The following is a 115,343-nucleotide window of genomic DNA, read 5'->3' as shown; positions in this document are numbered from 1 at the left end:
CGCCGGCCCGTGGTTGCTGAACAAGCATCTCGATGACGAGGAGGACCGCCAAGTCTGGGAGGCGGTCAACCGCCGGGACGCCGCGGCGAAGACCGGGAAGAAGGACCGGGCTATCGTACGGGTCGCCGACATCCCCCGTGGAGCTGACCGAGTAACTGCCAACCGGCTCTACAGCCTGGCCCGCCGGGAGTACGAGCTGCTCAAGGAGTTGTCGCACCCGGGTATCGAGGCCCCGTTTGCCCTGGAGATCGCCGAGACCCCGGGTACAGGCGAATCGCCGGCGTTGATCTACCGCCCCTCGGACGGTTTCGAACCGCTGGATCTTCTGTACCCCGGGCTGGTGCTGACAGCCGCGCAACAGGTTGAGGTCATCTCGCAGGTCGCCGACGCGGTGACCTACGCCCACGCCAACAACGCCGTACACCGTCGCCTGACCCCCTCGGCGGTGCTGCTGAACACCCGGCTCCTGGATAAGGACGACCCCAGCCAGTCCGAGATCCAGGTGAAGGTGTCCCGGTGGACCGCGGTGACCGAGAACGTCCAGTCCACCCGTATGCGCTCCGCGCAGACCGCGGGCGCCGCACGTTCCGGGACCTCGTCGGTGTCCTCGGTGTCCACAACGTTCGACGAGGCGGCAGGGTTCCTTCCCCCGGAAGGCTTCGACGGGAGCGGGGACCGTACGCTGGGCGACCTGTTCAGCGTCGGCGCATTGGCGTTCTTCATCTTCTCCGGTGGACGCCAGCCTGCCACGAGCCGTGCGGAGCTCACCCGGGTGCTGTCGCGCTCGGGAGGGCTGGACCTGGACTCCACGGACGCCGAGGTGGAGGGCCATCTACGTGACCTGGTACTGGGGGTCACCGCCCCCAGCCCGGTAGAGCGGTTGAAGACGGTGAAGGGGTCCTCGAACAGCGGGCAGAAGGAGAACCCCGTGAAGCTGTTCCTGGGCCGGTTGCAGGGCAGCACCAGCGCCCGGCTCGTCGAGGAGGGCGATGCCCTGCACCCGAAAGTCGGAGAGACTCTCGCGGACCGTTTCGAGATGCTCAAGCAGCTGGGAACCGGCTCCACGGCGCTGGGGCTGCTGGTCAACGACACCACGGTGGACGCCAGGCGGGTGCTCAAGGTCGCCCGCGACGAGTCGAAGGTCGCCGAGCTGGAGCGCGAGGCGGAGTCGCTGGGCGAGCTGGCGACCAAGCTGGAGGGGTCGCCACACCGGAAGCATTTCGTGGAGCTGCTGGAGCCCACATTGCGTCTGCCCTTCGACCGCAGCGCCCTGCTGTTGTCTTTCGGCGGCGAGTTTACGCTGGCCGACCAGCTTCAGATGGGCCCGTTGGGTGCAGAGCAGTTCTGGACCCACGGTGAGCAACTGCTGACACTGCTGGTCGCCCTGGAGAACACGGGCCTGACCCACCGGGACATCAAGCCGGCGAACCTGGGCCTGAAGGGCAAACCGAGCGCGAAGACGCTGGTCCTGTTCGATTTCTCGCTGGCCCACCGCAGCCTCACCGAGACCGACCTGGGTACCCGCCCGTACCTGGATCCGTTCCTGTCCTCCGACGCGGTCCCCTCGCGGCCGCATTTCGACGGTTACGCGGAGCGCTACTCGGCTCTGGTGGTGCTGTTGCAGATGGCGACGGCGGACTACCCGCGCTACGGCGACGACGACGGCACCGCCGTGGAGCTCACCGACGGTCATCTGGCGTTGACGCCGGATGACCTTCCCGAGGTGTGGCCGCTGGCGCAGCGGGAGGCGTTGACGGAGCTGTTCCGGGTGAATCTGGACCGCGACGTGCGCGGGCGTGCGGGATCGGCCCAGGAACTTCTCGAGTTGTTCCGGTCGATCCGCCGGCGTGGCTCCGGCGCCCAGGCCGCCGCCACTGCTCCCCCGGCCGATGCCGGCACGTCGCGCTCTGGCGTACCGGCAGCGGATCCCCAGACGACGTCCGACGTGCCGTTGAGGTCGCTGAAGGACCTGTGTGAGGAGCTCATCGCCTACTCCGGTGACAAGAACACCCATGAGCGGCGTCTGGTCAGCAACATCCTCGGGGTGGCCGACAAATCCCCGGCCGACCCGTTCGACCCACCGTCGGTGTACGCGACGATCCTCGATGCCTCGCCGGGGAAGATGCCGCGGCTCACCGCATCGGTGGAGCCGTTGTGGCGGGCGACCCCGGTGTTGCACCGGTCCCTGGAGCTCCTGCAGGGCAAACTCGCCGCCACACTGCGCTCGATGGGGGGTATAGCGACCCCGGAGGATCTGCGCCCGGTCGTCGACGAGCTCTTCCCCTCGGAGGCCGTGGCGGTGCCGACGCCCGGTCAGACGCCGGCGCAGAATGCGCGCCGACAGCTCGGTGTGCTGCGGCTGATGGAGATGGCACTGTCCCGCCGCGCGGACGGCGACGGCCGGATTCACCTGATCCGCCGGCAGTCGGGCGACGCCACATCATCGGCGGCGGTGGCGATCGCGCTGACCGATGACCCTGCGTTGACAGGCCTGCCGGCCGTGCTGGCCGAGAGCGCCTACGACGTACTGGCGGAGGCGCCGCATGAGCTCGTCGACGCCGGCACACTGAACTCCACGTTGAGCGCTGCGGCGGTCGACTACCTGGGGGTCACGCCTGCGGAACTGCAGGTGTCGCCGTCGATGCTGCCGCAGTTGGCGGTCGGCGCGGACGCAGGGCTGGCCGTGACGGCCACCGGCGACCTGTATCCGGTGGACATGTCCACCGAGGCTCTGGTGCGTGCGGTGTTCCCGACTGCGTCGATGAAGGTGCCACGCAGTGTGCTGTCGAACAAGGTGCTGCGTCGGTTCCCGGAGGCGGTGAACCGGCAGCTGCCCGCACACCCGGTGTTGACGGATATCGTCACCGCCCTGGTGCCGGACATGCACTACGACGCATCGCGGAAGGAGTTCTTCCGACCGCAGGTGCCCTCGGCCTCCGATGAGCTGGTCACTCGCCACACCAACACCTACGGCCGGACAGTCGGTTTGTCGGACCGTCCCCGTGCGGAGCTGCCGGAGGCCGATCGGAAACTCCTCGATTCGCTGGAGACCACGCTCCGCGACCACAACTTCCGGGTGGTCCAGGTGGAGACCGGTAAAGTGGCCGCCACAGTGGCGTTGCTCGACGCCCACATGCAGGCCCGGCACGTGGATGTCGGCGAGGTCGTGTTGGATGAGCTGTGGCACCTGTTCGAGGAGACGAACCAGACCGACAAGTTCGATCTCTTCCTGGAAGCCGATTCCCCCGGACACCCGCTGCACGCGCAGCTTGGCCAGCTGATTCGCCTCTCGGCGCAGAAGGCACTGACCAACGCGTTGAGCCAGGCGAACGGTGGCCAGCCGGTCGTGCTGACCCACCCGTCGATTCTGGCAAGTTTCGGGTGCCTGGATCTGCTGTCCACCTGGTCGCAGATCGGTGCGCAGAATGCTGCCTCGGTGTGGTTGGTGACCACAGATGATGCGCCGTCGCCGACGAACGCCCATGCGGTCGACGGTGTCCAGCTACCGTTGAGTAGCCCTGATCAAGTCCTTTCCTACTGATTTCCCCTGCTTGTTCTGATTGTTGAGGAGTCCTTTTCCATGGCTCGGACCACCACCGGATCGTCTGAAGCGTCGTTGACCAGTGCCCTGCAGCCGGTCGTTCGTTCCCTGGTGGCGGACATGCGTGCCCGCCTGGAGTCGGACGCTGACCGCCTGCAGTCGTGGAAGACCGAGCACGCGAAGGCCCAGAAGGCTGACCGCGTTGCGTCGTCTTTCGCTGAGTGGTCGGAGGAACAGCTGCAGCAGGCCGCGGCGGGCTGGGTACTGACCACCGTGTTCCTACGGTTCATCGAGGACAATGACCTGTTCGGTCCTCGCCAGGTGTTCCTCACCGGGTTCGACGCCGAGCGCCGTGCCCTGGGCAGGGACTTCCAGGATGCGCTGTACCAGCGGCATCCGGAATACTCGTACCGGGACTACCTGCTGCACTGCTTCGATCGGTTGAATGATGTTCCGGCCACGGCTCGACTGGTGGGACCGCACTCGTCGATCCATGTGATCGAGCCCAGCGACGACGGTGCCCGTGAACTCATTGAGTTCTGGCGCGCAATGGACGGCGACGGGAACACTCTCCGGACGTTCGATGACAAGACGCTGGACACCCGTTTCCTCGGGGACATGTACCAGGACCTGTCGGAGTTCGCCCGGAAAAAGTACGCGCTGCTGCAGACCCCGGAGTTCGTCGAGGAGTTCATACTGGACCGCACCATGGACCCTGCCCTGGACGAACGGCCGTTGGAGGGATTCAAGGTCATCGACCCTACCTGCGGCTCGGGTCACTTCTTGCTGGGTGCCTTCCACCGGCTGATGGACCGGTGGGAGAAGGACTCCCCCGCGATGCCCGCGCCGGAACGCGCGGAGAAGGCGATGTCCGCGATCCACGGCGTGGACATCAACCCATTCGCTGTGGCGATCAGCCAGTTCCGCCTGATGGTGGCGTTCATGCAGGCTGCCGGGGATACGCGTTTGACTGAGCGCACCGCAGCCCCAGGGTTCACAGTGCTATCCGGGGATTCGTTGCTGTTCGGACCGGATGCTGAAGGGCAGGAGGCGCTAAACCTTGAAGCCGAGGGCTTCGTATACTCCACCGAGAACGCCGATGCCTTGGACACGGTCCTCACCCCTGGAACCTATGACGTTGTAGTCGGTAACCCGCCCTACATCATCGTCAAGGACAAGGCACTGAACCGGCAGTACCGCAACCGCTACGGGACTTACCTGTCCGGCAAGTACGCGTTGACTGCACCATTTATGGTGAAGTTCTTCCAACTGGCCAAAGATAGCAACTCTGGCAACGCCGCTGGCTGGATCGGGCAGATCACTTCGAACTCGTTCATGCAACGTACCTTCGGAAAACCGTTGGTGGAACACTTCTTTGATCAGGTGGACCTGCGGGAAGTAATTGATACCTCAGGCGCGTACGTTCCCGGTCACGGCACACCAACCGTCATCCTTGTCGGTCGTAACTCCCACGCGTCCCGCCGCAAAGTTACTGGTGTTCTAGGCATTCAGGGCGAGCCTGGTGTCCCCGTTGACCCCTCCCGAGGCGTGGTATGGTCGTCGATCACCACGAATATCGACAACATCGGCCACGAGGACGCCCATATATCCGTGGACGAACTCGGCCGTGACTTCATCAGTACGCATCCGTGGAGCCTACAGGGCGGAAGCGGACCAAGTGTTATTGAATCGATCCAAGGACTAAAAAGGCAAGAACTCGAAGATATCTCTGACTCAGTTGGAATTGTCGCATTTACTCTTGCCGACGGCTTCTACTTTAGAAGAACACAGTCACTGAATGCTCACGGTAAAATGTCGCATCGCGCGCTTCGTACCGGAACTGACCTGCGCGACTGGGCAGGAAATGAAAGCCTTCACGTAGCCTTTCCGTACGAATATGACTTTTCCCCCATGAAGCTCGAGGAAAGTAGGGACAACCTCATCGAGTACTGGCCTTACAGGGCAGAACTCGCAAACGCGACGATGTTTAACGGGGGATCAAAAGTAGACAATGGACTGAAGTGGTACGAGTACGGAAGACTCACGAAAAATAAACTTCGCACCCCTCTCTCGCTAGCTTTTGCTTTTGTAGCTACCCATAATCATTTCGTACTCGACCGTGGTGGCAAAGTCTTCAACCGGCACGCCCCGGTTATCAAACTGCCCGACAACTCCACCGAGGAAGACCACCTCGCACTACTCGGCGTACTGAACTCCTCCACCGCCTGCTTCTGGCTCAAGCAGAATAGTCACAACAAAGGCGTAGGCGGAATCGGCGGAGGAATTGGCGACGAGGCTTGGGAGCCACGTTACGAGTTCACCGGTACCACGCTGCAACGATTCCCCCTCCCCGACGGCGACGTCACCGAGCGTGGCCGGCGTCTCGATGATCTCGCACAACAACTCGCAACCTTTGAACCCTCTGCTGTTTTCGAGCGCACCACCCCCACCCGTCGGGCAATCGATGAGGCGTACGAGAACTACATGCGTATCCGTCGGCTGATGATCGCCGAGCAGGAGGAACTCGACTGGGCTGTCTACCACCTCTACGGGCTCACAGACACCGACCTGTCGCTGCCCGTCGGTGACGTCGACGGCATCGACCTGGGCACTCGCCCCTTCGAGATCGCCCTCGCCCGCCGGGTCGCCGGCGGTGAGACCACCACGGCATGGTTCGAACGCCACCGCTCCACCCCCGTCACCGAGATCCCCGATTCCTGGCCCGACGCACAGCGCACCGCCGCCCAACAACGCCTCGACCTGATGGCCTCCGACAAGTCCATCAAGCTGCTTGAAGCACCCGAATACAAGCGGCGTTGGTCCGACGACCCGTGGGAGGACAAGGTCCACGAGGCCCTCGCCGACTGGCTGCTGACCCGGCTGGAAACCCCCGAGCTGTGGCGCCGTACCGACGGAATGGCACAGACCCGCACCATCCGTGAACTCGCCGGACAGGTCGAAACCGACCCCGAGCTCGCCGACGTCCTCTCCGTCCTCCCCCTGTGGTCCACCAAGCGTGGGGCCACCACCGAGAAGATGCTGGAGGACCTGTTCAAGGGTGAAGCCGTGCCCTACGCCGCCTCGCTGCGATACAAGGGCCGCGGCCTGGCCAAGCGAGCCGAATGGGAAGCAACCTGGGACGCCCAGCGTCGTGAAGACGCCGGGGAGATCACCGCCGACGAGGTCCCCGTCCCGCCGAACTACACCAGCGCCGACATGTACCCGGCGGTGTGGAAACACCGCGGCAAGCTCGACGTACCCAAGGAACGCTTCATCTCCTACCCCGGCGCCTCCCCCGAAGGCGACACCACCATGCTGCTGGGCTGGGCCGGGTGGAATGACCTGGACAAGGCACTGGCGCTGATGTCGCTGTTCTCCGACCGCGCCGACCAGGACGCCGACACCGACACCCTCGCCGGCATCCTCTACGGCCTGGCAGAGGTTCTGCCCTGGGTGAAGCAGTGGCACAACGAGATCGACCCGCAGTTCAACTTCCGCTTCGGGGACTACCTGGAGGCACAGCTCGAGGAAGCTGCCCGTGGGCTCGGCATTCTCATCGACGACCTCAACTCTTACGCGCCGAAGCCCGCCACGCGTGGGCGCGCCAAGAAGAAGTAACACGGACAACGAAGGACACACCATGGCATTCACCCTCCCCGGAGCCTCCTCCGGCGCCCCGCTGCTCGGCGAGATCTTCGACATCCCCGACTCCGCCGGGGACACCTTCGTCCTGAAGCTGTCCGACTCCGTCAGCGACCACGACAAGCTCGCCGCCACCATCGCCAGCTACGTCATCACCGACGAGATCGCCGCCAACCTCGACGCCGCCCTCGGCTACGTCGACCGAGCGCTGACCACCGGAAACAACCAGGGCGTGTACCTCTCCGGGTCGTTCGGCTCCGGTAAATCCCACTTCATGGCCGTGCTGTTCGCCATGCTCGCCAACGAGCCCGCCGCCCGCGACGACGCCGACCTGCAGCCCCTGATCACCCGGCACACCGGCGACGGCGGTGCCATCGGGCACAGCCTGCTGCAGCTCCCGTTCCACTTCCTGGACTCCCACAGCATCGAAGACACCATCTTCCGCGGCTACCTCTCCCACATGGAACGCCTGCACCCCGGAGAAACACTGCCGGTGCTGCACTCCGCCGAAGGTCTCTTCGCCGACGCCGACGCCACCCGCAAGGCCATGGGGGACGACGCCTTCTTCAGCGCCCTCAACTCCTCCACTTCAGGAACCTCGACGGCTGCCGACTCCAGCGGTATCGACTTCGGTGCCCTCCTCGGCGCCGCCGGTGCCGACCCGGCAGTGTCCGCGACCGGCGGATCCACCTGGGACGCGGCGTCCTACCAGGCCGCCCGCGCCACCACCGCCTCCGAGGAGCAGCGCCGCAGCCTCTCGACCGCGCTGACCGACACCCTGTTCAGCTCCTACCGCACCCACTCCGAGTGGGTCCCGCTGGCCGACGGCCTGGCGGAGATCGCCCGCCATGCCCGTACCGTCGGCTACGAGGGCATCGTCCTGTTCCTCGACGAGCTGATCCTCTGGCTGATGTTCATGCGCTCCGCCGAGGCCTTCAACAACGAGGCACAGAAGCTCACCCTGCTGGTGGAGTCCGGCAAGGGCCAGCTGGACATCCCCATCGTCTCCTTCATCGCCCGCCAGTACGACCTGGCCACCTGGAAGGACTCCTCCATGGAGGCCGGCCGGGAGCTCGAGGCGCGCCGCCAGTCCTTCAAGCACCAGGAGGGCCGGTTCAACACCATCGAGCTCGGCAGCCGCAACCTGCCGATGATCGCCAAGAAGCGACTGCTCCGCCCCGTCGACGACACCGCCCAGCTGAAGCTGACGAAGGCCTTCACCGACCTGCGGCTGAACCCGGAGGTGATGAACGTCCTGCTCGACGGGGTCAACACCGACGAGAACCACCGGGCCTCGGACGCCGACCGCTTCGAGATGACCTTCCCCTTCTCCCCCGTGCTCATCGACACGTTGATCAACCTGTCGGCGATCATGCAGCGTGAGCGCACCGCGCTGAAGGTCATGGAGACCATGCTCATCGACAAGAAGCACTCCATGCGCATCGACTCGGTCATTCCGGTGGGCGACGCCTTCGACTACCTCATGGCCGGCAACGACCGGATGGGCAACGACGCCGCCCGCCGCTTCGCCCTGGGCAAGTCCTTCTGGAACGACAAGCTGCGTCCGCTGATCCTCAAGACCAACGACCTTCCCGGCGACACCTCCGACGCCGACGTCGCCGACACCCCCGCTGGCGCTGAACTACGCATCGGCAAGACCCTGGTGCTGGCCTCCATCGCCCCGGAGGCGCCCGCCCTGAAACAGCTGACCGCCTCACGGTTGGCGCACCTGAACCACGGTTCCATCCGCACACCGTTCCCCGGACACGACGTGGGCATCGCCCTGAACCACGTACGCCGCTGGGCCGCCGAGTTCCCCGAGATCATCATCGGCTCCGGCAAGGACCCGGTCATCAGCCTCAAACTGGAGGAGGTCAACTGGGAGGCCGTCGTCGCCCAGGCACAGGCCCAGGACACCCCCGGACGCCGTGAGCGCAAGATCAAGAACCTGCTCACGGACTACTTCGGGCTCACCGGGGTCGACGTCGCCAGTGACGGCTCCTACACCCGGACGGTCACCTGGCGTGGCACCGAACGCCGTGTGGAGTTCGTCTTCGGCAACGTGCGCAACGAAGCCGACCTGCCCGAGCACTTCTTCACCCCCGGGGTCGACGGTGCCCTGCGGTTGGTCGTCGACTACCCATTCGACGAACCGAACCATTCCGTGGCCGAGGACCACAGCCGCGTCACCCAGCTGACCACCACACTGACGGACTCCCCCTTCACGGTGGTGTGGCTGCCCCACTTCCTGTCCGGCGAACGCATGGAGAAGCTCGGTGAGCTGGTCATCATCGACCACCTGCTCACCGAGGCCGGCTGGCGCGACCACACGGTCAACGTCGCCGCCGACGACCGTGAGGCGATCCGCCAGATGCTCAAGCAGCGGCAGGCGTCCCTGACCAACCAGCTCGCCCTCTGGCTGACCAGTGTGTACGGCGTGGACAAGGGCGAGGAGTTCGCCATCGGCCAGGAGCCGCTGAAGTCACTGGACCCGGCCCTGAAGGTGTCCAAGCAGGCCGGCATGTCCCTGGCCGACGCCACCGACAAACTCATCACCGGGCTCTTCGACCAGAAGTTCCCCGACCACCCGCGTTACGACTCCGAGCGCCCACTGAGCCGCTCGGAGTTCGACAAGGTCGTCGACGTCCTGCGTACCGCCGCAGCCCACAAGGACGGCCGCGCGGACATCCCCGCCGACGCACGCAAGGCATGCCGCACGATCCTGCCTGCACTCGACTTCGCCTCGGTCCATGAATCCCACCTGGTGTTCACCGCGGACAACGCCGGCTCCCGCATCAACGGTGACATCCCCCAGGCACTGCGCGCCTCCGGACACGATCTGTCACAGCCGGTGAGCGTGCAGGCCGTGGAGAACGCGGTGGCCTCGCTGAACCCGAACGCCGGACTGACCCAGCTGACCCGGCGGTTGTACGTGTGCGCCTGGGCCGCGATGACCAACCGTTCCTGGGTGGACCACTCCCGCGAGATCGAGGCACCCGGCCTGCGCGACCTCGACTACCGCATGGAACTGCGTCCCGTGGTGCTGCCTGACCTGGCGGCCTGGGAGACCGCCCTGGTTGTCGCCGCCCAGCTGTTCGGCTCGCTGGTGGGCAGCCACTGCACCGCGGCGAATCTGCGGACCCTGCAGTCCTCCCTCGCCGAGGCAGTCGAGGAATACCGGCTCGACGCCGCCCGCTACAGCGAGACCCTCGGGGTGGTCTCCCGGCAGCTCGGCGTGACCGCCCCCACCAAACGTTCACGCCTGGCCGACGACACCAGCGCCCTGCTGGACGCGCTCCACCGCGACCGGGCGGACGCCCTGGCCCTGGTCGACCAGCTCGCCGCCGCCCGAACCGCAGACGAGCGCATCCTCGGCGCCACCGTCTCCGAGGCCACCGCCGGTCTGGCCAATGCCCGCCAGGCGGCTGCGGCGCTGAAGAAGCTCACGGCCAACGGCTCCACCGCCCTGTCCGTCCCGGCCGCCTACGCCGCGTCCCACCAGGGCGGTGACGACAAGGGTGCCTCGGTGATCCTGTCCTCCCTGCGCGACGCACTGGCCAACCACGAGTTCACCTCCCCGGTGGACAAGGCCGTGGACCGCTTCTTCGCCGACCGGTCCACCTGGGAGACCGCGATCATCGAACAGTCGCCCGCGCCGCAGGCCGTACCACAGCCCGTGCCGGAGCCCGTGGCACCGGAACCGGCCCAGCACGCGACTGACGGCGCCGACAGCGTCACCCGCGAACCCCGTCCCGCTCGGGGGAACCTGCTGGACGAGGAGGTCACCTCCGACAACCTGGCCTCGTTCGGCGCCCGGTTGGACGGGTTGTTGAAGGACAACCCCAAGGTGCGGGTCACCGTGGAGGTCGTCGAATGAGTGCCGCCCGGCTACCGGTGCGCCGCCGCGACATCGACGAGCAGATCAGTTACCTGCTCAGCAAGAACCGTCACGACGCGGTCGTGCTGATGCAGAGCCCCACGCCCTGGGACGGCCCGGAACGCTACCGGCGCCCGGACGGCTCCACCGTGGACGTCCACCGTGCCGCCACCCCCCTGGCGCTGCGTTGGGTGCTGACCCGCCTGGACCGGGACGTGCCCTGGCACTTCGTGGTCACCCCCCTCGGCGACGACGACCTGGTCTCCGACATGCGCGACCGGTTGACCCCTTACACCGCCGTACAGCTGGTCAACCCCACCCGCAGTCTGCTGGGCGCGTTCTCCGCCACCAGTGTGGTGCCCGGGACCATCGCCCAGGGCGACATCCCCGACACCCTGGCCTTCCTGGACGAGTTCACCACCTCGGTCGCACCGGCGCCGGCCGGGGTCGTCACCCCGGACCACCTGGCCTCCCAGGTACTGGCGATCGGCCTGGGCTGGACCTTCGGCCCCCGGAACCTCAGTCTCACCGACCTGGTGGAATGGTCGGTCTCCCCCCACGCCACCGAACGCTGGGACCGACTGGTCACCGGACTCCCGGCCGGCGTCCGCGCCGCGGCGCTGGACTGGCTCGGCCGGTCACTGTCCTCCCAGGCAGGTGCCGCACTACGCTACCTGCAGGCCAACGGACCCGGGGGGTTGCTCACCTGGGGACTCGCCGCCGAGGTCCTGACCGTCGACCCCGCCGCCACCGCCGACGAGGCAGCGGCGCGCCAGGAGGCCACCACCGCCTTCCGGATCAGGACGACGACCGGCACGACGACCGCCGACGAACGTGGACACTGGGCGTCCGCCGCCGTCGCCGCGGTCCACCGTGTGACCCGGGACGGACGGTCACCGGACACGCTGATCCGCGAGGCTGAACAGCTGGTCACCGGGGACGACCAGCTCAACGCGGAATCGCTGCTGCACCTGTCCTCGGTGTGCCCCGGTGGGTTCGCCGTGCGCATCGAACGTGTCGCCACGGCCCTGGCCGCCATGGTGACCGGTGGACCGACCGCGGCCTCCGCCACCGTCCGGCCGGTCTACGCCGCACTGCGTTCCGCACGCGACCACCGTGACGGAGACGCAGGCCGTGGTGGCGACCGGGACATCACCAGTGCCGACGCCGCCGTACGTCTGTGGCAGTGGCTGCACACCCTCGACACATCCCCCGCCACCCCGGGCGGCCTGTCCGGGTGGCTACGGGAACAACGCGGATCGCTGAGCTGGGTGAACATGTGCATCAACGCCGCGTGGCGGGAGCAGAGCTCCACTGCACTGCACCGGGTCACTCGCGCCGTCGCCGAGCAGGCACGGACGGCGGTCCGGGACCGCGACCGTGCCTTCGCCGCGGTGGCCTCGCACAGCGGCGCCTCACGGGATCTCGCCGGCCCTGCCCTGCTCATCGAGGACGTCCTCGACACGGTGGTCAAGCCCCTGCTGGTCACCGGCGGTTCCGTCCAGCCGGTGCTGTTGCTGGTCCTGGACGGCATGTCGACCGCGGCGGCCAACCAGCTGCTGCACTCGGTCGACACGACCTTCCACGGCCGGTGGCACGAGCTCGCCGCCGAGAACGAGGACCTGGCCACCGCGCTCGCCGTCTACCCCACCGTGACCACGAAGTCGCGGACCAGCCTGCTCTCCGGGCAACTGGCCACCGGCGGTCAGGACGTGGAGAAGCGCGGCCTGTCCGACTGGTTCCGCTCCGCGGTGAAGGGCATGCGGGGAGCCGGCGAGGCCGTCCTGTTCCACAAAGCCGACCTGGAGATGCAGGCCACCTCCGTCACCGGACGCGACGGCATCGCACCGCTGGTGGAGGATACCGCCGCGCACCCGTTGGTCGCCGCCGTGCTCAACACCATCGACGACGCCCTGGACAAGTCCGACCCCATCGACCGGCAGTGGTCCGTGGACGACATCACCCACCTGCGGGTACTGCTGCAGGCCGCTGGACGGGCCGGTCGCACCGTGGTGATGGTCTCCGACCACGGGCACGTCGTCGACCGTGGCCAGAGCGCACCGTCGCCCCTCGGCGGCAACAGCGCCCGGTGGCGCTACGCCGACGCCGGCACGTCCGCCACAGAGGAAGCAGCCGACCGGGAGGTCGTCGTCCAGGGTGACCGGGTGCTCACCGACGACCACCGGGCCTTCCTCGCCGTCGACGAGGACCTGCGCTACACCGCCCGTAAGGCCGGCTACCACGGCGGACTGTCCCTGGCCGAGGCATCCGTCCCCGTGATCGTGCTGAGCCAGCAGCCCGAGCAGCTGCAGTACCGCATGCGTGACACCATGCCGCTGGTGGAGATGGACGAGACCATGCGGCACCCCGGGTGGTGGGAGCTCCGCGAGGACTTCTTCGAGATCAGCGGCGGGACCGACGCCGACGCGCCGGAGACGTCCCCCGCTCCCACCGACCAGGACGGCCTGTTCGCCCTGGACGTCGCACCGGTCACCAGCGGCCCGGTGCTGTTCACGGGTCTGGAGACCAACCCCGGGTTCGTCTCACAGGTCGCCGAGACCCCGATCACGGGGCAGGACGCCGCCAGCATCGCCGACATCCTGCGTACCATCGGCGCGAACAACGACACACTGCCCCACGTCCAGCTGCAGCAGATGCTGGGGCTGAGCAACATCCAGTTCCGCGGCACGGTGACCAGACTCAAGCGCATACTGAACATCGACGGTGTCGAGGTGATCGCCAACCGCGGCGGCGACATCACCCTGAACTCCGAACAGCTCATCCAGCAGTTCGGACTCCGGGTGCGCACCGGCACAACCACGGGACGGTAACGGAGTACAGACATGGGCAGGCATTCCAACGGCGGGCTGTCACCGGCCAGGCGACGCAACATCCTCAGCGCCCTGAGGCGCGGAACCGTGCCGGCAGACGGACTCGACCAGCTCGCCGTCGGGCTGGACCACCTCAGCGCGGTGGTCGGTGACGAGCTGTCGTCCGTGGCCGGGGGCGCCGGGATGTTCAAGGCTGTCCGTGGTGAGTACGGCTCGGGGAAGACCTTCGCCGCGCGGTGGATCGAGCAGCGCGCCTTGGCCGCCGACTTCGCCGTCGCAGAGGTGCAGATCTCCGAGACGGACACCCCACTGCACAAGCTCGAGACCGTGTACCGACGCACCACCGAGGAGCTGCGCACCACCGCCTCCCCCACGCGCGCCTTCCGTGACGTCCTGGACGCGTGGCTGGCGGCGGTGGACGCCGACGCCGAGAACTCCGGACGCGACCGCGGCGAGGTCATCGACGAGCGGTTGTCCTCCGTGGCCCAGGTGGCGCCGGTGTTCCCGCTGGCACTACGCGGCTACCTGCGCGCGGTGGAGGACGACGACGTAGAGATGGCGGACGGGCTGGCCGCCTGGCTGGGCGGGCAGAGCAACGTCAGTTCGTCGGTGAAACGCTACGCCGGGATCAAGGGGGAACTCGACAAGTTCACCGCCACCGGCTTCCTGCGCGGCCTGGTGGAGATCCTGCGCGGATCCGGCCACTCCGGGCTGCTGCTCGTGCTCGACGAGGTGGAGACGCTGCAGCGCATGCGCACCGACACCCGGGAGAAGTCGCTCAACGCCCTGCGCCAGTGGCTCGACGAGATCAGCAACGACCGCTATCCGGGGCTCTACCTGCTGATCACCGGCACCACCGCGTTCTTCGAGGGAGGTCAGGGCATCAAGCGACTGCAACCGTTGTACGACCGCCTGCGGGTCGACTTCTCCGGTGACCCACGGTGGGACAACCCCCGGGATGTACAGATCCGGCTACGGAGTTTCGACCACGACCGCCTGGTCGCCGTGGGGCGCCGGGTGCGGGACATCTTCGTCGACGGACTACCGGAGGATGTCGCCGAGCGGGTCGACTCGGCGGTGGACGACAGCTACATCACCGATCTCGCCGACTCCGTGGCCGGCGAGCTCGGCGGACGGGTCGGGGTGGCACCCCGGATCTTCCTGCGCACCGTGGTCGACGTGCTCGACCGGGTGGAGCTGCACCCGGACTTCTCCCCACGGGAGCACTACACGGTGACGGTGAACCCGTCAGACAGGCAGGACGCGGTCGGCGAACCGACGACAGACCCCGACGACATCGAGTTCTAGGAACGTTTCCGGGGCCGTCAGGGGCGCTCGAATGCCAGACGCAGCCCCACCGCTTCCCCGAGGCGTGCCAAAGTATCCAGGGTGGGATTGTGCACGCCTCGCTCGATTCTGCTGATCTCCGACTGCTGCACCCCGACGATCCCGGACACGTCAGACTGCGAGAGCTTCAGTTCCTTCCTCGCCTCGGCGAGAGTGCTCCCGAGCCGAGCCCGCTCCTCGACCTCCGCCCTCACCGCGGTCGCGACCACGGCATGGACCTCACGGGTGGATTTCGACCATGAGGCACGGTCCGCGGCCATGCGGTCCTCGAATGAAACCGAAGCCATCGCCCGGCCTTTCCTCGAAATTGCACCCCGCAATTATTTTACCTCTCTTCATCATGCGTATTATCTCCTTGAAGACGCAATACAGCCCGTTACGGGCTTTTAAGAATATCAATGAACCGGCACCTCTACGCCCGAAACACGCACTCTTTAACCGATCGCGTTCCGAACGTGGTTAATAAATAGAGCCGCCAATCTATATACCCTCAACATACTCCCGAAAGACCTGACAGTCGAGAAAATAGTTCGGATATACCGATCTCACCATCTCCATATCCTTTGCAGATACCGAAACTGCATTTACGTCAGGGTCAGCCTCTAATTCCAAGTATTTATTCTCAGCATCATCCGAAGAAATATACGGAAATATCCTGGCCTCGCTCCCCGAAAGCGCCACGACGAAGTAGTTTCCGACGATTTCAACATCGTGGTGACTTCTCACATAGTCAACAGAACTCCAACCGCGCAGAGTTCCAGAAACGTCGAGGTGGCTCGATAGCGCTCTAATCTGCCTATCCACCTCGCTTGGAGACCATTGAGGAAGGACCCGCTCCGTACCTTCAGCCCTAGCGATATTGTCCGAAACGAGAACAAAGAACTTTTTCCAATTATCGTTACCGTGACTACGCTTTAGCATCGACCCACTCATCAAGTCAACCGCCTCAACAGTCGTCGCCCAATAGTGCATCAATCTCGTCCGCACCTGCGTTTCAATCTGCATTCCACGATACTCTGGTTTTCTGTCGGAGTCATACTTGGATATGAGGTGAATTCCTCGATAACCAGAGTTCTTAGGCTTTTCCAGATAATCTTTCTTTCTTTTTACGGCATGTGTCCTTGTCGCTCCTTTCTCCAAAAATTCAGCCACCATACGCACCTCCGCAATGGACCCTACAACAACTCGGCAACCCCCGATGTCCTGCATCGAAGAGAGGTCACTAACAATTCCTTCCTCAAGCTTACTTACGATAGTCGGCATCTTCTTAGTCCTGGAAGCTATTAAGTACTCATCGATAAAAAATGGGAGTTTCGTATTCAGGTAGGAACGAATAACCCAAGTCGGGTAGGCATGGGACGAACGCCAGTTCGCCGCGACTGAGGATGCATGGGGTTTGGATATTCCCTGTACCTCCTTGCCTGCGAGAACTTTCCCTGCTCGCCGAACTTCGCCTTTTGAGTATTTTGGTGATGTGTAGGTCATGACGACAAGGTTAACATACAGCCCTCGCATTAGTTCAGACTTCACTTATCTCTCGAGCACTGATTCCTACCGGAGCCAGCTCTAACCCTGCGGCCCCCTATGGGGCCCCTATCCGCTCCTTCCAGTGGGTTTCCCACCCAGCTCGATCTCCTTCAGAAGACCAATCATCGCGTAAGGTCTCCCACGTGCCCGGCTTCAGCTCCCTCCATCCGATCCTCCAGCACCACATCGTCTCCACGTTGGGGTGGCCGGGGCTACGCCCACTCCAGGAGGAGTCCGTCGCACCACTGACCGCAGCTGACGACGCCCTCCTGCTCGCCCCCACCGCCGGCGGCAAGACCGAGGCCGCGTCCTTCCCCGTCCTCTCCAGGATGACCACGGAGGACTGGCACGGGGTATCGGTGCTCTACATCTGCCCGCTGAAGGCGCTTCTCAACAATCTCGAGGAACGGCTCCGCCTGTACGGCAGCTGGATCGGTCGCACCGTCGGAGTCTGGCACGGGGACGTCACCTCGTCGGCCCGCCGGAGGATGCAGACCACCGAACGCCCCGACATCCTGCTGACCACCCCGGAATCGTTGGAGTCGATGATGGTCTCCACCGGGGTGAACCACCGCGACTTCCTCGGCGACGTGCAGACCGTGATCATCGACGAGGTCCACGCCTTCGCCGGCGACGACCGTGGCTGGCACCTCTCCGCCGTCCTGGCCCGACTCGAACACGCGGTGGGTCACCGGGTGCAACGCATCGGCATGTCCGCCACCGTGGGGAACCCCGACTCTCTGTTGGAATGGCTGCAGGGCGGCCCCCGCGCCGCCGCCGCCCGCACCGGCCGGGTCATCGCCCCTGGCGTCGTCCTTCCCGGGGCCGGGGTCTCCCCCGCCAGCGGCCCCGACGCCCCCGAGATCCGGGTCGACCGACTGGGCGACATGTCCCAGGTCGCCACCCTGCTGTCGAAGCTGTACGTGGGGGAAAAACGCCTCGTCTTCGTCGACTCCCGCAAGAACGTGGAGGTGCTCGGCAACCTCCTCGACGAGCTCGGGGTCACGGTGTTCCTCTCGCACTCGTCCCTGTCCGCAGCCGAACGTGCCCGGTCCGAAGCGGCATTCGCCGAGGAGACCGACTGCGTGATCGTCGCGACCTCCACCCTGGAGCTCGGCATCGACATCGGCAATCTCGACCGGGTGATCCAGGTCGGCGCGCCCCGCACCGTGTCCTCCTTCCTGCAACGGCTCGGACGAACCGGACGACGGCCGGGGACGTCCCGGAACTGTCTGTTCATCGCACTACCGTCCGACAGCGTCCGGGGCGACGAAGACACGATGCTGCTGCAGATCCTCGGGCTGCTCTCGGCGTGGGCGGTCGGTTTCGTGGAACCGGTGACCGCGCCGCCGGTGCCGCTGCACATTGCCGCGCAGCAGTTCCTCGCCGCCGCGTTGTCCGACGGAGCCATCGACACCGACAACTGGCGGGAGATCTGGGCCGGCACCCACCTGATGGACAGTGACGTCCTCGAGTGCGACGCACAGGAGGTCCTCGACCACCTCGTCACCACCGGCATGCTCGGCACCGACGGCTCCCTGGCGTTCATCGGTGAAGCGGCAGAGAAGGAGTTCGGCCGTCGACACTTCATGTCCCTGTTGTCTGCCTTCACCTCACCTCCGCTGTTCACCGTCCTCGACGGCCGGTCGGACATCGGTGTCGTGGAGGACCGGCTCATCGCCTCGCTGAAAGAAGCCGACGACGAGTCCGGTGACGGGCGCGGCGGCATGGTCATCGCGCTGGCCGGGCGGAACTGGCGGATCCGCCACATCGACTACAATCGCCGGGTCGTGTACGTCGAGCCGTCGACGACCGCGGGGATGGCACGGTGGGGATCGTCCGGGCCGTCCTTCGGCTATGCGGTTGCGCAGGGGATGCGCAGGGTGATCCTGGGAGAGCACCCGGACGGCGTGCAGCTGACGCGGCGGGCGACCGAAGCACTGGACGGAATCCGGCACTGGTGGGGTCCCACCGTCAGCACCACATCCGAGGCGGTCTTCCTGCCGAGCGGTCAGGCCAACCGCGACCAGGCCGAATGGTGGGACTGGGCCGGCACCGGGCGCAACCACCAGCTCATCGCCGCACTCGGTGCGTCGGCGGCGCGCGGATTCGACGTACCGGCCGGGGGCCACGCGGACACGGCCGGTTCGGCCCTGGCACCTCTGGACCAGGCGGGACGCTACGACCGGGTACGTGTCTTCCCCGACGACACGTCCGCGGGCATCCGGGAGCGACTCGACTGGTACGACGCCCTGCCTGCGAATTCCCGTCCACTGCCCTACGTCAGCCCGAAGGCCGTGTACGGCCTGAAGTTCAGTGCCGCGCTCCCCGAGGAGACTGCGCGGATGATCCTTGCCCGGCGGATGGAGCGGTAAGCCCGGGCGCCGACGGGACACGGAGGCTCTGAAGGGGTGCCCGCGATCAGCGAAACTAACTTTCCTTCACCCCCGAAGCGTTAATCCTGAGTAACTCACAGCAGCACTTTTCAGGAGAGGTTCATGACCACATACCCCACCCCACGTAGGTATCGGAGCGCATTCTTGGCAGCAGCTGCCACGACCGCTCTCATCCTCACCGCGTGCAGCGGCGATGGTTCCGGCGACACACCTGCCAGCACCAGCTCACCAGCAACGACAGCTCCCTCAACGTCCCTTGTCGACGCCGAAGTCGGTAAGGAGATCAGCGATGACGGAGCGACGTGGACAATCCACAGCATCAGTAGGAATGCGGAGTGCGACTACGGCTCGGTCGATCAACCGCAGACCGGTTTCGAGCTCGTCCAGTTCCGCGCCGGCGTACACAACGAGCACGCCGGTAACGCATTCGTGTTCGAGCCGACCGATGTCGTCGCTGAGAACGGAGAACCGATCGAATGGCCCGAGGAGTTGCGTGGCAGTGGTGGATTCTGTGAACCAGCCCCGGGAGACGACGGGTACATCAACTGGGACGATGACGTGGAGGCTGGCACCCAGACCTTCGTGTACGGTGCTTTCGCCGTCCCGGAGAATACCGGGTTCATGAGCATCCGCGGCCACAAGTTCGCGATCCCGGAGGACTACATCGACGACGTCGAAGGGCCCGGTGAGGAGCCGGGACCGGAACCTTCCACAGAGCAGGTACCAGAGCAGGTACCAGCAGAACCGCACAGTGAGCCCTCGTCGATCTGGGCCCCGACCGGTGAAGGCTACCAATGCCCGCAGACCGACGCGTACGTCTGGGATCCGGCGAACTGCACACCGGAGAACCTCGGAGCCGGTCCCCTCCCGGACCCCGCCACTGTCCCGATTCCCGACGGTGGCACGTGCCCTGCCGCCATCTGCGGTTACGGTCATGATGAGAACGGAAACCCCAACCCTAGTTCCGGGGAGTTGCAGACCCAGGACGGGTGTGAGGAAGGGTATATCACCGACCCCGAGCTCTGCGCCGCGGTCGGACGACCTCTCGGATAGCGAGGCTGTCCACCCACCTCCAGGACCACCCCTCGAGGGTGCTCACGGAGCGGCGCTGCCGTGCGCTACCGCTCCAACTCCGCCCCGGTCGCCGCGACGACGTCCTCCACCGTCACACCCGGCGCGACGTCCCGCAGAACCAGACGTCCACCCTGCCCCGGCCCACCGGCACCGGCACTGGCACCCGCGTCACCGTCGCGGACCACGTCGATGACCGCCAGGTCGGTGATGATGCGGTCGACCACTCCCTGTCCGGTCAACGGCAGTGTGCATTCGGGCAGGATCTTCGGTGAGCCGTCCTTGGCGACGTGGTTCATCAGCACGATCACTTTCCGGGCGCCGTGGACGAGGTCCATGGCCCCGCCCATGCCCTTGACCATTGCGCCGGGCACCATCCAGTTGGCCAGGTCCCCGTGGCGGGAGACCTGCATGCCGCCGAGCACGGCGACGTCGACGTGTCCCCCGCGGATCATGCCGAAGGAGAGGGAGGAGTCGAAGAACGCCGCTCCGGGGTTCACGGTCACGGTCTCCTTGCCGGCGTTGATGAGGTCGGGGTCGAGTTCCGTCGGTGTCGGGTACGGCCCGGTGCCGAGAATGCCGTTCTCGCTGTGCAGGACGACGTGCACGCCGTCGGGCAGGTGGTTGGGGATCAGTGTGGGCATGCCGATGCCGAGGTTCACGTACTGCCCGGTCTCCAGTTCCCGGGCGGCGCGGGCCGCCATCTGTTCTTTCGTCCAGCCCATCAGTTCTGCTCGCTTTCGTGGTTGTTGTCGCGGACGGTGCGCTTCTCGATCCGCTTCTCCTGTGGGCCGGTCTCCACGATGCGTTCGACGAAGATGCCGGGCAGGTGGACCTGTACCGGGTCGATCTCGCCGGGTTCGACGAGGTGTTCCACCTCGGCGATGGTGACGGTGCCGGCCATGGCGCACAGGGGGTTGAAGTTCATCGCGGACTTGGCGAACACCAGGTTGCCCTCGGTGTCGCCGATCTCCGCGTGGACCAGGGCGACGTCGGCGGGCAGTGCCTCTTCCAGGACGTAGCGGCGCCCGCCGAACTCGCGGACCTCCTTGGGTGGGGACGCCACCGCCACCGAGCCGTCCTGCCGGTACTTCCACGGCAGTCCGCCGTCGGCGATGGGGGTGCCCACGCCGGCGGGTGTGTAGAAGGCGGGGACGCCGACGCCGGCGGCGCGCAGTTTCTCGGCGAGCGTGCCCTGCGGGGTGAGTTCGACCTCGAGTTCACCGGCGAGGTACTGGCGGGCGAACTCCCGGTTCTCCCCCACGTACGAGGCGACGACGCGGCGTACCTGGCGGTTGTTGAGCAGCAGGCCCAGTCCCCAGTCGTCGACGCCGCAGTTGTTGGAGTAGATCTCCAGGTCGCCGACGCCGGTGTCGACGAGTGCGGCGATGAGGCGGTCGGGGATGCCGTTGAGTCCGAAGCCGCCGACGGCGAGGCGGGCACCGTGGGTGATGTCGCGGACGGCGTTCTCCGGTGTCGCGACGACTTTCGCCGCGGGGCCACCGGAGTACGCGGGGCGGGTAGGGTCGGTCATCGTCGTTCTCCTTCTGAGGTGTGGTCTGCCACGTGGTCCGGGGTGCCGTGCCCACCGACGGGGAGGGTGAGCATGTGGTAGCTGAGTGTCTTGCCGTGTCCGTCCAGGACCGGCGAACCGGTGACTCCGCCGCCGAGTACCCCGCGCAGTTCGCAGACGAAGGATTCGACGGCGGTCACGTCGCGGACGGTGACGTCGCGCACCTCGCACCGGAAGTGTTCCGCCACCGCGTCCTCGGTGAGCCGTGTGCGCAGGTGGTCGTAGTCCTGCCGGGTGCGGGGCAGGACGGCGACGATGAGGGTGTCACCTTTGTCGCCGGTGCGCGCGTCGGCGTAGTGGTCGAGCGTGGCGTGGGTGTTCATCGGTGGTCTCCTTTCACGGTGTCGACCCGGGCGGTGACCCGGTCGCGTGGCAGCAGTGCCGAGCGGACTGCCAGAACCTCGCTGCTGGAGGTCCGCGCTCCGCCTCCGGCGGCGGGTCCGGCGCAGTAGAGGGCCTCGACCTCCCAGCCGATCGCGTGTGCCTGGGCGTGGGTGTCCACCCGCCCGGCGACCCGCATGCGGACCTCCGGTGGTTCGGGACGGTCCGTGGTCGGCATCATGCCGCGGAAGGCCGCACCGTCGCCGATGAACTCCACGCTGAGTGCCGCCGGGTCGAGGCCGTGGACGACGTCGAGGCGGTGGCGCACGATGTCCCAGGCCAGTTCCGCGCGCTGGCGTGCCCGTGGTCCGGCGTAGGAGATCTGCCCTTCGCCGAGCCAGCCGCCCCGGAAGCCGAGGGTGACCTTCAACGTCTCGGTGCGTGGCCGCCCGCCGGCACCGCTGACCCGGACAGCGTCCTCACCGACCTCCTCGATGCGCACGCCGGAGAAGTCGGCTGTCACGTCCGGGGTGAGGTAGGCCGAGGGGTCGCCGACCTCGTAGAGCATCTGTTCGCGCACCGTCTGCCGGGTGAGGGTCCCGCCGGTGTCCGCCAGCTTGCCGAGCACCGCGGTACCGTCGTCGCCGACGTCGGCGAACGGGAAGCCCAGATCCCCCATACCCGCAACGGGCTTGGTCACCGGGTCGGCGAAGTAGCCGCCGGTGACCTGCCCGGCGCATTCCAGCAGGTGCCCGACGAACGTCCCGGCCCCCAGACGCCCCCAGTCGTCGAGGGCCCACCCGAACTCGTGCACCATCGGGGCCAGGAACAGGGACGGGTCCGCCAGCCGTCCGGTGACGATGACGTCCGCCCCCGTCCCGAACGCCGGCAGGACGTGTTCGACGCCGAGGTAGGCGTGCGCCGACACCAGGCCCGCGTCGTCGGCGGACAGCGGCGCACCGGTCTCCCACACCTCCGGGTCGCCGGAACGGACCTCGGACAGCACGCTGTCGCCGGTCAGGTACGCCACCGTGACCGTCCGGTCCGGCACCACCTCGGCGGCGACACGCGCGACCAGCCGCGCGGCGGCCTCGGGATTGGCCGCACCCGAGTTCGTCACCACGGTGGTCCCCTGCGCGACCGTGTACGGCAGGACCGCACGCATCCGTGTCTCCAGCAGCGGGTCGTAGCCGGCCTCCGGGTCGGCGAGCCGGCGGAGCTGCCCGGCGGCCACCGTGCGCTCCCCCAGGCACTCGAACACGAGGTAGTCGAGGTTGCCGTCCTCGGCGAGTTTCACCGCCGGGTCGAGTCGGTCACCGGCGAACCCCGCACCGGATCCGATTCTGATGGTTGTCATCGAAAGAACTCTCCTATGTCGTCGGAACGTCGGAACGTCAGAACATCAGAACGTCAGGGCACCGGTGAGCACGGCGGTCACGGTAATCACCAGGGTGGTTCCCCAGGCCCAGAGGAACGTGAAACGCTGGTGTTTGCCCAGTTCGACCTTCGCCATGCCGATCAGGATGAACGTGGAGGCCGTCAGCGGGCTCAGCGGGAAACCGGTGGTCATCTGCCCGGAGATCGCACCGCGGGCGATCATCGCCGGGTCGACCCCCATGACCTCGGCGGTGTGGGCGAACACCGGCATCACACCGAAGTAGAACGCGTCCGGGGTGAACACCAGGCTCAACGGCATCGACACGACCGCCACCAGGACCGGCAGCACACCGCCGAAGCTCTCCGGGATCACGTCCGCCAGGGTCCGCGCCATGTTCTCGATCATGCCGGTGTTGCCCAGCACACCGGTGAATACCCCGGCGGCGAACACCATGGACGTCACCAGGACCACGTTCGCCCCGTGGTCCCGGAACAGCTGCTGCTGGTCCCTCCACTTCGGGATGTTCACGCACGCCGCGACGGTGAACGCCACGATGAAGCAGACCTCCATCGGTACCGTGTGGGTGAACAGGACCGCCACCAGTGCGAGGGTGAGGACCACGTTGACGGCCATCCGCCACCGCGGCACGCCGTGGTCGCGCCGGGCGTGGTCGTCGTCCGCGTGCGCCTCGTCGGCAGGGGACGCGTCGGCCGGGGTCCAGTCCGCATCGGTGCCGTCGCCTGCGGAGCCCACGGAGACTGGGGCGACCGGGGCGACCGGGGCGGGGGCCACTGCCGGGGCCGCTGCGTCCAGGGTGATCGTCCCCAACCGTTTCCGCTCCATACGCCCGATGATGTAGCTGGCGACGAGCACCCACAGCCCACCGGCAATCATCGGGACGACCATCGGGACGAAGACCTCCGAGGCCGTGAGGTCGAGGGCGGCCATGGCGCGCAACGTGGGGCCTCCCCAGGGCAGCATGTTCATCAGACCGGCGCCGAGGGCGACGATGGCGGTGAGCGCCAGCGGCCGCATCCCGATGCGTCGGTAGACCGGCAGGAACGCCGACAGGGTGATCAGGAAGGTCGCCGCACCGTCGCCGTCGAGGTGGACGCACATGGTGACCAGCGCGGTACCGATCGCGATCTTGACCGGGTCGCCCTTGGCCCACCCGACGATACGTCGGATCAGCGGGTCGAACAGGCCGGCCTCCATCATGACCGCGAAGAACAGGATGGCGAAGGTCATCATCACCGCGATGGGGGCGACCTGCAGGAGGCCGTCGCCGATGAACTCGCCCAGATCGCCCCCTCGCCCGGCGAGGACAGCGAAGATGATCGGCACGAGTACCAGACCCACCAGGACCGACGTCCGGGTGAACAGGGTGAGCGCCAGGAAGATCCCCACCGTGAGGAATCCGAACAGAGCAAGCACGTGGCTCTCCAATCGACGTAACCACCGGCCCACGTCCTGTGACGTGGGTCGCATGAACGACCTCATTATCGCCAGGCAGATTTAGTTGCGTCAAACAACAATCTTGCATATATTGTTGCATTGTGAGGATAAATGAGGTCACGGTGGAGCAGATGCGGGTCATCGTCTGCATCGCGGAACAGGGCGGCTTCACCCCCGCCGCCGACCGGTTGAGCCAGTCCCAGTCCTCGTTGAGCCGGATCGTCTCCCAGGTCGAGAAAGCCGCGTCGACCCGCCTGTTCGAGCGGACCACGAGGAGCTTCTCCCTCACCGACACCGGCGCGGAGTTCCTGCGCGGCGCGCGGGTCATCCTGGAGACCTACGACCGGGAGATGAACAACTTCTCCGGCTACCTCAGCGGCCCCGCCGGACAACTGAGGTTGGCGACCCTGCCGTCACTGGCGGCGACCCTGCTGCCGAACTTCATCGACCGGTTCCGCCGGTCCTTCCCCAATGTCGGCGTCGACCTCCGGGACCTCATGGCGGCGAACATCGTCGAGGAATGCCGCTACGGCACGGTGGACCTCGCCATCACCGCCGAGGACCCCGAACTCGTCGGCACCCTGCCGGAGCACTTCCGGTTCTCCCCCGTCGCCGAGGAACGGTTCGCCTGCATCCTGCCGGCCACCCATCCGCTGGCGCAGAAACCCGGTATCGACTGGGCCGACCTGGCCGGTCGCTCGTTCGTCTCCTTCACCGAGGCCAGCTCGGTGCGCCGCATCACCGACCGTGAGCTCGCGGCACGCGGCATCCTGCCCTCCCAGACCGTGACCGCCGGGACGATCTCCGCGGTCGCCGGACTGTGTGCGGCGAACCTCGGCATCTCCGCCGTGCCCGGCTTCGTGATCCCGATGACCCGTGTGTCCGGGGTCGTCCTCCGCCCGTTCCGCGGAGAACCCGTCACCCGCAGGATCGGCGTTCTGGTCGACACCACCCGCACCCTGTCGCCCGCCGCCGCGGAGTTCCTGGCCCTCATCACCACCACACCTCCACAGGACGTGCCACTCCCCGACTACACGACCTGGACACCGCCGGATTCAGCGCCGTAACCCGAGCTGCAACTCCGTCAACAACCGGTCCCCGGGATCCCCCAGGTCCAGCCCCGACAACTGCTGGGCACGGTCCACCCGGTACCGCAACGTATTCGGGTGCACCGTCAGCACGGCGGCGGCGTCCCGGACATTCATGCCTGCGGCGAGGTACGCCTCCAGGCTCTCCACGAGCGACGTCCCGTGGTCGTCGTCGTAGTCCCGGACCCGTGCGAACCGCGGGTCCGCGAGCTCCGGGTGCCCGCCCAGCAACGCGAACACCTCCCCACCGCCCTGCTGTACCGTGTGGGTACACGGGCAGTCGCCGACACCACTCCAGCCCCCAGGGGGTGACCGATGGGCAGCACCGACCCGACACGCGGGTGCGGCCGAGCGGCGGTCGCCGGCGCACTCCTGACGACGGCGTTGTCCGTGGCCGCCTGCACGTCCGCCCCACATCCGGGTCGCGACGGCGGTGTCACCTCCCACTCCACCACCGTCGACGGCATCGAGCGCACCTGGACCGTCTACACGCCCGCCCGGGAAGGTGCGGCGTCCCGCCCCATGCCGGTCGTCCTGGTGATCCACGGCACCGGGGACACCGGGGACGGCATCCGGTCCGGCATCGGCCCCGATCTCGAGGAGACCGCTGACCGGGAGAACGTCGTCGTCGCCTACGTCGACGGTCACCGCAACAACTGGAACGAGTGCCGCACCGCCGGCGACTGGCCTGCCAAGGCAAGCAACCTCGACGACGTCGGGCTGATGCGCACCGTCGTGGAGGACATTCACCGCGACCTCGGGCCGGACACCGTCGACGTCGACCGCACCTTCGCCATCGGGTTCTCCAGCGGCGGGAGCATGGCCCAGCGGCTGGCCTTCGAGGCCCCGGACCTGGTCTCCGGCATCGCCTCGGTGAACGCGAACATCCCGGTCGACGACAACCTGGCCTGCACGGACTCCGGTGAGCCGGTGCCGGTGATCTTCATCCAGGGCCGTGAGGACCCGATGAACCCCTTCGACGGCGGCGAGGTCGTGGTCGGCGCCGGCCCCTCCGCCGAGAGCCGGGGCGAGGTCCGCTCGGCCCGGGACAGCGCCGGGTGGTTCGCCTCCTGCAACGGCTGGCCCGTCGGCAGGACTCCGGCGACCGTGCGCGACGGTGACGCCGAGATCACGACGTGGGACGGCGACCACCCGGTCCGGCTCATCGCCGTGGAGCACAGCGGCCACTCCTTCCCCACCGCCACCGGGCGCTGGGGCAACGACGGCGGTGCGCGCTTCGACGGACCGGGGGCGATCTGGGAGTTCTTCGCTGGCCTGGACAGATGATGCCCGCGTAGAGCCGCTGTCCGGGCCGCAACGGTGGGGGTACGCCGGTGTCACACCCTTGTCGGCGACGTTTCGCCTGTAGTAGGTTTGGCTCGGCCTACCAGAAGTTACCGTAGGCTACAGTTACTAGTTCGTCGTTCAGACAACAGCCCAGCCCTCCACCGGGCAGACAGGAACACCCCGCCATGCTGCACACCGCCCGCCGACTCCCCTCACGCTCGCTCCGCCGGACGCTCGCCGCCACAGCCCTGGTCGGCGGCCTCGTCCTCACCGGGTGCACCTCCGAGGACTCCGGATCGGAGTCCGACTCCGGCAACGGCACCTCCGACAGCGCCGGCGCCGAGCAGTCCGAGGTCACCATCGAGAACATGTACGGCGAGGCCACCTACCACACCAACCCGGAGAAGGTCGTGGCCATCGGCACGGCGGTGGACAGCCTCCTGGCCCTGGGCATCACCCCGGACGTCATCGTCGAGCGCGGCGACGACGCCGACGCCGACTGGAAGAACCCCCAGCTCGACGGCGTCGAGCGCATCCCGATGTCCGAGGAGTTCCCCCTCGAGGAGGTCGTGGCACACGACCCGGACCTCGTCGTCGGCGACACCTACCGGATCAAGGAGGACGCCTACAACGAGTTGTCGAAGGTCACCGACGTGCTGCCGGGTATGGACCAGGACGCCAACTGGGAGCCGCAGCTGAAGGCACTGGCCGAGATCTACGGCATGGAGGACAAGGCCCAGGAGGTCATCGACGCCGACGAGGAGGCTTTCGCCGCGGTGCGCGAGGAACTGCCGGGCCTGGAGGGCAAGACAGCCCTGACCGTGCAGGACCGTGGTGGCCAGTTCGTCGCCATCGCAGGTGAGGACAACATCGCCAACAAGTTCTACTCACGGCTGGGCATGACGCTGCCCGCCTCCTTCACCGACGGTTCGCTGAAGATCGAGGCCGGCCGTGCGCCCATCTCGTACGAGCGGGTCTCCGACCTGGCGGCGAACTTCATGGGCATGTACGCCACCGAGGGCATGGACAAGATCCGCGCCATCCCGGGCTACGACCAGTTGCCGCAGGTCGCCTCCGGTGCCGTCGTGGAGGACAACAAGGCGGTGATGGCCGCGTTGAACATCCCCTCGTCGCTGTCGAACGCGTGGCTGCTGGAGCAGCTCCGCGACCAGCTGGAGATCGTCGACGGTGAGGATCCGGTCGACGCCCAGTAACGCCCACGCTGAGCACCCACGCTGAAAGCCCGGGGCGATGTCGGTTTTTCATGGTGAGAACCGACAGTGCCCCGGGCTTTCAGCGTAGGCGTCGCGACGCCGGGCGGACCGACGTCGCGCAGCCTACCGGATGACCTTCTTCACGGTCGTGGCTTTTTCCCCGAGGAACTGCCGACGGAAGTAGGTCTCCAGCAGGGAGCCACCCGTACGGCCCGCTCCCCTCGTGCCCCGCTTCCCGCCGAACAATGAGCTCGCCGACGCCTGCTTGCCGTGCGGGCTACCAGCACCCTTCTGCCCGCCACCGCCGAGTGGAGCGGCCCCGGCACCTCCCGCACCACCGGCGCGGCGACCGTGATTCCCCTGGCCTTGTCCGGACGGCACCATCCCTCCCCCGGCCCCGGGACCGGCGCCCCGTGCCCCTGCACCGTTCTGGGAGCTGCTGGCACCTGGACCCGTGTGCGGGCCGGCCCCCGCACCCGGCCCCGCCGAGGGAACGCCGGTGCCGACACCGGTCATCGCCCGTGGGAGCAACGGCTGGGGAACCCTGCCCGGCACACCCCGGGTACCTCCTTGCGGCCCCGTGGTCGCCATCGCCTGCCGTCCGGTACCGACACCTTGTCCTCCTGCGGTCGGCGCACCCGGGCGCACAGGGGTCACCGAGGCTGGCGTGGCTGCCTGGGCTGCACCGGGTGTGCCGTGGACTGCTCCGGCAGGCCCGGTCACCGTGTTGCCGACCGGAGCCGCCTGCGTAGCACCTGCGGGGGCGGTTGCGACCTGCCCGGTCTGCGGGGTGACGCCATTGGGCTGCGCGGCCGCCTGGGTTGCACCGGGGGCGGTCGCACCACCTGCGACCTGGGTGATCGTCTCCTGAGCTGCCAGTGTATCGGCACCACCGGCGTGCAGGGAGCCGCCACCGGTGTGGTTGGCCACCGGGACCGAGAGGTTCGTGACCATGGGGCGCGCGGTATCCAGTGCGGGCTGCAGGTACCCGGCCACGAAGGCGGCGACCTGAGCCTGGGATTTCGCGGCGACAGCGGCGGCCCCCGTACCTCCGGTGGCGGCCCCTGCCGCTGCAGCTTCAGCTGCGAGCTCTGCTTCCATGGCGATGAGCTGGGCATGCGCCGCCGCCCTGATGGGTGGCAACTGCAGCATGGAACTCGCCATGGCGGTGGAGTTCGCCGCAACGGTCGCACATTGGGTGGAGACCGTCGTGATGGCACGCTCTGCCATGTGGAACGCGCTGCCTTCCGTGGTCCCGGCGAGGATCGCGGCGGCACTCTGCAGTGACTCCGAGGCCTGTAGCATGCGTTTGCTGGCCGAGGCCCAGGATTCGGATGCCGCGATGATACCGCTGTCGTCTCCGGCGAACATGGCCGTGAGCGCCTTCAATGGTGTCGCCGCCTCGACTGCAGCGACAGGCGGCACGTAGGCAAGGTCGAGCACCGGGATTTCCGGACGCGGGGGCATCCCGAACTGGACCTCCTTCTCCGGGGCGTCGGTAAAGTTCAGCATCCCGGTGAAGGCATCCACGGACAGGTACTCCTGCTCCGTCAGTGCACGGATCAACGGCGCTAACGAATCATGCAGCCACTGGACGTTCGTAGTCGCAGCATTCGTGGCAACGAGCAGCGATCCTGGATGGCCCCCGAGATAGGACACATACTGCGCCGCCACCGCACCGAGGGCCGGGGATGTCGTGAACGATGCCGAAACGGCCCCCATGTTTCCACCAACACGCAGACTGCTCCCTGCCTCGATAACTTTTCGAACGACAATAGACAGGCTATCAGCATCAAACTTCAAACTCATCATTCCCCCCAGTTAAATTAACGCCAACCTGAAGAGCTCGCATTGAATTAATGCAACCCCCTTCATCGCCAGCCATGGACGATGTCGCCACCGCGGAGTATCCATGGAAAGCCTCATCAAGTATAGCAACGCACCCCAACGAAGAAAACAGATCGGACGGGACTGCAGTCAGAAAGCCGTCCCTGTAATCACTTGGAGAAATTTGAAATCCTTTATAAACGGAACGGTCATTCACAAATCCAAACTCGAATCCAAAAGAAGAGAATACACCCTCACTATCTGACAAAAAGCCACAAAGTGTGAGCCCCGTACCCACCTCAGTGTCCACAATCACCTCCACCCCAAGCTCCCCCATCCTCCGGAGCACCTCGGGATTGCACGGGTCGGGCATGTCCTCCCACTGCGGCAGTAGTGCCCGATCCCCGATCGGTTCCAGAGCAACCGGCTGCCCCACGAACCGCTGCGACTCGTAGACCAGCTTCTCCAGCGGATCAGCCGGTTCTGTCTCGAACCAGAGCCCCGTGTGCCCCTCCGGCTGCAGCATCCGGCCGTCCTCAGACACCACCGGCTCCGCAATCACCCCCTGGGCCACATGCCCCCGGCCCGGCGCCACCGACTCGATTCCGCCAGCATCGGCACCTCCAGCCTGCACCCCGGTAACAGAGGCACCCTCCTCCCCTTGCCCCGGATCTCCCCCAGCCGACGAACACGCCGTCACCAACAGCACAAGGACCAGCACCACCAACGCGCACGGCACCACAAGCAACCGGTGCGAACCGTCATCCCCCACAACAGAATCCTGGTGGACCATAGGCCCCACCCCACCCCTTCTCGATATCCCAGGGGACCGTTCCCCACAGCCCCCGCCCACACCCCGTCGGGTCAGACCCACACAGGGTAACCCACATCCACGACAACGTCCAGAGGCAAAACTACGGTTACCGGTTCCTCTTACGGTCGACCGGCGTACCCAGCACCGACAGTGCCGTCGCAAGCCCGGCGTAGTTCGTCACCAGCATCACCAACGCCACGATCTCCCGGTCCGACAGGTAGCTCGCCAACGCCGACCACGTCGACTCGTCCACCTCGCCCTCCAGGACGATCTGCTCGGCGGCATCGAGGATCACACCGCGCCGCCGGGTCTGCCCGTGTGACTCACCCTCCATCGCCGTGATCTCCTCAGCACTCAGCCCCACCGAGGCACCGAGCTTCCGGTGGTGCGCCGCCTCGTACTCCGACCCCTTGAGGTGAGCCACCCGCAGGATCACCAGCTCGGTCTCCTTGCGCGACAGGTAGCCGAAAGGCATCATCGTCGCCGAGTAGACCAGCCACGGCACGAACATCCTCCGTGCCCGCCCGATCGTGGAGAACACCCCCATGGTCTCCGTCCCCTGGACCTTCGCCCCGATGCGGGCGATCAGGTGGTTGACCACACCGGTCTCCCGCATCCCCGGGACCTTCTCACCGGGGCGCACCATCCTGGTCGGCCCCTCTGTCGACGTCGCCGTTGATTCCGCGTGAGATGCGTTCATACCCCAACACACTACCGGAGTCGCCGACGCCGGACGTGCTATTTCGCGGTCTGGTCCTTCTCGTCCTGGCGCAGCGTCAGCACGTCCACGCCACTCTCGGTGACGACCATCGTGTGCTCGAACTGGGCAGACCACTTCCCGTCCCTGTTCTGCACCGTCCAGTCGTCGTCCCAGATGTCGTAGGGCAGGTCGCCCAGGTTGAGCATCGGCTCGATCGTCAGCGTCATCCCCGGCTCCAGGACCGTGTTGTAGGACGGTTCGTCGTGGTGCAGCACCACCAGGCCGTTGTGGAACGTCGGCCCCACGCCGTGACCGGTGAAGTCGCGGACCACGGAGTAGCCGAAGCGTTTCGCGTAGGCCTCGATCACCCGCCCGATCACGTTGATCTCCCGGCCCGGCTTCACCGCCTTGATACCACGCCACATCGCCGCATAGGTGCGCTCAACGAGCAGACGGTGCTCCTCGGCGACGTCCCCGGCGAGGAACGTGGCATTGGTGTCCCCGTGGACGCCGTTCTTGTAGGCGGTGACGTCGATGTTCACGATGTCACCGTCCTGCACCACCGTGCTGTCGGGGATGCCGTGGCAGACGATCTCGTTGAGGCTGATGCAGGTGGCCTTCGGGAAGCCACGGTACCCGAGGCAGGACGGGTACGCGCCGTGGTCACACATGTACTCGTGTGCCACCCGGTCGATCTCGTCGGTCGTCACACCGGGCGCCACCACGGCGCCGGCGGCCGACAGCGCGCCCGCGGCGATCCTCGACGACTCGCGCATCGCCTCGACGACCTCCGGGGTCTGGATCCACGGCTCGCCGACATTCTCCCGGACGGAGTCCTTCCACACGTACTCAGGACGTTCGATGCCGTCCGGGACGTGACGGATCGGGGTGGGTGTGCCGGGGGTCAGAAGCGCTCTACTCATGGGGTCCCAGCCTACTCCCCGTCCAGATGGGAAAAGAACTGCTGGGTCACCGCCACGGAGTGCTCCGACCCTCCTCCCAGCACGATCATCGTGGCGAAGGCCAGGTCACCCCGGTACCCCATGAACCAGGCGTGGGAGCCCTCGTTGATCTCGGCCTCACCGGTCTTGCCGTACACCTCGCCGGCACCGGAGATCGCCGTTCCCGATCCGCTGGTCACGACCGCGCGCATCATGTCGCGCAGGTTGCCCAGGACCCGGGGGTCCAGCGGCTCACCCTCGACGGCCTTCTTCCCGTCACCGTCGAGTGTGTGGACGTCGCCGGTGTCGATCAGCGTCGGCACCGGGGTCTTCCCGTTCGCGGCGGTCGCGGCGACCAACGCCATCCCGAAGGGGCTGGCCAGGTCGTTGCCCTGACCGTAGCCGGCCTCGGTACGGTCCAGCATGACCTCACCCTCCGGCACCTGCCCGGTCACGGTGGTCAGACCCGGGATGTCGTAGTCGCGGCCCAGGCCGAACTTCCGGGCCTCGTCCCGGAGCTCGCCGGGGGCCATGTCGGTGGAGATCCGGGCGAAGGTGGTGTTGCAGGACTGCGCGAATGCGTTGCGCATCGAGGTCTGCCCCAGGGAGAAGGAGTTGTAGTTGGTGACGACACGCCCGCCGATGTCCTGGGTCGCCGGGCACGCCACGGTCGAGTCGGCGCTGAGGTTCTCCTTCTCCAGCCCTGCCGCGGCGGTGATCACCTTGAAGGTGGAACCCGGCGGGTACTGGCCGGAGAGTGCGACGTCGCCCTGCTTGTCCGCCTCCTCGGTCTGCGCGACGGCCAGGACCTCGCCGGTCGACGGTCGCATCACCACCATCATCGCCTGGTCGTCCGGGCGCGTGTCGACGGCCTTCTGGGCGGCCTCCTGCACCTGACGGGACAGGCTCACCCTGACCGCGGGCGCGGGCGTGGCCGGGGTGCGCTCCATCGTGCGCACCACCGAGGCGTTCTGGTTCACCGCCACGACCTCCCACCCGGCGTCGCCGGCGAGTTCGGGTTCCACCAGCTGGGTCACCCGCGACATGATGTCCGGGGCGAACCCGGGGTCGGGACGGACCATGGCGGGTTCCTCGTTCATGCTCACCCCGTCGATGTCCTCCAGGTCCGCCTGGACCCGGTCGCCGAACTCCCCCGGGACCATCGTCACCGAGTAGGTGCCCTGCGTCTCCAGCGCCGCGGCCGACACCCGCGCGGGGTCGATGGTGGGGACCGCCTCGTCCTGTGCATGTGCGGCGTCCAGTACGCGCGCGATGCTGTTGACGGTGCCCTGCACCCCGCCGTTGCGCCGGGCTTCGGCGGTGTCGAGCAGGACGCGCCACCTGGTGCCCGGTGTCGCGAGCACCGCCCCGTCCGAACCGACGATGTCGGCCACCCGGGGCTCGACACGCCGCAACTCCAGGTGCTGGTCGGAGCCGAGGTCCGGATGCAGGACGGAGGAGCGCCACCGCACCGTCCAGTCACCCTCGGTCCTGGTGGCGGTCAGTGTGGCGTCGTAGCTGAACGTCCGGTCCCCCGGCAACGCCCAGGTCATGGTGTAGTCCGCGGTGGCGACGTTGTCCTCGGTGCGGACGTCGCGGAGCTCGGTGTCGAGGGACTCGGCCTGCAGCGAGGCCCACGACTCCTCCAACGCCGCGGAGGCTGTGCCGGCGTCGTCGGTGAGTCCGCCGGCGGTGTCGACGTCCCGGGACGCGACAGCGGCGAGGAAGTCACCGACGAGGTCGTCGGCGACGTCCGGCCGGGGCGTGCACGCGGTGACGGCGACGGTGACCACCGTGAGGATCAGGCACAGGACGGTGGCGGTGGTGGTGCGTCTCGGGGCCTGCGTCCCCGGATTCTGGATCATGCTCCGACGCTAGCAGCGCGCGGCGCCACTTCCGTGGACAGACACGGGCACATCGCCCACCACAGGTCGGATGTCTAGGACGTGACCTTGACCTGGGGTGCCCCCGTGACACCGGCGGCGGCGAGGACCTCGGGGTCCATCTCGTCGGCGAGCTTCATGGCCTCCTCGATGAGGACCTCCACGATCTGGTCCTCCGGGACGGTCCGGATGACCTCGCCCTTGACGAAGATCTGACCCTTGCCGTTGCCCGAGGCCACACCCAGGTCGGCGTCGCGCGCCTCCCCCGGGCCGTTGACCACGCACCCCATCACGGCGACGCGCAGCGGCACCTCCATCCCCTCCAGCCCGGCGGTGACCCGCTCGGCGAGGCTGTAGACGTCGACCTGGGCCCGCCCGCAGGACGGGCAGGACACGATCTCCAACTTCCGGGGACGCAGGTTCATCGACTGCAGGATCTGGTCACCGACCTTGATCTCCTCGACCGGGTCGGCGGACAGCGAGGTCCGGATCGTGTCGCCGATGCCCTCGGCCAGCAGCGCGCCGAAGGCCACGGCGGACTTGATGGTGCCCTGGAAGGCCGGGCCCGCCTCGGTGACCCCGAGGTGCAGCGGGTAGTCGGACTGCGCGGCGAGCTGCCGGTAGGCCTCGACCATGATCACCGGGTCGTTGTGCTTCACGGAGATCTTCAGGTCGCCGAAGCCGTGCTCCTCGAACAGGCTCGCCTCCCACAGCGCGGACTCCACCAGCGCCTCGGGTGTGGCCTTGCCGTACTTCTCCATGATGCGCTTGTCCAGGGAGCCGGCGTTGACACCGATCCGGATGGGGATCCCTGCGTCCCCGGCGGCCTTGGCGACCTCCTTGACGCGGCCGTCGAACTCCTTGATGTTGCCCGGGTTCACCCGCACCGCGGCGCACCCGGCGTCGATGGCGGCGAAGATGTACTTGGGCTGGAAGTGGATGTCGGCAATCACCGGGATCGGGGACTTCTTGGCGATGGCGGGCAGTGCCTCGGCATCGATGGTCTTCGGGCAGGCGACGCGCACCATGTCACAGCCGGTCGCGGTGAGCTGTGCGATCTGCTGGAGGGTCGCGTTGACGTCGTGCGTCTTGGTCGTGGTCATCGACTGGACGCTGACGGGGTAGTCACTGCCGACGCCGACATTGCCGACCATGAGCTGGCGCGTCTTGCGACGGGGGGCCAGCACGGGCGGCGGGGCGTCGGGCAAACCGAGGGAAATTCCGGTCATGTGTGGTCTAGTCCTTCTTTCCTTGTGGATCGACGGGTACAGTCTACGCCCGCTGCGTCTAGGGGAACAGCTGCAGCGGGTTCACCACGTCGGCGACGATCACGGTGAGCCCGAAGACCAGGAGGATACCCGTGGCCACGTAGGTCACCGGCATGACCTTGACGTAGTCGACCGGGCCGCCGGGCTCCAGGCCGCGCAGGCGCCGCAGCCGGTCGCGCAGCTTCTCGTAGATGACGATGACCGCGTGGCCGCCGTCCAGCGGCGGCAGCGGGACCAGGTTGAACACCGCGAGGAAGAAGTTCAGGTTCGCCAGCAGCAGCAGGAAGGCCATCCACTGGTTCTGCTCGACCAGCTGCCCGCCCGCATGCGACGCCCCGACCACGCTCACCGGGCTGTCCGCCTGCCGCTCGGCGCCGAAGATGGACTCCACCACCGGCCAGTAGCGCTGCGGCAGGTCGATGAGCGCCTCGACGGTCTGCTTGCCGAGGTTCCAGGTGAAGTCCGCCGTGCCGCCGATCGCGGTCAGCGGGGTGTAGTCGTCGATCTGCCCGGAGCCGTCGAACTGGACACCGATCGCGCCGACGGTCTCGCCGGCACGTTCGACGACCTGCACCTGCAGATCCAGGTCCACCCGTTCACCGTCGCGGTCGACGGTGGTCGGCACGGTCACGGTGTCGCCGCGTGCGACGCCGTCCTGCCCGGCGGTCCTCCCCAGCTCCTGGACGGCGGCGATGACGTCGGGGAACCCGTCGATCCGCTCGCCGTCGATGCTGAGGAAGGTGTCGCCGACCTGCACCCCGGACGCCTCGGCGGACCCCTCTCCGGTACAGGACGGCGCCGTCGTGGCACCCTCCTCCACGACGTCCGGCGTGCACACCAGATCCACGGCCTCCGCCTTGGGTGGCGCGGTGGACGGCAGCCCGAAGCTCACCGCGACCCCGAAGATGATCAACACACCGAGGACGATGTTGACGAGGATGCCCGCCATCATCACGAAGACCCGCCTCCAGGCGGGCTTGTGGATCATCAGGTGGGGCTCTTCCTCCTCCGTCCACGGGTCGTTCACGGTCATCCCGGCGATGTCGCAGAAACCGCCCAACGGGATGGCCTTGAGCCCGTACTCGGTGTGGCCCCGGGTGAACGACCACACCGTCGGGCCGAAACCGATGAAGTAGCGGCGGACGCGCATCCCGCACGCCCGCGCGGCCACCATGTGCCCGGCCTCGTGCAGGGCGATCGTGACACCGATACCCAGCGCGAAGAGGACGACGCCGAAGGCGAAACTCACTGACCCATCCTCTCGTGTGCCCTGGCACGTGCCTCACGCTCGGCGTCGAGGACGTCCTCGATACCGCGGGGACGCTCCACCCGGGCCGCGCAGTCCTCCATGACCTCGGCGATCGTGTCGACGATCCGCGGGAACGGCAGTGCACCGGCGAGGAACTCCACGGCCGCCTCCTCGTTGACGGCGTTGTAGACCGCCGGCATGCACCCACCGGCGGACACCGCCTGACGGGCCAGCTGCACCGCCGGGAAGACCTCGTCGTCGAGCGGCTCGAACTCCCACGTCGACGCCGTGGAGAAGTCGAGGGCCCGCTGGGCGCCGGGGACGCGCTCCGGCCAGCCGAGTGCCAGGCTGATCGGCAGTTTCATCGACGGAGGCGAGGCCTGCGCGATCGTCGCACCGTCCCGGAAGGTCACCATGGAGTGGACGATGGACTGCGGGTGCACGGTCACCTCGATCTTCTCCGCCGGAACGTCGAACAGCAGCGACGCCTCGATGAGCTCGAGGCCCTTGTTCACCATCGACGAGGAGTTCAAGGTGTTCATCTGCCCCATCGACCAGGTCGGGTGGTTCGCCGCCTGGAGCGGGGTCACGTCCTGGAGCTGGTCGCGGGTCCACCCGCGGAACGGTCCGCCCGAGGCGGTGAGCACCAGGGACTGCACGTCCTCGAAACGCCCCGCCCACAGGCACTGCGCCATCGCCGAGTGCTCGGAGTCCACCGGGACCAGCTGGCCCTCCGCGGCCGCGGCGAGGACGAGCTCACCACCGGCCACCAGGGACTCCTTGTTCGCCAGCGCCAACCGCGCCGACCCGTTGAGCGTCGCGAGCGTGGCGTCCAGTCCCAGCGACCCGACCAACGCGTTGAGGACGACGTCCTCGGCGCCCAGCTCCAGTGACTCCGTGAGCTCCTCCACGAGCTGCCTGGAGGAGTCCACCCCGCGCAGGACGTGGCCGTCCACCTCGCGGTCGATCTCGTCGGCGGTGCGGTCGCTCGCGACCGCCACCTGCCGGTCAGACAGGCCGAACGTGCGGATCTGGTCGAGCAGGACGTCCGGCTTCGACCCGTGGGCAGACACGCCGACCAGCTCGAAGCGGTCAGGGTTCTGGGCGATGATCTCGAGTGCCTGGGTACCGATCGAACCGGTGCTTCCGAGCACCACTACTCGTTTCTTCACCCGGCCCATTGTTCCACGGTGCCGGTGGCGCGCGGTAGCCGGGACGTGGTGCCCGCCTACTCCCCCAGAGGACCTCCAGCAAGCCCCCAGCTGCCCGTCAGGAAGACCGTCGGCCAGGGGTCCGGGGACGGGGTGGTGCACGCACTCACCCGGGTGATCACACAAACGGGGGAGCCCCGGACGGGCCGGAAGTTCACTGAGCCACCCGCATGTGTCACAATGGAAGCGACAATTCGGCAGGTGACCACTGCCGTCCTAGTTCAGGAGGATATCGACGTGGCCGATCACGGTAATCATGGCACGAAGGTGGAAGTGTACAACGGGGTCTCCACCGAGGATGAGCCGTCCGCTGCCTGGGGCTGGCACCAGTTCCCCCGGCGGACGACGATCGTCATCGGCTACCTCGGCGGGCTCTCCATGTTCGGCATGCTGTTCGGTAACCACCCCGGGCAGGTCGAGAACATCTGGCTGGTCGCCATCGGCATCCTCGTGATCGTCGGCACCTTCCTCTACGCTCGGCACTCCTCCCCGAACTGGTCGCCGAAGCCGTCGCGGAAGACCGTGACCGCCCACAACAAGCCCCTGGGCCACCAGGAGCCGGACTGGGCCGCAGACCAGCGCAACCTCACCGGTGCGTACGCGAACCTGACCACCGCCGAGCTGCGGTCCTGGAACCTCCCGGGCGTCGGCTCCGACGGTGTCGAGAAGGTCGAGACCCCGAAGAGCGCGCTGACCCACTAGGCACCCACCGCCTACCGCAGGAAGACCCCGGTCCCCACGACGTCGTCGTGGGGACCGGGGTCTTCCTCTACAGCCAGTGCCGTCACATGGCCACCGCCGTGTCCTGAACGCGGCAGGACGCCGACGGGACAGGCGCGGGGGTGGGCCTAGCGTTCCTCGGCGGCGAGCTGACCACACGCCGCGGCGATCTCCTGACCGCGGGTGTCACGCACCGTGCAGGCCACGCCCTGGGCGATGACCCGGTGGACGAACTCGTCCTGGACCGGCTTCGGGGACGCGTCCCACTTCGACCCCGGGGTGGGGTTCAGGGGGATCAGGTTCACGTGCACCTGGTTGCCGAGGGCACCGCGCAGCTTCTTGCCCAGCAGGTCGGCCCGCCACGGATGGTCGTTGACGTCACGGATCAGCGCGTACTCGATCGAGACCCGGCGGCCGGACTTGTCCGCGTAGTAGCGGGCAGCCTCGAGCACCTCGTCCACCGACCAGCGGTTGTTGACCGGGACGAGGGTGTCGCGCAGTTCGTCGTCCGGGCAGTGCAGGCTGACGGCCAGCCGCATGTGCATCCCCTCGTCGGCGAGCTTGCGGATCGCCGGAGCGAGTCCCACGGTGGAGACCGTGATGTTACGCGCCGAGATACCGAAGCCTTCCGGGGCCGGTGAGGTGATGCGCTTGATCGCCTTGACCACGCGCTTGTAGTTGGCCAGGGGCTCCCCCATGCCCATGAAGACGATATTCGACAGGCGGCCTTCCCCACCTTCGACTTCGCCGTCGCGCATGGCCCTGGCCGCGGCACGGACCTGCTCGACGATCTCGGCGGTGGACAGGTTGCGGTCCAGCCCTCCCTGGCCGGTCGCGCAGAACGGGCACGCCATCCCGCAGCCGGCCTGGGACGAGATGCACAGGGTCGCGCGGTCGGGGTAGCGCATCAGCACGGACTCGAGCATCGTCGAGTCGTGCAGCTTCCACAGCGTCTTACGGGTCTGCCCCTCATCGCAGGAGATGTTGCGGACCGACTCCATCAACGTGGGGAACAACGTGTCCTTCACCGTGGCGCGCAGGCCCTCGGGAAGGTCGGTCATCTTGGTCGGGTCACCTTCGAGGCGCGCGTAGTACTGGCGGGCGATCTGGTTGGCGCGGAAGCCGGGCAGACCGGCGTCGGTCACCGCCGACTTCACTTCGTCGTCGGTGAGGTCGGCCAGGTGGGTGGGCGGCATGCCCCGGGTCGGGGCACGGAACTGCAGTTGAACCGGTGTACTCATGGTGTGGGCCATTATTGCACGTCGTGGAGGGGGCGGGCACATCGTGCGTTTCGCACTACACTGGGTCGCATGACGAACAGCCCCGGCAACGAGTACGCAGATGACCTGACCGTCCCCGCCACGGGGTCGGTGGACGCACCCGACGGTGCCGTGGTCGACCACTCCCCCGACCACGTGGACGCCCACGGGGACGCCGCCGGCGAGGTCGCCGGGCACGGCGATGCCGGGGCAACGGACACCGTCCCGGCCGCTGTCCCGACCACCGGCACCGTCAGACGGTCCGTCGCCGGGTCGACCTGGGTGGGGCTGACCATCGGCGCGCTCATCCTGATCCTGCTGCTGGTGTTCATCCTCCAGAACCAGGAGTCCGTCCGGCTGCAGATGTTCGTCTGGCAGTGGAACTTCCCCATCGGCGTCGGCATGCTCATCGCCGCGATCGCCGGCGCCCTGGTGATGGCCAGTGTCGGTGCCGTGCGGATCCTGCAGCTGCGGCGGCAGATCAACCACCCCGCCGGAGCGAAGGACACCCGGTCCACGGCGGGTCGACGGGGCCGGAAGGGCCGGAAAGCAGAAAAGGCCCCGAAGGGCCGTTAGCACTCCCCCGGGGCCGCGGCCCCGGACGCTTCGTCGCGTCGCGTCGTCGCTTTCCGGGTCAGAAGGCCGCCACGGCGGTCATCACGATCCACGTCAGCATCGCCGCCGGCAGCATCCCGTCCAGGCGGTCCATGATCCCACCGTGTCCCGGGATCATCGCCGACATGTCCTTGATCTTGAGGTCGCGTTTGAACTGCGACTCGACCAGGTCTCCGACGGTGGCGCACAGCGCCAGGCCCGCACCCAACAACAGGCCCAGGACGTAGTGCATCGGGTCGCGGAGATCCAGCAGGAACAGCACGGAGAGCAGGCCGACCACCGCGGCGAACACGACCGACCCCGCGAAGCCCTCCCACGACTTCTTCGGACTGATCGCCGGGACCATCGGGTGGCTGCCGAAGAAGACACCGGCGGCGTATCCCCCGACATCCGAGGCGATGACGCACAGCATGAACGTCAGCACGAAGCTCTGCCACGGGACGTCCTGGTAGCTCAGTTGTGACAGCATGCCCGCGAAGGCACCGCACATCGGTATCCAGGCCAGCACGAACAACGAGACGCCGATGTCGCGCAACCAGTTCGTCGGCGGCACCTTCGTACCGCCGTGGAAAAGGCGCGCCACGATAGCGGAGACCGAGGTCAGGGCGAACGCGGAGGTGAGACCGGTGACTCCGTACGGCCACGACAACCAGATCATGGCCTGGCCGCCGACGACGAGCACCGGCAGGTTCAGGGCGTAGCCGTTCTCGCTCAGCCGGCGCCACACCTCGTAGGTGGCCAACCCCATCGCCGCGGCGACGAGCGGGTACCAGAAGTGGGGGATCGTGAGACCGCCGACCACGAGTGCGCCGAGGACGACGGCACTGCCGATCGCGACCGGCAGGTTCCGTCCGGCGGAGTTCTTCGGCTGCGGCAGGCGCGGGCTGTCCCGTCGTGCGGGGTTCTCGTCGGTCACGGCGGCATCCGGCTCTGATGGACGTCTAGTGGACACTAGACCTCCATCAGCTCCTTTTCCTTGGATTCCACGACGGCATCGACCTGCCCCACGTATTGCTGGGTGATCTTGTCCAGCTCCTTCTCGGCGGCCTTGACCTCGTCCTCACCCGCGTCGCCGTCCTTCTGGATCTTGGCCAGGGTGTCCATGCCCTTACGGCGGATGTTGCGGATGGCGATCTTGGCGTCCTCACCCTTGGACTTGGCGACCTTGACCAGGTCGCGGCGACGCTCCTCGGTCAGCTGCGGAACGGTGACGCGCAGGACGTGGCCGTCGTTAGTGGGGTTGACACCGAGATCGGAGTTACGGATCGCGTTCTCGATCTCCTGCATCGCCGACATCTCGTAGGGCTTGATGATCAGCATGCGCGGCTCGGGGACGCTGATCGTCGCCATCTGGGTGATCGGGGTGCGCACACCGTAGTACTCGGCGAACACTCCGTTGAACATGGCGGGGTTCGCGCGGCCGGTACGGATGGTCGTCAGGTCCTCGCGGACGTGGTCCACCGAGCGGCTCATGTAGTCCTCGGACTCGAGCAGGGTGTCGTCAATCATTGCTGTCCTCTTGTCGGGATGAAACGGTTGTTGGGCAGGTCTTGCTGTTCCAGTGACGAATCTACCAGTCACCGGAACCTGGTTTCCCGGAAGTTCACCGCATCCGGGAACACGGAGGCGGACCTCCGTCGTCGGCGACGGCCGCAGGGTCAGGACGCCGGGGTCGCCACCAGTGTGCCGATCGTCTCGCCGGCCACGGCGCGGGCGATGTTGCCGTCGGTGAGCAGGTTGAACACCAGCATCGGCATGTTGTTGTCCATGCACAGGCTGAATGCGGTGGCGTCGGCGACCTTGAGGCCGCGTTCGATGACCTCGCGGTGGCTGATCTCGGTGAAGAGTTCCGCGTCCGGGTTGGTGCGCGGGTCGTCGCTGTAGACGCCGTCGACGCCCTTGGCCATCAGCAGCACCTCGCAGCCGATCTCCAGGGCACGCTGTGCGGCGGTGGTGTCGGTGGAGAAGTAGGGCATGCCCATGCCTGCACCGAAGATCACGACGCGCCCCTTCTCCAGGTGCCGGTCGGCGCGCAGCGGCAGGTACGGCTCAGAGACCTGGGCCATGTTGATCGCCGTCTGCACGCGCGAGTCGATCCCCTGCTGCTCCAGGAAGTCCTGCAGCGCGAGGCAGTTCATCACCGTGCCCAGCATCCCCATGTAGTCCGAGCGTGCCCGGTCCAGGCCGCGCTGCTGCAGTTCGGCGCCACGGAAGAAGTTGCCGCCGCCGATGACCACGGCGATCTCCGCGCCGGTGCTGGCCACCTCGGCGATCTGACGCGCCACGTTCTCGACGACGTCGGGGTCGATCCCGACCTTGCCGCCGCCGAACATCTCTCCCCCGAGTTTCAGCATGACCCTCTTGTAGCCGGTCGAGGCTTTTCCGGTGCTTTCAGTGCTTTCGGCCACTGTGGGATCTCCTTGTGGGGTGTGGGGGCGGTCTGTATCCGATTGAACATCCTAGCGTGCCGGACTACTCCGGACAGCACTGAACCCGCCGACCCCGGGTTGAGCGGGGATACGACGGGTCCGGTGGGTGCCCGCCCCGGGTGGGGGCGGTGAGGGGGGCGGCAGAGACTGGCTCTGGGACTAGCTCTGGCCGACCTCGAAGCGCACGAAACCGGTCAGCGTGACGCCGGCCTCGTCCATGACCTGCTTGACGGTCTTCTTGGACTCGGTGACGGACGGCTGGTCCAGCAGGCAGGCATCCTTGAAGTAGCCCTTGAGGCGACCTTCGATGATGTTCGGCAGAGCCTTCTCGGGCTTGCCTTCCTCGCGTGCGGTGGCCTCGGCGATCTCGCGCTCCTTGGCGACGGTCTCCTCCGGGACGTCCTCGCTGGACAGGTAGCTGGCCTTCAGTGCGGCGACCTGCATGGCGGCGGCCTTGGCCGCTGCCTCGTCGTCACCGGTGTAGGAGACCAGCACGCCGACTGCCGGGGGCAGATCGGCCGAGCGGTGGTGCAGGTAGACGGCGACCTTGTCGCCGTCGATGGTGACGGCGCGACGCAGCTCGAGCTTCTCACCGATCTTCGCGGAGAGCTCCTGGATGACGGTCTCGGCGGACTTGCCGTCGACGTCGGCGGCAGCCAGCTCCTCCGGGGTGTTTGCCTTGGCGGCGGCGGCAGCCTCGGCGATACGGTTGGCCAGCTCGATGAACTCGGCGTTCTTCGCGACGAAGTCGGTCTCCGAGTTGATCTCGACCATGGTGTTGCCGGAAACGGCGATCAGGCCCTCGGCCGCGGTGCGCTCGGCGCGCTTGCCCACGTCCTTGGCGCCCTTGATGCGCAGGATCTCGACGGCCTTGTCGAAGTCACCCTCGGACTCTTCGAGGGCCTTCTTGCAGGCCATCATGCCGGAGCCGGTGAGCTCGCGGAGCTTCTTGACGTCAGCGGCGGTGTAGTTCGCCATGTGAGGCGATCCTCCTTCAGATGGTGGAAGTGAAAAGTACAGACGTGGGGAGAATTACTCTGCAGACTCGGCCGCGGGGGTCTCCGCAGCAGCGTCAGCCTCGGGAGCCTCGGCCTGTTCCGTCTTCTCGGTCTTCTCTGCCTTGTCGGCGGTCTTCTCGGCGTCGCCGGCGGCCTCCTTGGCTGCGGCGGCCTGGCGCTCGGCGCGGGCTGCACGCCCTGCCTCGACGGCCGAGGAGATCACGGAGGTCAGCACCGTGGTGGCGCGGATGGCGTCGTCGTTGCCCGGGATCGGGAAGTTGACGTCGTCCGGGTCACAGTTGGTGTCGAGGATGGCGACGACCGGGATGTTGAGCTTCTTCGCCTCGGAAACGGCGATGTGCTCCTTGTTGGTGTCCACGATCCACAGTGCGGAGGGGATCTTGGACATGTCGGAGATACCACCCAGGACACGCTCGAGCTTGTTGCGCTCGCGGGTCAGCATCAGGACTTCCTTCTTGGTGCGGCCCTTGTAGCCGTCCTCGGCGGCTTCCATTGCCTGGAGCTCCTTGAGGCGGTGCAGACGCTTCGCGACGGTCTGGAAGTTGGTGAGCATGCCGCCGAGCCAACGGTGGTTGACGTAGGGCATGCCGACGCGCTCGGCCTCGGTGGCGATCGCTTCCTGGGCCTGCTTCTTGGTGCCGACGTAGAGGATGTTGCCGCCGTGGGCAACGGTCTCCTTGACGAACTCGTAGGCCTCGTCGATGAAGGTCAGGGTCTGCTGCAGGTCGATGATGTAGATGCCGTTACGGTCGGTGAAGATGAAACGCTTCATCTTCGGGTTCCAACGACGGGTCTGGTGACCGAAGTGGACGCCGGCGTCCAGCAGTTCGCGCATGGTGACAACAGCCATGGTATTTCAGGGGAGTTCGCTGACCCGGGATGTCCCCGGCCGCCGCTCCCCTTCCTCGCTTTCAAAAGTTCAGGTTGACGGTTCTTCCACGGCCGACTCGCCGACGGTGTGCGTCAGTTCGTCGGTCGTCCTGGCAGGCATCCCCGGGTTGTCCCCGCCCAGTTAACCCTGCCCGTGACGGGCGGGGACCGTTGACGGACGGGCCACAGTGTCGGATCACGCGATACCTACGCGATGTCAGCACGCCCACCGGCACCCACGCATCGGGCCACTCCCCCGTTCCTGACACAGATCGCGTGTGACTGTGGCATTCCCGGGAACCGTCTTCGGCAACCGACGAAGGACGTCGGCTGAGTGCCGCGCCGGACTGGCGGACATACTGCGGTGGTTAATCTACCTGGCCCCCGGGGATCCCACAACTCTTCTCCGTCTGCCTGTGCAGCGGGAGCAGCCGGGATGGCCGACCGACGCCGCCCCGGCGACATCAGGTCGCCACAGAGACCCCACACACCTCCGGCGTCCCTTCCGCACCTCCGTCCGGTGTGCTCCCCGGTGGTGTCCACCGGTCGTCGCGACGGGTTGTCCACAACCTGCGGCCGGTACCGGGCGTGCCACGGCCCGGATCGGGAAAGATTGACCCGATGACGGGGATTCGAACGGGGAGATCAGTGACGGTACGACGGCGACAGACATCGACACGGCTGCCGACGTGCCTCCTCGGGGTCGCGGTGGTGACCGGCATCGCCACCCTGGGACCCGCGGGGGCGGCACCGACCACCGTCGACACCGGTACGGGTGCGGGCGCGGCGGCGACACCCCATCAACGGCCGGTACCGGGACGGGTGATCCGGGCCCCCGACATCCCCGAGGACAACTGGTTGCCGGGGCACCGTGGGGTGGACCTGGACGCCGCACCGGGGGACGCGGTGGCCAGCAGTGCCGCCGGCACCGTGCATTTCGCCGGGGTCGTCGCCGGGACACCGGTGGTCTCGGTCACCCACCAGGACGGGATCCGCACCACCTATGAGCCGGTCGTGGCCAGTGTGACCGCCGGCGACCGGGTCCACCGCGGACAGCACATCGGGGTGTTGGCGGACACCGACGCACTTCCGGAGACCGCCCGGCGCGGTGGCGGGTTGTCCTGGGGAGCCCGGACCGGGGAGGATTTCGGGCGCTACATCGATCCGATGGGCCTGCTGGGCGTGGTGCGCGTGCGTCTGTGGAGTTGAGGTGTGTGTCAGTCCTGGAACCCGGACCGTGGGTGGGCCTGACGGTAGACCTGACGTAGTCGTTCGGAACCGACGTGGGTGTAGATCTGGGTGGTCTGCATCGAGGCGTGTCCGAGGAGTTCCTGGACGACCCGGAGGTCGGCGCCGCCTTCGAGGACCGCTGTGGCGCTGGAGTGACGGAGTCCGTGCGGTGAGATCCCCGGGGTTCCGGCGGCTTCGGCGGCGGCGTGGACGACGTCGCGTACCCGTCGTTGGTCGATCCGTCCTCCGCGGCTGCCGAGGAAGAGGGCGGAGGTGGCGGGGTGGCTGGCGGAACGGCGGGCGGCGAGGGTATGCCGGACGGCGAGCCAGGCGTCGAGTGCGTCGCGGGCGCTGGCGCCGAAGGGGACGACCCGGGTCTTGTTTCCCTTTCCGGTGACCCTGAGGTCGCGATCGCCGAGGTCTGCGAGGTCGGCCCCGCAGAGTTCGGAGACCCGGATGCCGCTGGCGTAGAGCAGTTCCAGGATCGCCCAGTCACGCACCGCGACGGCGTGACCGGTGCCGTCGGTTGATTCGGCCCGGTGCCGGGCGTGGTCGAGCAAGGTGGCTGCCTGGTCGTTGTCGAGTACCCGTGGCAGGTGTTGGTGCGGGGTAGGCGCCTGCAGTGCGGAGACGGGGTTGTGCGGCAGCTTCCCGGTGTGGCTGAGCCAGCTGCCGAAACCACGCATACTGGAGACCAGACGGGCCACCGAGGCACGCGAGGCGCCCGCCTCCAGCGCCCAGTCGAGGACGTCGCGGCCCCGGTCCAGGGTGAACTGGTCGATACGGTCGAGTCCTTCGCAGGCACCACGGAGGTCACGGCCGTAGGCGGTGACGGTGTTGGCGGCGCGCCCTTGGACCAACGCGAGGTATTCGAGATAGTCGTCGATCGCCCCGGCAAGGTTGCCGCTGTCGATGCCGCTGCCGGCGCCGTCGTCCGGTCTGCCGGACGGGGCAGGCCGGGCCGGGCCCCCTGCTCCGGTCCCGGGGTGTCCGGTACTCCCGGTGGGCCGCGTGTCACTCATGTCTCCGGAGTCTAGTCACTCCCTGGTCTTGATCCACCGGTCACCGGACCGGGACACGAGGTGGAGGGTCTCCAGTTCCGTGATGATCCGGGCGACGGCGTTGATGGGCAGCGAGGTCTCCGTACTGATCTGGTCGAGCGCGCCGAGGGTGTCGGTGTCCACCCCGCAGGCGTCGTAGACCCTGAGTTGATCGGCCGTGAGCTGCTGGACCGGCGTGGCACTGAACTCGAGGCTGAGTTGCTGTTCGGTGTCGACGGTTCCCAGTGGCTCGAGGACCTCACGGACATCCGCCGCACGGGTGACGAGGATCCCGGCCCCGTCGCGGATCCTCTTGTGGCAGCCGATGTAGTCGGCGGAATCGACCGGCCCGGGCAGGACCATCACGGGCCGGTACATCGTGTCGGCCCAGTTCGCCGTATTCACCGCCCCGGACCGGTAGCCGGCGGCGAGCAGGACCGTGCCCTGTGACAGTGCGGCGACCAGGCGGTTGCGGGTGAGGAACCGGTGCCGGGCGGCCCGCTGGTGCGGCGGGTACTCGGAGATCACCAGCCCCCGTCGTGCGGCAGCGTCGAAGAGCCGCTCATTCGACCGGGGGTAGACCTGCCCGGGCCCGGTGGCTGTGACCACCACGGTCCGTCCCCCGGCGTTCAAGGCCCCGGAGTGTGCCGCGGTATCGATGCCCAACGCTCCCCCGGAGACGACCGTGTACCCGGCCCCGGCGAGTTCCCCCGCCATGGTGTGGGTGGTCCGGTTGCCGTAGTCGGTCGCGGACCGGGTACCGACCATCGCGACGCTGCGTGCGACGACCTCGTCGAGTCGCGCGGTACCGGTGGCCCAGAGCGCGAACGGTTGGGTCGCCTGCCCGCGGATCCCGTCGACGATGGTGTCCGGGCCGATGTTCATGAAGGACGCGGCCATGAGTTCCGCCGGCCATTCGGCACTGTCGGGTGTGATCAACCGCCACCCGTGTTCCCTGGCGAAGGCCAGGTCCGCCTCGGTCGTGGAGTCGGCCCGGCCCCGGGTCTTCTCCAGGAGAGCGGCAGGCAACGCCGGGTCCCGGCGCCGGATCATCCCCGCCACCCGTTCGACATCGGCGGGAACGGTGGTGTCCACCGACGCCACTGCCCCGGCAGAGACCCCGTCCGGCCACAGCAGCTCCAGGAGCTCCATCTGTGACGCCTCCATCACCCGACGCAGGTACATCCATGCCGTCAACCTCGACTCCTCGGTGTCCTCCCTGGTCCCCATGTGTGCGCGGTCCTCCCCCGTCATGTCGCCGTTCCCCTGTCGTTATTCCCACGTCGTCGTTCTCACGTCGTTGTTCTCGCCTGGTACTTCATGTCCCGCCTCACGTCACCGGCCGTCTCCCCGTCCCCGGCCCTGTCCCCGTCGCAGGATCGCGGTCGACTGCACCGGTGTACATCTCCAGCGCATCAAGCACCTCCGATGTCCCGGGTCGTGGTGCCCCGGCCAGGTCGGCCATCGTCCAGGCGACGCGCAGCGTGCGGTCCACTCCCCGGTGTGACACGGTCCCCGTCCGCAACTTCTCCTGGAGCACCGCCATGCCCGCGTCGTCGGCGGGATAGTCCCGGCGCAGGAACGGTCCCGGCACCGCGGCATTGGACGTCCAGTGTCGCCACCGGTGCAGGGCACGGTGTCGTGCCTCGACGACCCGTCCCCGTACCTGGGCACTGCTCTCCGGCGCAGACACCGCCGTTCCGGTGCCGGGGACCAGACCGCCCGTCGGCTCAACCCAGGTGCGGACCGTCAGGTCCACCCGGTCCAACAACGGACCTGACAGTCTCTGCAGGTAGCGGTCCCTCACGCCGCCGCGGCAACGGCAGTCCACCGGTTCAGCCGCACCACAGGGGCACGGGTTCGATGCCAGCACCAGCTGGAAACGCGCCGGGAAGCCGACGGTGCCGTGGTGCCGTGCCACCTCGATCCGCCCGGACTCCATCGGGGTACGCAGCAGTTCCAGCGTGCCTGCGGCCACTTCGGGGGCTTCGTCGATGAAGAGGACACCGTTGTGGGCGAGACTAACCGCGCCCGGCCGGATACGACCGGCACCTCCACCAGTCAGGGCGGCACGGGTGACCGAATGGTGTGGGGCCACGAACGGCCGCTCACCACGCCACACCGCCGCCAGCCGGCCCCGTGCACCGGCCACGGAATGAACCGCCGCCGACTCCAGTTGTTCGCCTTCCTGCAACGGTGGAAGGATCCCCGGCAGCCGTTCCGCCAGCATCGACTTCCCCGACCCGGGCGGGCCTGACAGCCAGAGATGGTGCCCGCCGGCCGCGGCGATCTCCAGACCACGGCGGGCCTCCGACTGGCCGCAGACCTCGGAAAGATCCGGACACGGGGCCGCCGGTTCGGTGGGGTCCGTGGTCTCCCCCTGCTCGGGGGCACACCCCTGCCCGTCCGGCACCTCGCCCCGCAGCCACGGGACCAACTCGCGCAGATGGGACAGACCCACCACCTCGAGCCCGGTCACCCGGGCCGCACGCGACGCTTCGACACCGTTCGCCCGGGGAACGGCCGCCCGCCGGAAGCCCGCCCGGTCCGCGGCCAACAGCATCGGCAACACACCGTCCACCGGCCGGACCGTGCCGTCGAGCCCGAGCTCGCCGACCACGATCGTCGAACGTGGGTCCTCGAGCGGAACCAGGCCCTGCGCGGTGAGGATCGCCAGCACCATCGGAAGGTCGAAGCCTGATCCCCGCTTCGGCACCGAGGCCGGGGACAGGCTCATCACCACGCGGCTCTTCGGCCAGTCCAGGCCGCTGTTGATCATGGCCGAGCGTACCCGGTCCCGGGCCTGGACCACGGCGGTGTCCCCGAGGCCCACGATGCTCATCCCCGGGAGACCGCGGCTGATGTCGCATTCGACCATGACCGGGGTACCGCTGACCCCGGTCAGGGCGATACCCCTGGCCTGCCCCACCCGCACCGGGGACCGGTCGCTGAATGTGGTCACCAGCCCACGCCCTCGTAGTGGGTGATCTCCCCGGCGGTGATGTCCAGGACGTCGAAACGCACCGTCGGCGCCCGGAACTGCGGGTTCCGGCGCAGCCATTCGGCCCCGGCGTGCCGCATCGCGGCCAGTTTGGCGGGTGTCACCGCCTCCGCCCCGGTGCCGTAGCGACCGTCGAGACGCCACTTGACCTCGACGAAGACGATGACACCAGCACCGCCACCACCGGCATCACCTGCGAGGACGATGTCGACCTCGCCACGGGCGGTGAAGAAGTTGCGGTCCAGGAGACGGTAACCACGCTCGACGAAGTAGCGGGCCGCCTCGTCCTCGCCGGCGGCCCCGACGTCCCGCAGGTTCCTGCCGGACGACGACCCAGGTGCTGGACCGTGCCTGCGCGGTTGCGTACGACCGGACCGGGGGTGCTTACCGGAGCTGGGGGTGTTCGTGTCTGCTGACATAGCTCACCACCCTGGCACGGCGCCCACGCGTCCCCGCCGGTACAGGACCTGTTCCGCCTGGAACCTGTGGAGAACTCCCCTCCTGTGAACAACCAGATTCCGGAGGCGGTCCGGCTAGTCAGGCATACGCAGATCCGGCTTGTCGAGTTCCTCGATGTTGACGTCCTTGTAGGTGATCACCCGCACGTAACGCACGAAACGGGCGGGTCGGTACATGTCCCACACCCAGGCGTCGGACATCCGGACCTCGTAGTACACCTCGCCATTGGCGTTCCGGGGCAGCAGCTCCACGGCATTGGCGAGGTAGAACCGACGTTCAGTCTCCACGACGTAACTGAACTGGCTGACCACGTCCCGGTACTCGCGGTACATGGACAGCTCCACGTTGGCCTCGTAGTCCTCAAGCTCCTCGGCGCTCACGGTTGCTGGTCATCTCCCTTTTCGATCGGCGGTCCGGCCTTCCACCGCTGATGTGCGGCGGCCACATTGGAGTAAGTGTAACGGTGCTCGGGGGTCCCGCCGAGCAGACTCACCGAGGCCATGTGAGACGCGGTCCCGTATCCCTTGTGACCGGCCAGCCCGTACCCGGGGTACTCCCCGTCCAGCTCCGCCATCACCCGGTCACGAGACACCTTCGCCAACACACTCGCCGCGGAGATGCACCGGGCGACCAGGTCGCCCTTCACCACCGGAAGGTGCGGCCGGGGAAAGCCGTCGACCTTCATCGCGTCGGTGAGGATGTATCCGGGGCGCAGGTCCAGGCGTGCCACGGCCCGCCGCATCCCACCGAGGTTCGCGTGCTGGATGCCCCAGGTGTCCACGTAGGACGCCGGGACGTGCACCACCGCCCAGTCCTCGGCGACGTCCTTGACGACATCGAAGAAATGGTCCCGCCGCTTCGGGGTGAGCTTCTTGGAGTCGGTGAGGCCCGAGAGCTCCGGGATCGGGCCGGGCGGCAGGACGCAGGCCGCGACGGTCACCGGGCCACAGCAGGCACCACGGCCGGCCTCGTCGACCCCGGCGACAGGCCCGAGACCCGCCTTGTGCACGGCCCACTCCAACGTCCGGCCGTCCGGCATGGTGCGCACCGGTACCACCACTACTGCTGGATGTCCGGGGAGCTGACGCCGCCGACGCGGTCCAGCGGCCAGATCTTCGCCGTGACCTTCCCGACGACGTTCTCCACCGGGACAGTGCCCTGGAACTCGTCGCCGATGTGGAACCGCGAGTCCCCGGAGTTCGTGCGGTTGTCACCCATCACCCACAGATGCCCCTCGGGCACGGTGACCGGGCCGAAGTACGCACCCTGGCAGGCGTCGGAACCTGTCATCGGGTCGACCTGGTACGTCAGCGGCGACCGGGTGTAGGAGTCGTCGACCTTCCTGCCGTCCACCATCACGCCCGGGTCACCGGCCTGGCACTGCACCGTCTGCCCACCCGTGGCGATAACGCGCTTGACCAGAGCATTCTCGTCCGGGGCGAGGATGCCGATATACGACAGTGCCGTCTGCAGTCCACCGATCACACTGTTGTCCGAGCGCTGGGAGACGTACTGGTCGTTCCAGGACTCCGGGCCGTTGAACACGACGACGTCCCCCGGGGAGGGCTCCCCGCCGAAGCGGTAGGACAGCTTGTTGACGAAGATCCGGTCGCCGACGCAGTCCTCGCACCCGTGCAGGGTCGGTTCCATCGACTCCGAGGGAATCAGGTACGGACGCCCCACGAAGGAGTTGAACAGGGCCAGCAGCACCAGTGCCACAACCAGGATGATCGGGAACTCCACCCACCAGGGGTAGGTCCGCTTCCTCCGACGTTCCGACTCCGCCCGGCGGGCCGCGACCTTCTCCCGTTCGGTCAGCCGCTGCCCCGTATCGGGCTGCCCGTCGACGGTGTCCCGGTCCACCGCGGTCGGCGTGGCCGCCCGGCTTCCCCAGGTGTCGTCTGCACCGACGGCTCCGACGGTGCCGGCCGCATCAGCCGCGTCGGCCGCGTCGGCGGTGGCGCGCCCGTCCTGGGTGGCGTCTGTGTCTTCGGGATCGTTCGGATCAGTCACGGCAACAGAGGTTACCAGCCCCCGGGACCATCTCCGCGTCACCGCGACACCGGCCTCCCCCGGGCCCCGTCGGACGGCGGATTCCCGCCCGACGCAGAAAAGACCCCGGCCTACGGACCGTCCGTGGCGGACGGCACGCAGGCCGGGGCCTGTTCCCAGAGACCGGGAAGGCTGAAGATCAGCGCTTCTCCTTGATCTTCGCTGCCTTACCACGCAGGTCGCGCAGGTAGTACAGCTTCGCACGACGGACCTTACCGCGGGTCAGGACGTCGATGTGGTCGATGTTCGGGGAGTGCACCGGGAAGGTACGCTCCACGCCGACACCGAAGGAAACCTTGCGGATCGTGAAGGTCTCGCGGATACCGGAGTTCTGACGACGGATGACGACGCCACGGAACACCTGGACACGGCTCTTGGTGCCCTCGATGACCTTGACGTGGACGTCCAGGGTGTCACCGGGACGGAAGTCGGGGATGTCGCTGCGCAGCTGAGCGGCGTCGACCTTGTCGAGATAGTGCATGATAGTTTCCTTGCTGTGTCTTCGATCGGACAGAGGACCCACGGCCTGCTCATAAGAGCGGCACGCGTTCATGCCCACACCATTGAATTTTGGCGTCGACCCGCACCCCGGATCCGGGGAGGGGTTTACGCAACCCGGCCATTATGCCAGCGCCGGAGCCTACCGGCCAAACCCGGCCCGTTTGAGCGCGTCGGCCATCGACCCGGTGGCACCACCTGCCGCCTGGCCGGGCTTCTGCCCACCGCCGTTGCGGCCCCGGTTGCCCCGGCCGCCCTGGCCTCCCCGGCCGCCCTGACCCCCCTGACTGCCCTGGCCACGACCGGCGCCCGGCCCGGACCCCTTCCGGCCACCACGCTGCCCGTCCCCTGCGTTCCTCTTCCTGGCGGGCTCCCCGGGCTCGTCCTGGAGACGCAGGCTCAGGCCGATCCGCTGACGGTCGACGTCGACCTCCATGACCTTGACCTTGACCACCTGACCGGAACTGACGACGTCGTGCGGGTCGGAGACGAAGGAGTCCGCCATCGCCGAGACGTGCACGAGGCCGTCCTGGTGGACCCCCAGGTCGACGAACGCCCCGAAGGCGGCGACGTTGGTCACCGTTCCCTCCAGCACCATGCCGGGGGTCAGGTCCGAGATCTTCTCGACCCCGTCCGTCAACGAGGCGGTGCGGAACTCGGGACGGGGGTCCCGTCCGGGCTTGTCGAGCTCGGCGATGACGTCGGTCACCGTCGGCACACCGAAGGTGTCGTCGGCGAAGTCACGCGGGTTGAGCCGGCTGAGCACGGCGGTGTTGCCGACCAGCTCGGCGACGGGGACCCCGGTGGCCTCGGTGATGCGCCGAACCAGCGGGTAGGCCTCCGGGTGGACCGCCGAGGCGTCCAACGGGTCCGCCGCGCCGTGGATCCGGAGGAAGCCCGCGCACTGCTCGAACGCCTTCGGACCCAACCTGGCGACGTCCTTGAGCTGGCGGCGGGTGAGGAAGGCGCCGTTGTCCTCACGGTGCCGGACGATGTTCTCCGCCAGCGTGGAGCTCACCCCCGCCACCCGCCGTAGCAGCGGCGCCGAGGCGGTGTTGACGTCCACCCCGACGGAGTTCACCGCGTCCTCCACCACGGAGTCCAGGCCGGACGCCAGCTGCGCCTGGTTCACGTCGTGCTGGTACTGGCCCACACCGATGGACTTCGGGTCGATCTTCACCAGCTCCGCCAGGGGGTCCTGCAGGCGCCGGGCGATCGACACCGCCCCACGCAGTGCCACGTCCATCTCCGGGAACTCCTCGGCGGCCAGTTCCGAGGCGGAGTACACCGACGCACCGGACTCACTGACCATCACCGGGGTCGGACGGTTCCCCGTCGCCGTGGAGACGGTTCCGGCGATCTCCCGGGCCAGCTTCTCGGTCTCCCGGGACGCCGTGCCGTTGCCGACGGCGAGCAGTTCCACGTTGTGCCGGGCACACAGGGTGGCCAGCGTCGAGGCCGCCGCGTCCCACCGGTTCTGGGGCTTGTGGGGGTACACCACCGCGGTGTCGAGCACCTTGCCGGTCTGGTCGATCACCGCGCACTTCACCCCGTGGGCGTAACCGGGGTCCAGACCCAGGGTCGCCCGCTGCCCTGCCGGTGCCGCGAGCAGCAGGTCCCGGAGGTTCCGGGAGAACACCTCGACCGCGGCCTCGTCCGCACGTTCCTTCAGCCGCATGCGCACGTCCACGCCCGAGGAGACCTGGAGCTTGGTGCGCCATCCGAAGCGGGTGCACTCCGCACGGAACCTGTCCGCGGCGTCACCCTTGGGCTCCAGCCCGCGGGCCAGGGCGATCATGCCCTGGTAGATCTCGTCGTCCCCGGCATCCAGCGTCAGCTGCAGCACCCCCTCGGACTCGCCGCGCAGCAGGGCCAGGGTGCGGTGGCTGGGGAGCGAGGTGAACGGCTCGGAGAACTCGAAGTAGTCACGGTACTTCTGCGCCTCCGGCGTGTTCTCCTTGCCTGCCACGACACCGGCGGTCATCGACCCGGTGGTGTAGTACCGCTCGCGGACCTCACCGACCAGGTCGGCGTCGGTGGCGATCTCCTCGAGCACGATCGCCCGTGCTCCGGCCAGCACGGCCTTGGCGTCGTCGAAGCCCTCGGTGACGTAGCCGGCAGCCAGCTCGGCCGGGTCGGTGTCGCACTCGCCGAGCAGGTGCTCCACCAGGGGCTCCAGACCGGCCTCCCGGGCGATGGTGGCCTTGGTCCGGCGGGTGGACTTGAACGGCAGGTACAGGTCCTCCAGCCGCGCCTTGGTCTCGCACCCCAGGATCAGGTCACGGAGGTCGTCGGTGAGTTTCCCCTGCTCGTCGATGGCCGCCAGGACGGTCTCCTTGCGCTCCTCCAGTTCGCGGAGGTAACGCAGGCGGGTCTCCAGGGTGCGCAGCTGCGAATCGTCGAGCCCACCGGTGATCTCCTTGCGGTACCGGGCGATGAACGGGACGGTGTTGCCCTCGTCCAGCAGCCCGACGGTCGCCCGTACCTGCGACCCGGTGATACCGAGTTCCCGGGTGAGTGCCGTGATGATCGTTGAATCGCTGTTTCCTGCGGTGTGTCGGACGCTCATTCCGACGATCGTAGCGTGGTCGTCTGCCCGAACCAGAGCCCGGGCGACCCGTCGGGGGCGGAAGGCAGGCACCCGGCGACCGCCCGGGTGACATCCGCGGTGGCCGGGGCAGCCCCCGGCCAGTGCGCGGTGACCGTCAACCGGTGGACCTGTTCGCCGACCGGCGGTGTGTCGAACCGCTGCAGGTAGTCGGCCACGAGCATGTTGTCCGGTTCGCAGGCCGACTCGACGCTCCGGAGCTCGACCTCGACACCGGTGGCGCCCAGGCCCGTCAACGCCGCGTCGACGGCGTCGAGCAGTGCGTCGCGCCGGTCCGGACGTACCAGCACGTTCATGTCGGTCGCCGTCGGTACGGACGCGCTGTGGGGTGTCATGGCAGCCAGGGTACCCCTGCCCCGGCCCCGTGGGCGGTCAGAACTCATCCACCGGGGCCTCCACACCGACGGTGCGCCTCTGCTGCGCATAGGCCTCCTGGTACGCCAGGTCCTCGTCCACGGCCGTGTCGACGATGTCGCGCAACCGGTGGATGGTCACCGTGGAACGGGGGATCAGGGAGCCTGCACCCGACGTGGTGATCAGCCGGTGCGGGCACGCCATCAGCCAGTCCGTCACCGCGCGCTCCACCGCGCGGTCCGCCGACGGGCAGTAGTCGCTCTCCACGTCGGGGAACCGCGCCCGCCACGGGGCGTCGTCGACGTCCCAGGGCACCGGGGCGTCCTGGTCGCCCTGGTCGTCCACCCTCCGGAAACCACCGAACGTGGCCGCGTCCCCGTCGCCGTACCTCTTACCGTCGCCGTCCTCGTCCCCACCGGCGAGGTCGCGTTGGCGCTGCAGCTCGGCCTCCCGGTCCGCGATCGCGGCCTGCAGGCCGGCATGCCGGTCCATCCGACGCCAGATGGCGTCCATGTGCTCCAACGTCATCCGTCCGTCGTCCAACGCCGACCAGTACATCTCCGGCATTCTCCACGACAGCTCCGCAGCGTGACGGAAGCGTGTGGCGTAGGCGGCCCCGCGGGTGCGCACCATCTCCGATATCGCCGCCCGCTCGGCCGCCGAGCGCCCCCGCAGCCCGCTCTGGGCCATCCTCAGTTCCATCCGGTTGAACGGATAGACCGTAAGTTCCTCGACCGACGGACTGTTCACCGGTTCCGTGACTGGCATGATCAAACTCCCCCTGGTGTCTGGTGTCTGGTGTCCCGTGGCCGGCGTCGTCGCCGACCCTCGCAGCCGACACTAGCCGCGGTCCCGGCTTCCCCTGCACCACGTCGTGGCGAAGTACCGGGAGACTGTGGACAACCCCACCCCTGGGGACACGTGCCGCTCCCCCGGCCCCGCAGCTACTCCGCGGTGCCCTCCAGGACGCTGCGGTCGTGCCCGTCGAGGCGCCCGTCGTGCTCCAACGCCTCGACCAGCTCCGGGCGCACGGCGGCGGTCCTCAACAACGCCTGGTCGCGGCGCCACCGGTCGACTTTCGCGTGGTCGCCCGACAACAGCACCGCGGGGACCTCACGGTCCCGCCAGACCCGTGGTTTGGTGTAGCTGGGCCCCTCGAGCAGTCCGTCTTGGAAGGAGTCCTCCTCGTGGCTGCGGCGGTTACCCAGGACACCGGGGATGAGCCGCACCACCGCCTCCGCCATCACCAGCACCGCGACCTCGCCACCGATGAGCACGTAGTCGCCGAGGGAGACCTCCTCGACGCGGTAACGCTCCCCGGCGTCCTCGAAGACCCGCTGGTCGATCCCCTCGTACCGACCGCAGGCGAACACCAGACGCTCCTCCGTGGCCCACCGCTCGGCGGTCGCCTGGGTGAAGGGCCGTCCGGCCGGGGTCGGCACCACCAGGACAGGACGGTCGTCCCGTCCGCCCGGAGCGTCCGGCTCCGGCACGTCGTCGGCGGCGACGTGCGGATGGGCGCTGTCGAGCCGGAGGCCGTCCGCCGCGGGGCCGGTGAGCGCGGCGACGTCGTCGAGGGCGGGGCCCCACACCGTCGGCTTCATGACCATGCCGGGGCCTCCCCCGTAGGGGGTGTCGTCCACGGCTTTGTGCACGTCATGCGTCCACGACCGCAGATCGTGGACGGCGACATCGAGGATCCCCCGCTCGATCGCCCTGCCGAGCAGAGCGTGTCGCAGGGGGTCCAGGTACTCAGGGAAGATGGTGATGACGTCCAACCGCATGATGGACGATCCTACCCGAGCTCCAGAAGCCCCTCGGGCGGGGTCAGCACCAGCGCGCCGTTGTCCAGGTCGACGATGGGCACGATGGCACGGCGGAACGGTACGAGCACCGTCGACCCCGCGGTCGCCAGTGGCGCATCAGCGTCGACGGCGACCTCGAGCAGCGTTCCCGCAGGCCCGTGGGTCACACCGCTGACCACGCCGATATCGACCGGTTCGGGGCTCTCCCCCTCGTACGCGCGGGCGTTGGCGGTCTCCTCGTCGACCTGCCCGCAGTCCAGGACCCGGAGCCCCTCCAGCTGGTGGTCGTAGTAGGCCTCCTCGTCCGGGTCGATGACCGGGTCGCCGAAGAAGCGCAGCCCCCGCAGCGTGTCGGCCTCGGTACGGTCGGACACCTCCGCCACGGTGACCAGCAGCCGACCCTGGTGCGGGCGCGTCGCCGTCACCGTGAGGGTACGTTCCTTCCCCCGCTGCCTACCGGTCAGGACGGTGCCCACGGCGAACCGTCCTTCCGGGTCGTCGGTGGTCGGTTCGACCACCAGCTCCCCCCGCACACCGTGCGGCTTGACGACCCTGCCGATCTGGAGTTGTTCAGTACCTGACATGGAGGTCAGGATACCGCACGGTCCACCGGTTCCTAGATGACGCCCTGCGCGGCCATCGCGTCGGCGACCTTACGGAAACCGGCGATGTTGGCGCCCACCACGTAGTCACCCTCCATCCCGTACTCCGCGGCGGTCTTCGCCGTGGTCCGGAAGATGTTGCCCATGATGTCACGCAGCCGCTTGTCGGTGTACTCGAAGGACCAGGAGTCACGGGAGGCGTTCTGCTGCATCTCCAGTGCGGAGGTGGCCACACCGCCGGCGTTCGCCGCCTTGCCCGGGGCGAAGTCGATCTTGCGCTTGCTGAACACGCGGATCGCATCATGCGTACACGGCATGTTCGCACCCTCGGCGACGTACTTCACGCCGTTGTCGGCCAGCTTCGCGGCGGACTCGCCGTCCAGCTCGTTCTGGGTGGCACACGGCAGTGCGACGTCGGCCTCGACCTCCCAGACGTTGCCGCCCTTGTGGAAGGTCGCGCCCGTGGCTTCCTTGGCGTAGTCCGCCACACGCAGGCGGCGCACCTCCTTGACGTCCTTCAGCAGCTCCACGTCCACGCCGTCCGGGGTGGTGACGTAGCCCGAGGAATCGGAGAAGGCGACGACGGTGGCGCCGAGTTCCTGGGCCTTCTCGATAGCGTAGATCGCCACGTTGCCGGAACCCGAGACGATCACCTTCGCGTTGTGGAGACGCTCGCCGCGTGCCGACATCATCTCCTGCGTGAAGTACACCGCGCCGTAGCCGGTGGCCTCGGTACGCACCAGGGAGCCACCCCACTGCAGGCCCTTGCCCGTCAGCGTGCCGGACTCGTGACGGCCGACCATGCGGCGGTACTGGCCGAAGAGGTAACCGACCTCACGGCCACCCACTCCGATGTCACCGGCGGGGACGTCGATCTTGTCCCCGATGTGGCGGCCGAGCTCGGTCATGAAGGACTGGCAGAAACGCATGATCTCCAGGTCGCTCCGGCCCTTGGGGTCGAAGTCGGAGCCGCCCTTACCGCCACCGATCGGGAGGCCGGTGAGGGAGTTCTTGAAGATCTGCTCGAAGCCCAGGAACTTGATGATGCCGAGGTTCACCGACGGGTGGAAACGCAACCCGCCCTTGTACGGGCCGAGCACAGAGTTGAACTGCACCCGGAAGCCACGGTTGACGTGGACGTTGCCCTGGTCGTCGACCCACGGGACCCGGAAGATGATCTGACGCTCCGGCTCGGTGAGACGCTGGATCAGCCCCATGTCCGCGTAATGCGGGTCCTTGCGCAGCACGTGCGTGAGGCTGTCGAGCACCTCGGAGACCGCCTGGTGGAACTCGGGCTCACCCGCGTTCCGCTGGAGGATCTGCTCGTAGTAGGTCTTGACTGTGGCATCGACGTCCATCGTGCTCCCTTCGGTGAAAACTTCTGTACCGGGGACATTTTACCTTCCGGACACAGTCCACTTAACACGTTCGTCGCTTCCGTGACCCACGCCACAGTGCCTGACCTGCTTTGTTTCGGGGACATCCTGCACAGGAAATGCCGCCGAAACACTTGCGAAATCTGAGGACGCCGGCCGCGGGGGCCCGCGACCACCCCCGGGCACCCCCTTGAACACATGTCTTCATCACCATCCCGTCGTCGGCCCCCGGACACGAGAACACCGCCCCCACCGTCAGCGACGGTGGGGGCGGTGTCGGAAGGTGCCGGCGTCCCGGCCTCGACGGTCCGGGACTCAGGTGGTCCTTCGGCGGATCTACTCCGCCTCAGCAGCCTCCTCGGCCTTCTCTTCTGCCTTCTCGGCAGCCTCGGCCTCTGCAGCAGCCTTGGCCTCGGCCTCTTCCTTGGCCTTCCGCTTCTTCTCGGTGATGGCCTCGGCGGTCGGGGCGTCGGCGGCCTCAGCCAGGGCGGCGTTGAAGAGATCCAGCTTGGAGGTCTTCTCCGGCTGCGGCTTCAGGGTGCCCTCGGCGCCCGGGAGGCCCTTGTGTGCCTGCCAGTCACCGGTGACCTTCAGCAGGGCGAGGACCGGCTCGGTCGGCTGTGCGCCGACGCTCAGCCAGTGGCGTGCGCGGTCGGAGTCGATCTTGATGACGGACGGCTCGGCCTTGGGCTCGTAGATGCCGATGTTCTCGATCACCTTGCCGGAGCGGCGGGTGCGGGCGTCGGCCACGACCACGCGGTAGTGCGGGGTGCGGATCTTACCGAGACGCTGGAGCTTGATCTTGACGGCCATGATGGTCCTCTTTCCTGTTGACGGTCACCGGGCAGTACGGACACCTGCAGGTGCAGGCCGGTTCAACCCTTGGATTTACCCTGCGCGTGACCACCGGACGACCGTGGTCGTGATCGGTGTTACGCAGACCGTTCGACACTACAGGGAAGCAGGTCACCCGGCCAAATCCTGCGTAGTCCGCAGGCGACCGGTCAGCGGCCCTTCCCGAAGTCCAGGTTGCCCATGTCGATGTTCTCGAACCCTTCGGGCATCTGCTGCTGCATCTTCTTCAGGTCCGCCATGGACGGCATTCCGCCACCGCCGGGCATGCCGGGCATCCCGCCCATTCCCGGCATACCGGGCATCCCCGGCATACCCTGGGGCCCCTTCGGCTGCGTCGGCCCCTTCTTCACGGGCTTGCGCTTGCCGTTCTTGCCCTTGCGGCCCTTCGGCTTCTTCTTCGTCGCCGAACGGCCCATGCCTCCGCCCATACCGAACTGGCCGGCCATCTTGCCCATCATCTTCTTCGCCTCGTGGAACCTGCTGACGAGCTGGTTGATGTCGGCGACGGTGACGCCGGAACCGGCGGCGATGCGTTTGCGGCGCGAGGCGTTGAGGATATTCGGGTTCGCCCGCTCCTGCGGGGTCATGCCCCTGATGATCGCCTGGATCCGGTCGAGCTGCTTCTCGTCGACCATGTCGGCCATGTCGTTCATCTGCTTGCCGCCGGGCAGCATCTTGAGCACATTGCCCAACGGCCCCATCCGGCGGATCATCAGCATCTGGTCCAGGAAGTCCTCCAGCGTGAGCTCCCCGGAGGCCATCCTGGCCGCGGAATCCTCCGCCTTCTTCTGGTCCATGACCTGCTCGGCCTGCTCGATGAGGCTGAGCACGTCACCCATGCCGAGGATGCGGTTGGCCATCCGGTCCGGGTGGAAGACGTCGAAGTCGTCGAGCTTCTCGCCGGTGGAGGCGAACAAGATGGGCTTACCGGTGACCTCACGGATCGACAAGGCCGCACCACCGCGGGCGTCGCCGTCGAGCTTGGTGAGCACCACGCCGGTGAAGTCCACGCCGTCACGGAACGCCTCGGCGGTGGTCACGGCGTCCTGGCCGATCATCGAGTCGATGACGAACAGCACTTCATCCGGGTTGACGGCGTCGCGGATATTCCGCGCCTGCGTCATGAGGGTCTCGTCGATGCCCAGCCGGCCGGCGGTGTCGATGATGACCACGTCGTGCCGGGTGCGTCCGGCCTCCTCGATACCGGCCTGGGCCACGGCGACGGGGTCACCGTGGCTGGTGCCCATCTCGTGGTCCAGCGAGTCCAGCGACGTGCCCGGGTCCGGGGCGAACGTCGGCACCTCGGCCCGTTCGCCGACGATCTGCAGCTGCTGGACGGCCCCGGGACGCTGCAGGTCACAGGCGACGAGCATCGGGGTGTGACCCTGCTTGGCCAGGTGCTTGGCGAGCTTGCCGGCCAGCGTGGTCTTACCCGCACCCTGGAGACCGGCGAGCATGATCACCGTCGGCGGGTTCTTCGCCAGGTTCAGCCGGCGGGTCTCGCCGCCGAGGATGCCCTGCAGCTCCTCGTTGACGATCTTGATGACCTGCTGGGCCGGGTTGAGCGCCTCGGAGACGACCACCCCGTTGGCGCGTTCCTTGATCCGCTTGATGAAGGCACGGACGACCGGAAGGGAGACATCGGCCTCGAGCAGGGCGAGCCGGATCTCACGGGCAGTGGCGTTGATGTCCGCTTCAGTCAGCCGCCCTTTCCCGCGCAGGCCCTTGAGGGCACCGGACAAGCGGTCGGACAAGGACTCAAACACAGTGGAAAATCTCCCTTACGCAATGACTTCTGACCCCACCACCGTACCCGGTGTCTCCGGACCTGCCTACTCACACACGGTGCGCGGCGCGGCGACTCAGGCGTCCTGCGCCGAATTGAAGTCACCGACCTCCTCGAACACCTCGTCGTTGTCGTCGGTGTAGGAGTACGCGCTCTCAGCGTGCTGGGTGCTGTCGATACCGGCGTGCTCGTCGTCGCCGGAGATCCTCCACCCCATGGTGTACTTCAGGGCCAGGCCGATGACGACGGTGACGACCGCGCAGAACACCACGGCGACCAGGGCGATGACGACCTGCACGATGAAGAGCTTCACCCCGTCGACCCCGCCGCCGGTGAGGAGCCCGCGGTTGGTGGCCAGCAACCCGACGCCCATCGTCCCCCAGATACCGGCGACGAGGTGGACACCGACGACGTCGAGGGAGTCGTCGAACCGGAACCGGTACTTCAGACCCACGCCGACGGCCGCCAGGGCCCCGCCGACCGCACCCAGGACGATGGCGGTGACCGGGGTCAGGTCACCGGCGGCGGGAGTGACCGACACCAGCCCCGCGACGACACCGGACGCCGCGCCCAGCGAGGTGGTGTGGCCGTCGCGCACCCGCTCCACCAGCAACCAGCCCAGCATCGCGGCACAGGTCGCGGCGGTGGTGTTGAGCCACGCCAGCCCGGCCAGACCGTTCGCCCCGAAGGCGGACCCGCCGTTGAAACCGAACCAGCCGAACCACAGCAGCGCCGCCCCCAGCATCACCAGCGGAAGGTTGTGCGGGCGCGAACCTTCCTTCATGAAGGTCCGGGACCGCCCGATAATCAGGGCCAGCACCAGCGCCGCCACGCCTGCGTTGATGTGCACGACGGTGCCACCGGCGAAGTCGATCGGCGCGACCGCGGCGACCGTCTCGCCGTCCTCGGTGGCGGTCCCGAACATCATCGCGGCCAGGCCGTCCTCCCCGTCGGACAACAGGCCTCCTCCCCACACCATGTGCGCCATCGGGAAGTAGACCAGGGTGACCCACACGCCGGCGAACACCATCCAGGTGGAGAACTTCACGCGGTTGGCCAGTGAGCCCGAGATGATCGCGACGGTGATCACCGCGAACGTCAGCTGGAACCCGATGTCGATGACATTGGCGTACCCTTCGGCGCCTACCACGAACGTTCCGTCCGCGGTGGTGACGGAGTCCTTCAGACCGAAGAGTTCGAAGGGGTCGGAGAACAGGCCCGCCACGGTCCGGGAACCGTAGGACATCGACCAGCCCCACAGCACGTAGATCACGCCGATCAGGCCGAGGGTGCCGAAGGACATCATCATCATGTTCAGGGCGGACTTCTGGCGGGACATGCCGCCGTAGAACAGCGCCAGGGCCGGGGTCATCAGCAGCACCAGCGCGGCGGACATCAGCATCCAGGCGGAGTCGCCTGTCGCGGCCGCCATTTCCTCGGGTGTCATGTCGGTAGCTCCTCAGGGGTCGGGTGGGGTCGGGTGGGGGTTGTCTCCGGCACCTCGCGCCGGTCCCTCCTGCCGGATAGTTAACGGCCCCGATGTTTCACCCGGTCACGCCCACGGATTTCCGGCGCATGAAAAACACCGCCGTGACATTACGGCGGTGTTTCCCTGGGAGCAGGTGCTTAACCGCTACCCCAGCAACGCGTCGACGAAGCCCTCGACCTCGAACGGCGCGAGGTCGTCGGCGCCCTCGCCGAGCCCGACGAGTTTCACCGGGACACCGAGCTCCTCCTGGACCTGGAAGACGATACCGCCCTTGGCGGTGCCGTCAAGCTTGGTCAACGCCACACCGGAGATGTCCACGACCTCGCGGAACATCCTGGCCTGGACCAGCCCGTTCTGGCCGACGGTGGCGTCGAGGACCAGGATGACCTCGTCGACCTTCGCCTTCTTCTCGACGACCCGCTTGACCTTGCCGAGCTGGTCCATCAGCCCGACGGAGGTGTGCAGGCGTCCGGCCGTGTCGACCAGGACGACGTCGATGCCGTCGTCAACACCCTTGGCGACCGCGTCGAAGGCCACCGACGCCGGATCAGCGCCCTCGGCGCCGCGTACCGTCTCCGCACCGACCCGGCGTCCCCACGTCTCGAGCTGGTCCGCCGCGGCCGCGCGGAAGGTGTCGGCGGCACCGAGCAGGACGGAGTGGCCCATCCCGACGAGGACACGCGACAGCTTGCCGGTGGTGGTCGTCTTCCCGGTGCCGTTAACGCCGACGACCATGATCACCGCCGGTTTCCCGTCGTAGGGCATGGCGTGGATCGACCGGTCGAGGTCAGGTTTGCACGCGTCGATCAGGCAGGCGCGCAGCAGTGCCCGTGCCTCCTCTTCGCTGGACACACCCTGGGTGGTGATCCGTTCGCGGAGGTCCTCGACGACGGCGAGGGTCGTCTTGGTGCCGAGGTCCGCCATGAGCAGCGTGTCCTCGATCTCCTCCCAGGCGTCCTCGTCGAGGTCACCGGCCGACAGGATGCCGAGCACACCGCGCCCGATGACATTCTGCGACTTGGCGAGGTTGCCGCGCAGACGACCGAGCCTGCCCTCCACCGGTGCGATGTCGTCGACCGGGGCGGGCTCGGGCTCGGGAGCCGCTTCCGGCTCGGGTTCCTGCTCGGGTTCCGGCTCGAGGGTCGGTGCCGGTTCCGGGGTCGGTTCAGGCTCCGGCGCTGCTTCAGGTTCGGGGGTGGCCTCCGGCTCAGGGGTCGGTGCCGGCTCCGGCTCTGCGGCGGGTTCGGGAGCGGCCTCCGGCTCAGGAGTCGCCGCAGGCTCCGGCGTGGGTTCCGGCTCCTCTTCCGGCTCCGGGGTCGGCTCGGACTCCGGCTCAGGGGGAACCGGCGTTGTCGGGACAGACGGGGCCGGGGCGGACGTCGGAGGAGTAGCGGGGGTCTCTCCCCCGAGCTCCTGCCCCGGCAGTACCTCCGGCTCCTTGTCCGCTACCCCGGCTGCGGTACCGGCGCTGAAGTTGAATCCGCCCTGTGCCTGGTAGTTCCCGGAGGACGGCTTCTTCTCCTCGATCTCCGGCTTCTTCTCGAAGGAGATCTCCTTCTGCTTGCCACGGCGCAGGCCGAGGACAACGAGGAGAGCGACGATGACAATGACCGCGACGGCGGCTATGACTATCCAGATAATCGGGTCCATGCCACCAGTGAACCAAATGTCGACTCCCCTGTGTGCCGGAGGGCGGCGATTTCTTCACCGCACCGCCCGTCGACATCCCCACCGGCCCAGGCGGCCTGACCGCCCCGACGCTCCCGGACCCGCGGACCACGGGGAGCCCTTGAGCCCTCCGGTCACCACGGGGGACGAAAAATGACCTGAGCACTCACGGCGCCGACACCGTGAGGGCTCAGGTCATCCCGGAGATACCGTCGTGACCGGCTAGTCGCTGACGATCGAGTCGATCACCGTCTCGGCACCGTCGGCCCCGACCTCCTCAACCTCCTCAACCTCGTCGACCTCGTCCGGTCCGTAGACGCCGAGCACCATCGCGTCAGCGGCCACGAGGTCGCCGGTGACCAGGTCCGGGACGATGCGGGCGATCTCCGCCCAACCCGGGTAGGCCGACGAGAGCTGGCCGGTGGACCCCAACCGCCCGTGGGCGTGCATCCGGGCGGCGATCGCCAGGATCATGCTGATCACCGGGGTCAGCGCCCACCGGTTGTCCGGGTTGTCGGTGTCGACGTTGTCGAGCTTGTCGAAACGCACCCGGGCGGAGGTGTAGAGCTGCCGGTTGTTCTGGCGGATCCGACGCAGCAGCGCCAGGGCCACACGCAGCAGACCGGGGTCGGCGAGCACCTGGCCGAGCTCCTCCCGGTGCCGGAAGGTCTCGAAGACGGCGATCAACCGCGAGTTCTCCTCCGACAGGGCGCCCGGGACCACCTGGGACCCGGCGAAGAAGGTGCTCAGCACCGCCTCCTGCTGCTCCGGCGATAGCTGGGCGATCTGCACGGTCGTGGCGTCGATGCAGCTGGTCTCCAGGGTGGCGTCGCGTCCGGTCTCCACGGTCTGCGACAGCGGGGCACCGCCGATGGAGGACAGTCGGCGTCCGATCTCGCGGCGCGCGGCGGTGTCATCGTCGTCCGTGGCGGCGAGCTCTCCGAGGATCTCCAGTGCGGCGATCCAGGCCACACCCGGCCGCGGGTCCGGGCTGGTCGAACGCAGCGACGCGTGGACCAGACCGGACAGGATGAACTGGGCGGGCCGGTCCGTGGACGGCACCAGCGAACGCGACATCGCCCGCAGCGCCTCGCGCGGGTGGCGTGCCAGTGCGGCGTGCATCGCAGCGCTCGCGTCGGCCGTGGCCTCGCCGGTCAACCAGCCGGCGAGGACGTCCCACAGGACGGTGAGGACGTCGGTGTCCTCCGGCAGTTCATCGGACGCGCCGGCGAGGTAGGCCGCCAGCTGCGTCCACGGGCCGCCGTCGTCGGGTCGTGCGTGCCCCGGGGCGTCGACGCGCAGGGCGCCGGGCCCGGGTGAGGCGGCCGGGTGCAGCGGGCTGAACCGGTCGACGTTGTGGAACTGGACGCTCAGGGGGCCGGCGTCGGTGAACTCCGACGGCAGTTCGGCGACGCCGCCGGTGAAGGACAGGACCCGGGCCGACATCCACGGGGCGGTCAACGGCCACACCCAGGCCGGCGAGTCGGCCCGCGGTTCCACCGTAAGTGTGGCGGGTGCCCCGGCGGCGGGCGCGGCGTAGGTCAGGGTGCGCTTCTCCGCCGGGCGCATGGTGACCAGACGCACGCTGTGGCTGCGCCCGTCGGCGATGAACTCGAGTTCACACGACCCCTCGGTCAGCTGCGGCAGCGACGCCTTCACCGAGGACAGCGACACCGACCAGGTCACCTGGTCGACCGTGCCCAGGCGCAGGGTACGGACCGGGGCGCCGTGCCGGTCGCGGATGACCAGACGCGGGGACTCGACCGGCAGACCCGGACGGATACGGAACCGTGCGGCGGAGTTGATCTCCACGGCAGGGGCGGTGAGCGCCTCGGTCCGCCACATCGGGTCCTCCCCGACCAGAGGCAGCTGAAAGCGCAGCCGCGGCGGCTCCACCACCAGCGGCAGTGCGTCGCCGGCGTCGGTCTCCGCGATGACCTGGACGGACTTCTCCTCGGCGGTGATCTCCACCGACTTGGGAATGAACAGTTCCTTCGCCCCGGGGAACAGCGACACGGTCACCGGGGTCAGGCCGGCGGCCAGGCCGAGCCGCGGGCTCGCGGGGGCCTCGATGTCGAGACCCTCGACGATGGCGAACTCGTGACGGAAGGACTCGTTGCGGGGTCCCCGTAGGCGGACGAGGTACTCGCCCACCCACGGGGTCTCGTAGGCCTCCGGGTCGAAGACGTCGAACATCCCGCCCTCGGCCGGGACCTCGAGCGGCTCTTCCTCGGTGACCTCCTCACCGGTCTCGTCGGGTCCCGCCCAGGAGCTCACCGACAGGAACCAGATCTCCGGTGCACCCGACACCGTCGGCGGGAACACCGCCTGCAGGCTCGAGGAGTGCACCGGCAACCCGCCGAGCGTACGGATCGAGGGCAGCACGTCCTCTGGCTCGCGGAACCACACGCGCTGCCGGGCGTCGACGCACCGCACCGTCCCCATCGGCGGGCGTGCCACCCCGGGACGGTCGACGTGGAGGGCCGTGGCCTCCGACAGGTCCAGGTCGCGGATGACCCAGCCGTCCCACGCCTTGACCTGCCACTCCCCCAGGACCGGCAGCGGGCGGTCGGCGACCGGGTCCACGGCCGTGGAGTCCGTCGGGCACACCACGAGCACGCGGGAGTGGTGCAGGGACACCCGGTCGGTCAGTTCCTTGCCGCGGCGGGTGAAGACCATGACCGGGTCGGCCTCGTCGACGACGGGCAGCACCCAGGATTCCCCGTGGGTCAGGTCACGGACGCCGATCTCACGCACCGGACGGCGCACCGGGAGGTCCAGGATCCCGGTGACCGGGCGGCCCGGGGCATCGGACCGACGGGTACGGAAGCCCGCGGGCCGGCCGTCGACGTCGATGTGCCAGCGGACCTCGCCGGACGCGTTGTCGCTGACGGTGGCACCGTCGACGCCACCGTCGCCGGCACCGTTGACGCCGCCGTCGCTGTCCCCGGTACCGCGGACGGTCTCCAGGGGCTGTTCGGGCAGACGCAGCACGACGCGCTGGCGGGCGAGGTCGATCGCCAGGCGCGGCCGGTCCTCGCGGGTGCCCACGCCCACGCGGTGGCGTCGTGCGGTCGTCCCGGCGGGCCGCTCGCGGAGTTCCTCGATGACGTCCTCGAGCACCAGGGGCACCACGCGCGCCTCCTCGCCGGCGTCGGCGAGGGTGTTGACCCAGTGGTCCGGGTGTTCGGCGGCGAGCTGGACGACCCGGACCACCGGGGCGATCAGCCGGACGGCGAGCTCCGGCAGGGCCGCGCACAACGGTCCCGCCTGGAGCGACTCCTCGGCGAGGACCGCCACCACGGCGGCCGCCTCCTCGGCGGGGGTCTCCAGGGTCTCGCCGGCGAGCCGGCGGGTGTCGATGAGCTCGATGAGCTCCGGGACCCAGTCGGTGGCGATGCCGACATGGGCGAAGAGGCGGCCCTTGTCGCCGTCGGACCCTGCGGCCGCGACGTCGATCGGGTCCAGACCCGCACGGGTGAGGATCTCGGCGTAGTCGATCAGCGCGACCCGCGACTCGGTCGGTTCGAGGCCCAGGCCGGACCAGAACTCGGACTCGAGTTCACCGACGACGTTGAGCCGCGCCGCACGGAAGATCAGGGTGGTCGCGGTCAGTGCCGGGCAGGTGCGCAGCAGGGCGTCCTCGTCGGCGCCGGCGCGGATCTGCCGGGAGAGGAACTCCCCGAAGAAGGTCGTGATGCGTTCCAGTTCGTCCCCGGTGATGTCGAGGTCGACGAAGACGGCGGGGTCACCGTCCAGTTCGCCCAGGCGGCGTGCGAACTCGATCTCCGTGCTGGACGCCCAGGCGAGGAGGTTGTCGGACAGATCGGCGATGGGTCCCTGTGTGGGGCTCTGTGCGGGGCTCGAGGTGTTGCTCACATCGAGTCATTCTAGGTGGGGTCGGCGGCCTCGGCTGGCTTGGGGGCCATGCGTTGGGAGATGACCCTGGTGACGCCGTCACCGCGCATCGTCACGCCGTACAGGACGTTGGCCACGTCCATGGTCGGCTTCTGGTGCGTGATGACGATGAGCTGGGAGTCTACGCGCAGTTCCTCGAACAGGGCGATGAGCCGGCGCAGGTTCACGTCGTCGAGCGCGGCCTCGACCTCGTCCATGACGTAGAAGGGGCTGGGACGGGCCCGGAAGATCGCGACGAGCAGCGCCAGTGCGGTCAGCGACTTCTCGCCGCCGGACAGCAGGGACAGCCGCTTGACCTTCTTGCCCGGTGGCCGGGCCTCGACCTCGATGCCGGTGGTGAGCATGTCGTCCGGGTCGGTCAGCACCAGTCTCCCGGCACCGCCGGGGAACAACGTGTTGAAGACCCGGGGGAACTCGTCCTCGACGTCGTTCCAGGCGTCGGTGAACAGTGCCAGGATGGTGTCGTCGACGTCCTTGACCACCCCTTCGAGGTCGGTGCGGGCCCTCTCGACGTCGTCGAGCTGGGTGGACAGGAAGCGGTAGCGCTCCTCGAGGGCGGCGTACTCCTCCAGTGCCAGCGGGTTGACCTTGCCGAGCGAACGGAGTGACTTCTCGGCCGCCTTGAGTTCACGGGCGGCCTCGTCACGGTCGAAGTCGTCGCCGGGGGCCTCGGCGAGCAGTTGGGCGGCGTTCATGCCGAGCTGGTCCATGGCCTGCTCCAGGGCCTGTTCGATGCGGAGCTGCGCCTGGCTGCGGGCGATCTCGGCGGTGTGGGCGGTGTTGGTGAGGTGGTTGAGCCGCAGGGTCAGGGTGTTGACCTTGTCCTTGCGTTCGTTCAGTGCCGCCTGCCATTGGCGGTGGGCCTCGTCGGTGCGCGCACGGGTGTCCTCGGCGCGCTGCAGGGCGTCACGGATCCGCAGGTCCACCCGACGGGCCTGGTCGGCGACGACGCCGGCGCGTTCGCGGGCGGCACGGCGCTTCGCCGCCGCACGGTTGAACTGCTCCCGGGCCGCGGTCTCCTGGCGTGCCTGGCGCCGCAGGCCGTCCGCACGGCCCCGGTGGTTGCCGGCACGTTCCTCGGCGGTGCGCAGGGCCAGCCGCGCCTCCATCTCCATGGCGCGGGCCTGGGCCAGTGCCTGGGAGGTCGCGTCACGTTCGGCGGTGGACGGTTCGTCGGGGCCGCCGGTGCCACCGGGGCCACCGTCCGTACCGTTCCCGCCGTCGGCGTCGAGTCGGGCGAGACGGTCGGCGATCTCGTCGGCCTCGGCCGCGAGTGCGTCGCGCCGTTTCTCCGCCTCGTCGCGTTGGGCGACGGCCTTGTCGAGGAGCCGCCGGGCCTGGCCGGCGGTACGTTCGGCGGCCTCGACGCGCTGCCGCGCGGCGGTCAGCCGGGTGCGGTGGTCACGGACGGCGGCAGTGGCCCCTGCCGCGGAGGTGCGCAGCTCCTCCGCCGCCTGTTCGGCGCCACTGAGCGTGGCCTGCAGGTCCGCCAGTTCCGCGGTGCGGGCGCCGATGTCCGCGGTGGCCTGGTCGATACGGGCGGCGAGCTCGACGGGGTTGGTTCCGCCGGATCCGGCGGCGACCCATCCCGCCCCGACGACGACGCCGGCCGGGGTGACGGCACGCAGCCGCTGGTCGGCGGAGACGACACGGCGTCCTTCGGCGACATCGGCGACGGTGACCACGTCGACGAGCAGTGCGGTGACGGCCGGCACGACGGGCCCGGCGATGTCGACGTGGTCGAGCAGCCAGTCGGCCGACGGGCCGTCGCCGCTGTCCAGGCGCCAGGACTCCCCTGTGGCCCCCGCGCCGTCACCGGCCAGCAGCACGGTCCGTCCCTCGGCGGCCTCGACGAGGGCGTCGACCAGTGAGTCGATCGAATCGGTGTCACCCCCGGCGAGCCCGGTGGGCAGCACAGCGGCGACCGCCTTCTCCCAGCCGTCACGGACGGTGAGCAGTTCGGCGAGGGGACGCAGCGGGTCCAGCCCGGTGTCCTCGGCGGCACGCACGGCGACCGCCGCACCGTCCGACGGGCGCAACCGGTCCCGCCAGGCCTCCACCGAGGCTTCCAGGGAGGCGACGGTGCGCTCCAGGTCGCGTTCCGCGGCCCGGAGTTCGGCGACCCGGCGTTCGGCGACGGTGGATTCCTCGGCGGCACGGGCGGCGGCGTCCTCCAGACCGGAACCCTGGTTCTGCAGTTCGGACAGTGCGTCGGCGGCGTCCGCCTCCTCGGTGCCGGTGGTGGCCTCCAGTGCCTCCCGTTGCTCCTCCACGGACTGCTGCAGCCGGGCGATCTCCTGGTCCGCAGCGGCGCGCCGTTGCTCGGTCGACTCCTGTTGCGCCAGCAGCCGCACGATCCCCTCACGACGGTCGGCGATGGCCCGGACCTGGGCCAGGTGTTCCTGCTCCGCCTCGCGCGCGGCTTCGTCCCGGGCGGCGACGTCGTCACGGATGTTCTCCAGACGTTCGGTGGCGACCTCCACCTCCTCGTCGAGCAGCGCCTGCTCCTCCTCCGCCTGTTCGGCACGGGCGATGAGTTCGTCGGGGTCCTGCCCGGTCCAGGTGCTGTCCGCACCGGAGTCCTCGGCCCGGTCGGCGGCGATCCGCAGGGTCGCGGCGTTCTTCTCGGCGATGGTGGACAGCCGGAACCACAGCGACTTCGCCGCCTCCGCCTCCTCCAGCGCGGTGCGCAGTTCCTCCTCGGTGACCGCCAGTTCACCGGTGTGTTCCTCCAGGGCCGCCTTCAGCCCGGCGATGTCGGACTCCAGGACCTTCGCCTGGGCGTCGGCGTCGTTGAGCTCGTCGGACAGCCGGCGGACCTTGTCCGCGGTGAGCAGGAGGCGGTTGGAGCGGATTGTGGCCTGGACCTGTTCAGCGCGCTGGGCGGCCTCGGCCTGGCGGGCCAGGGGTTTGAGCTGTTTGGCCAGTTCGTCGGTGAGGTCGTGCAGGCGGTCCAGGTTGCCCTGCATGGACACCAGCTTGCGCTGCGCCTTCTCCTTGCGCCGACGGTGCTTGAGGACGCCCGCGGCCTCCTCGATGTAGGCGCGGCGTTCCTCCGGACGGGACTCCAGGATCTGGGCCAGGCGCCCCTGGCCGACGATCACGTGCATCTCGCGGCCGATACCGGAGTCCGACAGCAGTTCCTGGATGTCCATCAACCGGGCCTTCGACCCGTTGACCTCGTACTCGCTGGCGCCGTCGCGGAACATCCGGCGGGTCACCGAGACCTCGGTGTAGTCGATGGGCAGGGCGCCGTCGGAGTTGTCGATCGTCAGCGTGACCTCCGCCCGGCCGAGCGCCTTACGCTCGCCGGCTCCGGCGAAGATGACGTCCTCCATCTTGCCGCCGCGCAGGGTCTTCGCCCCCTGCTCCCCCATCACCCAGGCCAATGCGTCGACGACGTTCGACTTCCCCGACCCGTTCGGTCCGACGACCGCGCAGATTCCCGGTTCGAGTTTCAGGGTCGTCGCCGACGCGAAGGACTTGAACCCCTTCAGGGTCAACGACTTGAGGTGCATGGGCGAGGATTTTACCTCAGCGGGTGTCGAACCCCGTGTAGTCGCCACGCGGCCCCGTCACCGAGTCGACGACATGGTCCACCCGTCCCGGGGTGTCCCCCGAACGCAACCACGCCAGCAGGGCCGCCGTGGCCGTCTCCGATCCCTCGGCGGTGACCAGCACCCGGCCGTCGGGGTAGTTCGACGCGAAGCCGACGCAGCCGAGCTCCAACGCCTTCGACCGGGTCGCCCACCGGAACCCGACGCCCTGGACGTGTCCGTGGACCCAGGCGGTCAGGCGGGTGGTCGGCGCGTCACCGCGCTGCGTGCTGCCGGTCATGGGGACAGTCTACCCGCGCAGGGTCTTCGCGGGCGTCGCGTCGAAGGAGTCGTCCTTGTCGTCCCAGCACTCGATGTTCTTCAGCTCAGGCAGCATGCTGCGCCGGAACACCGGGTCCAGCCCCTGCTTCTTCTGCTCGGTGTAGTTGCGCAGCAGCTTCAGGGCCACCGGGCACAGCGGGACGATGGCGCACAGGTTGACCACCACCATGATCGCGGTGAAGGTGTCGGCCAGTGCCCAGATGACGGGCAGGTTGACGATGGCGCCGAGGAAGACGCACACCACGACGAGCAGCCGGAAGCAGAACATCACCGCGGGGTTCTTCGTGAAGTACTCGACGTTGGACTGCGCGAGGTAGTAGTTGCCGATCACCGAGGAGAACGCCAGGAAGAACAGGATGAAGGTGACGGCGTGGACGCCCCAGTCGCCGACCTGGGACGCGACCGAGTCCTGGGTGAGGCTGGCGCCCTGGACCTCCGCGCCGAACTGGGGGTCGGACAACAGGATGATGAACGCCGTGACCGAGCAGACGACCAGCGTGTCGAAGTAGACGCCCAGGGTCTGGACGAGGCCCTGCTTGACCGGGTGGGATACCGCCGCGGTACCCGCCGCATTCGGCACCGAGCCCTGGCCGGCCTCGTTGGAGAACAGGCCGCGGCGCAGACCGTTCATGAACGCTGCACCGACGGCTGCACCGGCGACCTCACGGAAGCCCAGGGCGTGGCCGACGACCTGGGCGAACACACCCGGGATCTCGGACAGGTTCATCAGCACCACGACGAGTCCCAGCCCGATGTAGATCACGGCCATGAACGGGACGATCACCTGGGTCACCGAGGCGATGCGCTGCACGCCACCGAAGACGATGCCCGCGGTGAGTGCCGCGACCACCAGTCCGATGACGACCTTGAGGGACGTGCCGTCATTTCCCGCGGAACGGCCGACCGAATCCACGATGGAGTTGGTCTGCAGCGCGTTGTTGATGAAACCGAAGGTCAAGGTGATGACCACACCGAAGATGACCGCCAGGACGGGCTTGTTCAGCCCCCGGGTGATGTAGTACGCCGGCCCGCCGCGGTAGGCGTTGTTGGCGTAGTCGCGGGTCTTGTAGAGCTGGGCCAGCGTGGCCTCGACGAAGGCCGTCGCCCCACCGAGGATCGCGATGATCCACATCCAGAACACCGCACCCGGGCCACCGAGGGTGATGGCCACCGCGACGCCGGCGACGTTGCCCGTGCCCACGCGCGACGCCGCCGAGATGGTGAACGCCTTGAACGGCGAGATCCCCTTCTTCGACGCCACTTCCGGGTCGCGCCTGGTCATCTCGTCGTCCTCGTACGGCGCCTCGGCGACCGCGCCGAACATCTGCGGGAACAGCCGCAGTTGCACGAGGATCGTACGGACGCAGAAGTAGAGTCCGGCTCCGAGGAGGGCCCAGACGACGACGCTCCAGACGCCGTCATTCATGGAGGTGATGAAATCCGTCATTTTCCGGACGTTACTGCGCCGCAGGGAAATCTACGGCACCAACACGCTCCCGGGTGCCGCACATCACTTTGGACAGCTCAGCATGTTTCGGGCGTGTTTCCGGCCTCGGTGGTTGTCGCCACCGACGATGCCCGCCAATGCCCGCCAATGCCCGCCGATGCCCGTTGCTGCTTCGTCGCCGGAACCCGGCCTGTTGTCGGTTCCGGACCCACGAAACCAACAACAGGCCGGGCTACGACGGGACACACGGTCAGGGACACCACGCTGACCGCCGAGCCACCCCCACCCGGCGGCGACGGTCACACCGTCACCCTCGCCGCTGACACTCCGGGCAGAAGTGGCTCGACCTGTTCATCCACTGCTCGCGCACCATCGCCGTACCGCAGCGGTGGCACGGTTCCCCGTCGCGCCCGTAGGCGTTGAGTGACCGGGAGAAGTAGCCGGACGCACCGTTGACGTTCACGTAGAGGTCGTCGAAGGACGTACCCCCGGCCTCCAGGGCACGGGCCATCACCTCCTGTGCCGCGGCGAGGACGCGCAGGACGTCCTGCTGACGCATCGCACTGGCCTGCTTCCGCGGGTGGACCCCGGCGGCCCACAACGCCTCGTCGGCGTAGATGTTCCCGATCCCGGATACGACCGTCTGGTCGAGGAGCACCCGCTTGATCTCCGAGCGGCGCCGACGGATCGCCCGGGCCGTGGACACCGCGTCGAACCCCGCGTCCATCGGGTCGAGCGCGATATGCGGCACCGGGTCGGCCCCGGTGAGTTCCCACCGTCCGAAGGTCCGTTGGTCCACGAAGCTGAGTTCCAGGGTCTCACCGGACGCGGTGACCAGCTCCGAACGAATCCGCACATGCGGCGAGACCACCGTCCCGGGCGCCCCGAGCAGCATCTGCCCGGACATGCCCAGGTGGACCAGCAGGTTCCCCCGCTCCCCCAGCTCCAGCCACAGGTACTTCCCGCGACGACGCACCGCGGCCACCACGGCACCCCGCAGCCCGTCGACGACCGCCGCGGCACCGCCGTCCTGGCCACGGACGGCACGCGGGTGCAGCACCTCGGTGTGCCGGAACCGGGCACCCAGGATGTGCTCGGCGAGGCCGGCACGGACGACCTCGACCTCAGGGAGTTCGGGCACCGGTCAGCTCAGCGCCTTGTAGGCCTCGCGGGCCGCCTGGTGCTCGGCCTCCTTCTTCGTGTGGCCGACCCCCTTGCCACGCACGGTGTCGCCGATGGTCACCGTGGCGTGGAAGGTCTGGTCATGGGCCGGCCCCTCGGCCGCCGACGCGTACACCGGGTCGCCACCGATACGCAGGTCGCTGAGCTTCTCCAGCAACACCGTCTTCCAGTCCATCGTCAGCCCCGTGGACGGTGCGGTGGTGATGCGGTTCTCGAAGATGCGGAACACGACCTGCCGGGCGGTCTCGAAACCGTGGACGAGGTAGATCGCCCCGAGCATCGCCTCCACCGAGTCGGCGAGGATGGAGTGCTTGTCGTTGCCGCCGGTGAGCATCTCACCACGGCCGAGCAGGATGTAGTCACCCATGCCGAGCTCGCGGGCGACGTCGGCCAGGGCGTACATGTTGACCACACCGGCGCGCATCTTGGAGATGTCGGCCTCGGAGCGTTCCGGGAACTGCACGTAGAGCTGCTCCGCCACGCTGAGCCCGAGGACGGCGTCACCGAGGAACTCGAGCCGCTCGTTGTTGGGCAGGTTGCCGTTCTCGTTGGCGAAGGAACGGTGCGACAGCGCCAGCCGGAGCATGTCGTCCGGCAAGTCCACCCCCCACGCCTCGAGCAGCGGGGCGTGGTCGGTCTTCGAGTACGCGGCGTCGAGGGCCGCGGTGCCGGTGAGACGGCGCTTGCGTGCCATCAGCGGTCCTCCTCTGGCTCGGCCCCGTCGTTCCCCGTCTCCCCCATGTCCGGGAACTTGTCGGCCAGTGCCGCCCACCGCGGGTCCACGACCTCCTCCTCCCCGGAGACACCGTCCGGCGCCGGGGTGGCGTCGGAGCAGGTCTGGCCGTAGTCCTCGCACACCGGGTTGAACGGCAGGTTCAGCCCCGCCTCGTCGACGAGCAGCTGGGTGATGTCCACCCGGTCGTCCTCGACCATGTGCGGCTCCTCGCCTTCCTCGGCGTCGTCGCCGGAGATGAAGTCGGGGGTCGTGCCGAAGACGTCGCTGACGTGCAGGGAAACGTCCTCGCTGATCTCGCTGAGGCACCTGGAGCACTGGCCGGTGACCCGTGCGTGGGCGGTGGCGTCGACCAGCAGCGACTCGCCGAGGTTGGTGATGTCGGCCACGACCTCGACCGGGGCCCCCTCGGCCACGCCGAGCATCTCACCGCCCAGGCGGACGGTGGCAGCCCCGGCGGTCGTCACATGGTGGGGTGTGCCGACGGACACGAGCGGCTCACGGACATCAAGGAGGAAAGGATCGTTACTCACACCATGTTTCTACCCTTGACACCGGGGGTTGTGCGAATCAGTCGCGGTACCCGTCCCGGCGGTCCTCCCGGTAATCCTCACGGTAGTCGTCACGGTACTCACCGCGCGACTCCCGCCGTGCGGAGTCACGCCCGGCGCTGTCGCCGTGCCGGACGCCGGAGACCCCGGCCCCCTTGCGCAGCGCCGAGCGGTCCCGGGAGACGGTACGCAACGTCCCGGTGAGCGACTCCTCGAACTGGGCGAGGGTGGAGTCGACGTAGTGGTCGCACTCACGCCGCAGGCGGTCGGAGTCGGAGTGGGCGGACTCCACGATCCGCCGTGCCTCCTCCTCGGCCACCCGGACGACCTCGGACTCGCCGACCAGCCGCTGCTGCTCGGCGATACCCTCGTTGACCGACCGGTCGTAGGACTCGTTACCCGCGGTGACGAGGCGCTCGGCCTCGGACTCCGCACGCGAGATGGTCTGTTCGTATTCGGCCCGGGCGTCGGACACCAGACGGTCGGCCTCCGACTCGGCCCGTGCCACGGTGGAGTGGGCCCTCTCCTCGGCGTCGTTGACCATCTCGTCGGCCTGGCGCCGCGCCTCCTCGAGGATGCGGTCGCGCTGCGCCTCGGCGTCGCGGACCAGGGTGTCCGCCTCGTCCTCGGCGTTGGCGATGATGCCGTCGCGGTGGTCGAGGACGTCCTGGGCGTCGTCCATCTCCACCGGGATGGCGGTGCGTACCTCGTCCAGCAGGTCCTGGACCTCGCGGCGCGGGACCATGCAGTTGGACGTCATGGGAACGCCGTACGCCTGGTCAACCATGTTCTGGAGGTCATCGAGGCCCTGGAAAGTCTTGTACATGCGTCCCAGCATGCCAGAAATGGTGCAGACGGTACGGATGTGACACGCAGACGGCTCAGGCGCCGTACTTCGCGACGACCGCGGCGGCGACGTTCTCCGGCAGCAGGCCGTGGACGTCCCCGCCGTACTTCGCGACCTCCTTGCAGATCGTCGACGACACGTAGCCGAACTGCGGGTTCGTCAGCAGGAAGAAGGTCTCCACCCCCGACAGCCGCTGGTTCATCTGCGCCATCGGCAGTTCGTACTCGTAGTCGAGGGAACTGCGCAGCCCCTTGACCATCGCCGGGATGTCGTTGTCGGTGAGGTAGTCCACCAGCAGGCGGTCCCAGGTGTCGACCGTGATCCTGTCGGCCTCGGGTGCACCGCTGTCGTCGAGTGCCTCGCGGATCAGCGTCATGCGCTCCTCCGCGGTGAACAGGCCGGACTTGTTCGGGTTGTAGGTGACCAGGACGGTCACCTCGTCGAAATTCCGCGCGGCACGCGTGAAGATGTCGAGGTGACCGTTGGTGACGGGGTCGAAGGACCCGGGGCAGCAGACTCGCATGGGCCCGATCCTACCTGCCCGGTGTGTGCCTCCCGCCCGGTCAGTCCTGTGCCGGGGTTCCGCGCCAGATGGCCATGTCCATGCGGGCGATCCCGTAGGTCCGCTTCTTCAGCTTCTGGTTGGTCTTCTCGAAGCCTTCCGGCCAGGTGACCTCCGCGGAGTCGACGTGGCGTTCGACGACCACGACGGCGTCGGTGGTCAAGGTGGGCACCAGCGCGGCGACCATCTCGTCGACGGCCTCGTCGCTGAGCTCGTAGGGCGGGTCGGCCAGCACCATGGAGTACCGGGCCCGGGGTGCGGTGGCCAGGAAGCTGGAGGCCTTGGACTCGACGACGTGGACGTCCGGGTGGCCGACGACCTCGGCGTTCGCCCGGATCGTCTCGCAGGCACGGTGGTTGTCGTCGACGAGGGTGACCTCCCGTGCCCCGCGTGACCCCGCCTCGAGGCCGAGTGCGCCGGAGCCGGCGAAGAGGTCGAGGACGGTCTCGCCGTCGAAGCCGAACCGGACCTGCAGGGAGGAGAACAGGCCTTCCCGGGCCCGGTCGGAGGTCGGGCGGGTGACGTCGGCGGGTACCCGGAGTTTCCTACCGCGTGCGGTTCCGGAGATGATGCGTGTCACCGGAGATCAGGCCTCCCCGAGTTCGAGCAGCCGGTCGCCGCCGTCGACGTGGGTGAAGTCCTCCACGGCCCCGCGGTGCACCACACCGGGGCCGGGGGCGTTGACGGGGCTCTCGAGCTTGGTGGCTTCGACGACGGCGAGCCGGTCGCCGGTGGCGACGGTCTGGCCGTCCTCGACGGCGAATCTGACGATCCCGGCAAAGGGGGCGTGAATGTCCATGCACCGGAGTCTATCGCGTCGGTCAGCTGCGCTCGATGTACTCCTGGTCGCCTTCGGTGAAGTCCGCCACCAGTGCCCTGGCCAGGGCCTCGTCGTAGGCCACGAGGTCCTCGGCGTAGCGGCGTGCCTCGGCGACGATCTCGCCGTCGGTGGCCAGGTCGAGCAGTCGGGCACGCCGGACGCGTGCCCCGGACTGGTGTTCGCCGAGCACGTCGCCCTCGGTCCTGGTCTGCAGGTCCAGTTCGGCCAGGGCGAAGCCGTCGGTCGTCGCCGCGACGGCCTCCAGCCGGCGGTAGGACGCCGCGGCGGCGGGTGTCGTCTCGTCCGCCTCGGGGTTGATCATGGTGGTGAGGAAGCACAGGGAGGCGTCGGTGCCACGCCCGACCCGTCCGCGGAGCTGGTGGAGCTGGCTGACGCCGAAGTTCTCGGCGTCCATCACCACCATCACGGTGGCCTCCGGGATGTCGACGCCCACCTCGACGACGGTCGTCGACACCAGGACGTCGATCTCGCCGCGGGCGAGGTCCTCCATGACCTCGGACTTCTCCGCCATCCTGCCGTGCAGGCGTCCGATCCGCAGGCCCTGCAGCGGGCCGGCCTCCAGACGGTCGGCGACGTTGTCCACCCCGCCGAACCCCTCGATCCTCGGCACGACGACGAACACCCGGTGCCCGCCGGCGACCTGTTCACGGACCACGGCGAACAGCCGGTCGACCCAGGCCGGTTTCCACATCGGCACCACGTGGGACGAGACCTCGCCCCGTCCCACCGGGGAGGTGTCCAGGGTGCAGACCGACAGGTCACCGAACATCGTCATCGCCACGGTGCGCGGGATCGGGGTGGCGGTCATCACCAGCAGGTGCGGTGTACGGTCCACCGGGGACTCCTCGCGCAGCTTGTCACGCTGCCGGACACCGAAGCGGTGCTGCTCGTCGACGACGACGATGCCCAGGTCGTAGAACTCGACGGCGTCCTGGATCACCGCATGGGTGCCGACGACGATGTCGCTGGTGCCCGAGACGATGTCCAGCAGTGTGTCGCGTCGTTCGGAGACCGGTTGGGAGCCGGTGAGCAGCGACACCGTGACCCCGGTGCCGGCGAGCAGCCCCGTGAGGGTCTTGTGGTGCTGGGCGGCCAGGACCTCCGTGGGCGCCAGGAAGGCGCACTGGGCGCCGGAGTCGACCACGCGCAGCATCGACAACAGCGCCACGACGGTCTTCCCTGAGCCGACGTCGCCCTGGAGCAGCATGCTCATCGGCGTCGAGGTGCTCATCGAGGCCCCGATGGTGTCGAGGGCGGCCTGCTGGGCGTCGGTGAGCTCGTACGGCAGTGCCCTGGTCAGTGCCGCGTAACGGGAGTCGTCGACGACATCGACCACGGCGCGCCCCTGGCGGGCGGTGGTGTCGGCCCGCCGTAGTGCCATCACCACCTGCAGTGCGAGGGCCTCGTTGAAGGTCAGCCGGGCCCGGGCGGCGTCGGGCCCGTCCTCTGGCGGACGGTGGATGTCGTGGAGCGCGGTGGCGAAGTCGGCCAGGGGGACCCCGCCGACCTCGGGCCACGCCGGTGCGCCGGTGACCTCCGTCGGGACGGGCAGCATGTCCGACGGGCGGCCCATCGCCTCGAGGACGTGTCCGGTGACCGCCATGACCTCGGCGCCGGTGGTGCCGGTGCGGCGGGGGTAGGTCGGCAGCCAGGGTACCGACAGCAGTTCCTGGGCGGCGCGCATCCCGCCGGCGACCTCCACGATCGTCTCCAGGGGGCCGAAGGCGCCGAAGGCCGCCTCATAGGCCTCGCCCTGCAGTTGTTGCCCGTCGGGGCCGGGACCGGGGTGCAGCGTGATGTAGCTGGGGTTGCGCAGCTGCCATTCATCGCGGTAGAGCTTGAGCTTGCCGGAGAGCATCAGCTTCGCGCCCACGGTGATGAACGGTTGATGGCTGCGGGCCGCGCCGAAGAGCGCCGACGAGAAGTCCTCGCCGTTGACCCGGAAACGGAAGGCCAGGATCTCCCGCGGGCCTTTCCTGCCCCGGTTGTCCTGCAGCTGGACCCAGGTGACCTCGCCCAGACAGGTCAGCAGCTCCCCTTCGACGAGTGCGTCGGTCCAGGTCTCCCCGGGGACCGGGGTGGTCTCGTCGCCGGTCATCGCTCCGGTGCCGCTGGTGTGGACGTAGCCCGTCGGGAAGTTCATCAGCGCCTGGCCGAGCGTGGCCAGGCCTGGTTTACCGGCGAGCTTGCGGGCACGCTCCGGCGAGATGACCAGGCTCAGCGGCCGCGGATCGTCCCACCCGAGCATCTACTCCACCCCCACCTGTACCCGGGCGCCCAGTCCCGGGACGCGGTAGGAGTGCAATTCGACCGAGGGGTGCCGTTCCCGCAGCGACTCGACGGCCTCGGTGACCGGGTCGCCGTCCTGTCCGGCGCCGTCCTGCCCACCGCCGTCGTAGAGGACGGTGACCAGTTCCCCACCGGCGGCGAGGAGATCCTCGACCAGGTCCTCGACCAGGCCCCGGACCTCGTCGGGCGAGCCGTCGGTCTCCCGCCACCGCTGTGCCGACACCGCGTCGGCCATCTCCTCGGCGTTCTCGTCGAGGTCCGCGGTGGGGCTGTACACCGCCAGGGCCGCCAGGCCGCCGACGAAGGACTCGGTGTCGACCACGGTCGCCTCCCCCGTCGACGACGCCAGCCGCCGGAAGAGTTCGGTGGTGTCCTGGCCGTTGGTGAGCACGATGCACCCGGTGCCGCGTCGTTCGAACTCCGCGATGATCGTGCCGGTGTCCCCGGCAGTTGCCCCGGCGCCGGAGAACATCTCGCGCAGCCCGCCTTCCGGTGCCAGCGCCAGGACCGGCGCGGTCGGGGTGGACGGGGCGGGGGTCTCCGCCACGGGCAGGACCTCCAGTGCCAGGTCACTGACGGCACCGGTGCGGTAGGCCAGTTCGATCAGTGGCCCGCCCTCGGTGGTGTGCACGTGTACCCGCCAGCTGCCGTCGGCCTCCGCCGGGACGATGACGACGCTGTTGCCCCGGAGGTTGAGCTGTTCGCGCAGGTCGTCGAGCTGCTCCTCGCCTGCCCGGTAGGTGAACATCACCTCGATCTCGGCGGTGCAGTCGGTCTGCCGGGTGTCGACGGCCCTCTGGTCCGGACTGTCGGGGTCACCGGTACCGTCGGCCCTGGGAGCGCTGGCAGCGCTGTCGGTCCTGCTGTCTGCGGTGGTGCCGTCGGCCGTGCCGTCGCTGTCGGGGAACGGACGCTCGACCGCGTCGACCAGGGCGTCGAGGATCACCACGAGCCCGCGTCCACCGGCGTCGACGACACCGGCGGACGCCAGCTCCGGAAGCTGCGTGGTGGTGGCGGTCAGTGCCTCGACGGCGGCGTCCCGGGTGCTCCGGACGACCTCGCCGGCGGTGGGCGCCTCCCGGTCACCGGTGGGGTCCAGACTGTCCGAGGCCTGTTCTGCCGCGGCGTGCAGCACCGTGATGATCGTTCCCTCCACCGGGGTCGACACGGCACGACGCACCAGCGTCTCCGCCCGGTGCAGCATCCCGGGAAGCGCCGTGACCGGGAGTTCGTCCTGGTGTGAACCGGCGGCGGAATCCGCCAGCGCGCGCAGGAACTGACTCAGCACCAGCCCCGAGTTCCCGCGGGCCCCGGTGACCGCACCGGCCGCCAGCGACGAGGCGATGTCGGCGACGCTCGTCCCGGCCGCCACGGCCGACCGTGCGTCACCGTGGTCCCGGTACATCCGCGCGACCGCGGACTCCATCGTGGCGGTCATGTTCGAGCCGGTGTCGGAGTCCGGGATCGGGAAGACGTTGAGTTCGTTGATCTCGTCCTTGTGGCGTGCCAGCCCGGCGGCGGCCTGTTCCGCCCACAAGGCGACGTGCGCTCCGCTCAGCATCGCGGCTCCTCCCCACCGGCACCGTGCCCGCGGTCCTGGCCCGACAGGTCCCAGTCCACCGGCGCCGCGCCCTGCTCCTCGAGGAGTGCGTTGGCCCGGGTGAACGGCCGGGAGCCGAAGAACCCCCGGTAGGCCGACAGCGGCGACGGGTGGGGCGACTGGATGCACCGGTGCGGGCCGATGACCCCGGCGGTCTCCTGGGCCTGTTTCCCCCAGAGGATACCGACCACGGGCCGCTGTGCGAGGTGCTGCACGACCGCCCCGGTGATCTCCTCCCACCCCTGACCGCGGTGACTGTTCGTCGCGCCTTCACGGACGGTGAGCACGCGGTTGAGCAGCATCACCCCGGCATCGGTCCACGGTGACAGGTCCGCCGACTCCGGGCGTGGCAGACCCAGGTCGGACTCGTACTCGGTGTAGATGTTCACCAGCGACTTCGGCAGCGGACGCATCTGCGGCGTCGAGGCGAACGACAGTCCCACGGCATGGCCCGGAGTGGGGTACGGGTCCTGACCGAGGATCAGGACACGCGTCTCCCCCGCCGGGCGAGACAGGGCGCGGAAGATGTTCCCGGGGGCCGGCTGGACGGGCTCTCCGTCGACGATCCGGGCGGCGGTCCATTCGGCGGCGGCCTCGACCGCCGCGGCATCGAGTTCGGCGCGCCACGACGGATGGATCGTCGCGAGGATCCGTCCGGCGATGATGTCGGTCTCAGGCAAGGGAATCCCATCCCCCGGTGTAGATCGGCATGTGCCCGTCGACGGTGACCGCGGGGCCGTCGCCGGCACCTCGTACCGTCCCCAGCGTGCGGTACCCCGCGGGGACCTGGTGGGCCGTGGTGCCGATCAACGTGTGGTCCTCCCCGCCGGTGAGCACCCACTCCCACGGGTCCACACCGAGCATCTCGCCGGCGTAGTACAACTGGGCGTCCGGCGTCAGCGCGGTGCCGTCCAGGTCCAGGCGGACGCCGGACCGTGTCGCGAGCGAGGTCAGGTCACGCAGCAGACCGTCGGAGTTGTCCGTCATCGAGGATACCCCGGCGGCCCTGGCCACCGAACCGCGCCCCACCACCAGCTCCGGCGCGCAGTGACGGCGCACCAGGTCCTGCAGCACGGCGTCGTCCGGGACGGCCTCGCGGGAACCGAAGTAGCGCAGGACCGCCTCGCCGGCCGCCGAATGCCCGATCACACCGCTGGCGATCACCTCGTGCCCGGGCACCGCCCCGTCGATGGTCATGGCCGGGTCCGGGCCCGCGAGCACCCCCACCGCGGTCAACGACACCACCAGCTGCGTCGACGAGACGACGTCGCCGCCGACGAGCTCCACCGCCCACGGGGCGGCGCACTCCCCGACCCCCCGGGCGATCTCAGAGACGACACCGAGCTCCAGGTCCGCGGGCGCGGCCAACGACATCAGCACCGCCGTGGGCCGTCCCCCCATCGCCTGGATGTCCGCGAAGTTCTGGGTCACCGCCTTGGCACCGACCTCGAACGGCGTGGACCAGTCGAAGCGGAAATGCACGCCCTCGACCAGGACGTCCGTCGTCGCGAGGTGGCGGGAATTCGGCGGAGCAGGGTCCAGCACCGCCGCATCGTCACCGTTGGTCTCACTCGGGGCAGCCTCGCGAATCGCGGCGATCGTCGCCGCCTCTCCCGCCTGCGCCACGGTGAGCTTCCCTGGTGCCTTACCCGTCATCGGTCTCCTCGTACTCGTCACGCGCCGTGGCTGGCCGACAGCGAACCGGTACCACGCCCCCGTGGATCGGGACTTCCGCCCCGGGGGCCGTAGAATCATCCGCATGTCTTCACGGTCTAAGGTCACCGATCAGGGTAGCAGCACCACCGGACACGGAATCGTCCGACGCAGGGGAGCCGTCCTGGCACTCGTGATCGCGGTGGTCTTCGTCGTCTTCGTCCTCGTCGGGGCGAAGATCCTCGTGGACCGCAGCGTCTACACACCGGTCGCGATGGGCCCGGTCAGCGCGCCGGCCGGCGACAGCGGCACCTGCACCGACATCATCGGCGACCTGCCTGACCGTCTCGGCGACTACCGCGACGTCGGGGTCACCGACCCCGCACCCGAGGGGACGGCGGGTTACCGCGACAGCGGCGGGACCGAACTGGCACTCCGCTGCGGGGTGAACGCCCCGGGCCAGTACACCCGGCTCAGCTCCGTCGAGGAGGCCGGCGGCGAACAGTGGCTGCGGGTCACCGACGCCACCCCCGGTTCCGGACTGACGACCTGGTACTCCGTGGGCCACTCCCCCGTCGTCGCCGTGACCACCGAGGGGCGTCTGGACACCGCGGACCTCGCCGGCGTGGGCGAGGTCACCTCCCGCCACGGTGACGACGGCGACGCCCCGGCCCCGGGCCCCGCCCCCCTGGCGGACCTGCCCGCCCGGGGCGGTGACTCCTGCAACGCCGTGGAGGACGCCCTCCCCGACACACTCGGCGAATACCGGCGGGTCGACCCCGGCACACTCGACCCCGAGGCCGCCGCCGCGGTCGAGGGGTCGGCGGTGTGGGTCGCCGAGGGACGCGAGCCGGTCGTCCTGCGCTGCGGCGTGGGCCTCCCCGACAGCTACGAGGCCGGCGCCCAGCTCACCCAGGTCGACGACGTGCCCTGGTTCGAGGACACCGCGCTGGCCGAAGGGTCGACCGCAGGGGTCTGGTACTCGATGGGCTACGCCGACACCGTCGCGGTCTCGCTGCCGCTCGACGCCGGCAACAGCGTCCTCACCGCGGTCTCCGCCGCCATCGACGAGAACCTGGAACGCACCGCCGAGCGGTGACCGGCGCCGGCCGGCCGTGCCGGTCGTGCCGGCCGCTCCCGCCGTCCTACGCCGACAGTGCCTGCGCGATCAGGATGTCCAGCAGGTCGGGGTACTCCACCCCGCTGGCGGCGAACATCTTCGGGTACATGCTGATCGGGGTGAAGCCGGGCATCGTGTTCGGCTCGTTGAGCACCGGCCCGTCCGGGGTCACGAAGAAGTCGACCCGCGCCAGCCCGGAGCACCCCAACGCCCGGAACGTCTCCACGGCCAGACGCCGCACCTCGGCCACCTGCTCTTCCGGCAGCGGGGCCGGGATCTCGTAGGTGATGATGTCGTCCAGGTACTTCGTGTCGAAGCCGTAGAACCCCTCGGGCCCGTCCTCGGTCCCCTGCAGCATGGCCGGGTAGGACGCCTGGACCGTCCCGTCCGGGTACTGCAGCACACCGCACTCGACCTCGGGGCCGCGCAGCATCGCCTCCACCAGGACCTTGTCGTCAGCGGCCAGGGCCGTCTCCAGGGCGGCCGGGAAATCGTCCCAGTCGGTGACCTTGGAGATCCCGATGGACGAGCCACCACGCGCCGGCTTCACGAAGACCGGGAGCCCCAGGGACTCCTTCTCCTCCTCGGTGAGGACGCGCCTCTCGGTGACGATGACCTCGTCACCCACCGGGATCCCGGCGTGACGGGCGACGGCCTTGGTGTACTGCTTGTCCATGCACGTCGCCGAGGAGAAGACACCGTTGCCGACGTACGGGACATGGGCCAGCTCCAGCAGCCCCTGCACCGTACCGTCCTCGCCGTTGACACCGTGCAGGACCGGGAAGACGACGTCGACCTCGGCGTACAGCGAGCCGTCGCCGAACCGGAGCTGGCCACCGCGCCGTCCACCCATGTCGAAGTTCACGGCCCTGCCGCGGGCCACCTCGGGCAGTTCCCGGCCGTGGGCCCGCAACTGCTCGACGTCGGTGGTCCCCTTCACCCAGACCCCGTCACGGGTGATACCCACCGGCACGATGTCGTACCGCTCCGGGTCCAGGTGGGCCATTACTGCGCCGGCGGAGATACAGGACACGCTGTGTTCGGTGTTCTGACCTCCGTAGAGCACCGCCACAGTGGTACGGGTGGGTCCTGCGGTAGTGTCGCCGGCCGGGGTCGCGGAGGTATTCACGGGGAGATTCACGGGGTCCAAGTGTAGCGTTCACCGCCCCGGGCCGGTCACTGTCCCGGTCACTCGGCTTTCTTGGTGCGCCCCATCAGCGCCCGGATCGCGGTCTGCACGTCCCCGCCGTGGTGGCAGACCCGGACGACCTCACGGGTGATCGGCATCTCCACACCGTGGGCCTCGGCGAGCTCCGCGACGGACATACTGGAGATCACCCCCTCGGCGACCTGACCCTTCGTCGCCCCACTGGCCTGCTCCAGGGTCTCGCCCATACCCAGCCGCTCACCGAAGGTGCGGTTGCGTGACAGGGGCGAATTGCAGGTCGCCACCAGGTCCCCCATGCCCGCCAGCCCGGCCATGGAGCGCTCCTGCCCCCCGAGCGCCACCGTCAGCCGCGTGATCTCGGTGAGACCACGGGTGATCACCGTGGCGATCGTGTTGTGGCCCATCCCCATCCCCGCGGCCATGCCGCAGGCCAGGGCGATGACGTTCTTGCACGTGCCGCCCACCTCGCAGCCGATGACGTCGTCATTGGTGTAGGGACGGAAGTATCCGGTGGCCAGGGCGGACTGCACCAGTCGCGCCCGACGGTCGTCGGTGCAGGCCACCACGGACGCGGCCGGCTGCTGCTGGGCGACCTCCACGGCGAGGTTCGGCCCGGACAGGACGGCGACCCGGCCCGGGTCGACGCCGGCGACGTCCGCGATGACCTCGCTCATCCGCAGCCCCGTGGAATGCTCGATACCCTTCGCCAGACTGACCAGCGTCGCGTCTGGGGGGATCAGGTCACGCCACGCCTCGAGATTCGACCGCAACGACTGCGACGGCACACCCAGGAACACGACGTCCGCCCCGTCCAGCGCCGCGGCGGCGTCCGTGGTGGCGGTGACCGACGCGGGAAGGACCGCCCCCGGCAGGTACGTCGAGTTGCGGTGGTCCTCGTTGATCTCCGCGGCGATCTCGGCACGGCGGGCCCACAACGTCACCGAGGGGCACGCCGCCGGGTCCGCCGGCTCCACAGGGTCCGTGCCGCCGGACCGCACGCCGGCCTCGGTGTCTGCGCAGACCTTGGCCACCGTGGTCCCCCAGGAGCCAGACCCCATCACCGCTACCCGAACCATGCTTGTGTGCTCCTCTGTCTCGTCCGTGCCGGCGGTGCAGACCATGCCGGCCGTGCCAACTACTCCCTCCACGCCGCACACCGGTATTCTGGTGGCCGGAAAGAGTTCTGGCACTTCTGCTCCCCAACATTGAACCACGACGTACCCGGTCCGTGGTGACGGCTCGTCCGGACCGGTGCGCTCGGGAAGGCGTCACCCTTGATCAGCCACACCGGCACCGGAGACCTGTCCACCTCGCTGGCGTCGAGAAACCTCGACAAGCCTGCGTCGGAACCACCTGCCGGGGCGGACACCCCCCTCGGCCACGTCGCACGGATCGGAAGCACCCCCACCGACGAATTCGAACGTCCCGTCTTCGCCGCCGGCGCCGTGCTGTGGCGCCACACCGGCAGCCACGGGCCCGGCACCCCGGAGTCCGCGGACGGGATCGAGATCGCCGTGATCCACCGGCCCCACTACGACGACTGGTCGCTGCCGAAAGGCAAGGTCGACCCCGGCGAGAACATCGCCGCCGCCGCCACCCGCGAGATCGTCGAGGAAACGGGCTACACCCCGACCCTGGGCTGGCTGCTGGGCTACATCCACTACCCGCTGGGCACCCGGACCAAGGTCGTCTACTACTGGACCGCCGAGGTGACGGGCGGCAGCTTCCGGGACAACGACGAGGTCGACGAACTGCACTGGCTCTCCCCCACGGCCGCCAAGGCGAAAGTGACCTACGACGCCGACCGGGACGTCATCACCGCCGCCGAGGAGGTCCTCGACCTGGGTTGCACCCGGCGGGTCCTCTACGTCCGCCACGCCAAGGCCATGTCCCCGGACAACTGGGCGGAGTCGGACGACCTGCGACCGCTGACCAAGAAGGGCCGCCGTCAGGCCGACGCCCTGCCGTCCGTCCTGGAGGGGTACCGGCCGATGTCCGTGTCCACCGCTGCCCCTGAACGCTGCCGGGCCACGGTGGAGCCGACTGCCGGGGCCTTCGGCCTGGAGATCGAGACCGACGTCAACCTCGGGGACCCCGCCCTGCACCATTCCGCCCGCACCGTCATGGAGGCACTGGTCAAGGCCAGTTCCGCCCCCGTGAGCGTGGTGTGTTCCCAGGGTGACGTGATCCCCGCCGTCGTCTCGGGGCTGGCGCGGGACGCCGGCTTCGACATCGAGGACCTGCGCACCAAGAAGGGCAGTGTCTGGGTGCTGCACTTCGGCGCGGACGACACCCTGCTCGGCGCGGACTACCTCGCTTCGCCGCTCCCGGTGCGCTGAGCCACCACCGGTTCCCAGCACACCCCGAACCGGTCGGTACCCGAGCTGTCGAGGCCGAGTTCACGCCGCAGCATCTCCGCCTGCACCGGAGAGTCGCAGAGCACGCGGAAGGCCACGGCGTCGGTGAAGGTGAACGGCTGTTCCACGCCGGAGTCCATCGCGGTGATCCACATGCCCGCCAGCTGCGCGTCGGCGAACATCACCGACCCCTCGACCAGCGGCCCCTCCGCCTCCCGGTAGGCGACTGACGTCCCGGGCCGGGTGCGCCCGGTACCGCCGGCGACGACCTCGCCGAAGACACGCGTCCAGGTCTCGAGTGCCTCCCCCGCCTTGTTCTGGGCCGGACCACAGAACAGGAAGGACGGGAGCAGTGCCGGCCGGGGTTCCCCGGTGGGGTCGGTGAGCATGAGCTGCCAGCTGACGCCGAACTGGTCGAGCACCCAGCCGTACCGGGCACTGAAGGGGTACTCCCCCAGCGGCATGAGCACGGTGGCGCCGTCGGCGACGAGCCCGTCCCACACCGTGTCGAGGACGGCCCGGGCACGGGCGGAGGCGGCCCGGCGGTCGCCCTCACCGGCGTCCGCGGACCAGCCGAAGAACAGCGGGTCGATGTTCACCATGAAGTTCGTCGCCGGTGAGACCCCGGCCGCACCGGGGCTGTCGGCGGCGTCGGTGAGACGGAGGTTCAACCCGGCGACGGTGAGTTCCACACCGTCGTCGGGACCTGTGGTGCCTGCGGCCCCGAGTTCCAGGCCCGCCTCCTCGAACGGGCGGAAGACGTCCGTGTAGAAACGGGCGGCCCCGACCACGCCGTGGTCGCCGGTCTGCAGGCGGATACGCGGGATGATCTGCTGGTGACGGTCCATACCACCTGAGACTACGTCACTTTCCCCGCCGATATCACCGGGGCTGCCGGGCCACCGCCCGACGACGCCGGCCCCGGACCTAGTGGATGACCGGCTTGAAGGTGGGCCTCGACTGCTCGTAGGCCTCGATCGCCGCCTCGTCCTGCAGGGTGATTCCGATGTCGTCCAGCCCGTTCAGCAACCGCCACCGGGTGTCGTCGTCGACGTCGAAGGTGAAGACGTGCTCGCCGAGGGTGGCGGTCCGCGACTCGAGGTCGACGGTCATCTCCACCCCCGGCTGCTGCTCGATGAGCTTCCAGATCAGCTCGATGTCCTCCGCGGGCATCGTGGCCACGAGCAACCCGTTCTTGGCGGCGTTGCCCCGGAAGATGTCACCGAAGCGTGGGGAGAACACCACGCGGAAGCCGTAGTCGAGCAGGGCCCACACCGCATGCTCGCGCGAGGACCCTGTGCCGAAGTCCGGCCCGGCGACCAGGACCGTGGAGGCGACGAAGGGTTCCTGATTGAGCACGAAGTCAGGGTCCCGACGCCAGGACTTGAACAGGCCCGACTCGTAACCGGTCTTGGTGACGAGCTTGAGGTACTCGGCGGGCACGATCTGGTCGGTGTCCACGTTCGAGCGTCGCAGGGGGCACGCCACCCCGGTGTGTGTGCTGAACTTCTCCACGAAAAACCTACTCTCCCTTCCCGGCGCCCGGCGCCGGGAGATCGGCGGGGCCGGCCAGATGCCCCAGGACGGCGGTGGCCGCGGCGACCGGCGGCGAGACCAGGTGGGTGCGTCCGCCCTTGCCCTGGCGTCCCTCGAAGTTGCGGTTCGACGTCGACGCCGCGCGCTCCCCGGGTGCCAGCTGGTCCGGGTTCATGCCCAGGCACATCGAGCATCCGGCGGTGCGCCACTCCGCACCGGCGTCGAGGAAGACCCGGTCGAGGCCCTCGGACTCCGCCTGGGTCTTCACCGACGTCGACGAGGGCACGACGATCATACGTACCGTCCCGGCGACGTGCCGTCCGCGCAGCACCTCGGCCGCGGCCCGCAGGTCCTCGATGCGGCTGTTGGTGCACGAGCCGAGGAAGACGGTGTCGATGGCGATGTCGCGCAACGGGGTGCCCTGCTCGAGCCCCATGTACTCCAGGGCCGATTCCGCCGAGATGCGGGCGGTCTCGTCGGTGATGTCCTCCAGGTACGGGACCGACGCGTCCAGCGGCAGTCCCTGGCCCGGGTTGGTACCCCAGGTCACGAAGGGGGTCAGCGCGGATCCGTCGATCTCGACGACGGTGTCGTAGACCGCGCCCTCGTCGGTGGGCAGCGAACGCCAGTACTCGACGGCGTCGTCCCAGTCCTTCCCGGTCGGGGCGTACCGGCGCCCCTTGAGGTAGTCGAAGGTGACGTCGTCCGGGGCGATCATCCCGGCCCGGGCGCCGGCCTCGATGCTCATGTTGCACATCGTCAGCCGGCCTTCCATGGACAGCTTTCGGATGGCTTCACCGCGGTACTCGATGATGTGGCCCTGGGCGCCGCCGGTACCGATCTTCGCGATGATCGCCAGGATGAGGTCTTTGGCGGTCACCCCCGGCTGCAGTTCGCCGGTGACCTCGATCGCCATGGTCTTGAACGGCGCCAACGGCAGGGTCTGCGTGGCCAGCACGTGCTCGACCTCGCTGGTGCCGATGCCCATGCCGATGGAGCCGAAGGCACCGTGTGTGGAGGTGTGCGAGTCCCCGCAGACGATGGTCATCCCGGGTTGGCTCGCCCCGAGCTGGGGGCCGACGGTGTGCACGATGCCCTGGTCGCCGTCCCCCATGGAGTGCAGCACCACGCCGTACTCCTCGCAATTCCGGCGCAGCGTCTCGACCTGCAGCCGTGAGACCTTGTCCTCGATCTCCAGCAGGTTCCCGGAGTGGACGCCGACGGTCGGCACGTTGTGGTCCTCGGTGCCCAGGGTCAGGTCGGGACGCCGCAGCGGCCGGTTGTTCTGCCGCAGGCCGTCGAAGGCCTGCGGACTGGTGACCTCGTGGATCAGGTGGAGGTCGATGAACAGCAGGTCACGCCCACCGTTCTCGCCGCGCGTCACGACGTGGGCGTCCCACACCTTCTCGGCGAGGGTTCGGGGCACAGCATTCACGGTTCTCTCCTCGGTCTCCGGCCGTCTGCAGCGGTGTCCACTGTCTGCACAGTGTCAGTGGCGTTCCCGGTCTCCCCGGATGATCCGACGCTGCCCCGCCCGTCACTGCGTGGCAGCCTGGAAGTTCCACTAGTTGGAATGTATAGTATCAGATCATGGGAAAACCCGCCTACACTGAGACGTCCTCTCCGAGCTCCACACCAGTGGCGTCGACCACCAGCGGCATCCAGGTCCTCGACCGTGCCCTGCTCATCCTCGGCATCGTCGCGCGTCGGCCACACAGCCTCTCCGAACTGTGCGACACCACCGGCCTGCCACGTGCCACCGCACACCGGATCGCCGTCGCCCTGGAGAAACACCGCATGGTGACCCGCCTGGAGGACGGCCAGTGGACCGCCGGCCCGGCCCTTGCGGAACTCGCACCGAAGTCCTCCACCCGGCTCGACGAAGCCGCCGAGCACGTCCTGCCGGACCTCGTCGAGCGCACCGGCGAGGCCGTGCAGATCTACAAGCTCTCCGGACGCGAACGCGTCTGCATCGCCACCGCGGAACCCCGGCAGGGTCTCCGGGACACGGTACCAGTGGGCAACCGGCTGACCCTCAACGCCGGGTCCGCGGCGAAGGTCCTCGTGGCCTACTCCCCCACGGTGTTCCAGGACGACATCCTGCCGGACGCTGCCTACACCGCCGAGGACCTCGAGCTCGTCCGCGCCGGCCAGATCGCCGAGTCCGTCGGGGAACGCGACGCCGCGCTGGCCAGCGTGTCCGTGCCGGTACGCGACGCCTCCGGCGTGATCGCCGCACTGTCGATCTCCGGGCCCGCCGAGCGCATGGGTCCCTCTCCGGCCGCCCGGCACCGTGAGGCCCTGCAGCGCAGCGCCGCCGAACTGGAGCGCTACCTGCGCTAGCCGCGGGCCCGCCGGTCCGTTGCGGGACGTTCGTACGTCCTCCTGTGCTCCGGGCACCGCCCGCAGACGCAGAAAAAGCCCGGTCCGAAGACCGGGCTTTCCATGCTGTTGTACCCCGTACGGGATTTGAACCCGTGTTACCGGCGTGAGAGGCCGGCGTCCTAGGCCGCTAGACGAACGGGGCAAGGACTTTCATCATCGTTGACCAGCCGGACCCGCTGTCCGCGCCGTGCAACGGGGAGAACTATATAGGAGTCGCGGAAGAACCGCATAATCGGTGGCTTGACCTGCAGAAATATGCGCATCCACGGGCGCATGTCACCCGGTCCGTCCCCGTCCACGGACTAGGCTGGCCTCCATGCCCCCGCTGACCCCCGTCCACGTCCCCGGACTCCGGCTCATCGCCCAGCTTCTCGCCCCCAGCGCCGCGCGTCCACCACTCGGCGACGGGGCCAACCAACCGACCCCGGAGGCCCGCGCCGTCCACGCCACCGCAGCCCACATGCTCGCCACACAGGCCCAGAACCTGCCCGCCGCCGTCACCGCACTCGCCCTGCGGAGCGCCTCCCCGGGCCTCACCGGGGACGCCCTCGCCACCGCCGGCGTCGTACGCAGTTGGTCGCAGCGCGGCACACACCACCTCCTCGCCGCCGAGGACGTCCGGTGGATGACCCGCCTGTGCACCCCACGGGTCCAGGCGGCGTCGAAGAAGCGCCGGGGCACGCTGGGACTCTCCGACACCGATGTCGACGCCTGCCGGGCCGCACTCCTCGACGCACTCACCGCAGACCCCGCTCCCCTGGCACGCACAGCGGCCTACCGCGTCTTCGCCGGGGCGGGTGTCGATCCGGACGGGGGCCGCGGATCCCACATGCTGCGCCATTTCGGCGGCGAGGGCGACATCATCCAGGGACCCCGCACCACCGGGGCGGGCCGTAACGAGGACACCTTCGTCCTCCACGACAATGCCGTCCCCCATCCCCGTGACCTCACCGGGGAGGACGCGCTCCGCGAACTGGCGGTCCGCTACCACCGCTCGCGCGGGCCAGCCACGGTCAAGGACCTCGCATGGTGGTCGGGGTTGACGGTCCGCGACGCCCGCACGGCGACGGCTCTCGCACTCGACACCGGCAGCGTCGTCACCGCAGAGGCACCGGACGGGCGAACGCTGCACCTCGCCGACTGGCAGCAGGACGTCACTTCCGCCGAGATCCGGGATGCTCTCGGGGCAACCTACGCCCTGCCGTCCTTCGACGAGTACTTACTGGGGTACACGGACCGGTCCGACGTCCTGCCCGAGGCCCTCGTCGCGGAGGTCGGACCGACGAAGAACGGGCTCGTCCACGCCTTCGACGTGACCGACGGAGTGGTGACCGGGCGGAGCTGACCGCGGAGACGTCTACTCCGACAGCAGGCGCGACTGCTCCTCCGCGACCGCCAGCAGCTCCTCGTTGCTGAGGTAGTCCCGGTCGAACTGCTGCCACGGCTGCTCGACCATGCGCCAACGCCCGGTGGTCCGGTCACAGAACGGGTGCGCGGCACGGACCCACCGCATCCACGGCGACACGTCCCCGGTGTCCGGGTCGACCCGGGTGTAGTGCAGCACCGTGCAGTTGAAGATGGTCATCTCGCGGTCCTTGTCGTTGCGCAGGAACTCCTCGTCGCTCCACCGCTCCAGGACCAGACGTGTCGACCACATGTAGTCGCCGTGGGTGACCACCAGGACGTTCTGCTCACTGCTCTCGCGGTGCAGGGTGCTCAGCAGGTTGCGCACGCGGTTCTCGGCGACGTTGGCGATCGACTCCCCCGCCGGCGGCGCCCAGTACAACGGGTCCTTGCGCCGCAACAGGGCGTTGTGGGCGTACTGCTCCTCGAAGACCTTGCGGGGCAGCGGGGAGATCTCACCCCAGGACCGCTCCCGCACGACACGGTTCTCCTCCCACCGCGCGCCGACCAGGCCGAGGTTCGCTGCGGTCTCGCGGGTCCGGACGTACGGGGAGGTGATGCAGCGGTCGAGGGCGTCGACATGGCTGGTGATCCATTCGCCGGCGGCACGGGCCTGGGCGACACCGGCGGCGGTGAGACGCCACGAACGGTCCGCCACCAGCATCGTCTCCTCGCTGAACAGTGCCTGGTCACCGGCCTTGTCTGCACGCTGGATGACGTTGGCCTCGCTCTGGCCGTGGCGGACGAGGATCAGGTTCTTCGGCATGGTCACCCCACCCACCCTAGACCTTTCGGTCACGAAGCAACCGCCCCACCCCGCCCGTCATCGCCCGGAGCCCGCGCCATTGTCGGAATCCCGGGTACTGAACCGACAACAGCCCGGGCTGCGGGACGCCCCGGCGGGCTGACCCGCCCGCGGGCATGCGAAAAGCCCGGTCCGAAGACCGGGCTTTCCGTTCACATACCTTGTACCCCGTACGGGATTTGAACCCGTGTTACCGGCGTGAGAGGCCGGCGTCCTAGGCCGCTAGACGAACGGGGCGTGAAAACAAACTGCACATCATATCCAGCGTTTCCGCTGGCCTACCAGGACTCGAACCTAGAACGACGGTACCAGAAACCGCTGTGTTGCCAATTACACCATAGGCCATTTGTTGCTCTGAGCTCCGAGGCTTCCCCCGCGCTGCCTTGCAACGGTGGATACTATAACCAGGACTCCCTTCTGCTCGCAAATTGCGAGGTCAGGTGGCTAATCCTGGCGTCCGTAACCGCATACTGCCGCGCTCGGTCCGCGCTAGTCCGCGCTAGTCCGCGCTAGCCTGCGCCAGCTCGCGCTACTCCGCGGCGACGTAGGGCGTGACCGCCCGGGCGGCCCGCAACCGGGCCAGGGTGGACTCCTTGCCCAGCAGCTCCATCGACTCGAAGAGCGGCGGGGAGACCGCCGCCCCCGAGACCGCCACACGCAGTGCACCGTAGGCCTTGCGCGGCTTGAGCTCCATCGCCTCGATCAGACGCGCCGACAGGGCCGCCTCGATCGTCGCGGTGACGAACTCCGCCTCGTCGATCGCCTCCACTTCCCCGATCGCCGCGTCGAGCACCTCGATGGCGTCCTCCTTGAGGTTCTTCTTCGCCGCCTTCGCGTCGAGCTCGAGGTCACCGTCGGCGGTCACCAGGAAGCGCAGCAGACCGTCGGCGTCACCGAGGGTCTTGATCCGGGTCTGCACCAGGTCCGCAGCGAAGGCGAACTTGTCCGCCGGGTAGTCCGACGGGAAGCCCTTGTACTCCTCCAGGTAGCTGCGCAGCCGTGCAGTGAAGTCCTCGATTTCGAGCAGGCGGATGTGGTCGGCGTTGAGAGCCTCGAGCTTCTTCTGGTCGAACCGTGCCGGGTTGGGCTTGACGTCGGCGACGTCGAAGTTCGCCACGAGCTGGTCGACGCCGAAGACGTCCTCGTCGGCCGACAGCGACCAGCCGAGCAGGGAGAGGTAGTTGAGCATGCCCTCCGGGATGATGCCGTTGTCCCGGTGGTTGAACAGGTTGGACTCCGGGTCACGCTTCGACAGCTTCTTGTTGCCCTCGCCCATCACGAACGGCAGGTGTCCGAAGACCGGGGTCGCCTCGGCGACACCGATACGCACCAGCGCCTCGTACAGCGCGAGCTGACGCGGGGTGGAGGGCAGCAGGTCCTCGCCGCGCAGCACGTGGGTGATCTTCATCAGCGCGTCGTCCACCGGGTTGACCAGGGTGTAGAGCGGCTGACCGTTGGAGCGGGCCACCACGAAGTCCGGCACCGTGGTCCCGTCGACGACCATCTCACCACGGACCAGGTCGCTCCAGGTCCAGGTCTTCTCCGGCATGCGCAGCCGCCACACCGGCGAGCGGCCCTCCGCCTCGAAGGCGGCGACCTGCTCGGCGGTCAGGTCACGGTCGAAGTTGTCGTAGCCCAGCTTCGGGTCGCGGCCGGCCGCACGGTGGCGCTCCTCGACCTCTTCGGCGGTGGAGTAGGCCGGGTAGACGTCCCCCGACGCCTTGAGCTTCTCGAGGACCTCGGCGTAGATCTCCATGCGCTGGGACTGGCGGTAGGGGCCGTGCGGGCCGCCGGGCTCGCCCACTCCCTCGTCCCAGTCCAGGCCGAGCCAGGTCAGCGAGTCGACGATCGCCTCGTAGGACTCCTCGGAGTCACGGGCGGCGTCGGTGTCCTCGATCCGGAACACCAGCTTGCCACCGGTGTGCCGGGCGTAGGCCCAGTTGAACAGTGCGGTGCGGACCATGCCGACGTGCGGGGTCCCGGTCGGCGAGGGGCAGAAACGTACGCGTACTTCACTCATGGTGTCCTATTCCACCACATCCACTCCCCCGCCACGTCCCCGGAGTACCCGGCGGCCCGCAGCGCACCGACCCACTCGTCCAGCGGTAACCGGCCGGTGCCCGGCGCGCCCCTGCCCGGGTCGTCGGCGATCTGGACGTGTGCCGGGGCGACCGCCGCGTCGGAGGTGCCGCAGCTGTCCAACCACGCCGGGACGTCGTCGGTCTGGCTGAGGTGCCACAGGTCCGCCAGCAGCGCGGTGTTGGGGACGCTGGCGATCACCCCGCGGGCCTCGGCGACGGTGGTGACCGGGTAGTCGTCCACCCCGGCACTGGGCTCGATCAGGACGGTGCCCTGCCCGCGCGACTCGGCGACGCGTGCGACCGCGGCGATGTTGTCGAGCTGGTCGGGGCCGAGTCGGCGTCCTCCCCTGCCGAGGAGCAGGTTGAACCGGTCGGCCCCGGTGGCGTCGGCGAGACGGGACATGGCGTCGAGGTGTCCGCTGCCCAGTGGTCCGCGGTGCAGGACGCCCCGGTCACCGGCGGCGAGGTCGCCACCCCAGTAGTTCACGGCGACGAGGGTGAGGCCGCGGCGCCCCAGTTCGGCCACCAGGTCGTCGATGTCCCGGCCGCTGGGCTCGGGTGTGTCCCAGGGCCACCACAGTTCGATCCGGTCGAGGCCGAGGGCGCCCGCCCGTCCCAGGTCCGGGTCGCCCTGCGGTCGGCCGATCGAACAGTTCACGGCGGTGGTCAGTTGCGGTGCCATTGCCCGGTCCTCCAGTCTGCGGGTTCCCCACCAACGTACCTGGGCGTGCACCTTCCGTGGGCGGGACGGATCAGGGACAATACGGGGTATGGATGAACCGGCACCACCGCTGACCCGTACCCACCGCCCGGACCGCGTCGTCGCGGTCACCGGGGCCGGCGGCGGGCTGGGACGGACGTTCTCGGTCGCCCTGGCCGAGGCCGGGTGGACCGTCGCCGCCCTGGGCCGCACGCGCGCGACGCTGGAGGAGACGGTCGCGGCCTGCCCCGGGGACGGCCATCTGGCCGTGGTCTGCGACGTGACGGACGAGGCGTCGGTCACCGCGGCCGTCGATCACCTCACCGACCGGCTGGGGCGTCTGGACCTGCTGGTGAACAACGCCGGGATCCCCGGTGCGACGGGCCGGATCGACACGGTCGACCCGGCCGCCTTCGAGGAGACGCTGCGCACGAACCTCACCGGCACCTTCCTGTGCACCCGGGCGGCGTTCTCGTGGATGGCGTCCCACGGTGGCGGGCGGATCGTCAACAACGGGTCGATCGCCGCACACGCCCCACGGGCCGGCGCCGCCGCCTACGCCGCATCGAAGGCCGCGGTGGCGTCGTTGACCGTGTCCACCGCGTTGGACGGACGGGAGGTCGGCGTCACCGCCACCGAGCTCGACATCGGCAACGCCCGTACCGCACTCCTTGAGTCCTTCACGTCCTCAGGCACGTCTTCGGACACCACCTCCGGGGCTTCCACCACTCCCCCGGAGCCCACCTTCGCCGCCGCCGAGGCGGCGCGGCTGCTGGTGAGTGTGGCGGAGATGCCGCCCGGGGTCAGCGTGGACCGGGTGACGGTGACCGCGGCAGGGATGCCCTACCTGGGCCGCGGCTGACGCCGACGCCCCGCGTCTCCCCGGTTCAGGGTGCCCGGTAATTTCAGTTTGTTTCGCACCCCTGAGTACGGTGGCTATGTGATCAATAACGATCGCCCGTCAACAGCGCCGGACTTTCTTCTCTCCCGCGCGTCGGGCAGCATCCGCACCCAGGGGACACGCACGTCCTTCCCCGATCCGTTCGAGGCTGCGACAGCGCTGCGTGACGGTGGCGCACGCCTGGTCGTCGGCGCCGTGCCGTTCGACACCGCCAACCGTGCGGCCTTGACCGTCCCGGGCAGCGTCGTCGAGACCGAGGGGCCGCTGGAGCCCCCCGCCTACTACCGTGGCCGTGACCTCGGCGACCAGCTGGAGGTCGTCAACGTCCATCCGTTGAGCAGTCCCGAGGAACACCAGTCCACGGTGGCCGCGGCCATCGAGACGATGCACAACACCCCCCTGCGGAAGGTCGTGCTGGCCCGGGCGGTGGACATCGAGTTCGCCGAGGAGATCGACCCGCTGCTCATCGCCGCACGCCTGATCGACCTCTCCGCCCACCGTGACGGCTTCGCCGTGGACCTCTCTGCCACCGGACGGTCCGACGACCGCGGCACCATGCTCGTCGGATCCTCGCCGGAGGTGCTGATCCGTCGTCGCGGGACCACCGTGGAGGCCCGCCCCCTGGCCGGGTCGGCGGCGCGGTTGGCCGACCGGCAGGCCGACGAGACGGTCGGGCGCATACTGCGGGACTCCACGAAGGACCTCACCGAGCACGAGCTGGTGGTCGACCACTACCGGCAGGTCCTCGGCAGCGTGTGCACCGAACTGTCGATCCCGGACGCGCCCGAGCTGATCAAGACCAACGAGATGTGGCACCTGGCCACACCCGTCCGTGGCACCCTGCCCGACCTGAACTTCTCGGCCCTGGACCTGGCGCTGATGCTGCACCCCACCCCGGCGGTCGGCGGCACCCCCACCGACGCCGCCATCGGCATCATCAACGAGGTCGAGGACCCACGGTGCTTCTACGCCGGCTTCGTCGGCTGGTGCAACGACGCCGGCGACGGCGAGTACATGGTCAGTATCCGCTGCGCCGAGGTCGCCGGGGCCACGGCCCGGGCGTGGGCCGGCGGCGGCGTGATCGCCTCGTCCTCCCCGTCGGCCGAGGCCGCGGAGACGACGGCGAAGCTGCAGACCGCACTACGGGCGCTCAACGTGCCTGCCGCGATGCGCGCGGTCTGAGAAAGGCCCGTGGACGGGTCCCCCGCCCGGACGCGGTCGGTACCCGTTCAGTACGCCTCGACGGGGTTGACCAGGTGACCGAGACCGGGGATCTCCACGTCGATCGTGTCGCCGGGGACCATCTCGGCGGTACCGGCGGGTGAGCCGGTGCAGATCACGTCGCCCGGGAGCAGGGTGAAGGCCTGTGAGACCCACTCGACGATCTCCGGGATGGACTTGATCATCTGGTTCGAGTTGGAGTCCTGCTTGGTCTCCGTCTCACCGTCGTGGGTGAGGTGCGCCTTGATCGGCAGGTCGGTCAGGTCCGCGAAGTCCGGGTCCGTCTCGATCCACGGGCCCAGCGGGCAGAAGCTGTCCAGGCCCTTCGCACGGGACCACTGGCCGTCGGCGAACTGCAGGTCACGGGACGAGACGTCGTTGACGATGGTGAACCCGAGGACCACGCTCTTCCAGTCGTCGCGCTTGACGTCCTTGCAGGGCTTTCCGATGACGATGGCGAGCTCACCCTCGAACTCCACGCGGGTGGCCCACTCCGGCTTCCGGATCGGGGCGCCGGGGCCCACCACGGCCGTCGGCGGCTTCAGGAACAGCGTCGGCGGAAGGTGCTCGGCGGACTTGTTGAACACCTCCTTGACGTGGTCGGCGTAGTTACGGCCCACAGCGACGACCTTGGACGGAAGGATCGGGGCCAGCAGGCGGACCTCGTCGAAGCTCCAGGTCCGACCAGTGAACTCAGGCTCCCCGAAGGGGTGGCCGGCGATCTCGCGGCAGGTTGCCCCGGTCCCGTCGGCCTCTCCCCCCTCCAGAGCCACGAAGGCCATACCTTCAGGGTGTGCGATGCGCGAAATTCTCATGGTCATTCAGCTTACAGAGGAAAACAAACAGCGCCGAGGCCGCCCCCGGCTATGTCTGGGCCGACCGCAGCGACGAATACGGCGACCGGCCGTTCTCCGGGGAGGTCATGGCGAGAAACAGCTCCGCACAGGCCAGGGCGTCGGTGACGGCCCGGTGCGGCGGGTAGGACGGCAGGCCGTACCGGTCACGCAGGCGCGGCAACCGCAGGTCCTCTCCCCTCGGGTGCACGGACTCCCGCTCCATCCGTCGCCGGGCCAGCGCATAGGTGTCCAGGGTGGGGACCACGAGCCCGGCACCGAAGGCCGAACGGCACGCCGCGGAGAGGAAGTCCTCCTCGATCGTGGCGAAGTGCGCCAGCATCGCCCGGCCCTTCAGCGCGTCCAGCAGCTCGGTGAGCGCGTCGGCCACCGGGACACCCGCGTCGACCATGTCGTCGGTGAGCCCGTGCACGGTGGCGGACTGGCCGACCCCGTCGCCGTCGTCGACCGCGGAGATGACGACCTCGCGCGCCCCGGAGAGGATGATCCTCCGCCCGTCCATCGGCACCCAGCCGATCGACAGCAGCCGGTCGGACGCCAGGTCGAGCCCGGTGGCCTCGACGTCGACCGCGAGCACCGGGAGCTCGTCCAACTGGGTCGATCCGGCCGGTGACGGTACCTCGTAGAAGTCCGCGAGGGCCCCGGTGGCGCGCCGCTTCTCCCACACCCGACGCAACATGCTCATGTGTTCCTCACCGGGTACTTGACCGCCAGCGAGGTCTGGATGCCCTTGATGATGCCGAAGGCGTCGCGCAGGTTCTCACGGTCCAGTTTGCCCAACGAGTCCGGGTCGATGTGGTAGTTCGCCTCCCCGCCGCTGCGGAGCTGGCTGGCCTGGTGCCTCAGCGACAGCGACTTGAGGAAGTTGAAGGCCTCGGTCAGGTCGCGGGCGGCCTTCTGGGTCAGCGCACCCTTGGCCGCGGCCTGCGCCAGCCTCTGGTGGGTGCCGACGGCCTTGACCCCGGCCATCAGGGCGTACAACCGTGCGATCTGGACGATCGGGGCGGTGCCGCCCGACTTCACGTTCAGCGTGTTGCGGTAGTCTCCACCGCGCTGCACGACGAGACCACGGAAGATCCCCAGGGGCGTCTCCGCCCGGGCCACCAGGGCAGCCAGACGCGCGTGGAACCGGGAGGAACTGCGCGCCAGCGCCACCGAGTACCGGTGCACCTGGTCGGCCAGCTCACGGGCGCCGTAGATCGGCCGCATGTCGAAGAAGGTCTGTGCGTTGAGCAGGGCGTCCGGGTGCGGGGCGGTGACCCAGCTGTGGAAGGAGTCCTTCCACTGGTCCACCGTCATCCGCCAGGCGGGGTTCATCGCCATCATGTCGCCCGGGCACAGTTGCTGGCCCGCCTCGCCCAGACCGGTGCAGACCATGCGCCCGAGCTCTGCGAAGTACTCTCCGTGCAGGTCCTCGTCGTAGGAGTTGTGCAGGACCAGCCCGTTGTCCTGGTCCGAGGAGAAGCCGACGGCACGCCGGGCCTGGGACCCCAGCACGATGAACGCGTAGGGCACCGGCGGTGGGCCGAGCGTCTCCTCCGCCAGGACCAGTAGGCGCCGCGCCAGCGAGTCCAGGCAGACGGTGAGGATCTCGCTGACCTCTTCGGCGGAGGCGCCCCGGCCGATGAAGCCGCTGGTCATCTCCGCGGTGTCCTTGACGATCACCCGCATCTGCTCGGCGTCGGTGGCCTTGGCCAGGTCGGCGGTGAGGTAGATCGGGTCGTTGCGCAGTGCACGCATGATGTCCGACGCCGAGATCACGCCGGTGACACCGTCACCGCCACCCTCCAACCCACCGACGACCGGAAGGTGGTGGACGCCCTGCTCGCTCATCATCAGCATCGCCTCGAACGCGGTGGTGTCGGCGGTGGTGGAGAACGGGTCACGGGTCATGATCGCGGACACCGGGGAATCGGTGGACACCCCCTCGGCGATCACCCGGGTGCGCAGGTCGCGGTCGGTGATGATGCCGACCAGCTCATTGCCCGACACCGGCGGCAGCAGGGAGACATCGTCCACCTCATCGCCGCCGTCCAAGCTTCCCCTACCGCCTGTGTCCGCCGTGTCCGAGATCACCGGGAGACAGGAGATGCCGTTGCTGCTCATGAGCTGCGCGGCCTCGCGGACCGTCGCCCCGGGGTCCACCGACACCGGGTCCCGGTCCACCAGGTCGGAGACCAGCGTACGAAGCGCATCCGAGCCGGACCGCACGCCCAACCGCTCCGCCGCCGCCCGGATTCGTTCCGACACCCCGGCGAAGTAGCGGGCGACCTCGGGGTTGCGTTCGATCAGCCCACGGACCTCCTCGCGCTCCATCGTCAGCAGCAGGCTGTCCTCGACGGCGATCATGGTGTAGCGCGAGGGGCCCGGGTCCGCGCCGAACCCGCCCTTGGTCACGATCGTGGAGTGGCCGAAGAACCGTCCGGTGCCACGCCGGTCCAGCAGGACGTCCTGGCTGTCGAGCACGTCGACCGCCCCGGAACGGATCACGTACAGCATGTCGTTGGGCTGTCCGGCGGTGATGACCGTCTCTCCCCGACGCACGTAGATGATCTCCATCTTGGCGGGAAGGGCGCGCAGCTCATCGTCCGGGAGATGACTGAAGGGCTCGTGCTCACCGAGGAACTTCCGTACCTCGTCCAGTTCCACACTCATGGTCGGCAAGTCTATGGGCCACACCTCCGGCGTCCTCCGGAGTAACCCCGATCCGGGGGTATATGCAACAAGTTTCACATCAATTCGTGTCATAGTGCGCCGCAGTGCTGTGACATGGATTACCCTGACTGCCATGGCACTGGAGCACGCGATCATGATCTCCCTGGCGGAACGGCCGGGGACCGGTTATGAGCTGGGACGACAGTTCGCCACATCCCTGGGCCACTTCTGGCCCGCCACCCGACAGCAGATCTACCGCACCCTCGGGCGCCTACACGACGACGGACTGGTGACGTGCCGCGACGTCGCACAGGACGGCAGGCCCGACAAGAAGGTCTACGCGCTCGCCCCTGCCGGCAGGACGGCGCTGCAGGACTGGATCGCCGAACCCTCCGAACTCATGAAGATCCGCGACGACCTGTCGGTGAAGATCCGCGGCGCCGAGCACGGCGACCTCGACGACCTGTGCGCCGACATCGGCAGACACCGGGACGCCCATCTGGAACGGCTCCGGCTCTACCGCAGCTACGAGCGCACCCAGTTCCCTGAAGTCACCGGAACCACAGCGCCCGGCACGCCCGACACGCTCACCGGACGCCGGCTGCACCAGCACCTCGTCCTGCGCCTGGGGATCCGCCTGGAGGCCAGCTTCGTGGACTGGTGCACCGAGGTACTCGACGCCCTCACCCACGACCACCGAGAAGGACAGTGACCTACCGTGACAGACGCAGTGACGCCCCGTGACCCCGCCGACTCCCCGTACCCCCACCTGTTCCGGCCGTTGACCATCGGTGGGATGACCCTGCCGAACCGGTCGGTGATGGGCTCGATGCACACCGGTCTGGAGGACCGCTTCTGGCACGCCGACCAACTCGGCGAGTTCTACGCCGAGCGTGCCCGCGGAGGCGTGGGGCTCATCGTCACCGGTGGGATCACCCCGACCCGCAGCGGGGACCTCATGCCGTTCGGCGGGCGGATGGCCACCCCGCTGGCGGTCCTGCACCACCGTCGGATCACCGACGCGGTGCACCGGGAGGGTGGCCGGATCGCCATGCAGATCCTGCATGCCGGACGCTACGGGGTGACCCCGTTCAAGGCCGCCCCCGGCACCGAGCCCTCCCCCATCCACCCCTTCAAGCACATCCGGATGACCGAGGGCATGATCCGGCGCACCATCCGCTCCTATGGCCGTGCCGCGCGGTTGGCCCGCCAGGCCGGCTACGACGCCGTCGAGATCATGGGTGGCGAGGGCTACCTCATCAACCAGTTCCTGTGCCCGCACACCAACGACCGCACCGACCGCTGGGGCGGGACGACCACGAACCGCCAGCGCTTCCTCGTGGAGGTCATCGACGAGATCCGTCGCCAGGTGCCGCGGGAGTTCCCGGTGATCCTGCGTCAGTCGATCGCCGACTTCGTGAAGAACGGCCAGACCTTCGACGAGATCGCCCTGATGTCCCGCCGTGCCGAGCGCCACGGGGTCGACGCGATCAACACCGACATCGGCTGGCACGAGGCCCGCATCCCCACGATCGTGACCTCGGTGCCGCGGGCCGCGTTCGTGAAGTTCACCGAGCGGCTGCGCGACGAGGTGTCGATCCCGCTGATCGCCTCGAACCGCATCAACACCCCGCAGGTCGCCGAGGACGTGCTGGCCAACGGCCGGGTGGACGCGGTGTCCATGGCACGTCCGTTGCTGGCCGACCCGCACTTCGTGGCCAAGGCGCAGCAGGACCGTGCCGACGAGATCAACACCTGCATCGGCTGCAACCAGGCCTGCCTGGACCACGCCTTCGTCGGCAAGCCCGTCTCGTGCCTGGTCAACCCGCGCGCCGGACGGGAGACCAAGCTGGTGCTCTCGCCGACGCGTCGGGCGAAGAAGATCGCCGTCGTCGGCGCCGGTCCTGCCGGGCTGTCTGCCGCGGTCTCCGCCGCCGAGCGTGGGCACCGGGTCGAGCTGTTCGAGGCCCGCAGCCATCTCGGCGGCCAGTTCTCCATCGCCGCCCGGATCCCGGGCAAGGAGGAGTTCCACGAGACGATCCGCTACTACTCCACCCGGCTGGACAAGCTCGGGGTCACCGTCCACCTGGACACCCGTGCCTCGGTGCAGGACCTGGTCGCGGGCGGGTTCGACCATGTCATCGTCTCCTCCGGCGTCGTCCCGCGGGTGCCTGAGATCGAGGGTGTGGACCACCCCAGCGTGATGACCTACGCCGAGGCGGTCCGCGGTGAACGGGAGATCGGTGACCGGGTGGCCGTGATGGGCGCCGGTGGGATCGGGTTCGACGTCTCGGAGTTCCTCACGACGCCCTCCGGGCAGGACTCCCCGTCGTTGAACCTGAAGGAGTGGGAGCAGGAGTGGGGTGTCGACGACGACCCTGCCTCGGCCGGCGCACTGACCTCACCGCGCCCGAGTGCCCCGTTGCGGAAGGTCTACATGGTGCAGCGTAAGTCCACACGCCAGGGCAGGACGTTGGGCAAGACCACCGGCTGGGTGCACCGTGCCGCGGTGAAAAGGAAGAAGGTCGAGCAGATCAGCGGCGCCACCTACGAGAAGATCGACGACGACGGCCTGCACCTGGCCTTCTACGAGGAGAAGGACGGTGCCCGCACGCTGACCGGACGCCGGGTGCTGGAGGTCGACTCGATCGTGCTGTGCACCGGGCAGGAGTCGGTGACCGACCTCGTCGACCCGCTGCGCGAGGCCGGGGTCACCGTCGACGTCGTCGGCGGGGCGGACCTCGCCGCGGAGCTCGACGCCAAGCGTGCGATCCGGCAGGGGACGGAGGCCGCTGCGGCACTGCCCTGACCGGCACTAGTGTCGGGGAAGGCCGCGTACGTCATCGTCGCGGCCACCGCCCCGTCTGAAAGGTCGTGCCGCCCGTGCCACTCTCCCGCCGCAAGTTTCTCCTGGGTGCCGGCGCTGTCGCACTGGCGGCCGTCCCGCTCACGGCATGTGCCGGCGAGGACTCCGGCTCCGGGGCCCACCCCGCCCGCCGTGCCCGTCCGGTCGCCGGGACCGGCGTGACCGTGGTGGCCGACGACCCTTCCGGCGTCGCCACCAGTGCCGTGGTGTTCGCGACGGCGGAGACGGCCGTCGTCGTCGCCGCCGGGGTGGCCCGACGGCACCTGGAGGCCGGCTGCTCCCTCGCCCGCGACCACGGCGTCCCCGTCTTCGCCGACAACGGGCCCGCAGGCGACTCCGGCGCGGCGGTCACCGCGGAACTGGAGCGGCTCGGGGTGTCCGAGGTGGTCCTGGTCGGCGGGACCGGGACCCCGGCGGTCCCGACGACCCCTGATTCCGGGATCACCGTCCACCCCACAGGGGTGGACGGGGCAGAACCCGCCTGGCCGGATGCGGCGTCGGACAGTGCCGCCGGGGACGGGGACCCGTCCGGCACCGCGCTCGCCGTGGCGACGTCCTCCCCGGTCAGCGTCGCCACGGCTGCCGCCGCCGGGTTCACCGTCCACCGCCTCCATGCCGCCGACCCGCGGTCCACCGACGAATCCGTCGAGGCCACACGGGAGGAGCTCGACGGCGGCGGCAACGTGGTGGCGCTGGGGAACGCCTTCGGGACCGACGCCGACCTACGGCGTCGCGCCGAACTCACCCGCACCGTCGACGAACGACTCCCCGGTGGCGGCCAGGTCCTGTTCCCGGGGCGCCGGATCATCGCCCTGTACGGACACGCGGCCGAACCCCTGCTGGGGGTGATGGGTGAGCAGCCACCGCAGGACGCCGTCGCCCGCGCCCGCGACCTGGCCGCCCGCTACGAACCCGTCAGTGACGTGCCCGTGATCCCCGCATTCGAGATCATCGTGACCGTCGCCGCCGAAGAGCCCGGCCCCTCCGGCGGATACAGCTACTACAGCGACCCGGCCCAGGTCACGCCCTGGATCGACGCCATCGTCGATGCCGGAGGATACGCCGTCATCGACATCCAGCCCGGACGCGAGACCCTGCTCCAACAGGCGCAGCACTACGCCGACCTGCTGAAGAACCCCTCGGTCGGGCTCGCCCTGGACCCGGAATGGCGCCTCGGCCCGGAGGACCAGCCGATGGCCGACATCGGACACGTCGACGCCTCCGAGATCAACGACGTCGCCGCGTGGCTGGAGGACCTCGTCGTCGCCGAGCGGCTCCCCCAGAAACTCCTGATGGTCCACCAGTTCCAGCTGCAGATGATCCGGAACCGGGACAGCATGGTGACCGGCACGGACCATGTCAGCGTCGCGGTGCACTGCGACGGTCACGGCACCCAGGACATCAAGTCCGAGACCTGGAACATCGTCCGGCAGGGGCTCGACCCGACGGTCGCCCTGGGATGGAAGAACTTCATCGACGAGGACGAACCGATGCTCTCGCCGGAACAGACCGCCGCGATCGACCCCACCCCGGACATCGTCAGCTACCAGTAGCGCGGTGTCGAGCGATCACCTTCGCAGGTAGGGTGTTGGCCCGGATCCCTACCTGGGAAGGCGACAATCCCACATCAGGGGCGGGGCCGGCGGGCTGGGTGCGTGCCGGGACGTGCGGCGCTGTCAGCGGACAGCCGCCGCCACCCGGTCGCCTACCTCGGCGGTCCGCACGGGCTCCCCGTTGCGCGACCCGGCCTCAGCGAGCACCGCGGCCTCGATCCGGTCCGCCTGGGCGTTCCTCGCCTCGGCGTCCTCCCCCTCGTCACCGGCGAGGTGACGCAGCATCAGCGCCACCGACAGAATCGCCGCACACGGGTCGGCGATCCCCTTGCCCGCGATATCCGGGGCGGAGCCGTGGACGGGCTCGAACATCGAGGGGCTGCGCCGCGACGGGTCGATGTTGCCCGAAGCCGCGAGCCCGATTCCTCCGGTCACGGCACCGGCCAGGTCGGTGAGGATGTCGCCGAAGAGGTTGTCGGTGACGATGACGTCGAACCGTCCCGGGTCGGTGACCATGTAGATCGTCGCGGCGTCGATGTGGCAGTAGTCCACGGTGACCTCGGGGAACTCGGTGCCCACGGTCTCGACCGCACGGCTCCACAGTCCACCGGCGTTGACCAGCACATTGGTCTTGTGGACGAGGGTGAGCCGGCCCGTGCGTTCCCGGGCCCTGGTGAACGCGTCGCGCACGACCCGTTCCACCCCGTACCAGGTGTTCTGGCTGACTTCGCTGGCGACCTCGTGGTCGGTCCCGGTCCGCAACGTTCCCCCGTTTCCGCAGTACAGGCCTTCCGTCCCCTCCCGCACGACGACGAAGTCGATCTCGCCGGGCGTCGCCAGCGGAGACGACGAACCCGGGTAGAGCTTCGCCGGCCGCAGGTTGACCGCGTGGTCGAGCGTGAACCGCAGGGGCAGCAGCAGCCCGCGTTCCAGGACACCGGCGGGGATCGTGCGCGGGTCCCCGATGGCCCCCAGGAGGATGGCGTCGTGTTCGCGCAGCGACGCCAGGTCGGCGTCGGTGAGCAGTTCGCCGTTGCGCAGGTAGCGGCGTGCCCCGAGGTCGAAGTCCGTGATGTCGACGGTCTCGTCCCCGGTGACGGACTCGAGGACCTTGAGTGCTTCGGCGGTGACTTCGGTACCGATCCCGTCTCCGGCGATGACCGCGAGTTTCATTCTGTGGACCCTTTCTGGCGTTGTCGTCTCACATCGTTGGAAATCTCCGGCCAGACTAGCACGACTCCGGCGCAGCCTTCGCCCCTCCCAGCGTCTGCAGCGCTACACTTTACTTCCGTCTCATGAATCAGTCCCGCGGAGGCCTCCCCCTTGACGTACAGCACCGACACCACGGCCACCACCGACTCCCCCACTACCCCGGTGACACGTCGGCTCGGCGGGCGCACCACGTTGTCGCTGGCGTTGGTCGCGCTCCTGGCTGTCGTGGCCTACCGCGAGACCCGCCCGGTGGTGTTCGGGCCTGCGCTGGACATGTACAAGGTCCCGACCGACTTCCTGGTGTACTACCGCGCCGGTGAGGAACTGGCCCGCGGCGGCGGGATCTACGACGGCACGTTGTACGGGCACCTGCCCTTCACCTACCCGCCGTTCGCGGGGACGCTCTTCCGGTGGATGGCCAGCGCACCCGAGGAGATGGCGGCGGCGTTCTGGCAACTCGGCTGCGCCGGCGCACTCGTCTGCGTCATCCTCGGGACGTTGGTCCGTCGGGGGTACCGGCTCGACACCGGGACGGTGGCACTGGGCACGGCGGCCGCTGTCGCGGCCCTGGCGTTGTCGCCGATCAGGGACAGCTTCTTCTACGGGCAGATCAACCTGTTCCTGATGCTGCTGGTCTCCCTGGACTTTCTGCGCACCCGTGACCGGTTCACCGGCATCGGGGTGGGGATCGCCGCGGGACTGAAACTGACCCCGGCGTTCTTCATCCTGGTGTTCCTGATGCAACGTCGCTGGCGCGATGCCGCGACGGCCTCCGCCACCTTCGCGGCCACCGTCGTCATCGGGCTGTTGACGGTCCCGGACGCGATGCGGTTCTGGACCTCCGCCATCTTCGACTCCTCACGCATCGGCAGCACCACGATCTCGGCGTCCCAGTCACTGAAGGGCGTCATGGAACGGGTCTTCGAGCCGGACATGGTGGCCAGCGCGCTGTGGTTGGTGGCCTGTGTGGTCACCGTGGCGTTGTTCTACGTCGCGCTCCGGTGGGCGACCCGGCGTGACAACCAGCCGTTGGTGATGGCACTGGGTGGGATCACCGCGTGCCTGATCTCCCCGTTCTCTTGGCACCACCACTGGGTGTGGCTCGTCCCGCTGGTGGTGTGCCTAGTGGACCTGGGAGTACGCGCCGCGCCGTCTGCTCCGGGGAACCCGCGCCGTTCGTGGCTGGGGGTCCAGCTGACGACGGCGGCGGCGCTGCTGGTGGTCTACGCGGCGATGATCCCGTTCGTCAGCCACCAGGTCGCCGTGCGCTGGTCGTTCATCGGCCAGCAGGGCATGCCGGCCCCGTGGGACAACATGTGGGTGTTCTGGGGCTTCGCCATCGTGGCCGCATTCGCCGTGGCCGGCGCTGTCGAGTGGCGGCGCTCCCGCACCGCCACTGCCCCGGACGCCTGAGTCCGGTCAGACAGCTTCGGGGCCGTGCGCCTCGACGTGGTTACGCGAGGCGAGCATGACGACGACGGCCAGCACCGCGACGACGGCGGCCACGTAGTACGGCACCGGCACCCCGATGCCCTCGCCGATCTTGGTGGCGGCGAACGGGGCGATGACGCCACCCATCCACCGGACGAAGTTGTATCCGGCCGACGCCACCGGCTGGGGTGCGTCGGAGACGCTCATCGCCATCTCGGTGTACATCGTGTTGTTGATGCCGAGCAACGCCCCGGACATCACGACGAGGACGACCACGACCGGTGTGACGTCGTGGAACAGGCCGAGAAGGACGTAGATCACCAGCAGGCCGGTCAGCGTCGCCATCGTCGTGTTCGCGGCACCGATCCGGTTCTGGATCAGCGGGGCGATGAACACGGAGAACACCGCCAGGCAGCAGCCCCACCCGAAGAACACGGCACCGATGCCGATCTCACCGAATCCGAGGACGAACGGCGTGTACGCCAGAATGGTAAAGAACCCGAAATTATAGAAAAGGGCCGAAAAAGAGACCCCGAAGAGGCCACGGTGCCTGAGCGCCTTCAGAGGGGCGGCGGGGCTGGTCTTCTCCGCCGGCGGCGGGGTGGCCGGCAGCTTGAACAGGAGAACCACCAGCGCGAGGAACATCAGCGCCGCGGTGCCGAAGAACGGCCCGCGCCAGTTCAACGACCCCAGGGCCGCACCCAGCAACGGCCCGGCCGCCATACCGAGCCCCAGCGCCGCCTCGTACAGGATGATCGCGACCGCGCGTCCACCGCTGGCCACGGACACGATCACGGCGAGGGCGGTGGCCACGAACAGGGCGTTGCCCAGCCCCCACCCCGCGCGGTACCCCACGAGCTGGCCGACACTGCCGGACGTCCCGGCCAGGCCCGCGAAGACCACGATCAGCGCGAGCCCGGTCAGCAACGTCTTCTTGCCCCCGATCCGGCTGGACACCGCACCTGTGACCAGCATCATCACCGCCGTGACGGCGAAATAGCTGGTGAAGAGCAGGGAGACCTCGGGCGCACCGGCGTCGAGATTCTCGGCGATGGCCGGGAGAATCGGGTCGACGAGCCCGATCCCCATGAAAGCGAAGACACACGCCAGGGCGGTGGCCCACACCGCGACAGGCTGTCGCATCATTGACGTCTTCTCTGACTCGAGTGTCGCGCCGTTGAGCGTGGCCTCCTGGGTGTCATGTCTCATTCGCGGTCGTGCCTTTCAGTGTTTCTCGGGGTGTCGTTCTTCTGGCTGTCGTCACTGACCCGACGGATGTACGAGCTGGCGAAGTTCGTCAGCGGTTCCAGTGCGTCGGCGATGCGCCGTCGGCCGTCCTCGTCCAGCAGGTCGAAATGCTCGGCGAGCGCCCTGTTGCGCAGACCGTTGTCCCGTATCCGGGTCTCCCGGCCCTCCTCGGTGATCTCCACCAGGGTCACCCGGGCGTCCCGGGGGCTACGGACCCGGCGGACGACGCCGAGTCGCTCGAGCTTGTCGATCTGCTGGGTCATCCCCGGCTGCGTCATCCCGTTGATCCGGGCGAGATGGCCGATGGAGTGGGGCTCCTCGACAAGGGTGTTGAGGATCCCCAGCTGGGTCAGCGTCAGACTCCCCCGGTGGTCGAGCAACCGCACCATGTGCAGTCCTTCACGCAGCGCGTCACGGAACCGGTGGGCGAGCTGGTTGTCGTCCTCTGTCGGGACGTAGGCCGGAGTGTGGGTGGCGGCATCGTTGTCAGTCACGCCGGCCAGCATAACTGATAAGAGAGTTATTTAACCAATCGTACCCCCGAGCGGCACCCCCGCCGCATGCACCATTCCCCGGGTCCGGCTCACGCCGGGCCCGGGGAATGGACGGTGTCCCCTAGTTCAGGTCGAGCAGCACGGCGCGCGACGCTGACAGGGAGTCGGCGATCTGCTGCTGCAGATCCTGCGGGATCTCCTTCTCCACACGCAGGACCAGGGTAGCCGAACCACGGTCGGCGTCCTGGGTCAGGGCGGCGGCGTCGATGTTGATACCGGCGCGTCCCAGGAACGTACCGACGGTGCCGAGCGCACCCGGCTGGTCGGTGTAGTTCAGGAACAGGTTGAGCCCCTCGGCACGCAGGTCCAGGCCCCGTCCGTTGATCCGGACGATCTTGTCCACCCGGTCCAGCCCGGTCAGGGCGCCGATAACGGACACGGCCGTGCCGTCACCGGTGACCACGGTGACCTCGAGAACCGAACGGTGGGTCACGGACTCGTCGGCGGCGGTGACCGACAGGTTCACCCCGCGCTCCGCGGCGATCTGCGGGGTGTTGACGAAGGTGACCTGCTCGTCGACCACGCCGGCGAAGACGCCACGCAGGGCGGACAGCCCCAGGGCGTCGACGTTCTCCGAGGAGAGCTCACCGCGCGCCTCGACGTTCACCGAGGTGACCGCGTCATCCAGCAGGCCGGAAGCGACCTTGCCCAGCTTGGTGGCCAGGCCGAGCCACAGCGCGACCTCCTCGCTGACCTTGCCGCCGGTGACGTTGACGGCGTCCGGAACGAAGTCACCGGCCAGCGCCTTGAGCACCGACGCCGCGACGTCGGTACCCGCGCGGTCCTGTGCTTCGACGGTGGACGCACCGAGGTGCGGGGTCACGACGACCTCGTCCAGTTCGAACAGCGGGGAGTCGGTGCAGGGCTCGGAGGCGTAGACGTCGAAACCGGCGCCACGGACCGGGCCGTTGACGATGGCGTCGGCCAGGGCCTGCTCATCGACCAGACCGCCACGGGCGGCGTTGATGATGATCTGACCCTCCTTCGCCTTCGCCAGGAGCTCCGCGTTGAACATGCCCGCGGTCTCCTTGGTCTTCGGCAGGTGGATGGTCACGAAGTCGGACCGGCCGACCAGGTCCTCGAGCTCCACCAGCTCCACGCCCAGCTGGGCGGCACGGGCCGGGTTGGCGTAGGGGTCGTAGGCGATGATCTCGGTCTCGAAGGCCGCGAGACGCTGCGCGAAGAGCTGTCCGATGTGGCCGAAACCGACGATGCCGACGGTCTTGCCGAAGATCTCGACACCCTGGAAGGAGGAGCGCTTCCACTCGTGGTCACGCAGCGTCCGGTCGGCGGCGGGGATCTGACGCGCCGTCGAGAGCAGCAGCGAGATCGCGTGCTCGCAGGCGGAGTGGATGTTGGACGTCGGCGCGTTGGCGACCATCACGCCCTTTGCGGTGGCGGCGTCGATGTCGACGTTGTCCAGGCCCACACCGGCACGGCCCACGATCTGCAGGTTCCGGGCGGCGTCGAGAACCTCCGCGTCGACGGTGGTGGCGGAGCGGACCAGGAGCGCGTCAACGTCCTTGACGGCCTCCAGCAGCTCCGGACGGTTCGGACCGTCCACCCAACGGACCTCGACGGAGTCCCCCAACGCGTCCACGGTGGACTGGGCGAG

The 115,343-nt window shown here is 68.6% G+C and carries 93 protein-coding genes and 3 tRNA genes (2 of these 96 only partly in view); 23 read left to right on the top strand and 73 right to left on the bottom strand.

Going from position 1 to position 115,343, the window contains the following annotated elements; all coding sequences use genetic code 11:
- The 5 genes in view from MUN33_RS12295 to brxD are tightly spaced (at most 39 nt apart) and all read left to right on the top strand, a layout consistent with a single transcriptional unit that may run on beyond the window.
- Window positions 1–3,541, top strand: partial view of an NERD domain-containing protein gene (locus MUN33_RS12295; protein WP_244805209.1) — the 3' portion only. It extends 638 nt beyond the left edge of the window; only the last 3,541 of its 4,179 coding nucleotides appear in the window; its start codon lies beyond the left edge, outside the window; it ends in the stop codon at window positions 3,539–3,541.
- A 39-nt stretch (window positions 3,542–3,580) separates the two neighbouring features.
- Window positions 3,581–7,159, top strand: a complete 3,579-nt coding sequence (gene pglX / locus MUN33_RS12290) for a BREX-2 system adenine-specific DNA-methyltransferase PglX (RefSeq protein ID WP_244805208.1) — start codon at window positions 3,581–3,583, stop codon at window positions 7,157–7,159.
- A 22-nt stretch (window positions 7,160–7,181) separates the two neighbouring features.
- Window positions 7,182–11,060 (top strand): DUF6079 family protein, encoded by a 3,879-nt coding sequence (locus MUN33_RS12285; RefSeq protein WP_244805207.1) that lies wholly within the window; start codon window positions 7,182–7,184, stop codon window positions 11,058–11,060.
- A complete protein-coding gene (pglZ, locus tag MUN33_RS12280) occupies window positions 11,057–13,891 on the top strand; it encodes a BREX-2 system phosphatase PglZ (protein WP_244805206.1) in 2,835 nt (944 codons plus the stop codon). The genes MUN33_RS12285 and pglZ overlap by 4 nt, the downstream gene beginning before the upstream one ends.
- Window positions 13,892–13,903: 12 nt before the next feature.
- Complete coding sequence (brxD, locus tag MUN33_RS12275) at window positions 13,904–15,199, top strand: BREX system ATP-binding protein BrxD (RefSeq protein WP_244805205.1); 1,296 nt, start codon at window positions 13,904–13,906, stop codon at window positions 15,197–15,199.
- 17 nt (window positions 15,200–15,216) lie between these two features.
- Here brxD and MUN33_RS12270 read toward each other — a convergent pair whose 3' ends face one another.
- Together MUN33_RS12270 and MUN33_RS12265 are read right to left on the bottom strand one after the other, a co-directional pair.
- The gene (locus MUN33_RS12270) at window positions 15,217–15,525 is read right to left on the bottom strand and encodes a helix-turn-helix transcriptional regulator (protein WP_244805204.1); all 309 of its coding nucleotides are present in this window, start codon (window positions 15,523–15,525) and stop codon (window positions 15,217–15,219) included.
- 193 nt (window positions 15,526–15,718) lie between these two features.
- A complete protein-coding gene (locus MUN33_RS12265; RefSeq protein ID WP_244805203.1) occupies window positions 15,719–16,723 on the bottom strand; it encodes a RelA/SpoT domain-containing protein in 1,005 nt (334 codons plus the stop codon).
- 185 nt (window positions 16,724–16,908) lie between these two features.
- Here MUN33_RS12265 and MUN33_RS12260 point away from each other — a divergent pair, with 185 nt between their 5' ends.
- Both MUN33_RS12260 and MUN33_RS12255 read left to right on the top strand, forming a co-directional pair.
- A complete protein-coding gene (locus tag MUN33_RS12260) occupies window positions 16,909–19,140 on the top strand; it encodes a DEAD/DEAH box helicase (RefSeq protein ID WP_244805202.1) in 2,232 nt (743 codons plus the stop codon).
- 123 nt (window positions 19,141–19,263) lie between these two features.
- Window positions 19,264–20,214 (top strand): hypothetical protein, encoded by a 951-nt coding sequence (locus tag MUN33_RS12255; protein ID WP_244805201.1) that lies wholly within the window; start codon window positions 19,264–19,266, stop codon window positions 20,212–20,214.
- A 65-nt stretch (window positions 20,215–20,279) separates the two neighbouring features.
- On the opposite strand, the gene MUN33_RS12250 is transcribed toward MUN33_RS12255, so the two are convergent.
- Genes MUN33_RS12250 through MUN33_RS12230 form a run of 5 tightly spaced genes read right to left on the bottom strand, consistent with a single transcriptional unit; the run spans window position 20,280 to window position 24,938 of the window.
- Window positions 20,280–20,957, bottom strand: a complete 678-nt coding sequence (locus tag MUN33_RS12250) for a CoA transferase subunit B (protein ID WP_244805200.1) — start codon at window positions 20,955–20,957, stop codon at window positions 20,280–20,282.
- On the bottom strand, window positions 20,957–21,766 hold the full coding sequence (locus MUN33_RS12245) for a CoA transferase subunit A (RefSeq protein WP_244805199.1): 810 nt from the start codon (window positions 21,764–21,766) through the stop codon (window positions 20,957–20,959). The genes MUN33_RS12250 and MUN33_RS12245 overlap by 1 nt, the downstream gene beginning before the upstream one ends.
- Window positions 21,763–22,128, bottom strand: coding sequence for an AtuA-related protein (locus MUN33_RS12240; protein WP_244805198.1), 366 nt, complete (start codon window positions 22,126–22,128; stop codon window positions 21,763–21,765). The genes MUN33_RS12245 and MUN33_RS12240 overlap by 4 nt, the downstream gene beginning before the upstream one ends.
- Window positions 22,125–23,483 (bottom strand): acyclic terpene utilization AtuA family protein, encoded by a 1,359-nt coding sequence (locus MUN33_RS12235; RefSeq protein ID WP_244805197.1) that lies wholly within the window; start codon window positions 23,481–23,483, stop codon window positions 22,125–22,127. The genes MUN33_RS12240 and MUN33_RS12235 overlap by 4 nt, the downstream gene beginning before the upstream one ends.
- 45 nt (window positions 23,484–23,528) lie before the next feature.
- Window positions 23,529–24,938 carry a CitMHS family transporter gene (locus tag MUN33_RS12230; protein WP_244805196.1) on the bottom strand — a complete coding sequence of 470 codons (1,410 nt, stop codon included), beginning with the start codon at window positions 24,936–24,938 and terminating at the stop codon, window positions 23,529–23,531.
- Between the two features lie 122 nt (window positions 24,939–25,060).
- On the opposite strand from MUN33_RS12230, the gene MUN33_RS12225 reads away from it, so the two are divergent.
- On the top strand, window positions 25,061–26,026 hold the full coding sequence (locus tag MUN33_RS12225; RefSeq protein WP_244805195.1) for a LysR family transcriptional regulator: 966 nt from the start codon (window positions 25,061–25,063) through the stop codon (window positions 26,024–26,026).
- Here the strand turns inward: MUN33_RS12225 and MUN33_RS12220 are convergent.
- Window positions 26,015–26,287, bottom strand: coding sequence for a PucR family transcriptional regulator (locus MUN33_RS12220; RefSeq protein ID WP_244805194.1), 273 nt, complete (start codon window positions 26,285–26,287; stop codon window positions 26,015–26,017). The two genes, MUN33_RS12225 and MUN33_RS12220, sit on opposite strands and share 12 nt — an antisense overlap.
- A 75-nt stretch (window positions 26,288–26,362) precedes the next feature.
- Between MUN33_RS12220 and MUN33_RS12215 the strand changes: the two genes are divergently transcribed.
- Entirely contained in the window at window positions 26,363–27,334 is a 972-nt protein-coding gene (locus MUN33_RS12215; protein ID WP_244805193.1) for a CE1 family esterase, read from the top strand.
- 185 nt (window positions 27,335–27,519) lie between these two features.
- Window positions 27,520–28,548 (top strand): ABC transporter substrate-binding protein, encoded by a 1,029-nt coding sequence (locus MUN33_RS12210; protein ID WP_244805192.1) that lies wholly within the window; start codon window positions 27,520–27,522, stop codon window positions 28,546–28,548.
- A gap of 123 nt (window positions 28,549–28,671) precedes the next feature.
- Here MUN33_RS12210 and MUN33_RS12205 read toward each other — a convergent pair whose 3' ends face one another.
- From MUN33_RS12205 to dxr, 8 genes are all read right to left on the bottom strand, one after another.
- Window positions 28,672–30,114 carry a hypothetical protein gene (locus MUN33_RS12205; protein WP_244805191.1) on the bottom strand — a complete coding sequence of 481 codons (1,443 nt, stop codon included), beginning with the start codon at window positions 30,112–30,114 and terminating at the stop codon, window positions 28,672–28,674.
- 226 nt (window positions 30,115–30,340) lie between these two features.
- Complete coding sequence (locus MUN33_RS12200; RefSeq protein ID WP_244805190.1) at window positions 30,341–30,901, bottom strand: hypothetical protein; 561 nt, start codon at window positions 30,899–30,901, stop codon at window positions 30,341–30,343.
- A 394-nt stretch (window positions 30,902–31,295) separates the two neighbouring features.
- Complete coding sequence (locus tag MUN33_RS12195) at window positions 31,296–31,889, bottom strand: carboxymuconolactone decarboxylase family protein (RefSeq protein WP_244805189.1); 594 nt, start codon at window positions 31,887–31,889, stop codon at window positions 31,296–31,298.
- 38 nt (window positions 31,890–31,927) lie between these two features.
- Window positions 31,928–32,812 (bottom strand): type I methionyl aminopeptidase, encoded by an 885-nt coding sequence (gene map / locus MUN33_RS12190; RefSeq protein WP_244805188.1) that lies wholly within the window; start codon window positions 32,810–32,812, stop codon window positions 31,928–31,930.
- An 11-nt stretch (window positions 32,813–32,823) separates the two neighbouring features.
- Window positions 32,824–34,695 (bottom strand): penicillin-binding transpeptidase domain-containing protein, encoded by a 1,872-nt coding sequence (locus tag MUN33_RS12185; RefSeq protein WP_244805187.1) that lies wholly within the window; start codon window positions 34,693–34,695, stop codon window positions 32,824–32,826.
- A 74-nt stretch (window positions 34,696–34,769) separates the two neighbouring features.
- A complete protein-coding gene (gene ispG / locus MUN33_RS12180; protein ID WP_244805186.1) occupies window positions 34,770–35,942 on the bottom strand; it encodes a flavodoxin-dependent (E)-4-hydroxy-3-methylbut-2-enyl-diphosphate synthase in 1,173 nt (390 codons plus the stop codon).
- A 58-nt stretch (window positions 35,943–36,000) separates the two neighbouring features.
- Window positions 36,001–37,230: a M50 family metallopeptidase gene (locus tag MUN33_RS12175; RefSeq protein WP_244805185.1), complete on the bottom strand. Its 1,230-nt coding sequence runs from the start codon at window positions 37,228–37,230 to the stop codon at window positions 36,001–36,003.
- Window positions 37,227–38,411, bottom strand: coding sequence for a 1-deoxy-D-xylulose-5-phosphate reductoisomerase (gene dxr, locus MUN33_RS12170; RefSeq protein ID WP_244805184.1), 1,185 nt, complete (start codon window positions 38,409–38,411; stop codon window positions 37,227–37,229). Before dxr ends, MUN33_RS12175 begins: the two co-directional genes overlap by 4 nt.
- 267 nt (window positions 38,412–38,678) lie before the next feature.
- Between dxr and MUN33_RS12165 the strand changes: the two genes are divergently transcribed.
- Window positions 38,679–39,143 (top strand): DUF2631 domain-containing protein, encoded by a 465-nt coding sequence (locus MUN33_RS12165; protein WP_244805183.1) that lies wholly within the window; start codon window positions 38,679–38,681, stop codon window positions 39,141–39,143.
- A gap of 146 nt (window positions 39,144–39,289) precedes the next feature.
- On the opposite strand, the gene rlmN is transcribed toward MUN33_RS12165, so the two are convergent.
- Window positions 39,290–40,402, bottom strand: a complete 1,113-nt coding sequence (gene rlmN / locus MUN33_RS12160; protein ID WP_244805182.1) for a dual-specificity RNA methyltransferase RlmN — start codon at window positions 40,400–40,402, stop codon at window positions 39,290–39,292.
- A 69-nt stretch (window positions 40,403–40,471) separates the two neighbouring features.
- On the opposite strand from rlmN, the gene MUN33_RS12155 reads away from it, so the two are divergent.
- On the top strand, window positions 40,472–40,996 hold the full coding sequence (locus MUN33_RS12155) for a LapA family protein (protein ID WP_244805181.1): 525 nt from the start codon (window positions 40,472–40,474) through the stop codon (window positions 40,994–40,996).
- 58 nt (window positions 40,997–41,054) lie between these two features.
- Here MUN33_RS12155 and MUN33_RS12150 read toward each other — a convergent pair whose 3' ends face one another.
- From MUN33_RS12150 to rpsB, 5 genes are all read right to left on the bottom strand, one after another.
- Window positions 41,055–41,951 (bottom strand): phosphatidate cytidylyltransferase, encoded by an 897-nt coding sequence (locus tag MUN33_RS12150; protein ID WP_244805180.1) that lies wholly within the window; start codon window positions 41,949–41,951, stop codon window positions 41,055–41,057.
- Between the two features lie 35 nt (window positions 41,952–41,986).
- Window positions 41,987–42,544: a ribosome recycling factor gene (gene frr / locus MUN33_RS12145; protein WP_244805179.1), complete on the bottom strand. Its 558-nt coding sequence runs from the start codon at window positions 42,542–42,544 to the stop codon at window positions 41,987–41,989.
- Window positions 42,545–42,693: 149 nt separating this feature from the next.
- Window positions 42,694–43,389: a UMP kinase gene (pyrH, locus tag MUN33_RS12140; RefSeq protein ID WP_244805525.1), complete on the bottom strand. Its 696-nt coding sequence runs from the start codon at window positions 43,387–43,389 to the stop codon at window positions 42,694–42,696.
- A gap of 234 nt (window positions 43,390–43,623) precedes the next feature.
- Window positions 43,624–44,442 carry a translation elongation factor Ts gene (gene tsf, locus MUN33_RS12135; RefSeq protein WP_244805178.1) on the bottom strand — a complete coding sequence of 273 codons (819 nt, stop codon included), beginning with the start codon at window positions 44,440–44,442 and terminating at the stop codon, window positions 43,624–43,626.
- A gap of 54 nt (window positions 44,443–44,496) precedes the next feature.
- Complete coding sequence (gene rpsB / locus MUN33_RS12130) at window positions 44,497–45,333, bottom strand: 30S ribosomal protein S2 (protein ID WP_244805177.1); 837 nt, start codon at window positions 45,331–45,333, stop codon at window positions 44,497–44,499.
- 668 nt (window positions 45,334–46,001) lie between these two features.
- On the opposite strand from rpsB, the gene MUN33_RS12125 reads away from it, so the two are divergent.
- Window positions 46,002–46,562 carry a peptidoglycan DD-metalloendopeptidase family protein gene (locus MUN33_RS12125; RefSeq protein ID WP_244805176.1) on the top strand — a complete coding sequence of 187 codons (561 nt, stop codon included), beginning with the start codon at window positions 46,002–46,004 and terminating at the stop codon, window positions 46,560–46,562.
- Between the two features lie 8 nt (window positions 46,563–46,570).
- On the opposite strand, the gene MUN33_RS12120 is transcribed toward MUN33_RS12125, so the two are convergent.
- From MUN33_RS12120 to MUN33_RS11960, 33 genes are all read right to left on the bottom strand, one after another.
- A complete protein-coding gene (locus MUN33_RS12120) occupies window positions 46,571–47,605 on the bottom strand; it encodes a tyrosine recombinase XerC (RefSeq protein ID WP_244805174.1) in 1,035 nt (344 codons plus the stop codon).
- Between the two features lie 15 nt (window positions 47,606–47,620).
- Window positions 47,621–48,853, bottom strand: a complete 1,233-nt coding sequence (dprA, locus tag MUN33_RS12115) for a DNA-processing protein DprA (RefSeq protein WP_244805172.1) — start codon at window positions 48,851–48,853, stop codon at window positions 47,621–47,623.
- A 100-nt stretch (window positions 48,854–48,953) separates the two neighbouring features.
- Entirely contained in the window at window positions 48,954–50,558 is a 1,605-nt protein-coding gene (locus MUN33_RS12110) for a YifB family Mg chelatase-like AAA ATPase (protein ID WP_244805524.1), read from the bottom strand.
- Between the two features lie 23 nt (window positions 50,559–50,581).
- The gene (locus MUN33_RS12105; protein WP_244805171.1) at window positions 50,582–51,043 is read right to left on the bottom strand and encodes a YraN family protein; all 462 of its coding nucleotides are present in this window, start codon (window positions 51,041–51,043) and stop codon (window positions 50,582–50,584) included.
- Between the two features lie 114 nt (window positions 51,044–51,157).
- Window positions 51,158–51,463, bottom strand: coding sequence for a DUF2469 domain-containing protein (locus MUN33_RS12100; RefSeq protein WP_038548047.1), 306 nt, complete (start codon window positions 51,461–51,463; stop codon window positions 51,158–51,160).
- Window positions 51,460–52,122 (bottom strand): ribonuclease HII, encoded by a 663-nt coding sequence (locus tag MUN33_RS12095; protein WP_244805523.1) that lies wholly within the window; start codon window positions 52,120–52,122, stop codon window positions 51,460–51,462. The genes MUN33_RS12100 and MUN33_RS12095 overlap by 4 nt, the downstream gene beginning before the upstream one ends.
- A gap of 20 nt (window positions 52,123–52,142) precedes the next feature.
- Window positions 52,143–52,901, bottom strand: a complete 759-nt coding sequence (gene lepB / locus MUN33_RS12090) for a signal peptidase I (protein WP_244805522.1) — start codon at window positions 52,899–52,901, stop codon at window positions 52,143–52,145.
- Window positions 52,902–53,274: 373 nt separating this feature from the next.
- Complete coding sequence (gene rplS / locus MUN33_RS12085) at window positions 53,275–53,616, bottom strand: 50S ribosomal protein L19 (protein ID WP_244805169.1); 342 nt, start codon at window positions 53,614–53,616, stop codon at window positions 53,275–53,277.
- A gap of 159 nt (window positions 53,617–53,775) precedes the next feature.
- Complete coding sequence (locus MUN33_RS12080) at window positions 53,776–56,202, bottom strand: Tex family protein (RefSeq protein WP_244805167.1); 2,427 nt, start codon at window positions 56,200–56,202, stop codon at window positions 53,776–53,778.
- Window positions 56,199–56,576: a hypothetical protein gene (locus MUN33_RS12075; RefSeq protein ID WP_244805166.1), complete on the bottom strand. Its 378-nt coding sequence runs from the start codon at window positions 56,574–56,576 to the stop codon at window positions 56,199–56,201. The genes MUN33_RS12080 and MUN33_RS12075 overlap by 4 nt, the downstream gene beginning before the upstream one ends.
- A gap of 37 nt (window positions 56,577–56,613) precedes the next feature.
- Window positions 56,614–57,363, bottom strand: a complete 750-nt coding sequence (locus tag MUN33_RS12070; RefSeq protein WP_244805164.1) for a hypothetical protein — start codon at window positions 57,361–57,363, stop codon at window positions 56,614–56,616.
- 176 nt (window positions 57,364–57,539) lie between these two features.
- Window positions 57,540–58,379 carry a tRNA (guanosine(37)-N1)-methyltransferase TrmD gene (gene trmD / locus MUN33_RS12065; RefSeq protein WP_244805163.1) on the bottom strand — a complete coding sequence of 280 codons (840 nt, stop codon included), beginning with the start codon at window positions 58,377–58,379 and terminating at the stop codon, window positions 57,540–57,542.
- Window positions 58,380–58,390: 11 nt separating this feature from the next.
- Window positions 58,391–58,984, bottom strand: coding sequence for a ribosome maturation factor RimM (gene rimM, locus MUN33_RS12060; RefSeq protein ID WP_244805161.1), 594 nt, complete (start codon window positions 58,982–58,984; stop codon window positions 58,391–58,393).
- Window positions 58,985–59,016: 32 nt separating this feature from the next.
- On the bottom strand, window positions 59,017–60,360 hold the full coding sequence (gene gdhA, locus MUN33_RS12055) for an NADP-specific glutamate dehydrogenase (RefSeq protein ID WP_244805159.1): 1,344 nt from the start codon (window positions 60,358–60,360) through the stop codon (window positions 59,017–59,019).
- 354 nt (window positions 60,361–60,714) lie between these two features.
- Entirely contained in the window at window positions 60,715–61,191 is a 477-nt protein-coding gene (rpsP, locus tag MUN33_RS12050) for a 30S ribosomal protein S16 (protein ID WP_244805157.1), read from the bottom strand.
- A 191-nt stretch (window positions 61,192–61,382) separates the two neighbouring features.
- On the bottom strand, window positions 61,383–62,999 hold the full coding sequence (gene ffh, locus MUN33_RS12045) for a signal recognition particle protein (protein ID WP_244805156.1): 1,617 nt from the start codon (window positions 62,997–62,999) through the stop codon (window positions 61,383–61,385).
- 96 nt (window positions 63,000–63,095) lie between these two features.
- Window positions 63,096–64,466 carry an ammonium transporter gene (locus MUN33_RS12040; RefSeq protein WP_244805154.1) on the bottom strand — a complete coding sequence of 457 codons (1,371 nt, stop codon included), beginning with the start codon at window positions 64,464–64,466 and terminating at the stop codon, window positions 63,096–63,098.
- Window positions 64,467–64,652: 186 nt separating this feature from the next.
- Window positions 64,653–66,158, bottom strand: a complete 1,506-nt coding sequence (gene ftsY / locus MUN33_RS12035; RefSeq protein ID WP_244805152.1) for a signal recognition particle-docking protein FtsY — start codon at window positions 66,156–66,158, stop codon at window positions 64,653–64,655.
- A gap of 240 nt (window positions 66,159–66,398) precedes the next feature.
- Window positions 66,399–70,055, bottom strand: a complete 3,657-nt coding sequence (locus tag MUN33_RS12030) for a hypothetical protein (RefSeq protein ID WP_244805150.1) — start codon at window positions 70,053–70,055, stop codon at window positions 66,399–66,401.
- Between the two features lie 11 nt (window positions 70,056–70,066).
- Complete coding sequence (smc, locus tag MUN33_RS12025; RefSeq protein WP_244805148.1) at window positions 70,067–73,612, bottom strand: chromosome segregation protein SMC; 3,546 nt, start codon at window positions 73,610–73,612, stop codon at window positions 70,067–70,069.
- A gap of 16 nt (window positions 73,613–73,628) precedes the next feature.
- Window positions 73,629–73,931, bottom strand: a complete 303-nt coding sequence (locus tag MUN33_RS12020) for an acylphosphatase (RefSeq protein ID WP_244805144.1) — start codon at window positions 73,929–73,931, stop codon at window positions 73,629–73,631.
- A gap of 9 nt (window positions 73,932–73,940) precedes the next feature.
- Window positions 73,941–75,419 carry an alanine/glycine:cation symporter family protein gene (locus MUN33_RS12015; protein ID WP_244805143.1) on the bottom strand — a complete coding sequence of 493 codons (1,479 nt, stop codon included), beginning with the start codon at window positions 75,417–75,419 and terminating at the stop codon, window positions 73,941–73,943.
- A 307-nt stretch (window positions 75,420–75,726) separates the two neighbouring features.
- Complete coding sequence (gene mutM / locus MUN33_RS12010; RefSeq protein WP_244805142.1) at window positions 75,727–76,560, bottom strand: bifunctional DNA-formamidopyrimidine glycosylase/DNA-(apurinic or apyrimidinic site) lyase; 834 nt, start codon at window positions 76,558–76,560, stop codon at window positions 75,727–75,729.
- A 3-nt stretch (window positions 76,561–76,563) separates the two neighbouring features.
- Window positions 76,564–77,295, bottom strand: a complete 732-nt coding sequence (rnc, locus tag MUN33_RS12005; RefSeq protein ID WP_244805140.1) for a ribonuclease III — start codon at window positions 77,293–77,295, stop codon at window positions 76,564–76,566.
- The gene (locus MUN33_RS12000) at window positions 77,295–77,867 is read right to left on the bottom strand and encodes a YceD family protein (protein WP_244805139.1); all 573 of its coding nucleotides are present in this window, start codon (window positions 77,865–77,867) and stop codon (window positions 77,295–77,297) included. Before MUN33_RS12000 ends, rnc begins: the two co-directional genes overlap by 1 nt.
- 37 nt (window positions 77,868–77,904) lie before the next feature.
- Entirely contained in the window at window positions 77,905–78,711 is an 807-nt protein-coding gene (locus MUN33_RS11995; protein ID WP_244805138.1) for a FliH/SctL family protein, read from the bottom strand.
- A gap of 55 nt (window positions 78,712–78,766) precedes the next feature.
- Window positions 78,767–79,255, bottom strand: coding sequence for a pantetheine-phosphate adenylyltransferase (coaD, locus tag MUN33_RS11990; protein WP_244805137.1), 489 nt, complete (start codon window positions 79,253–79,255; stop codon window positions 78,767–78,769).
- Between the two features lie 40 nt (window positions 79,256–79,295).
- Complete coding sequence (locus MUN33_RS11985) at window positions 79,296–79,874, bottom strand: RsmD family RNA methyltransferase (RefSeq protein WP_244805136.1); 579 nt, start codon at window positions 79,872–79,874, stop codon at window positions 79,296–79,298.
- Window positions 79,875–79,880: 6 nt separating this feature from the next.
- Window positions 79,881–80,093, bottom strand: a complete 213-nt coding sequence (locus MUN33_RS11980; RefSeq protein WP_244805135.1) for an acyl-CoA carboxylase biotin carboxyl carrier protein subunit — start codon at window positions 80,091–80,093, stop codon at window positions 79,881–79,883.
- A 22-nt stretch (window positions 80,094–80,115) separates the two neighbouring features.
- Window positions 80,116–82,383: an ATP-dependent DNA helicase RecG gene (locus tag MUN33_RS11975; RefSeq protein WP_244805134.1), complete on the bottom strand. Its 2,268-nt coding sequence runs from the start codon at window positions 82,381–82,383 to the stop codon at window positions 80,116–80,118.
- On the bottom strand, window positions 82,384–83,985 hold the full coding sequence (locus tag MUN33_RS11970; RefSeq protein ID WP_244805133.1) for a DAK2 domain-containing protein: 1,602 nt from the start codon (window positions 83,983–83,985) through the stop codon (window positions 82,384–82,386).
- Window positions 83,979–84,710 (bottom strand): uracil-DNA glycosylase, encoded by a 732-nt coding sequence (locus MUN33_RS11965; protein WP_439647864.1) that lies wholly within the window; start codon window positions 84,708–84,710, stop codon window positions 83,979–83,981. The genes MUN33_RS11970 and MUN33_RS11965 overlap by 7 nt, the downstream gene beginning before the upstream one ends.
- Window positions 84,697–85,680: a thiamine-phosphate kinase gene (locus MUN33_RS11960; protein WP_244805130.1), complete on the bottom strand. Its 984-nt coding sequence runs from the start codon at window positions 85,678–85,680 to the stop codon at window positions 84,697–84,699. The genes MUN33_RS11965 and MUN33_RS11960 overlap by 14 nt, the downstream gene beginning before the upstream one ends.
- Before the next feature lie 103 nt (window positions 85,681–85,783).
- On the opposite strand from MUN33_RS11960, the gene MUN33_RS11955 reads away from it, so the two are divergent.
- Window positions 85,784–86,776, top strand: coding sequence for a DUF3515 domain-containing protein (locus tag MUN33_RS11955; RefSeq protein WP_244805129.1), 993 nt, complete (start codon window positions 85,784–85,786; stop codon window positions 86,774–86,776).
- A gap of 46 nt (window positions 86,777–86,822) precedes the next feature.
- Here MUN33_RS11955 and MUN33_RS11950 read toward each other — a convergent pair whose 3' ends face one another.
- Together MUN33_RS11950 and MUN33_RS11945 are read right to left on the bottom strand one after the other, a co-directional pair.
- Window positions 86,823–87,938, bottom strand: coding sequence for a D-alanine--D-alanine ligase family protein (locus MUN33_RS11950; RefSeq protein ID WP_369414965.1), 1,116 nt, complete (start codon window positions 87,936–87,938; stop codon window positions 86,823–86,825).
- 47 nt (window positions 87,939–87,985) lie between these two features.
- A complete protein-coding gene (locus MUN33_RS11945; RefSeq protein ID WP_244805128.1) occupies window positions 87,986–89,041 on the bottom strand; it encodes an NAD(P)H-dependent glycerol-3-phosphate dehydrogenase in 1,056 nt (351 codons plus the stop codon).
- Between the two features lie 198 nt (window positions 89,042–89,239).
- On the opposite strand from MUN33_RS11945, the gene MUN33_RS11940 reads away from it, so the two are divergent.
- A complete protein-coding gene (locus MUN33_RS11940; protein ID WP_244805127.1) occupies window positions 89,240–90,304 on the top strand; it encodes an NUDIX hydrolase in 1,065 nt (354 codons plus the stop codon).
- Here MUN33_RS11940 and MUN33_RS11935 read toward each other — a convergent pair.
- The 3 genes from MUN33_RS11935 to leuC form a co-directional block, all read right to left on the bottom strand.
- Window positions 90,274–91,170: a VOC family protein gene (locus MUN33_RS11935; protein ID WP_244805126.1), complete on the bottom strand. Its 897-nt coding sequence runs from the start codon at window positions 91,168–91,170 to the stop codon at window positions 90,274–90,276. The genes MUN33_RS11940 and MUN33_RS11935 overlap by 31 nt on opposite strands.
- A gap of 79 nt (window positions 91,171–91,249) precedes the next feature.
- Window positions 91,250–91,837, bottom strand: a complete 588-nt coding sequence (leuD, locus tag MUN33_RS11930; protein WP_244805125.1) for a 3-isopropylmalate dehydratase small subunit — start codon at window positions 91,835–91,837, stop codon at window positions 91,250–91,252.
- A gap of 7 nt (window positions 91,838–91,844) precedes the next feature.
- Window positions 91,845–93,293, bottom strand: coding sequence for a 3-isopropylmalate dehydratase large subunit (leuC, locus tag MUN33_RS11925; RefSeq protein WP_244805124.1), 1,449 nt, complete (start codon window positions 93,291–93,293; stop codon window positions 91,845–91,847).
- 155 nt (window positions 93,294–93,448) lie between these two features.
- Here leuC and MUN33_RS11920 point away from each other — a divergent pair, with 155 nt between their 5' ends.
- Window positions 93,449–94,201 carry an IclR family transcriptional regulator gene (locus tag MUN33_RS11920; protein ID WP_244805123.1) on the top strand — a complete coding sequence of 251 codons (753 nt, stop codon included), beginning with the start codon at window positions 93,449–93,451 and terminating at the stop codon, window positions 94,199–94,201.
- Window positions 94,202–94,312: 111 nt separating this feature from the next.
- On the opposite strand, the gene MUN33_RS11915 is transcribed toward MUN33_RS11920, so the two are convergent.
- A tRNA-Glu gene (locus MUN33_RS11915) sits at window positions 94,313–94,385 on the bottom strand.
- A 174-nt stretch (window positions 94,386–94,559) separates the two neighbouring features.
- Here MUN33_RS11915 and MUN33_RS11910 point away from each other — a divergent pair.
- On the top strand, window positions 94,560–95,588 hold the full coding sequence (locus MUN33_RS11910) for a winged helix DNA-binding domain-containing protein (protein ID WP_244805122.1): 1,029 nt from the start codon (window positions 94,560–94,562) through the stop codon (window positions 95,586–95,588).
- A gap of 12 nt (window positions 95,589–95,600) precedes the next feature.
- Here MUN33_RS11910 and MUN33_RS11905 read toward each other — a convergent pair whose 3' ends face one another.
- From MUN33_RS11905 to MUN33_RS11885, 5 genes are all read right to left on the bottom strand, one after another.
- Window positions 95,601–96,413, bottom strand: a complete 813-nt coding sequence (locus MUN33_RS11905; protein WP_244805520.1) for a histidine phosphatase family protein — start codon at window positions 96,411–96,413, stop codon at window positions 95,601–95,603.
- A gap of 203 nt (window positions 96,414–96,616) precedes the next feature.
- A tRNA-Glu gene (locus MUN33_RS11900) sits at window positions 96,617–96,689 on the bottom strand.
- A 36-nt stretch (window positions 96,690–96,725) separates the two neighbouring features.
- Window positions 96,726–96,797: transfer RNA gene (locus MUN33_RS11895), tRNA-Gln, on the bottom strand.
- 184 nt (window positions 96,798–96,981) lie between these two features.
- Window positions 96,982–98,472, bottom strand: coding sequence for a glutamate--tRNA ligase (gene gltX / locus MUN33_RS11890; protein ID WP_244805121.1), 1,491 nt, complete (start codon window positions 98,470–98,472; stop codon window positions 96,982–96,984).
- Entirely contained in the window at window positions 98,469–99,215 is a 747-nt protein-coding gene (locus MUN33_RS11885) for a TIM barrel protein (RefSeq protein ID WP_244805120.1), read from the bottom strand. Before MUN33_RS11885 ends, gltX begins: the two co-directional genes overlap by 4 nt.
- An 88-nt stretch (window positions 99,216–99,303) precedes the next feature.
- On the opposite strand from MUN33_RS11885, the gene MUN33_RS11880 reads away from it, so the two are divergent.
- Both MUN33_RS11880 and MUN33_RS11875 read left to right on the top strand, forming a co-directional pair.
- Window positions 99,304–100,095 carry an SDR family oxidoreductase gene (locus MUN33_RS11880; RefSeq protein ID WP_244805119.1) on the top strand — a complete coding sequence of 264 codons (792 nt, stop codon included), beginning with the start codon at window positions 99,304–99,306 and terminating at the stop codon, window positions 100,093–100,095.
- Window positions 100,096–100,173: 78 nt separating this feature from the next.
- On the top strand, window positions 100,174–101,316 hold the full coding sequence (locus tag MUN33_RS11875) for an isochorismate synthase (RefSeq protein ID WP_244805118.1): 1,143 nt from the start codon (window positions 100,174–100,176) through the stop codon (window positions 101,314–101,316).
- 47 nt (window positions 101,317–101,363) lie between these two features.
- Here the strand turns inward: MUN33_RS11875 and MUN33_RS11870 are convergent, their stop codons facing one another.
- From MUN33_RS11870 to MUN33_RS11860, 3 genes are read right to left on the bottom strand one after another with little or no spacing between them, the layout of a single operon-like run.
- Window positions 101,364–102,170, bottom strand: coding sequence for a fumarylacetoacetate hydrolase family protein (locus MUN33_RS11870; RefSeq protein WP_244805117.1), 807 nt, complete (start codon window positions 102,168–102,170; stop codon window positions 101,364–101,366).
- Between the two features lie 49 nt (window positions 102,171–102,219).
- Window positions 102,220–102,894, bottom strand: a complete 675-nt coding sequence (locus MUN33_RS11865; protein ID WP_439647858.1) for an exonuclease domain-containing protein — start codon at window positions 102,892–102,894, stop codon at window positions 102,220–102,222.
- Window positions 102,891–104,864, bottom strand: a complete 1,974-nt coding sequence (locus MUN33_RS11860; RefSeq protein WP_244805116.1) for a putative nucleotidyltransferase substrate binding domain-containing protein — start codon at window positions 104,862–104,864, stop codon at window positions 102,891–102,893. Before MUN33_RS11860 ends, MUN33_RS11865 begins: the two co-directional genes overlap by 4 nt.
- Window positions 104,865–104,997: 133 nt before the next feature.
- Here MUN33_RS11860 and MUN33_RS11855 point away from each other — a divergent pair, with 133 nt between their 5' ends.
- From MUN33_RS11855 to MUN33_RS11845, 3 genes are all read left to right on the top strand, one after another.
- The gene (locus tag MUN33_RS11855) at window positions 104,998–105,576 is read left to right on the top strand and encodes a PadR family transcriptional regulator (protein WP_244805115.1); all 579 of its coding nucleotides are present in this window, start codon (window positions 104,998–105,000) and stop codon (window positions 105,574–105,576) included.
- Window positions 105,577–105,582: 6 nt separating this feature from the next.
- Complete coding sequence (locus MUN33_RS11850; RefSeq protein WP_369414964.1) at window positions 105,583–107,673, top strand: oxidoreductase; 2,091 nt, start codon at window positions 105,583–105,585, stop codon at window positions 107,671–107,673.
- Between the two features lie 74 nt (window positions 107,674–107,747).
- The gene (locus MUN33_RS11845; protein ID WP_244805114.1) at window positions 107,748–109,283 is read left to right on the top strand and encodes a hypothetical protein; all 1,536 of its coding nucleotides are present in this window, start codon (window positions 107,748–107,750) and stop codon (window positions 109,281–109,283) included.
- Window positions 109,284–109,406: 123 nt separating this feature from the next.
- Here MUN33_RS11845 and MUN33_RS11840 read toward each other — a convergent pair whose 3' ends face one another.
- Window positions 109,407–110,456, bottom strand: coding sequence for a 3-isopropylmalate dehydrogenase (locus MUN33_RS11840; RefSeq protein ID WP_244805113.1), 1,050 nt, complete (start codon window positions 110,454–110,456; stop codon window positions 109,407–109,409).
- A 150-nt stretch (window positions 110,457–110,606) separates the two neighbouring features.
- Between MUN33_RS11840 and MUN33_RS11835 the strand changes: the two genes are divergently transcribed.
- Window positions 110,607–111,908 (top strand): glycosyltransferase 87 family protein, encoded by a 1,302-nt coding sequence (locus MUN33_RS11835; protein WP_244805112.1) that lies wholly within the window; start codon window positions 110,607–110,609, stop codon window positions 111,906–111,908.
- A 6-nt stretch (window positions 111,909–111,914) separates the two neighbouring features.
- On the opposite strand, the gene MUN33_RS11830 is transcribed toward MUN33_RS11835, so the two are convergent.
- The 3 genes from MUN33_RS11830 to serA all read right to left on the bottom strand — a co-directional run.
- Complete coding sequence (locus MUN33_RS11830) at window positions 111,915–113,135, bottom strand: MFS transporter (RefSeq protein ID WP_244805111.1); 1,221 nt, start codon at window positions 113,133–113,135, stop codon at window positions 111,915–111,917.
- Window positions 113,132–113,668, bottom strand: coding sequence for a MarR family winged helix-turn-helix transcriptional regulator (locus MUN33_RS11825; protein WP_244805110.1), 537 nt, complete (start codon window positions 113,666–113,668; stop codon window positions 113,132–113,134). Before MUN33_RS11825 ends, MUN33_RS11830 begins: the two co-directional genes overlap by 4 nt.
- 121 nt (window positions 113,669–113,789) lie before the next feature.
- On the bottom strand, window positions 113,790–115,343 hold the 3' portion of the coding sequence (gene serA / locus MUN33_RS11820) for a phosphoglycerate dehydrogenase (RefSeq protein WP_244805109.1). 42 nt of this gene lie beyond the right edge of the window; 1,554 of the gene's 1,596 nt are visible here — the last part of the coding sequence; its start codon lies off the right edge, out of view; it ends in the stop codon at window positions 113,790–113,792.

It is taken from the genome of Corynebacterium kalidii (genome assembly GCF_022869005.1).
Classification (GTDB): domain Bacteria; phylum Actinomycetota; class Actinomycetes; order Mycobacteriales; family Mycobacteriaceae; genus Corynebacterium; species Corynebacterium kalidii.
This window is presented reverse-complemented; position numbering and strand designations above follow the sequence as displayed.

Coding starts and splice junctions, on each gene's coding strand:
- MUN33_RS11945 (WP_244805128.1), bottom strand. CDS start 89,041: ATGGTTCGGGTAGCGGTGATGGGGTCTGGCTCCTGGGGGACCACGGTG.
- MUN33_RS12250 (WP_244805200.1), bottom strand. CDS start 20,957: ATGGGCTGGACGAAAGAACAGATGGCGGCCCGCGCCGCCCGGGAACTG.
- MUN33_RS11910 (WP_244805122.1), top strand. CDS start 94,560: ATGCCCCCGCTGACCCCCGTCCACGTCCCCGGACTCCGGCTCATCGCC.
- MUN33_RS11870 (WP_244805117.1), bottom strand. CDS start 102,170: ATGAGAATTTCGCGCATCGCACACCCTGAAGGTATGGCCTTCGTGGCT.
- MUN33_RS11955 (WP_244805129.1), top strand. CDS start 85,784: ATGTCTTCACGGTCTAAGGTCACCGATCAGGGTAGCAGCACCACCGGA.
- MUN33_RS12245 (WP_244805199.1), bottom strand. CDS start 21,766: ATGACCGACCCTACCCGCCCCGCGTACTCCGGTGGCCCCGCGGCGAAA.
- MUN33_RS12080 (WP_244805167.1), bottom strand. CDS start 56,202: ATGAGCGTCCGACACACCGCAGGAAACAGCGATTCAACGATCATCACG.
- MUN33_RS12070 (WP_244805164.1), bottom strand. CDS start 57,363: ATGCCAGTCACGGAACCGGTGAACAGTCCGTCGGTCGAGGAACTTACG.
- rpsP (WP_244805157.1), bottom strand. CDS start 61,191: ATGGCCGTCAAGATCAAGCTCCAGCGTCTCGGTAAGATCCGCACCCCG.
- rlmN (WP_244805182.1), bottom strand. CDS start 40,402: ATGAGTACACCGGTTCAACTGCAGTTCCGTGCCCCGACCCGGGGCATG.
- rpsB (WP_244805177.1), bottom strand. CDS start 45,333: ATGGCTGTTGTCACCATGCGCGAACTGCTGGACGCCGGCGTCCACTTC.
- ispG (WP_244805186.1), bottom strand. CDS start 35,942: ATGACCGGAATTTCCCTCGGTTTGCCCGACGCCCCGCCGCCCGTGCTG.
- rnc (WP_244805140.1), bottom strand. CDS start 77,295: ATGGCACGCAAGCGCCGTCTCACCGGCACCGCGGCCCTCGACGCCGCG.
- MUN33_RS12155 (WP_244805181.1), top strand. CDS start 40,472: ATGACGAACAGCCCCGGCAACGAGTACGCAGATGACCTGACCGTCCCC.
- MUN33_RS12240 (WP_244805198.1), bottom strand. CDS start 22,128: ATGAACACCCACGCCACGCTCGACCACTACGCCGACGCGCGCACCGGC.
- MUN33_RS12105 (WP_244805171.1), bottom strand. CDS start 51,043: ATGTCAGCAGACACGAACACCCCCAGCTCCGGTAAGCACCCCCGGTCC.
- gltX (WP_244805121.1), bottom strand. CDS start 98,472: ATGAGTGAAGTACGCGTACGTTTCTGCCCCTCGCCGACCGGGACCCCG.
- MUN33_RS11885 (WP_244805120.1), bottom strand. CDS start 99,215: ATGGCACCGCAACTGACCACCGCCGTGAACTGTTCGATCGGCCGACCG.
- MUN33_RS12215 (WP_244805193.1), top strand. CDS start 26,363: ATGGGCAGCACCGACCCGACACGCGGGTGCGGCCGAGCGGCGGTCGCC.
- MUN33_RS11935 (WP_244805126.1), bottom strand. CDS start 91,170: ATGGACCGTCACCAGCAGATCATCCCGCGTATCCGCCTGCAGACCGGC.
- MUN33_RS12040 (WP_244805154.1), bottom strand. CDS start 64,466: ATGACACCCGAGGAAATGGCGGCCGCGACAGGCGACTCCGCCTGGATG.
- MUN33_RS12200 (WP_244805190.1), bottom strand. CDS start 30,901: ATGCTGCAGCCGGAGGGGCACACGGGGCTCTGGTTCGAGACAGAACCG.
- pyrH (WP_244805525.1), bottom strand. CDS start 43,389: ATGCTGAAACTCGGGGGAGAGATGTTCGGCGGCGGCAAGGTCGGGATC.
- MUN33_RS12075 (WP_244805166.1), bottom strand. CDS start 56,576: ATGACACCCCACAGCGCGTCCGTACCGACGGCGACCGACATGAACGTG.
- coaD (WP_244805137.1), bottom strand. CDS start 79,255: ATGCGAGTCTGCTGCCCCGGGTCCTTCGACCCCGTCACCAACGGTCAC.
- pglZ (WP_244805206.1), top strand. CDS start 11,057: ATGAGTGCCGCCCGGCTACCGGTGCGCCGCCGCGACATCGACGAGCAG.
- MUN33_RS12185 (WP_244805187.1), bottom strand. CDS start 34,695: ATGATCCAGAATCCGGGGACGCAGGCCCCGAGACGCACCACCACCGCC.
- MUN33_RS11980 (WP_244805135.1), bottom strand. CDS start 80,093: ATGGACATTCACGCCCCCTTTGCCGGGATCGTCAGATTCGCCGTCGAG.
- MUN33_RS11880 (WP_244805119.1), top strand. CDS start 99,304: ATGGATGAACCGGCACCACCGCTGACCCGTACCCACCGCCCGGACCGC.
- MUN33_RS11975 (WP_244805134.1), bottom strand. CDS start 82,383: ATGCTCGGGTGGGACGATCCGCGGCCGCTGAGCCTGGTCATCTCGCCG.
- rimM (WP_244805161.1), bottom strand. CDS start 58,984: ATGTCAGGTACTGAACAACTCCAGATCGGCAGGGTCGTCAAGCCGCAC.
- trmD (WP_244805163.1), bottom strand. CDS start 58,379: ATGCGGTTGGACGTCATCACCATCTTCCCTGAGTACCTGGACCCCCTG.
- MUN33_RS11920 (WP_244805123.1), top strand. CDS start 93,449: ATGGGAAAACCCGCCTACACTGAGACGTCCTCTCCGAGCTCCACACCA.
- dprA (WP_244805172.1), bottom strand. CDS start 48,853: ATGGGGACCAGGGAGGACACCGAGGAGTCGAGGTTGACGGCATGGATG.
- MUN33_RS11995 (WP_244805138.1), bottom strand. CDS start 78,711: ATGTACAAGACTTTCCAGGGCCTCGATGACCTCCAGAACATGGTTGAC.
- MUN33_RS12210 (WP_244805192.1), top strand. CDS start 27,520: ATGCTGCACACCGCCCGCCGACTCCCCTCACGCTCGCTCCGCCGGACG.
- brxD (WP_244805205.1), top strand. CDS start 13,904: ATGGGCAGGCATTCCAACGGCGGGCTGTCACCGGCCAGGCGACGCAAC.
- MUN33_RS12120 (WP_244805174.1), bottom strand. CDS start 47,605: ATGAGTGACACGCGGCCCACCGGGAGTACCGGACACCCCGGGACCGGA.
- MUN33_RS11860 (WP_244805116.1), bottom strand. CDS start 104,864: ATGAGTGTGGAACTGGACGAGGTACGGAAGTTCCTCGGTGAGCACGAG.
- MUN33_RS12255 (WP_244805201.1), top strand. CDS start 19,264: ATGACCACATACCCCACCCCACGTAGGTATCGGAGCGCATTCTTGGCA.
- MUN33_RS11840 (WP_244805113.1), bottom strand. CDS start 110,456: ATGAAACTCGCGGTCATCGCCGGAGACGGGATCGGTACCGAAGTCACC.
- MUN33_RS11830 (WP_244805111.1), bottom strand. CDS start 113,135: ATGAGACATGACACCCAGGAGGCCACGCTCAACGGCGCGACACTCGAG.
- MUN33_RS12235 (WP_244805197.1), bottom strand. CDS start 23,483: ATGACAACCATCAGAATCGGATCCGGTGCGGGGTTCGCCGGTGACCGA.
- rplS (WP_244805169.1), bottom strand. CDS start 53,616: ATGCACTATCTCGACAAGGTCGACGCCGCTCAGCTGCGCAGCGACATC.
- dxr (WP_244805184.1), bottom strand. CDS start 38,411: ATGGGCCGGGTGAAGAAACGAGTAGTGGTGCTCGGAAGCACCGGTTCG.
- tsf (WP_244805178.1), bottom strand. CDS start 44,442: ATGGCGAACTACACCGCCGCTGACGTCAAGAAGCTCCGCGAGCTCACC.
- ftsY (WP_244805152.1), bottom strand. CDS start 66,158: ATGGACCCGATTATCTGGATAGTCATAGCCGCCGTCGCGGTCATTGTC.
- MUN33_RS12020 (WP_244805144.1), bottom strand. CDS start 73,931: ATGACCGGCAGCACGCAGCGCGGTGACGCGCCGACCACCCGCCTGACC.
- MUN33_RS12270 (WP_244805204.1), bottom strand. CDS start 15,525: ATGGCTTCGGTTTCATTCGAGGACCGCATGGCCGCGGACCGTGCCTCA.
- gdhA (WP_244805159.1), bottom strand. CDS start 60,360: ATGGACGTCGATGCCACAGTCAAGACCTACTACGAGCAGATCCTCCAG.
- MUN33_RS12015 (WP_244805143.1), bottom strand. CDS start 75,419: ATGACGGATTTCATCACCTCCATGAATGACGGCGTCTGGAGCGTCGTC.
- MUN33_RS11905 (WP_244805520.1), bottom strand. CDS start 96,413: ATGCCGAAGAACCTGATCCTCGTCCGCCACGGCCAGAGCGAGGCCAAC.
- MUN33_RS11855 (WP_244805115.1), top strand. CDS start 104,998: ATGGCACTGGAGCACGCGATCATGATCTCCCTGGCGGAACGGCCGGGG.
- pglX (WP_244805208.1), top strand. CDS start 3,581: ATGGCTCGGACCACCACCGGATCGTCTGAAGCGTCGTTGACCAGTGCC.
- MUN33_RS11960 (WP_244805130.1), bottom strand. CDS start 85,680: ATGACGGGTAAGGCACCAGGGAAGCTCACCGTGGCGCAGGCGGGAGAG.
- smc (WP_244805148.1), bottom strand. CDS start 73,612: ATGCACCTCAAGTCGTTGACCCTGAAGGGGTTCAAGTCCTTCGCGTCG.
- MUN33_RS12195 (WP_244805189.1), bottom strand. CDS start 31,889: ATGAACGCATCTCACGCGGAATCAACGGCGACGTCGACAGAGGGGCCG.
- frr (WP_244805179.1), bottom strand. CDS start 42,544: ATGATTGACGACACCCTGCTCGAGTCCGAGGACTACATGAGCCGCTCG.
- MUN33_RS12285 (WP_244805207.1), top strand. CDS start 7,182: ATGGCATTCACCCTCCCCGGAGCCTCCTCCGGCGCCCCGCTGCTCGGC.
- map (WP_244805188.1), bottom strand. CDS start 32,812: ATGAGTAGAGCGCTTCTGACCCCCGGCACACCCACCCCGATCCGTCAC.
- MUN33_RS12265 (WP_244805203.1), bottom strand. CDS start 16,723: ATGACCTACACATCACCAAAATACTCAAAAGGCGAAGTTCGGCGAGCA.
- MUN33_RS12095 (WP_244805523.1), bottom strand. CDS start 52,122: ATGCCGGACGGCCGGACGTTGGAGTGGGCCGTGCACAAGGCGGGTCTC.
- MUN33_RS11970 (WP_244805133.1), bottom strand. CDS start 83,985: ATGCTGAGCGGAGCGCACGTCGCCTTGTGGGCGGAACAGGCCGCCGCC.
- MUN33_RS11865 (WP_439647858.1), bottom strand. CDS start 102,894: ATGAGCATGTTGCGTCGGGTGTGGGAGAAGCGGCGCGCCACCGGGGCC.